Genomic DNA, 115,343 nt, shown 5'->3' with positions numbered 1-115,343 from the left:
TCAGAATAATATTGGGCTTTTGCTCAATATTACCTTGGGTATTGCGAGAAATATCGTCAAATTTATTGGAATCATAAGTTTGATTTTCTTGCACAAGGAGATCTTTCAAAATTTTGTAAGCCTCTTTATCAGAAATTTTTGGATAGAACGTATCATAATCCAACTCGTTGGCCTTGAACGCTGTGAAAAATGAAAACACGCCGTTTTTTCCAAGCTCGTTCAACACCAGATTATCTGTAGATTCTGCCATTTTATTTTTCATTAATAGACCGAGACCAATTGTAATAATTATAACTGGAAATAAATATGTTGAACGCTTCGATATCGATCTCTTATCGGAAAATGTGTTTCGGAACGCACCTTTCCTTTTCAGCAAAAAAAGCGTCAGCCAGACCAAAGCGATCAAAGCTCCGAAGATCAAAGGAAGCGGATAAGACTGGTTGATATTTTCCACAACCTCATAAGTATAGATCAGATAGTCAACCGCAATGAAGTTGAATCTCACGCCGAACTCGTCCCAAAAAGGAATCTCAGCCAAAAGACTGAAATACATGATGACGAGAATCAAAACCAGATAAAAATAGGTAAAGATCCTATCGAACTTTGAACCGATCCATCTTTTCGGGAATATCAAGAGATAAACCGCGTACAGCAACAAAAACAAAGCGCCAACAGCCAGATCGAAAAAGAATCCGGTAAAAAACGCCTTAAGAATGTGAAGAAAATTAAAATCAAGATCTTTTGAAGACCAGAACATAAAAACAACTCTGACTACGCATGACAGCGTAATATAAAGAATTAAAATAGAGAATAATACAGTAGATCTCCCTTTGAATAATTTCGCAAATATTGTTTTTGGATCCATAATTACACGATGTTGACCGTGTAAAGTAAGGGCTCAATTTAGAAGAAATATTGAATTATTTTTTTTATTATTTTTTTTGCTCCATATTCTCAATATCAATCGAAAAAATGTGAAGCTGATCTTCAAATCGATAATTGATATTCCAATTCTGAAGCTTGCAAATTTGTTTGATGATTGCCAAACCCAATCCACTTCCACGGTTATCTGTTGACAGTTTGGAAAATCTTTTGAAAAGCAGGTCCTCGTTCAACGCTTCTGTTCCAGAATTTGAAACCTCAAAGACCGAATTTGTCAATCTGATAGTGATCATACCGTTTACAGACGTATGACGGATGGCATTCAGAATTAGATTATTCACCAAAACCTCCAGCAGACTGCTATTGCCTTTCACTTCAACATTAGATGAAATATCAGAATGTAAAGCAATTTTCTTTTGTTCAAAATGCTCTTGTAATATCTGGATACTTTGTTCAAGAAGTTCATTAAACTGAATGACTTCCGAATTATCAAACTGGCTGTTATCGATCTTTGCCAAAAGCAGAAGATTGCGGTTGATACTGGAGCTTCTGGTCAAAGCTTTGTGCATCTCTTCCACGATCTGATATTGTTTCTCCGTCAGATCATCGTTCTGCAAAAGAATATCCAGCTTATTTTTTAGGATCGCAAGTGGCGTCTGCAATTCGTGGGAAGCATTTTCTGTGAATTCCTTCTGCGTCCTGTAAACAGAGATGTTCTGATCGATCAATTTGCTTAAGGACAGATTCAGTTCATCAAATTCTTTAATGTCAGTGTCTTCAAATTCGATATTCGCCTGCTGATTCAGATTGAAGTTTTTGAGTTGGTCCAATGTTTTTCGGAATGGTTTCCAGACTGAACTTGACAATCTTCGGTTAAGAAATAACAAGCCTCCAACCATTAAAATGAAAAGTAAAACCGTAGTCGCAGAGATGAAAAAGATGGTTTCCTGAGATTCTTCGATATTGGTTTCCACCAGAAAACGGAAAGGTTTTTGGTGGAGGTAGATAACCGTAGAATAGCATCTGAATCTGTCTATCGCCTCAGCGCTTGGGAAGGCATTGTGCTTTTCTGTAATGTAAATACTATCTTTCAGATTATCGCCACTCAAAAGGGGGCTGATGTAGGTATTCGGTTGTATCTTGTGCCACAAATCTACGATTTCGGAATTTTTTTGGTCAGAAAATCCCAAATTATTGAGCTGGCGTTCGGTTTTTTTAGCCACAATTTCGTTATGCTCATCCAACTCGTGCTTCCAGATCGCGTCCACCACCATATAATACACAGGAATGCTAATGACCAAAATAATTAGGACATAGATGATAAATGGTTTTGTGGTTTTGCTAAGAAGTGGCTTCAAATTAATTATTAAATATTAATGATAAATTATCAATTAGATGTGCTTGATTTAACAGACTTAAGTATTGTGGTAAGTAATTTAATGATTTCTGTTGCATCCGCATTGATGCTATCAAATTCTTCGTTTGTCAAGTAAGCTGTTTCCTTGAGTAATTCAAGCCAATAAATTGTCTCATTGATTTCTTTTTGCGCAATTGCTAATTTATGTTTAAAATCGTTTTTGGTCTCAGCATGCTCAGCTTCTCTGATCATTGCGCCAACTGAAGTCCCACTTCTCAATAATTGTTTTGAAAGTACAAATTCTTTTTTATTCTCACATAAATACTGATATAGTTTTACAATCCTTACAGCAAACACAAAACTCTTTTTTTTTACAATATTTTCTTTCATAAGATTAATAATTTACAATTAACCATTTATAATTAATCTGAGATCCATTTGTATCCCGTTCCGTAGACTGTTTTCAAGTAATGTTCGCAACCAGCATCGTAGAGTTTCTTTTTCAGGTTTTTTACATGCGCATAAACAAAATCGTGGTTATCCAACATGTCTGCAAAATCCCCAGAAAGATGCTCAGCCAAGGTACTTTTGGAAATCACTTTATTTTTGTTTCCAATAAAATAGATCAAAAGATCGAATTCCTTTTTTGTCAAAGAGATCAATTCATCATTAATGGAGACGGTTTTAGCTAGAAGGTCGATCTGAAGTTCATTCTGCTTGACGACATTCGAATTGTTGAATTGTTTTCTGCGGATGATTGAATAGATCCTTGCCATCAATTCTGACAAGTGGAAAGGTTTTGTGAGGTAATCATCTGCCCCCAACTGCAGACCTTTGATCTTATCATCCAATGCATTTTTCGCCGAGACAATAATCACGCCATCTTGCTTGTTTTGTTTTTTCAACTCTTCCAATATCGCAAGACCATTTCCGTCCGGAAGCATGATGTCCAGCAAGATGCAGTCATATAGAAAATTTGAGATCTTGTTCATGGCATCAGAAAAGGTGGATGCAAACTCGCACAGGTAGTTTTCTCCTGCAAGATATTCGGCGATGCTTTTCGCCAACTCTGTCTCGTCTTCGATTATTAGGATTTTCATCAATAGTTATATTTTGATCAAGCTCATGTCGCTAATGTACGGATCCAATTCTGAAGAAATTTTGAATGAAGATAAAACAAAAGATCCTCACTATAAAATAGCAAGGATCAAGTGGAGAATACGGGGATCGAACCCGTCACCTTTAGACTGCCAGTCTAACGCTCTAGCCAGATGAGCTAATCCCCCTTTTGTTCTGCAATGATACTGATTTTGTAGATCATCAACAAAAATAATTTCAAATTAATAGAAAAAAATCGGGCTCAAATAAATTTGAACCCGATTTCTGTAAAACGTAAAATTTAAAAATATGAAATCAATTTTGGTTTGATTTTAAATATTCATCGATGATCTCAAACGCTTTTTTCTCGTCGTTCAGATCAACTTTAATAAAAGTGTTGGTTGCAGTGGGAGTCGAAAGAAAACTAAGATAAGAGTTCTCAACATCACATTTTATTCCTGCATCTTCCAGCTTAGACTTCATCAGCTGGATCTCCTGTGGGCTGCTGCTTTCGTAAACAGAGACTCTGGTTGTTGCATCCATAATTCAGATTTTGATATTTATTAAGCATAGCAATTTATAAAAAAAATATCAAAATCAAAAATTCTTTATATTAAATTCTCAAATAATGAATTAATTTTATCTAAAACAATGTTGATTTCTTCTTTTGTTACATTAAGATGTGGACGGAATCTGATGGACTGGTCGCCGCAGGTCAACACGATGATTCCTTCATCATAAAGCTTCTCTCTCATCCAGTTTCTGGTGTCATGGTCTTTCAGATCGAATGCACACATCAAGCCTTTTCCTCTAGATGCAAAAATTTGCTCTGGGAATTTTTGTTCTAATTTTAATAATCCATCCAATAGAAACTCGCCTACAACTTTGGAATTCTCCACCAAGTTTTCATTTTCAATGATCTCCAAAACCAATTGGAAGCGAAGCATATCGATAAAGTTTCCACCGAATGTCGAGTTGATTCTTGAACTTTCCACGAAAACGTGATGTTCTACTTCGTCCAGCTTTTCTTTGTTTGCCAATATTCCACAAACCTGCGTTTTCTTACCAAAAGAAATAACGTCTGGAATAATTCCCAGATCTTCGTAAGCCCACATTTTCCCCGTCATTCCGATTCCAGTTTGTACTTCATCAAGGATTAAAAGGATTTCATTCTCATCGCAGATTCGTCTCAATTCAACGAAGAATTCATTCCTGAAATGATTGTCGCCACCTTCAGCCTGGATCGGCTCTATAATGATACAAGCCACCTCATCTGGATTTGCCAAAATCGCTTCTTGGATATTCAGCAAAGCCATTTGTTCGTGCTTGATGGTCTCTTTCAAATTTTCTTCAGTAATTGGAAAATTCAGCTTTGGGTTGGTGATTCTTGGCCACTCGAATTTTGGGAAATACTGGTGTTTTCTTGGATCAGAAGTATTCGTTAATGACAAAGTGTAACCGCTTCTTCCGTGGAAAGATTGTTTGAAATGAATGACCAAACTTGCCTCCTTGTCAATATCTTTTTGCCAGTTTTTTCTTGTTTTCCAGTCGAAAGCCGTTTTCAAAGCGTTTTCTACAGCCAAAGCGCCACCTTCTACGAAAAAGCAATAAGGTAGTTCTTTCGGAATCGCTACTCTCGAGAAAACGTCCATAAAATCGGCGTATTCCTGAAGATAAACATCGCTCAAGGTTGGTTTATAAATTGCCATTTTCCCCAACCAATTGGCTTTTTCCAAAATGTAAGGATGGTTGTAACCAACGGAAGCCGACGCAAACATCGAGAACATATCGAGATATTCTTTGCCTGTCAAACGGTCAACAATGTAGGAACCGTGGGACTTTTCAAAATCCATTACAAAATCGAAACCGTCTGCTAGAATGTGTTTGCCTAAGGTTTCTTTTACTTTATTTTCTGTAGTTGTTATCATTTATGAATTTTTTTATTTAAAAATTTCTATCAGTTTCTTTTTTGACCTTTCTTTTTCTTCGTCGTATGAGAAAACAGGAATCATTGTGAACGCTAAAACAAAGAAGAGAAACACTATGTTCATTGTTATATTTAGTAAACCTATTACATTTAAAAATATGACTAAAAACATTACAAACACAGCCATTGTTAAAGAATATACAACACTAAATATTGCTGGCCTAATTGATACTTTGACAATGAATTTTCCATCTTTTTCAGAAATATTTCCCGTAGAAACTGCTTCTAAAACTCCCCTGACATTCGTGATTTTTGTGATTTTAAATGTTCTATTGGTAATTATCCCTCGAAACATTATTTTTTCATTAAAGCCAAAAAAAGAAAAATAATTTTTATTCGTAATTTTTCTCAGTTCAGCCAAACTTTCTGCTAATTCTTTTGTTGTTTCAATTTCAAAATGCTCAACAATTTTCATTGACAATTAAATTTTATAAATCGAATTTAATCCCCTGAGCCAATGGCAAACTGGTTGTATAATTGATTGTATTTGTCTGTCTTCTCATATAATATTTCCAGACATCGGAACCGGATTCTCTTCCGCCTCCAGTTTCTTTTTCGCCTCCGAAAGCGCCACCGATTTCTGCTCCTGAAGTTCCGATATTCACGTTGGCAATGCCACAATCTGAACCGCCGTTTGAAAGGAACAATTCTGCTTCTCTCAGGTTTTGCGTCATAATTGCAGAACTCAATCCTTGTGGAACATCGTTTTGTAAAGCAATCGCCTCGTCCAAAGTTTTATATTTGATCAAATAAAGAATTGGTGCAAATGTCTCGTGCTGAACGATTTCGTAACTGTTTTCAACCTCAGCGATGCAAGGTTTTACGTAACAGCCGGAAGTATAATCTTCACCTTCCAAAACGCCACCTTCAACTGCAAATTTCCCGCCTTCAGCTTTACATTTCTCTATGGAATCCTGATATTGTTTTACGGCAGATTTGTCAATTAGCGGTCCAACGTGATTGGATTCGTCCAACGGATTTCCGATTTTCAATTGTCCGTAAGCTTTTACCAGACGGTCTCTCACTTCATCGTAAACAGATTCGTGGATGATGAGACGTCTTGTGGAAGTACATCTTTGTCCAGCCGTTCCCACAGCTCCGAAAACCGCACCGATAATACTCATATTGATATCGGCATTTTCTGTGATAATGATTGCGTTGTTTCCGCCCAATTCCAGAATTGATTTTCCGAAACGTTTGGCCACATTTTGTCCTACAATTCTTCCAACTCTTGTAGAACCTGTGAAAGAAACAAGCGAAATTCTTTTATCATTAACCAACTTATCGCCAATCTCGTGGTCAGCAATTACCAAACTTGAAATCCCTTCCGGAAATCCGTTTTCTCTTGCTACTTCAGCAAAGATATTTTGACAGGCAATCGCACAAAGTGGTGTTTTTTCTGATGGTTTCCAAACGACAACGTTTCCACAGATCCAGGCTAATGAAGCGTTCCAGGCCCAAACTGCAACCGGAAAGTTGAACGCGGAAATCACGCCTACAATTCCAAGTGGATGATATTGTTCGTACATTCTGTGACCTGGTCTTTCGGAATGCATTGTATAACCGTGAAGTTGACGGGACAATCCTACTGCAAAATCGCAGATATCTATCATTTCCTGAACTTCGCCAAGACCTTCCTGCAGAGATTTTCCCATTTCGTAGGAAACAAGTTTTCCTAAGTCGTCTTTGTATTCTCTCAATTTGTTTCCAAACTGACGAACCAGGTCGCCACGTTTTGGAGAAGGAATCTGTCTGAATTCTTTGTAAGCTTCCTGCGCTTTTGACAACACTTTTTCGTAGTCATTGGCATCAGAAGTTTTGATGGAGGCGATCAATTTTCCATCAACCGGAGAATGGCTTTCTATATTTTGGCCAGATGAGAAAAATTCTAATCCTGTGGAAGTTCCGTTGTTTTCCGTTGAAATACCTAATCTTTTTAGATTTTCTAATATTGAAATTGAGGACATATAATTTTATATTTTTAGAAGTCTCTAAAGATAAAAATATATTTTGACGGACAAAATTTAAAACTAACAATCGTTAGTAAAAGAGTTTAAAAGTATAGAAGTTGGAGTGTTTGAGTGTGGGAGAATTGGAGATTTCGCCGAACATAAAATTATTTTGAATGAATCTAAACTGCAGAATTTTTCTTATTTTTGAAAAAAATAAAAAATGGAAGAGAACATTGAAACGGAGGAGAAAAAATTACCGAAGTGGAAAAGCTTGCTGAAAAAGTTTGGAATTGGCGGCATCATCTTCTTTACCGTAAAAGGAATCATCACTTCTACTCTCATCTATTTCCTAGGCAAAAATTTTTGGATCATCATCAAAGATTATGTGACCCAATGGTTTGATTAATATACCGCCTCTTTCTTTGAGAAAAGCCAATCCAAAGAAAACTTACCAGAGCCTAACACAAATATTGTAAGGTAAAAGAAAAAATACACCAGACTCAATTCTTTTACGACGTACGGATCAGAGCCGTGCCTTACGAAGAAAGCAATCAGCATTGTCATCATCAGTGGAACTGTAGAAAATCTTGTGAGAAATCCAACAATGATGAAAACAGAACAAAGTACTTCCGCAAAGACAACGAGCACCAAGGAAATCACTGACCCCAATCCCAGAAAATTCATAAATTCTATCTTATCATTTGCAGTTAGCATCTCTAGTTTTGGCAAACCGTGCGTCAACATAGAGATTCCTACGAATAATTGGATTACTAATATCAATCCGTTTAAAACTATGTCATTAACTTTTGATGAATTAAAATTTCTCATTTCCAGAATCAATTTCTATCAAAGCTAACAAAAAAATCCTTTATAGAAAAGGATTTAAGAGGTTTTTAACGGTAACCGAAATTTTTGAGATCTCTATCATTTTTTCGCCAGTCTTTTTTGACTTTGACGAAAAGGCTGAGATGTATTTTTTTACCAAAGAATTTTTCCAGATCGATTCTCGCTTCTGTACCTACTTTTTTGATCATCTCACCTTTGTGTCCAATGATGATCCCTTTCTGTGTATCACGTTCTACGTAGATTATAGAATCAATAATAATAGCACCTTCTTTTTCCTTAAACTGCTCCGTCACCACTTCTACAGCGTACGGAATTTCTTTCTCGTAATTCAACAAGATCTTCTCGCGGATTGCTTCATTTACAAAGAAACGTTCTGGTCTGTCCGTGTACATTTCTTTGTCGTAATAAGGTGGATTTTCCGGTAACATATCTTTCAGTTTCGGAAGGATCACGTGTGTGTTGAAAGAGTTTAAAGCAGAAATTGGAAGAATCTCGGCTTTAGGAATTTTTTCGTGCCAGTCGGTGGCAATTTTTTCAAGCGCTTCCTGATTGGTTTGATCGATTTTATTCAATAACAATAAAACAGGAACTGGAATTTTGTTCAATTTATCGATCAAAAATTCTGATTGTTCCGCTTTATCCGTCACATCAACTATAAAAAGAAAAACGTCTGCATCCTGCAAAGAATCTTTCACAACGTCCATCATTTTTTCCTGCAAACCATATTTTGGGTCTAAGACGCCTGGCGTATCAGAAAAAACGATTTGAAGGTCTTCCTCATTATATATCCCGAAGATCCTGTGTCGGGTGGTTTGTGCTTTTTGGGTCACGATGGCCAGCTTCTCTCCCATCAATTGATTGAGAAGGGTTGATTTTCCGGCGTTTGGTTTCCCAACGATGTTTACGAATCCTGCTTTGTGCATTAACTTGAATTAAAATTAAAAGATTAAATGATTAAAAAATTTAAGCATTCAACCGTTAGAAATGATTTGCAAAGTTACGGAATTTTTGAAGTAAGATATTTAAAAACGTAATATTAAATCTATCAGTATATTATCAAATATTTCTAAAATTATTTTAAATTTATAGCTAAAATAAAATTGATAACCTATGAAAAAACTTTAAATTTTAGTCTTCACCTTTCTATGGCTGCTGGGATTCTCGCAAAACAGTTTGTTATTTGACAAAAATTGGAAGGTAGAAAAAGTCACCGTCAACGGCTCGACAATAGACATTTCTGCTGATCAGAGCGCTTACTTTATGAGATTCTATTCAGACTTTCTTTTTAATTATGTGAGTGACATCTGCTCAGAAAATTTTGGAAAAGTTACTTTTAACAATGTCACTAACGATTTCGTTATTACAGAAGCCAATACGTACTTAGGAAATTGCCAACCTACCAGTCTTGATACCAACTACTCTTTGTTTTTTACGAAGAATTCGAGTGCTGTCAATAATATCACGTACGATATTGTGCAGAAATCAAATGGTTATGATTTGACATTAAGTAATATTTCGGGTGACCAGTTGACTTTCTCTTATTATACGCCGCCTACAAACCTCAGCTCGCAAAATTGGGTTATAGAATCACTAAACATCAATGGGACCAACTACAACAAACCTACTCAGCAACAAGGAGACAACACAATGATAAGTTCGGATGGCGATTTCCAGAGCGATTATTTTAATGGTGGTCACGGCACTGTCGGTTTTTATGCTGACAATAGATTCCGCCTATTGAATCTAAGTGTAACGCTCGCAGTTTCTGATGACCCTCAGATCATGCAATTCGACGGCTTATATTTTGGTAATTTTTTCAGCGGTGACAGAACCCTACCGTATTCTTACGATATCTCTAATGGAAATGAAACATTGGTGATCACAAAATACAATGGAGACAAAGCAACATATTCTAAAAAAGTGCTAGCGACGTCTGAAATTTCGAAATCAAGGATCTCTGTTTATCCAAATCCTGCAACTGATATTGTGATTATAGAAAATCTGAAACCAAATGCTTCTTTGGAATTGATCGACAACTCAGGTAAAATTGTGAGATCTCTTTCTAATAGTAAATCAAACAAGACCGAGATCAATGTCAAAAATCTACCCTCGGGAATCTATTACCTGAAAGTGGACGGGCAATCTGTTCAAAAGGTTATTAAGAAATAAAATTAAAATTCAACAAAAAAATCGGTTCAAATTTGAGCCGATTTTTTTATTTAAAGTTTTACCTTTGGAACTTCACTTTTCAATAACCATTTATGTTTACAGCCAAAGAGATCTCAGAGATCAACGCACTTCTAACTCCTGAAAGCAATATCGTCATCGTATCACACCACAATCCGGATGGCGACGCAATCGGCTCTTCTCTTGGACTGAAGCATTACCTGAAAACAAAAGGAATTGAAGCAACTGTGATCGTTCCAAACGACTTTCCAAAGTTCCTGAAATGGATGCCGGAAGCGAAAAAGATCGTTATTGGCGAATACAAAAGAAAAGTGGCTGGCGAAGCAATCTACAATGCCGATGTGATCTTCTGTCTTGATTTCAATTCACCAACAAGAATTGGACTTTTGGGTGATTGGGTAACGAAAGCGAAGGCAAAGAAAATATTGATCGATCACCATCAGATGCCGGAGCAATTCGATTACGTGTATTCTGACACGACGATTCCAGCGACTTGCCAAATGGTCTATCACTTCATCCAAGCCAACAACGATGAGAGATCTGTGAATCTTGACATCGCACAATGTCTTTACACCGGAATCATGACCGATACAGGTGGTTTCCGTTTCCGTTCTACGAGCGCAAGCACACATAGAATTGTAGCTGATTTGATCGAGAAAGGTGCAGATCCAGCCATCATCACCTCCAACACTTGGGACACGAATACGATTTCCAGACTTCATCTCCTTTCCCTCGTTCTCAGCAGAATCGAATTGACGAAAGATGGAAAAGTTGCCATCCTTTGGCTGAAACGTGCTGAACTAAAAGAGTACGGTTTTGACAAAGGCGATACAGAAGGTTTCGTAAATTACGGATTGAGCGTTCTGGGAACTAAAATGGCGGTTTTCTTTATGGAAGATCTTTACGAGGATTTCATCAAGATCTCTTTCCGTTCCAAAGATTCTGTGGACACGAATCAGTTTGCTAGAAAACATTTCAACGGTGGTGGACACATCAATGCTTCCGGTGGGAAATACTTCAAATCTATGGAGGAAACGATTGAGGATTTCAAGGAAAAAATTGAGGCGGAAGAGTTTTAAAAGACTCAAGATCAAAGGCAAAAGAGCCAGACCCATAACATTGGGAAAACTTGTAACCTGACCAAGTATTGATTGACAAACAAAACCCCTAGCCCCGATGGGAACGGCATCCTTTTTTGTCTTATCTAAAAACTTGTTTTTAATGACAAAACTTCTAAGACAAAAAAAGATATAGTGGACAGCGGGATCAGCTCCTAAAAATCTATCGCAACAAGACGAAAACCAAAGCGATGATCGCCGGCAAAGCCTGTACAAAAAATATTTTCTTCGAAGCTGAAAACGCACCGTAAATCCCGGCGACTACCACGCATCCAAGGAAGAAAATCGCTACATTTTTTGACCAAACGGCGTCGCAAATGAACAAACTCCAAATGAGTCCGGCGGAGAGAAATCCGTTGTACAAACCTTGGTTTGCAGCGAGTCCTTTTGTTGGTTTGAAAAGCTCGTCCGGAAGCGAACCCTTGAAAGTTTTCTTGCCCAAGGTTTCCCACGCAAACATTTCCATATACAAGATATAAAGATGCTCTAGCGCGACGATTGCGATGAGTATTTTTGATAGGATTTCCATTTTAGAGAACGAATTTTTTGGGTAGATGATGGAGCAATTCTGTGTTGATGATCGAGGCGCAAACTTCCGGTTTTTCCCAATGTCCGTTGTGTCCGCAATCCAGAACGTAGGATTTGATGTTGGTATTATCGGGCAGATTTTTGATGGTTTTTTCTGAGTTGACCGCCGAATCGTGTTTGCCAGATAAAATGAGGATCTTTCCTTCGAAGTTTTCTAAGACCTTGGATCTGTCGGGACGTTCTATCATTCCTTTTTGGGACGCGAGAACGCCGTCTACGGAAGATGTGTAGGCAATTTCCTTCGCAAGTTTTATTTTAGATTCGAGAATATCGTGCTCGTTGGGATTGAAAAGATTGGGAACGCCCGCATTTACGAACGCTCTTAGATTTTCCTTGATGATTCTCAAGCCTTTGGTTCTGGTTTGTTTTTTTTCCTCGTCATCTGCAAAATAAGTTGAGAAAAACAGCGTGAATGATTTCAAATCTTCAGGATATTTTTTTGCAAAAGCCAAGGCAATGTAGCCGCCCATCGAATGTCCGAGCAAGTGAAACTCATTTAATTTCAAATGGTCTGTCACTTTTCTCAGTTCGTCAGCCATTGATTCCATCGTTTGAACTTCCGCGATGACTTCAGACTTTCCGAAACCTGGCAGATCGATCTTTATCAATTTGAATTTCTCTGACAAATATGGTTTCAAATCCTCCCAAATCGAGAGATTCTCCATAAATCCGTGGAGCAAAACCAAGGTTTCTGTTCCGTTTCCTTCTATTTCGTAGTTGAGCATAATTTACATTTTGATGATGATTTTGTCAGCAAATCCCGAACTGTTGATCGATTCGTGAAGCTTGAACGTTTTGCCGTCGTCTGCTGTAGAAAAATTTCTTTTGCCACTTCTCACATCTACTTTTCCGTTGTCGTTATCGGAAATACTTTGTTTGATGTTGCCTTCAAATTTAAGGTTTTTAGACGAAGTCATTTTTGCAGTTCCATCGATGGTCAAATATTGTTTACCGTCGGCTTGTTTGCCAGAGATTTGATATTCGTCCTGACCAATTTTCTTAAAAGTAATTTTACCCGTTCCTTTCAGCATATCGTGCGTCAAACTGTGCGTTCCTTCCAGATCTTTGAAACTCCGACTGGCGAGAATACTGTCATTGATTTTGGTCCTCGCAACGTTGATTGAATCAATGATCTTTGCGCTGTCAACTTTGGGAGTATTGGTTTCTACTGTCTTTTTACAAGAAACCACTAAAACTAAAATAAGGATCGGGAAAAGGTTTTTCATTGGCTAAATTTTCATCTAAAATAAATAAAAAAGAGCGTCCATCAGACACTCTTTAGATTAATTTGGTATTTTTTATTGAATTTTACTCTCGTACAATTCTTTTTCTTTGTCGTTCAATTCCGAAATGCCGTAGCGTTCGGATTTTGTGATTGTCATTTCATCTAGCATATCTACCACTGTTTTATATTCCGCATCGTCTGTTGGTTTGATGATCACTGTGAAAATATCTTTTTTAGGCGCTTTTGCTTTAGCAGATTCGATCGTTTTGGATATTTGTGCCTTATCAAAAGAAACTGGCTTTAAACTATTGTCGGTCAAATCTTTCTTATCTGCCTGATAGTAGAATACCTTTCCCTCTTTTCCAAGTATAAAGGTGATTTGGTTTCTATAATCAATTTCAGTTGGTTTACCTGTATTTTCAGGAGGATTTGAAAAATTGATGGCATTCGGTTTTGAGAAATTGGTCGTGAACATGAAGAAGGTGATCAGTAAGAATCCCAAGTCCACCATTGGCGTCATGTCTACTCTGATCGGTTTTTTGTTTTGAGTTTTCTTCCCGTTAGATTGCTCTTTGATTTGAATTTCGGCCATAGCTTTAAAAATTAAGTAGTTAGTATTTAAAACAAGAAATCCATAACAATTTGTCATCATTATGGATTTTTGAATACAAATTTTATACCTTATTTTTAAATTACTTAACAAAAAGCTATTTATAGAATTACAAATTCTTCCAACGCTCAAATGTCATCTGAAATTTCACTTCCTTTCCGTGCATCCCAATTTCTTCCCTGCCGGAAAGTTTATAGAATTTCTCAGCCCTCGTATTAGGACAAGTCCCGAGCCAGACAGGTTTTGTACTTTGTTCAAAATACCAATTCAGCATCATATTATGCAATTGTTTTCCAACACCTTGGTTTTCGAATTTTGGATCTACGAACAAAGCCCAAATATTATTTTCAAGCATATCCGCGATTGCAAAACCTACGATCTGACCTTCGATTTCACACACCCAGCCCTTTCCTCTTTCTGTTAAATATATCCTGCAATCCTCGCCTGTTACCAGATTTGGATCAGACAACATGTTTTCTTTCACAGAATTACGAACAACTTGTATTTGCGGAATATCATTAATTGTAGCTTCCCGGATGATCATTTCTACTTATTTTTATAAAAATCAATTCCGCATTTCAAGAACTTTTTGAAGTCTTCTTTTGGCATATAACCAGAAACCGGAATGTTGATCACTTTCTGATCTGGCGTAACCAAAACATAATGCGGCTGAGAATTGTTGTTGAAGTTCACTTGCTGGAACAAGCTCCATTTATCACCAATTGTCTTGATCTTTTTCATTTGACCTTCGCCCATATCAATTTTGATCTGCTCGTTTTCTGGCAATTCTTCTTTATCATCCACATAAACGGAAGCGATGATCAAATCGTTCTGAAGCATTGGTAAAATATCGTCCTGACTCCAAACGAATTCCTCCATTTTACGACAGTTTTCGCAACCATAACCAGTGAAGTCGATCAAAACAGGTTTGTTTTCTTTTTTCGCCACTTCTATTGCTTCGAAGTAATTGTGATACGGTTTCAAACCAAGAATTCCGTCTTTTTCGTCGTGGAAATAACTCACGTTCAACGGAGGTAAAATCCCGCTCAGCAACTGTAATTTTGGTTTCTCTGAAGGAATCAATCCTTGAATCAAATAAACCACAAACACAATTCCGAAAACACCCAGGATCCTCCTTCCTAAACTGATCTTCGGTTTCTTATCATCATGAGGAAATCTGATCTTCCCGAATAGATAAACTACCAATCCGATTGCAATGACAATCCAAAGCACGATGAACAATTCTCTTTTTAGCAAGAATGTTTTGGAAACCAGATCTGCTTTTGATAGGAATTTAAGAGCCAAAGCCAACTCGATGAAACCAAGAACCACTTTTACAGTGTTCATCCAACCACCAGATTTTGGTAAACTTTGAAGTGCCTGAGGAAACAAAGCCAACAATCCAAAAACTAATGCCCAAGCTAATCCGAATCCACCTAAAGCAAATGTTAAAAGTGTCGGAACATTTGTAGCTCCAGCAACTACTCCACCAAGTAAACTTCCCAAAATCGGACCTGTACATGAGAATGAAACGATGACCAACGTCAAAGCCATAAAGAAGATCCCGATCAATCCACCCGCTTCTTCAGCTTTGGAAGATTTGTTGGCGATCCAGCTTGGCAACGTGATCTCGTAATAGCCGAAAAAGCTTAATGCAAAGAATAAGAATATTGCGAAGAAGAATAAGTTAAGCCAAATATTGGTCGAGATCTGATTGAAAATATTCCCTGAGATCCCATCAATAATATGGAACGGAATACTTAATAAAACAAAGATCAACAGAATGAAAAATCCGTAAATGAATGCATCCCGTTTGCCTTTTGCCTTATCTTTATTTCCTTTGGTAAAGAATGAGACCGTTAATGGGATCATCGGGAAAACACACGGTGTGAGCAATGCGATCAATCCACCTAGGAATCCAAGACCTAGAACCAGCCAATTGTCATCATTCGGTTTTTGGGCAACAGTTCCGCAATCAGTCAAAGGATTTTGGAAATCCAAAGAATTGATCTTCAAGCCATCTTGTTTTGCAACTGAAGGCTCAGATACATTTGTAGGTTTCAAAACAGTTCCCACTTGTCCTGCCGGAGCAACTTCGTAAACGGTATCTTTTGTTTTTTCAACCCTTTCTTCGGAAGCAACAGCAGTCGCCGTTCCGGCAATTTGTTTTTCAAATTCCAAAGTATTTGGTGCCAGACAAACGCGGTCGTTACAAGTCTGATACATGATCTCAGCTGTAATTGTTGCTGGCTTCGAAGCATCTTTTGGTTTGAATTTCTGTTTGAAAACCACTTTATCAGAATAATAGACAATCTGCGCTCCGAAAGCTTCCGAGAATTCGTCGTGCTTTTTACCCACTTCAGTCACTTTCCCGATCAGCTGGATCCCGTCTTTTGAAGTTACCTTAAACTCCGTGGGAATCCCGGAATCTGGTGGAAGATCCTTGGAGTAAACGTGCCATTTGTCTTCAATTGTTCCAGTCAAAACCGCTTCGTATTGGTCATTCCCAACAGAAACCACATCAAATTTGAATTTGACAGGATTTTTGATCTGCGCGTTGAAGATGGTAATTATAAATATAAAAAGTGTGGATAACACTAGTTTTAGATCTTTCATTTCTTAATTTTAAATTTTTACTTCTAAAGATTCAGAATCATCTGAATTAAACCGTCCATCTTGCCGAAAAGGTAAAACACCGATAATCTGATTATTAGCATCACAAAGAAGCCAGATTTTTTGCTTGGCTAAAATAGAGATTTTTTCGTCCTTAAAAAACTTCGAGATCTTCTTTTTACCAATCATTCCGATAGGAAAAAAAACATCACCTTCCTGTTTCTTTCTCAATTTCAGAGGTAGCTCAATTTTATTTTGATCAATTTTCCAATGGCAATTTCCAAATTCCAGGATTTCATCTTTGATATGTTGTGGAATGAGAATTTCGTTTTCGACGATTTCAAGTGCCATTTCTTCGGCTTCAAACTTCAAACTTCCAAGATCCAAATTTTGATTCAATATCAACTCATTTCTATTAATGACCAATTGAAATTCTGAATTTAAAAATGAACTTCCGGTTTGCGCCGTGAAGATCTTCTGCATTTCTTTTTCATCATTGAAACCAAACCGCTTCAAAATCTCAAAACGGATCAGATCAGATTCTTTCGAGAATTTCTCTTTAACTAAAATTGTCTGTCCGGTTTCAATATTTCTTTGAAATCCATTGATTTTTTCATTGACCAAATCATTTAAAACATCTTTGGTCTGATTCAAAATCTCTATACTTTTAGAAAAGTTCCGAAGAAAATTCTCATTGATATTTTCTAATTCCGGAACAACCTTGTGTCGAACTTTATTCCTTAGATAATCGGTTTTTTGGTTCGAGACATCTTCACGGAAACCAATCTTATTCTCCTTAGCAAACTCATAAATTTCATCCTTAGAAAAATTGAGAAGCGGCCGAATAATTTGATTTTCATTTGCAGGAATTCCACTCAAACCTTTTATTCCGGAAGCTTTTGAAAGATTGATGATGAAAGTTTCCAATTGATCATTCAAATGATGGGCAGTTACAAGATATTCGAGATTTTGTTCCTTTTGGATCTTTCGGAAAAACTGATAACGTAACTCTCGCGCCCAATTCTGGATAGAATTTTCTGGCTTTTTATCTTTCGCTGAAACGTCGTACAGATGAAAAGGAATTCTATGGCGTTCACAAAAGTCGGAAACCAGCTGCTGATCGAAGTTAGAATCCTCATTACGAAGATGATAATTAATATGTGCGATTTGGAATTTCAAACGCGAAACCTGAAACAGATCAGCCAAAACCATAGAGTCCACGCCTCCACTTACGGCTAAAAGGTATGTTTTTTGTTGCCACTGAGATTGTAATTGCTCAAGAACGTTTTGAAATTTTAAGAGACTTAACACAATTTTATAACGAAATATTAAGTTATAGACACAAATATACGTTTATTAATTCTTACTTTTGAAATGTTAAAATTACCTTTCAGAACTATTATTTAAAAACAAATAAATATTTATACATATGCGATTATTCAAAATTCTGACAATTGCCGTAGTGGGACTTTCCCTTACCTCGTGTGTCAGCAAAAAACAATTCGATGCCCTCAATCTGAACTACAAACAATGTATTGAAGATGCAGGCGACAGAATGCGTCAGATCCAGGATCTAAAAGGAGAAAACTCTTCTCTTAAAGGTCAAAACGATCTATTGGTTGGACAAAACAGCGCACTGAAATCCAGTCTTGACGCTTGTCTGGCGAATGCAGGAAAAGGTTCTACAAACATTGATAAATTGGTGGGCGAGATCAATGCTTCCAACGCTTACATCAAACAATTGATCTCCGGAAAAAGCAGAAACGACAGTTTGAATATGGCTCTTTCCAACAAACTGAAACGTTCTCTTGACAACATAGCTGATCAGGATGTGGACGTGAAAGTTCTGAAAGGTGTGGTATTGATCTCATTATCAGACAAAATGCTTTATCAAGTTGGTAAGTACGAGATCCAACCAGCTGCTGCAGATGTTTTAGCGAAGGTTGCAAAAGTGATCAACGATTACGATACTTACAGCGTTTTGATCGAAGGTAACACGGATAACACGCCACTCAACAGCGCCAATGCACCAAGAGATAACTGGGATCTTTCTGCCCTAAGAGCGACTGCCGTTGCGAAAGTTCTACAAAATCAATTTGGTGTGAATCCAAACAGGATCACTGCTGGTGGTAGATCGGAGTACAATCCTAAAACGACCAACGCATCAGTTTCTGGAAGAGGTGAAAACCGTAGAACGGAAATCATCATCATGCCGAAATTGGATGAGTTTATGAAATTGATGGACATTGCTCCAGTGAAAAAATAAATGATAATAATGAATGATCATTGATTCATTCAGAGTTCAAAATTAAACCTTGTCAGAAATGGCGAGGTTTTTTTGTGCTTATATTTTGGGCAGCTTTTCCGCCTTCCACTCCCGCTTTTTTGTCATTGCAAAGAGAGCTAGGTCGTAAGTGGAACTTTTCTAGAATCGCAATGACAAAAAGAGCTCCGTTCAAGTCGGGCTGCAGTTTCGTCTACCAATCAACATTTGGTTTATAATTAAGTAGAATGGTCTTCAATTTAAAAAGTCTTCGACTCCGCTCAAACTGACATTTGAATAGCAAGTTTAGTATCAGAAATGTAACACTGCGCGGAGTCGAAGTGTCTTTTATAATCTGGGATTGATTTGTAAAGTCAAATGTACTTATTGGTAATTGGTTTCAAATTACATTAACTTTGGACTTTAAACCTCAAACTCCGAATATCAAATGAGTTATTTCGAAGAATTAGACAAAGAGATGGACCGCTACCTGGAAGACAACGCTTCACAAGAACCAGTGATCCTCAAAAAACTAAGAAAAGAAACCTATCAAAAGACAACGCAACCTCACATGATCTCCGGCTATTTACAAGGCAGATTACTGAGCATCTTGTCGCATATCATCAGTCCGAAAAATGTTTTGGAAATTGGAACTTTCACAGGCTATGCTGCGCTTAGTATCGCAGAAGGTTTGCCCAAAGACGGGAAAATTTACACGATCGACAAGAACGAAGATCTAGCCTACATTCCGAAAAAATATTTCGCAGAAAGCGATTACAAAGACCAAATCGAATTCATCATCGGAGATGCGAAGGAAGAGATCAAAAAACTGGATAAAATTTGGGACCTTATTTTCATAGATGCTGATAAAGAAAGCTATCTGGAATATTTGAAACTCATCAAACCAAATCTGAGGTCAGGAAGCATCATCCTGATTGATAACGTGCTTTGGTACGGAAAAGTTCTGGAAAACAATCCAAAAGACAAACAGACAGAACAGATCAAACTCGTGAATAAAATCGTAACCGAAGATCCCGATTTCGAAAATCTAATCTTACCTTTGCGAGACGGATTGCATCTCATTAGAAAGAAATAAAATTCGTACTTTTAAATTCGTAATCCACAAAAAATGAATAAAGGAATTTGTAACGTTTCCATCGCTCCACTGAGAGCAGACTGCTCCGACAAAAGTGAGATCGTCACACAACTTTTGTACGGCGAATCTGCCGACATCATAGACGTTTCCAACAATTGGACAAGGATCCGAACGCATTACGACAACTACGAAGCCTGGATGGACACAAAACAGATCACGCCTGTTTCAGACGAATATTTAGCATCACGAAAAATCAATCTCATCAAAGAAGCTTTCCAATCGACGATGACGGAAAGTGGAAAAGTGCTTCTATCAATGGGATCAGAAGTTACTTTTGAAACCAGTTCGCCAACTCGTGGGCACGACCTCAGCGAAAGCATTGTGAACTGCGCCAAAGAATTCCTAAACGTTCCTTACTTGTGGGGCGGAAAAAGCTTTTTCGGCATTGATTGTAGTGGATTCACGCAGATCATCTACAAAGTTCATGGCATCAAAATCCCGAGAGATACTTACCAACAAGCTGAAAATGGCGAAGTTCTTACTTTCATAGAGGAAGCAAAACCGGGCGACTTGGCATTTTTTGAAAACTCGGAAGGGCGAATCATTCATGTTGGATTTATCTTGGCGGATCAAAAGATCATTCACGCTCACGGAAAAGTGAGGATTGACAGTTTGGATTCTTCAGGCATCTTCAACAAAGACCAGAACAAGCACACGCATAAATTGAGATTTATCCGATCTTATTTTTAGCGGTTTTTCTTAGACAGAAACTTCTCATCCATTTTATTTTTTCATAACATTCTGAAAATCATTCTGAGTGGAACATATCTTGTTGTAAATTTGAAACACCCTCAAACAAGATTTCTTGAGATTGACAATTACCATTTTTCTGTTATTAATAATGTCCATTAAATCTTATGGACAGGAAAAAACCGTTAAGATCAACAATAACAATTTTCATTTTAAAATTATCAATAATGAAAATTCGTCCGAAAAAATGCTCAAAATTTCTCGTGATAATAAGCCAATCATAACTCACATTCTTCACAAGGATGACGGCGATTGTTCCTCGATTCAAATTGAATTAGGAAATTACGATATCAAAAACAATAAGATCATATTCTACACTTATTGGGCAGCTGCAGATTTGCAAGGGATTTTGACCTATCCATTTGGTTTCCGAAAACAAATCTACAATGTCAGTACGAATGGAAATTTATCATTATCAAAAGCGACGATCTACATTGAGGAAGATTACATTAATGATAAAAAACAGGAAGGTCTCAAATTCTTAAACATTAAAGCCAAAAACAGATCAGAAGAACAATTACTGCAAAATTACAAAGCTGTTGTTGAGAACAAGTATCATTCGGAATTTGTTGATGGGAAAGAGAAAGAATTGCTGATGAAGGAAGTAAGGCAAAAATTACAACAAGAAATCCTCATAGAAACGAAAGACTGGAAGGAAACCTATGGTAGTAATGCAAAAATGTGATTGATCATAAAATTTAAAAACCATCATGAAGATCTTACTTTTCATTTCGCTATTTTTCTTTGAAGTTTGTAAGGCCCAGCTTTTCATCATTAATGATATAGATGGCTACACCAATGTTCGCGAAAAACCAAATCAAAATTCAAAAATCAATGGCAGAATAATCGAAAATCAAGTTTTCGCGATTGACAGCTATTTGCAAGATGAAGAGAATAAATCTAACGATTGGATTGCGATAAAGTTTCCTACCAATATTGATGAAAAATCAAATTTTTTGAAATTTGAAGGCGAAGAAAAAACAGGCTACGTTCACAAAAGCCGACTGGTAGAATTGGAAAACTTACCAAAATTTGAAAAGAATGAAATGCATCCAAACAAAGTCATTCATCAAAATAACGATACCGAAGTCGTTATAGAAACTCAAGCCTTCAAAAGATCGGACCACAAGATCAGCCAAACGGATGAAGGATTTTACCTAATCGATGGCGAGAAAGCTTTTCCTTATTACGGTGGGGAGACGACGGAAATTAAAAGTATTGTTTTCAAATCAAAAGATAAGACTTTTATTTCCCCCAAAAACTTTTTTAAAAATCTACTGATGGTGAATGCCGAAAACACGAGCGTTTACAGAGGAAACAATGACGAATCATACTTACTTTTTGATGCAGGCGATGGTGCGGACAGTTACAACATTATTTTCTGTATCAAGGATTACAAATTATTTTCCAGAACGATCACCTCAACAATTCCTTGAAATATTAAATAATTTCTGGATTTAAAATAAATAAAAAACCAGCTCTAAATAAAACAAAAAAAACAGGATGGAAATTTTTGACATCATCATCCCAATACTTATCACAGGCGGAGCCTTTATGGTCTTCGGCATATTGCTGATGATCCTATTTTTTCTGATAGATTGGCTATTACCTAGAACAAGCTTTTTTATCATTGATAAAGTTTTACTTTTCGGCACTTTCAGTTTGCAATTAGGCGTTTTTCTATTTTTATCCGCTCTCGCAGGATTATCACTTTCGATGGCGATAGACGGTCTTTTTGCAGGAGAATATATTTTGAATTTCAACAGAATTGGTAGTTCCAAAACAATTATCACTTGGGAAGACAGGCCTTTTCGATTTGTCTTTCAGACTGTTGTGTTCATTGGATTTTCCGCTTGGATCATAAGATATCTCATCAAGATGTTTCGCGATGTTTATCAGAAAAACAGACAGAAAAATTAATGTGCGGTAATCTTAAGGTGAATGGAAAATCATTCAGAATAGATTCTATAAGATGGCTGAATATTGAAACAATAAAATTTTAAAACAAATATTAACTTTAAATAAAAAACCATGTTAGTCATTTTTGGAACCAAGAGAGTTGGAAAAGACACTTCTTCCACTACAACCATGGTAGTCATAGAAAAAATTCCGCCAACACATAAAACCCCAAAACACAATGAAAATTATCGCAACAGTCATCATACTACTTCTAATTACCTGTCAGATTAAGGCAGAAAGAAAGGACAATACGAACTACAGAAATTCTGTAAGAAACGATATCCTTACAAAAGATAAGGACACTCTGTATGTCCTGGAAAAAACAAATGATGAAAATTATCTAATAATAACTGCTCCAGAAAACTCCGGACTCGAACTTCCTGACAGTTCTGGTAAAGTTGACCTCATAAAATCTGGCGACTTCAATGCGGATAAAAAAATTGACAAAATGGTCAACTTAGGAGCTTGCGGAACCGGAGGTTGCATGACCGGTGTATTTCTGAATCACCACGACAATTATTACACGCTGGCATTTAGGGACTACTTGAAAAACCCTGAATTTGAGACAGATAAAAAAGGATTGTGGACCATCATATCTTCGGAAGAAATAGAACCTTACAATCCATCCAAGAGACAGATCTCGGTTTTTAAATTAGATAAAAAAAAGAAGTATTATGTTCTTGACAAGACTTTTGTTCATCAAGATAAAATGAAATAATCTGCTCCAAAAATGTTCCTTTCAATTTCAAATTAATTACGCGCTCTCAGTGTATGAAACAGAGAATGATGCGAAACTGGCGCGACAAAAGGAAGCGATGAATAGGTTTAATAATTGCGGCTTTCCTCATCAAAACTTCAAAAACAAAAAACCATGATCAGACAATTTATTCTATTAGCGTTGAGTTTTATTTTGATAGCCTGCGAGTCAAAGCATCAAGAAATTGCAGGCATTTGGTTTCACGCTGGGTCACTGAAAACTGAAAATGATTTTTATAATCCAACAAATTGGGAGACGTTCAAGAAACACTCCGAAAAGACGGATGCGAAATTTTCTGAAGAATTTATTTTTCTAAAATTGAGACTGAATGAAGACCATACTTTTTCCGAACAATATTTTGACACAAAAACTAAGCAACAACGTGAGAAAACCCTTTCTGGCAATTGGAAATTAGCAAACGATACACTCATTCTGACCACAAATCTCCATCCTGAAAACGCTTCTATTGAGCGCTATTTTTTGTTTCAGTCCAATGATTCGGCGAAACTGCAACTCAAAATCATCAAAGAGATTTCAAAGGAAAATGGGAAATCTACAGTCAATTTTGATCTTCAAACCAAACAGAAGAAATTTGACAATCTAATTAAAACTGTAGGTCTGAATCAAAATGAATTCTACGCTAAAAGTGACGAATACTTCGATGATTTCTGGGAATTTCACAATTTTGGGAAGTATCAGATCTTAGCTAAAGTGACGACTAACGCTGATCATATTGACCATTACAGTCAAGATATTAAGGATATCATCTACGGCAATTATTGGGACTACATTCCCTATTACGACCCCATTTCTGAATACACAAAAGGGCGGCTGGTTTTTAATAAAAATGATCAGCTAAAAATCATTTATCAAGATCTCTCATCTCAGTCTGGCTGGTGTGGAACTCTTAGCAACGCCGATTACAACACCACTTGGAACTGGGACAAAAACGCAAACAACATTACAATCAACCACAAAAAAGAAGGAATTCCACTAGAAATTAGACAAATGTTTCGCTCCGAAAATCCAAAGACTGAGAAATATAAAATCCTGGCGAAAAACAAATTTGTGATGATCTGGGAAAAATTATAAAAAACCAAACCGTATGAAAACAGAAATCTTAGAAAGAATAAAGCAACTTGGCGGCAATGTTGACAATGTGAAAGGAAGCTCTTTGAAAGATGACCTATTAGCCATCACCTTTGACACCGTACTCTACCAAAGACCGGTTGATACACCGTGGGCCAGTGCCGAAGAAGAGGAACCGATCTTTGGAATTGGGGATTTCATTGATGAAAATACAGAACTTTTAAAAACCGATAAGCAAGCCCTTTACGACAAAATCATCGACAAATATTTCCGGCTGACAGAGGACAGTTATGGACAGTCATTTTGGCAACCAGTACTCTTCACACCTTTCAAAGAAGGCACAGCAGATTTTGAGGAATGGAATTCAGATTTTACAGCTGATGACACGGATTTGAGCGAAATAATAAAAGTGACAAACGACAAAACACCAGACTTTCTTCAGCTTTTTTACACTTACAGCTATCCCGACAATTTTTACATCTGCCTTTCAGACCCTGATCCAGAAAACACAACTTTGTTTGGAACAGACCACACTGTTTTTTTCCGAGAAGTGACAAACGAAGGCACTTTGGAAGATTTTATCAACACTTTTATGACCAAAGACGAACTCTTGGAAATTGTAAGGAAACAACTAGAAAAGTAGAATGACCAAGAACAAATTAAAGATTATGAAAAATCTTGCATTCTTATTACTACTAATACTTTCCGGCAATTGTGCACTAGCAAATGACGGTGCATTTTTCGCAAAAGGAAACCAATTGATTCCGATTTCCGAAACTGATATTTCTGTAAAAAAAGAAATTCTGACCTTGAAAAAGGTACAGAACAAATACATAGAAGTGACGGTTTACTACGAGTTTTTCAATCCAAAAGAAGCTAAAAATCTGACCGTTGGGTTTGAAGCCTTTTCTCCCGAAGGTGATGTAGATGGCGCTCCGAAAAACGGACAACATCCTTATATGAGAGACTTCACAGTAGAACTGAACAATCAGAAACTGAAATACAATATCGCTTACGTTTCGGATAGTCTGTACAATAATGCCGGAAAAATAAAAGCGATCGACCTTAAAAAATTTGAAGGAAACAAAAGCGGAAACTACGTGGATTTTTTCTACGTCTATCATTTTGTCGCTCATTTCAAAAAAGGTTTGAACACCATCAAACACACTTACAAATATGACGTTTCCGGATCCATCGACTACAATTACGATTTCGAATATGCGCTTTCACCCGCAAAACGCTGGGGAAACAAGCAGATCGATGATTTCACTTTGATCATAGACAATGGCGATTTCGAAACATTTTTCATCAACAAAACTTTTTTCAAAACTGCTAACGAATGGAAAATCGACGGCGTTGGGAAAACCGAAAACGTAAAAGGAACACCAAACGCATTTATCGAGAAAGATGCGCTGAAATTCCATATCCAAAAAGGAAAGATCATTTTTAAGAAAATTAATTTCAAACCTGATGGAGATCTATTTGTGTATTCTCAAAACATTTTAGGTTTTGAAGACCTCAGTTATTTGCCATATTCCTATTATCAGGCAGAAAACATCGCCAAACCAGAAAATGACCTTCAAAGAAAGATTCTTAAAAACCTACCTTTTGCCAGACGCGGTTACGTTTTTCAAAATCCCGAACTGAAAACTTATTTTGAAAATTTGGACTGGTATATTCCTGACCCAAAGTATATTCCTGACTTAAATTCCCTCACGCCAGAAGAAAAAAAATGGTACGAAAAATGGAAATAAATTTGATGAATTAACAAAAAAACTTCAAAGATGCATATCACAGATTACCAAAAACAATTTACCGAAGACGACGCCGTTGGCTGGGATGCCATAGATGCAGGATTGTTGAAGATCTATCCCGATCAGGAACCGAAACATTTTGCGCCGATCATTCATTACGCATTGGGAGGCGAGGAACCTTTGGATGGAATCAGCGTCTACGAAAGTGATAAACAAACGCCTCATTTTCATTTTGTAACGTATGGTTTCTCTGAATTGTATTACAACGAAAAATCTGCAGGTGGCGACTTTAGCAAATTTGGTTTTGAACTGACTTTCAGACTCAAAAAAGAAAGTGATGATGACAATATCAACTGGGCTTGCAACTTGCTACAGAATATTGCGAAGTATGTTTTCAACTCCGGAAAATGGTTTGAAGAATTTCATTTCATTCCGGCCAATGGTCCTATCCGAAGTGACTTTGACACCGACATTACGGCTTTGGCATTTGTCCAGGATCCTGAGCTTGGTAAGATACAAACACCACACGGCGAAGTGACTTTTCTCCAAATGGTAGGCTTGACAACGGAAGAATATGAACTGCTGAAGGAAAATCCGAAAACCTATGAAACCGAAAAAACCATCAAAAAACTGAAACTCAACAACGAACTTTTGATCACTGACCTTTTAAGAAAATTATCCATTAAATAAAACCAAACTATGACACTAAACGAAATTGCGTGGAGTTTCTCCTCAAAAATCTACACGAGCACAGAAGAATTCAATCAAGAAATTATCGATTACCAAAAAGCCATTTACAAAACAGACGAAAAGTGGAAACCGAATGAAATTGTTTTTGATTTTCCAGAACTTCAGATCCAGTATGAAGCGTGGATCACGGACGCTTCGCAACTTTTGGACAACGAAACTTTACTTGACGAAGAAGATGCATTTGACGAAGACAACAGCGACCAAGGAATGTTTCAAGTCGAAGTCGTATCGCATTTCAAAGCCGATAATGGAGAAAATTTCACAGCTTTGGAGTTTCTCTTCAAAAGCCACAATCAGCAAGCCAACAAGGAACTTGGCGACCACGTTTTTTTTGAAGGAACTGATGAAGATCCAAACATAATTGATGGTTTGCCATTGTGCTACATTGCATGTGGAAGTTAGATCTTTAATTAATCCTAACTATTATGAGTTACGATATTCAACTATACAGAACAGAAACCAAAGATCGTGAGAAAAACGCTGGTGATGAGAATTTTTTCGATCACGAGGATAATCTTGAACCTTTCACAGAAGAACAGTATAACTATTTAAAAGATAGAATTTTAAAATACGATTATATTCTAAAAGAGGAAAAGAATAGAGATCTGAGATTTGCTCATCCTGAGTATAATATCTTCGCTTTGTTGACGGATGGAGGTTTGTATTTCACTTCAGGTTTTGACCAGGACAGTATTTTTGAAGCAGGAATGACAGCTTCGGAACTGACCGATACGGATGAATTTGCAAAGTACGATCCTCAAAATAATGGCTGGGAAGAATTTTGAAGTTGAAAAAACCACGAATCACTAAAATAAACAAATATGGAAAATTTACAAAAAAGCTTAGTTAATTATTTACAGAATTCTGACAAATCCGTACAAGAGACTCTGTTTGTTACCACCGATGTTCATCCTGTATGGGAAGACAATCCAGAGATTCTGGTACTGGCCAATGAACAAATATTACAACCCGTAGGAATTCTCCCAAATGAAGAAATTCTAGTTTTCATAGGAATGCACGCGAAAACAATGTTTACAGGAAAAAGAGACAGCGTAGGTTTTCTCATTACCAATTTCAGGATCTTGACCCAGACCGACTATTCTGTCATAGGAAAAGCAGAATCTGCGCAAAGTACACTATTTACCAAAAGACAAAATGTGGACGACATCGTACCAACAGTCTGGCAGGATTTCAGCAAAAAAAATCAGTTATCGATTCCCGGCGAGCAATTATCAGCCATGCAAACGGCTTTAAAAACGTTTTAGACCTTGTGCTTCCCAACTTGCAGCAACTGAGTTCTTTGCCTGACGAGATCATAAAATCAAAGCACATCCATGACAGGATACGAGATCTTGGATTGCAATCTGCGCTGAAAAGTTATGATCAAGACGAGAAAAAACTGAAAAAGTTTGCTGAAAAATACAATCTATCCGACGTCCAGTTCGGTATGGTGGACAAGCCATTTTTTGGTGGCGTTTACGGTTTGGTGATTACAAAAGATGGCATCGTAAGCAGAGATGCGATGGAAGACAGTTTTACAAGTTCCTGGCAGGACATACAGAATGACACGGCAAAAATTGGTGAGAAAAACGATATCATTCTCGCTGGCGGGAAACGACATGTTATCCCAACTTTTCAAACAGAATTTGCACCAAGTCTCATTATTCTGATCAATGAGCTGGCGAATGGTGAGACCCACTTAAAATTTTAAGGATCAATTGAAATGATTAAAAGAATAATAGCAATCACCATCTTCTACGTCATTATCATCGTAACAGCGGCCCTTACGATAACTTCATCAAGCAATAACTATCTAATTATCATCGTTGGATTCGGGATTATTTTTTCCTTGCTAGTCGTTCGCGAGATCTACAAAAAATATTTTGTGTCCTTCAAACCGAAAGATCAAAAGATAGTTTACAATGATTTAAATGTTAATAATTTAAATAAGATCTCATCGAGACCATTTCTGTTCGGAATAGAAAAAAAATTGCTGAGTGACGATGAATTTTATTTTGACAATGAAAATTTCTATGCCATCAATCAAGACAATAAAACGGCAAAGTTCAATCTGAAAGACATCAAAGAATTGAGCAGAAGTGGCGTCAAAATTAATAATTCAAATATTTGGCAGGTCAAGATCAATGCTGAAAACAAAGAATTAGTTTTCAAATTCGCTCATAACTACACGCTTTGGAACAAGAGTTTCCTCGACTTTTATGAGAAAGTTAAAACATTGAATCCTTCGGCCATAAAATCAGAATGGAGCCTTTGGAAAATGTGACATCAAAAATAAAGCTTCCACAATTTGGAAGCTTTCTTATGTATTATGAAGCAAAAACTAAATCGGTAAATTCCTGCTCTTCATTTCTACTCTCAACTTATTAAAGTTGGAAATATTACTCATCAAAATCGAAACAAAAATGATTGGCAATACCGAAAAAACACCGAAACCCTTTTTCATGGTAATGAAGACCGCAGCAACAATCAACAAGATGAAAACTACGATAAATCCAATCAAAATACCTTTCGCCGTCTTGTAACTTTTCGTCAACACTTCATCGCTCAAATGAGCCAGGCTTTCTGTTTTATCCATTTTTTATTTTGTTTGATATTGGTCCTTACAATTTGAATTCTAGCTTCACATTGAAGAATCTTCCAGTCAATCTCACTGGAACCGGATAGTACAATTGTGGCGAAGAATTCACGTCGCTGATCCATTGGTTCGCGATCGTATTGTTGATATTGAAAGCATTGAAGATCTGAACACCCAAAGTCAATTCTTTGAATTTGCCCCAGAAATTGCCACTTGCCTTGTTGTCTTTTTGGTCAATGAAAACCTTCGTCAAACCAATGTCAACACGCTTGTAAGAAGGCAAGTTTTTTTGATAACGGTACGCTGCCAAATAATCTGGCAATCCGTTCGCATCAAATAAAACGGGCGTTCCTGATGGTAATCCGCTCGCATAGGTCAAAGTCAAATTCACTCTCATACTTGGAAACTTCGGCATGTAATCCTGATAGAACATAGAGAATTTGAAGCGCTGATCCGTAGGTCTCGGGATATAACCCATGCCTTCGATGTTTTCATAAACTCTCGCGTAACTCGCAGAAATCCAAGAATCGATGCCGGGAACGAATTGCCCAAATAATCTTGCGTCCACACCGTAAGCATAACCTTCGGAATTATTTTTACCAGAATATCTTACTCTCACATTATCCATGTAATATGGGATCAGGTTTTCCATTTTCTTGTAGTAAGCTTCGGTTGTCAGCTTGAAGTTTCTTTCTTTAATTTTAAATTCGTAATCATTGGCGACGATGATCTGATAAGATTTCTGAGCTGTGATATCCGAATTGAAAGCACCCGTCAAATCCTTAATTTCCTTATAAAATGGCGCCTGATAATAGACACCACCCGCAACTCGGAACAACATGTCCATATCCCAATTTGGTTTGATGGCAAACTGTGCTCTTGGGCTGAACAAGGTCTCCTTGTTGAAACTCCAATTCTGGATTCTCGCACCTCCATTCACAAAGATCCTGTTGCTTCCCCAATAGAATTTTTTGGAGAATTGTGCATAAGCGGAAACTCTGGTTGGATTGATGTCGTTTTGTCCAGCGATGTAATATTTAAGATTAAGAGCAGAAGTATCCAGATTTCCCGGGATCACAAAATCTCTTGGATTGCTGTACCCGATGGAATCTACAAACTGCCACTCATTCGTGAAGTCTTTGATGGTCTCTCTCTCATACTTCACACCAACTTCGAAGTCTGTGTTCACGTCTGGAGAAAACTTGGTTCTGAACTGTGAACCTGCGACTCTTACTAATAAGTCATTTCTCGCATGATCGATCTGTCCACCTGCGTCGTAGCCTGCGACTGGATTTCCTTCCTCGTCAAAAGCTTCCAAAATGTAGCCAGATGCGATGGAGTAATATTCTCTCTCTCTGTTCTGATAAGCAAAGTTATCCAATGAGAACTGCCATTTTTTACTAGGCTTGAAGTTCACACTTACCGTTCCCATCATATTTTTGTACTGGTCATCCTCTTGTCCGTTGTAGAAAACGGTTAGTTTCAAAGGTTGTAGAATACTTCCAAAATCCACTTCTTTCTCTTTCGGATACATCTGATAATCGTTCTTTGCATAATAGCCTAAGAATGACAAAGACCATTTTTCATTGAACTGATAATTAAGATAGGTCTGAAGATCCATGTATCTCGGGTTGAAATCTGTATCCTCGTTCAAAGTATTGAGGACCAGATTCGTATTTCTGTAACGGCCGGAAATCAATCCTGTGAATTTTTTATCTTTTGAGGCAAAACCGGTTGTCAATCTTCCACCGATCAAACTAGCTTCTCCTGAAACTTCGAAGTTTTCTGGTTTTCTATAATAAATATTCAATGCAGATGACATTTTATCGCCATATCTCGGCTCGAAGCCACCAGCAGAGAAATTGATCGTGGAAACCATATCCGGATTCACAATACTCATCCCTTCCTGCAAAGAATTTCTAATTAAGAATGGTCGATACAACTCGATATCATTAATATAAATAAGGTTCTCATCATAACTTCCACCTCTTACCATGTATTGCGAGCTCAGCTCTGCATTGGAGTTCACGGAAGGCAAACTTTTCAAAAGTCCTTCCACACCACCAGATAGTGATGCTACTTCTCTCGCCTCTTTTGCAGAGATCTCTACAGAAGTGATATCGTTGCTTCGTTTGGCTTTTTTCTGGAAGACCACTTCCTGTATCTCATTTTCCTTTCCAACAGGAAAAAACAAAACGTTGACACCTTGCGTTTTCGGAGAGGTTTTGATGACCTTGGAAAAACCTTTAAAGTTCTCTTTTTGTACTGTCAAAGTCTGCTCAGAATCTGCAAGAGGCACTTTGATGTAACCGTTTTTATCGGTTTGATAAGATTGATTGTTGTATGAGACGTTGGCTTCGGAAACAGGTTTCCCGTCTTCGTCCAGAACTTTTAGATTGATTTGAGAAAATGCCGCAACTGGCAAGAAGAAAAGAATTAAGAGAATATAGTTTTTCAAAGTTGTAATTTTTTTTCGATTTATATTTGAAAATTGAATCTTAGAAAGGCAAAAATAACAATTAATCTAAAGAACGAAAGAATATTTATAATTGTTGTACAAAAAATTGATTTGTTTGTAGCTAATTGTCTATCAATTATGAAATTTTAAGTAATTATTTTAAATTCTCAGCACATTTGCCAATAAAAAAGTCCGGAATCACCGGACTTTCATTTTATAGAATTGCTTCTCTTATTCTTGTTAGCTTGCCAAGCAGGTCATCAAGAAGGTCCAGCTTCAGCATATTGGCACCGTCTGATTTCGCAATAGAAGGATCTGGATGTGTTTCTATGAACAAGCCATCTGCTCCAACAGCAATTCCTGCTTTTGCGATGGTTTCTATCAATTCAGGACGTCCACCCGTGATGCCAGAATTTTGATTTGGTTGTTGCAATGAGTGCGTCACATCCAAGATCACCGGCGAATATTCTCTCATGGTCGGAATCCCACGGAAATCTACAACCAGATCACTATAACCAAAAGTATTTCCTCTTTCAATGATCGCTGTTTTATCATTACCAGAATCTTTCACTTTCTGAACTGCAAATTTCATCGCTTCCGGAGAAAGGAACTGTCCTTTTTTAAGACTCACGGCTTTTCCAGTTTCTGCCGCCGCAATCAGCAAATCAGTTTGTCTTACCAAGAAAGCTGGGATCTGCAAAACATCCACATATTCAGCTGCCAAAGCCGCATGAGCATTCTCGTGAATGTCAGTAGTTGTAGGAACGTTGAAGGTCTCTCCTACTTTTCTCAGGATCTTCAAAGCTTTCTCGTCGCCGATGCCCGTGAAAGAATCCACGCGGCTTCTGTTCGCCTTTCTGAATGAACCTTTGAAGATGTAAGGAATATTATATTTATCAGAAAGTTTCACGATGTGTTCCGCGATCTGCAAAGCCATTGTTTCGTCTTCGATGGCGCAAGGTCCAGCGATCAGGAAGAAATTTTTGGAATCTTTGTGATGAATGTTATCTAAGTATTGTATCATTTATTTGTAGAAATTAGAGGTTAGAAATTAGATTTTAGATCTATTTTTTCAATATAAAATCGAAGTACAAATATACGCAATTAATGGAAAATCCTTTCAGAGTTTTGAACACTGAAAGGGTCGATATTTATTATATTTTTTCTTTGGACTTTTGACATTCTTCACTAATTAGAAAACGTTGCAAGTAACTGAGTTTAAATACTAAGTTGAGATTCTTTCAGAATGACAAAGCGAGTATACTTAAAACTTCTTGATGATCTTTTCAAAAGTATTGATATTCCGGCTGGTCATTTTATCTTTAAAGCTTTTTCTGCCAAGGATCTTTCCGAACATGGAATCCAAGGTTTGACCTTTCGGTACTTGCCAATAGAAGATTTCGTTGACGATTTTGCCTTGTTCACCTTCAGCTTTGCTTGCTTTTTCAAATTCTTCCAACAAAGTCTGTTCTACTTTTTCACTTCCTAGGAAAACATAATTGTGGAAATTATCGATGGCGATAAACGGATCATTTCGGAAAATATCGTTGATCTCTTTTTCATTTTTGATGAAGAGAAAAGCATCGTAACTGAAGTGCTCCGACATTGCTTTCTCTAAAATCGATTTCAATTCGACAGTATTTTTCTCTGACTGAAACAAGATATTGCCTGAAGCCAAAACGGAGGAGACATTGTCGACACCAGCGTCCGAAAAAACTTTGCATACGTCGGCCATTTTCATATTGGTTCCTTTGACGTTGACGCCACGGAGAAAGGCACAAAAGTTTTTCATAGTTGATGGGTGATAGTTGATAGTTGATAGTTGATAGTTGATAGCGAAATTAATATTTCTTGTCTTAAAATCTCTATTGATGGACAACATTTAATATGAAGTCGAAACCCATAGCCCCGATTGTAGAGGAAATCCTTTTTTGCGTGGACTTCGGTGATTAGTTGTGACAAAACGTGATGCAAAAAAGATTGCAACGGAAAGCGGGAAATAGCTCCAAAACTATTTTATAAATTCTGTTCGACAAAGTCAAATAACTCCTAAAACATAGATAAAATTATAAAATAAAAACGTCCCGAAAATTCGAGACGTTTGAGTTGTTTATTGTGTGACCTTCATCAACTGTTTTGTGATCTGATCAATCTTTTCGGCTTCGTAGGTCGTGTCATAATCCTTCATGATATCGAAGAGATATGAGTAGAATGACGTGACTTTCTGGACATCATCTGCCTTTTTGAAAGCTTTCTCTTTGCCCATCTCCTGAAGGTCCTTGATGAACCCATTGAATCTTTTATCGATGACATTGAGTGAGTTGACAAGGTAAGCGTAGCCTTTTTCCTTCTGACCGATCTTGTTGTAAGCATCGGAAACTGCGCCTACGACAAGGGAATATTCCATTGGTTTGGTCTTCATCTGGCGGCCTGCGTAAACCTGGAACTTAGGCGACAATCTGGTGTAGTAGTCGTACTCGTCAAAGATTCCTTTTTTGAGATCTTCTGCCAACTTAAGACCTTTTTGTTCTTGTCCAGCAACGATGTAAGCGTAAACGATGGAACTCAATGATCTTGGGTCGTTGTATTTTGAAACCGGGATCTCGCGGCTTGCCAAGTCTAATATCTCGATGGCTCTTTTCTTGTCACCTTTCAAGACCAATGCTTCTGCAGCGCGGCTTGCGGATGATCTGTAACTTACGATATTTTGGGTACAAGTCTCGTCGAAATGGGTTTTCAGGTCTTTGAAATTACCCCATCTGTAATTCTTCACCGTGTTGTAAAGTTCGTCTGCGTTGACCATTCCAAGTTCACCATCTACGGATTCTTCGGTTTTGATAGGAACCAATCTGTAGCTGTGACCATCATATTTTAAATAATTGGAAAGGAAAAACAGGTTGTTTGGGTCGTAGATCCCACCGCTTGAGAAGTTGATCGGACGTTTCCAGTCGAAGTTGGCAAGGATGTCCATCATCAACATGTTATTTTTGAACATGCTGGTTCCTTTATAACTGATGACGATCTGCTTCTCTGCTTTCTGAGCTTCGGCTGGTGTGATGATGCCTGCTTTGATGGCATTGTTCACATTCACAGGAAGTACAAATTTCGAAACCGGAAGGAAATTAAATTTCTCATAACGCTCTTCTCCAAAGATCATCTTCACGATCTCATCTTTCTCAGGTGATTTCATTTTTAGGAAGTTCACTGCCTCTTTCAAAGTGATCGAATCCTGGGTCAGGTATTTTCTGAACTGTGCAAACTGCGTATCTGGTGCACCTTGATCTTTCAGGTTTGCAAATATATTGGCCCAATCGTCTTTTGACATTAGGAAAACCTGGTCATTGGAACCTTCACGGTAATCTTCGTGCGTCAAAGTGGACGGAACTGCCATCGCATCGTACGTTCTTCTCTTTACTTGGTCGATATTCCAAGGTGTGGAAAGCAAAGTGAAATTCACCACTTTCACATCTCTACGGAATTCCTCAGTTTCCTGGATCGCCCAAACTGGATAGGTATCATTGTCTCCGTAAACGAACATGATGTCGTTTTTCGGAAGTGATTTCAGACTTGAATAAGCGTAATCATAAGCGGCATATCTCTCGCTTCTGTCGTGGACATTGTAGTTTTGGAAGCCCATCATCAACGGAATCCCTAACAACACCACGCCAATTGCGACCTGAGCGCCTTTGCTCTGAACTTTTTTCTGAAGGAACCAATAGATCGCTGCAACTCCAAGACCGATCCAAATCGCAAATGCGTAGAAGGAACCGACCATGGCGTAATCTCTTTCACGCGGCTCGAACGGTTTCATTCCCGTGTAGAAGACAATCATCACACTTGTTAGAATAAACAATGACAGTATTGCGTAGAATCTTCCGAAATCTCGATTTAGTTGAAAGAAGAATCCGATCATTCCTAATATCAACGGCAACATGAAGAACTTCACGGTACTTTCATTTTGGAATTTCGCTGGCATAGCATTTTGATCGCCCCAAAGATTGTTATCGATGAACGGAATTCCTGTGATGAAGTTTCCGTTGGTGTTTTCCATATGACCTTCGACATCGTTTTGTCTACCGGAATAGTTCCAAAGTAGATATCTTACGAAGTAGAAATAATTCTGGAATGTGATAAAATAATCGATGTTCTGAGCCAAACTTGGACGCTGAACATTGATAATCCCGAATTGTTTAGCCTTGAGGTAATCGTCCATTTTGATGGTTCCGTTCTCGTATTTCTGACGAAGCTCATCAAAAAACTGTTTAGCTTCTGCACTTTCAGACACTTGTTCGTTTCCATAATTGAAGGTGAAATCTGGCGCGCCGTACATGGAGATGTAATTAGGCATCACCGACTTATCCTCGCTGAACATCCTTGGGAAAAGACTCACTTGTTCTGGACTGAAAACATAATTGAATTTCTCGCCTACCAATCGATATCTTCCTGTTTGAGCATCCTTCTCATAGGTATCACCGGTTTTTACCGTTTTGTAACTTCCATCCTCGTTTTTCTGGATTCCGTTTGGATCAAGATAAGCGGTGTAGTTTTGACCGTAAATTGTTGGCCAATCACCGTATTGTTCACGGTTATAGTAATCCAACATTCCCAAAGCATTGTCTGGATCATTCAAGTTCATTGGTGGATTTGCATTTGCACGAATCGGAATCACCAACCAGCAAGAGAATCCGATCATCATATAGACCACTGATAGTGCAATGGTTTGATAAATCGATTTTCCTGTTTTTCTTGTATAATTGATCAACAAATAACAAAGGACGATCAAAATCACAAAGGCAAAAACGGTCCCTGAGTGGAAAGGTAAACCTAATCCGTTAACAAAGAACACTTCAGATTTTCCGAACAACGTCATAATGACCGGGAAAATGATCTTAAAAACGATGATCAATATTAATAAAGTTACCGCATTGGCAATCAAAAATGATTTCCAAGTGAACTTGTAATTTCTTGTATAATAAATTAAGCAAACCGCTGGCAAAGCCAACATACACATCATGTGAACACCGACTGAAAGACCGATGATGAAGAACAATAAAATGATCCAACGCTCATTGTCTTTCTCAAGATATTCGTTTTCCCATTTCGTGATCAGCCAAACGATCAAAGCAATGAACATACTTGCCATCGCATAAACCTCGCCTTCCACAGCTGAAAACCAGAATGAATCTGAGAATGTAAAACACAAAGCACCAACGGCTCCGGCAAACAAAGTAGCGATCTTTTCTGCAATCGTGATGTTTTCGAATTCCCTATTTAATAATCTTCTTACGAGATGCGTGATCGTCCAGAACAAAAATAGAATTGTAAAAGCGCTACACAACGCAGACATTGCATTGATGACCAACGAATAATTCTGCCCGTCACCAAATGCGAACAATGCTACAACTGCTCCCACCAATTGAAACAAAGCTGCTCCAGGTGCGTGGGTCACCTCCAGTTTTACGGCTGAGGAAATATATTCTCCACAATCCCAAAAACTGAAGTTAGGTTCGATGGTTGATAGATAAGTAATGAATGCAATTGCGAAAACGACCCATCCGAGAATGGTGTTCCATTGTTTAAAAGTCCAGTTCTTCATATTGTAACAAGAAATATCGGCGAAATTAACATTTTTGAATTAGTTATTGGTGCTTTTAACAAAAATTAAACTTTAGAATTTAATATAAAATACAGAAAATTTGTAGATTAAATTACAATATATCAGACTTATAACATATTAGTATGTCAAAACTAAAAAACATTGCAATTTTTTTTTTATTTTTGCAGACAGTTTTTGAGAGAAAAAATGATATAAAATGACGAATGTATACGATAATATTCTTGGTTTGATTGGCAACACCCCGTTGGTCAAATTGAATCACGTTACCAAGGACATTCCTGCGACAGTATACGCTAAGTTGGAGTCTTATAATCCAGGCCATTCTACGAAAGACAGAATTGCCCTTCACATCATAGAAAATGCAGAAAAGAAAGGTCTGATAAAACCAGATTCTGTGATTGTTGAAACCACATCTGGCAACACTGGATTCTCTATAGCGATGGTTTGTATCGTAAAAGGTTATAAATGCATCCTTGCGGTAAGTGATAAAACGAAAGCGGAGAAAATTGCCTATTTAAAAGCTTTAGGAGCAACAGTGTACGTTTGTCCTGCTTCTGTTCCGGCAGATGACCCAAGGTCTTATTACGAAGTGGCAAAGAGAATTGCAAGTGAAACACCTAATTCGGTTTACATCAATCAATATTTCAACGAACTGAATATTGATGCGCATTACCAGACAACTGGCCCAGAACTTTGGAACCAGACTGATGGAAAGATTACCCACGTTTTCGCTTGTACAGGAACTGGAGGTACACTTTCCGGAACTGCAAAATATTTGAAAGAACAAAATCCTGACATCAAAGTCGTTGGTGTAGATGCAGATGGATCGATCCTGAAAACTTACCACGAGACAGGAAAGATCAATAAAACAGAGATCCATCCTTATCAGATCGAAGGTCTTGGGAAAAACTTGATCCCAGGCGCACTTCTTTTCGATAAGATCGATGAATATGTAAGAGTAAATGACGAAATGTCCGCTTACAGAACACGTGAAATAGCTCTAAAAGAAGCAATTATGGGTGGTTACACAACTGGAGCTGTGACTCAAGCTTTGATCCAGTACGCCAATTCTCACGAATTCAAAAGTGATGATCTGGTTGTATTAATTTTTCCTGATCACGGTTCACGCTACATCACCAAAGTTTACAGCGACAAATGGATGGAAGAGCAAGGCTTCATCAACAATTGTTTTCACAATTACGATGAGATCTTCAAAACAGAGATTATCAAATAACAATTCAAAATATTAATAAACCTTTTGGAAAGACAAAAGGTTTTTTCAGTAAATCAAAAAATATCAGTTAGAAAAATGGACATTTTTGAAAGAATAAAACAGAATCCAGGTCCTTTGGGACAATTCGCAGATTATGCAGAAGGCTACTATATCTTCCCAAGATTGGAAGGTCCAATTGGCCCGAGAATGAAGTTCCAAGGGAAAGATGTGATCTTCTGGAGTGCCAATGATTATTTGGGACTTTGCAACCATCCGGAAGTTTTGGAAGCGGATGCAAAAGCCGCTGCAGAATACGGCATGTTTTATCCAATGGGCGCAAGAGCAATGTCTGGCGAGACCGATCAGCATTTGCAGTTAGAAAGAGAATTGGCAGAATTTGTTCAGAAAGAATCAGCATATCTATTGAATTTCGGTTACCAAGGAATGGTGTCTTGCATCGATGCTTTGGTTTCCAGAAATGACGTGATCGTTTACGATGTAGATTCTCACGCATGCATAGTGGATGGCGTAAGATTACACTCAGGAAAACGTTTTACCTATAGACACAACGACATTGCAAGTCTTGAAAAAAACCTACAAAGAGCTCAGAAAGTAACTGCTGAAACCGGAGGTGGAATTCTTGTAATTACTGAAGGTGTTTTCGGAATGAGAGGTCAGCAAGGAAAACTGAAAGAGATCATCGCACTTAAAGAAAAATATGGTTTCAGAATTTTGGTGGATGATGCGCACGGATTCGGTACGCTTGGCGAAACTGGTGCTGGTGCTGGAGAAGAGCAAGGCTGTCAGGACGAGATCGATGTTTATTTCTCAACTTTCGCAAAATCTATGGCTGGTTTCGGTGCTTTCTTAGCAGGAAACAAAGAAATTATCCGTTATCTGAAATTCAATCTTAGATCTCAGATTTTTGCAAAATCTTTGACAATGCCAATGGTAATCGGAGGTTTGAAGAGATTGGAACTTTTGAGAACAAGACCAGAGATCAAAGCAAAACTTTGGGAAAATGTTGAAAAACTACAAGGCGGACTTAAGAAAATCGGTTACAATCTTGGAGATACAAACACTTGTGTAACGCCGGTTTTCATCCAGGGAAATCCTGTTGAGGCAATGCTTTTGGCGAGAGACCTTAGAGAAAACTATGGTATTTTCACATCAGTTGTTTCTTATCCAGTGATTCCAAAAGGAATGATCTTGTTAAGATTAATTCCAACCGCTTCTCACACAGACGCTGAGATCAATGAAACACTCGAAGCTTTCGAAGGAATCTATAAAAAACTGGAAACAGGTTATTACAAAGAGTTGGAAGCGCAACAAATTAAAGAGCAGAACTTACAGTTTAAAGAGATTTAAATTTCGATTTTAATAAATAAAAAAACTCCTGAAATTAATTGTTCAGGAGTTTTTTTAGTTTAATTTTTCAGACCAATTGATTTCCTCAGGTAATTCCATATTGGAAAACTCAATGTGAATGACTCTTCGTTTTTGATAGTTGGTCGTTCTGTTTGAACCATGAAGAATCAAAGGTTTCATTATCATAATTCCGCCTTTGTTTACGGAGCAAATCTCTTCAGTTTCTACATTCCAATCGATGGTTTCAGGTCGATAGATCTCTTTGCTGTGGGAATTTGGAACCACTTTCAAAGCGCCATTATTTTCATCTGTATCATCGAGATGAATTCTAATCGTAAAGATATTTTTCAAATAATCAATCGGAGGCTGAACAGCAAACTGATTTTGCTTGGTTGTCCAAGGTCCAAAACCTTCCAAATCTAATTTCTTATCAACCGATATGGTCAAATCCTGATGATAAGACACATACCAATTTGATTTTTCTGGTTTATCAAAATAGATACTTTTGACCACAAAATAATCGTTTCCAAAGATTTCATTAATAATTTTATTGACGTTATCATTAAAAATAAATTGATGACTTTCCGGAACTTCTTTCAAAAATTGTCTGATGGCGAAAAGGTCTTCCGATTTCCTGAAAGTTTCCTTTGAAGTATCGATGGAACCAATGACATTAATGATTTGATTGATTTCTTCCTCAGAAAAAACATCATTGATGATTGTGAATCCTTTGTTGGAGATTTCGTTTCTATGGTTTTGTAAAAGCATCAAGTGGATAATTTTTTATTTACGATTATTTGCTTTTTCTCAAATTCAAATAGTATTATTGTCAACTCTTGTCTCTCAGTATCCGTTATTGAATAATCTAAATCATCAAGAACTTCCTTAATAATATAATACTCAGTTATATTTTTTATAATTCCTCTACTAAGAATTTTCGCAGGAAGATTTTTTATTTGTGATGTTAATATTTCAATCGTAGGTAGTTTGTAAGAAGTTAATTTTAAATTTAATTCTATCAATAATTCGTTAGGCAAATCTTTGAGACCTGTCAACGTATCAATTAATCCTTCACGTAATCCTCTTCTTGCTTTAGCCTCACTTTCTTTTTCCCATTTGTTTAAAATATTAATTGGAGAATATTCAGGATTTAAATCTATATTCATCAAATCAACTTGAAATTCCCAAATAATTGTGAAGATAAATTTATAATTATCGTAGTTGCCTTTATTAATTTTAAACATTTTATAATCTAAATTCTAATTAACCTTCTTCAAATCCAAATCCTCAAAATCAAAACTAAAATCCGTCACATCGGAGATTGGTTTCATCTTCGCAGAAACGGCTTTCCCATTTTCATCAAAATTCAAAGTGAAGAAAACATCGGCGTCGTAACTTCTGTCATCCCATTTTACCACAAAAGAATTGGCAGAATAGGGAATCAAATCGCCTTTCAGCCTTGGAGAAGATTTGCTAAGAATTCTATAAGCTTTTCCAACTTTGGAAACCTCAACAATCCCAAACCATTCGTCTTTGTACAATCCAATGAACTGGTCATCTTTCAAATCAGATTTGAACTTGGAAGCTTTGTCGTAAACATCTTTCTTTTGTTTGGCGAAAAACTCTTCATTTTTTTTATTCCTATCGCCATAGATTTTCAACCAATCCCGGTTTTCAATTTTCAAATAAGCATCTTTCACAGAGTTTGTAATCGTAGAAAAGGCCGCGCCGGATTGTTGATTTGTTAGAACTACAATTCCCAATTTCATATCCGGAATCAATGTGAAATGCGTTACCGTACCAATCAGACCTCCTGAATGCTGAACTTGCAAATGACCTTTCACATCGCTCAAGAACCAACCTAATCCATAACCGTAAAACTTCGTGTCGTAAGGCGATGTAATTCCCACTTTATCCGGAATCTGAAGACTCCAAAGCTCGTGCGCATTTTTCTCAGAAACCAATCGTTTTCCGTCTTTGGTCACAAAACCATTCAGAAGAAAATCTGCCCAAGTCGTCATATCTGTGATGTTACTCATAATGCCGCCTGCTGCATTTGCAGTATCGTTCCAGTCGTGAGGAACGGCGATGGCTTTTCCGCCCACTGGCGCGTGCGCATCGATGATATTTTGCGAATTGGCAGCAACTGCTTTTTTATAACTTCCGAAACTCGCTGTCATTCCGACAGGTTTCATAATTCTTTGCTCGATAAAATCTGCCCATTGCAAACCAGAAACTCTGTGAATCACTTCCCCAGCAACGATGAACATAATATTGTTATAATCTAAAGTTGTTCTGAATGGATTTTCGGGTTTTAAATATCGAACATTGTGAATAACGTCATTCACTGTCAGATTTCCGCCTTCTGGGAAAAACATCAAATCGCCTTGTCCCAAACCTAATCCGGCTCTGTGCGTGATCAAATCCTTGATTGTCACATTTTGAGAAACGTACGGATCTGCCATTTGGAACTCAGGAATATATTTGCTGACTTTATCGTCCCAATTTATTTTGCCTTCGTCAGCCAGAATTGCCAAAGCGGTACAAGTGAAACCTTTACTATTAGAGGCAATTCCTACTAATGTATTCTCGTCCATCGGTTGTTTATTATTCAACGAACGAACACCAAAACCTTTGGCATAAATCACTTTTCCGTCTTTCACAATTCCGACCGACATTCCCGGAACATCAAAAGTTTTAAGTGAATTCTGAATCAGTTCGTCGAGTTTTTTTTCTTCAATCTGAGCATTGAATACGGAAAAAGCGCAAAGAGTAAAGAAGAAAGAGATTTGTTTTGTCATTATTATAAAGCTTTAGACGAAGATAAGGATTTTAAGAAACTGGAACTTAAATCCATCAATTTAGTTTGTATTTTTGTTTTAAATAAATACAAAATGACAAATGATAATTTTGACGAAATCATAGAAAGGTCAATTAAAATAAGAAAATCATATCACCAACTGGAACTCAAACAAAATGGAAAAGTCTGGACAATTGAGCAAGATGCCTTGGGATTTTTGTCTGATGCAGGATTGGTTGGGAGAAATACGATGTCTCACGAAAAAACTTGGTCAAAAGCTAATTCAGATGAAGAATTGGAACACAAACTTGCCGAATCTATTTGGTGGATTATCAATCTTTCCGACAGAATGGACATCGATATCAAAGTGGCGATGGAGAATTTCCTTTCCAAAACTGAAAATTTATTTTAATTTAACCATAAGACAAACAAAATTGATAAGCATAAATTAGATAAAATGAGTGTAGAACAAATAGATAAGATAGATTTCATTAGCACAACAGACGAAGAAAAAGTAGAACTTACAATTTCTGACCATCTAGAATGGGATGAAGAAAATAATCACATCCTTGTTTTACAAAATAAAATAAACGCATACCTAGATTATATTCAAAATGGACAAATTTTAGAAGTTTATCCAAACTTGAAAAATAAAGACATTATAATAAGTCTTATGATGAAGTATAATCCAAATGAAAAAGCACTAGCTTTTCTAAATCATTGTGATGAATTTATGGAAACATTAGATTTAGCATTTAAATGGAAAACTGTCTAAACAAAATTTTATCCGCATTTAATAATAAACTTAAAATCTAATCAAAAAAATGTCGTATTGCGCCGCCATAGAAACAATGCAACCCGAAGATAGAAAAGCATTGCACAAAAATTACCACGACAACCATTACGGTTTTCCGATTCATAATGATGACGAACTTTTCGGAAGATTGATAATGGAAATCAACCAAGCCGGACTCAGTTGGGAAACCATTCTTAAAAAAGAAGAGTCTTTTAGAAAAGCTTACAGTAATTTCAGTATTGAGAAAATTGCTGCTTATACAGAAAAAGACCGAGAAAGATTGTTGTCAGATCCTGGAATCATCAGAAACAAACTGAAAGTCAATGCAGCGATTGAAAATGCAAAAACCATCTTGGAACTTAAAAAAGAATTTGGTTCGTTCGAGAAATGGTTGGAACATCACCATCCAAAAACTAAAGAAGAATGGGTGAAATTGTTCAAGAAAACGTTCAAATTCACAGGTGGAGAAATCGTTGGAGAATTCCTGATGAGTATTGGTTTTTTGAAAGGTGCGCATTCTGAGAATTGTAAAATCAATGGAAAGATTATTGTTGCGAATCCGAAGTGGAAGGAAATTTAAACCACAAAAGTCACAATAGAGAATTTAAAATGAAAGACTTTTAAAAGAGCAAAAAGCTGACTTGCAAAACCTTTTACTTTTTTGAACTTTTGATAAACTTAGAAATAAGTATAGCTTTAGTGCCTTTTGTGGTTTAAAAAATAGCCTTAAATTTGTAGAAATCTAAGAAAAATAAATGGAAAGTAAAAAAGAATTCTTCCTCGAGTGTTACAAACTCGGGATCATCAAATTTGGGCGTTTCACACTGAAAAGCGGGATTGAAAGTCCGTTCTACGTGGATCTTCGTCCGCTCGCTTCTGACCCAAAGACCCTGAAAAAACTAGCCAATTATCTTCTGGAAATGCTTCCATTGGATAATTTCGATATCATTTGTGGTGTTCCTTATGCTGCACTTCCGATGGCGACTGCAATGTCTTTGGAAAGTTTTATTCCACTGATCATCAAAAGAAAAGAAGCCAAAGCTTACGGCACCAAAAAACTCATCGAAGGAATTTTTGAAAAAGGACAAAACTGTCTTTTGGTAGAAGATGTGATCACCTCCGGTAAATCACTTGTAGAAACCATCGACGAAGTTGAAAATGAAGGCATCAAAGTTTCTGACATCGTTGTGGTTTTGGACAGACAGCAAGGCGGAAAAGAAAAATTGGAAGCCAAAGGTTACAAAGTTCATTCGCTTTTCAACATTTCTGAAGTTGTGGAAATCTTGAGAGAAGTGAATTATATTGATGAAGATGAAGTGGCAAGGATCAAAGATTTCGTGAATGGAAATCAAGTTATCTTCGAAGAGAAAAAACGTTTGTCTTACGAACAAAAATTAGAAACTGCGGAACATTCGTTTGCCAAGAAAATTCTTGAGATTGCTATCGAAAAAAGGTCAAACCTCATCGCTTCAGCTGATTTTATTACCACAAAAGAATTATTGGATTTTGCAGATTTCGTAGGACCACACATTGTCGCTTTGAAAACGCATATCGATATTCTGAATGATTTTGATGCAGACGAAACCATTCTTCCATTAAAAGATCTGGCTACGAAACACAACTTTCTATTGATGGAAGACCGCAAGTTTGCTGACATCGGAAACACGCAGGAACTTCAATTCTCCTACGGAACTTACAAGATCTCCAACTGGGCAGACCTCGTGACTTCTCACGTTATCGGTGGAAGCAAGAGTTTGGATTGCTTTATGAATGTTGGTGTTGTCGCAATTTTGGGAATGTCTTCCAAAGGCACTTTGACCGATTCTCATTACCGAGAAGAAGCGATGAAAGTGATACAAAGTCATCCAAACATTATTGGTTGCGTTGCCCAAAACGAGATCTCTGATGAACTTCTACTCTTCACGCCAGGTGTCAATCTTGGCGAAACGGGTGACGACAAAGGTCAACAATACAATTCTCCAGAGCATGTGATCAAGAATTACGGCACAGATTTCATTATCGTTGGACGCGGCATTTATAAGTCCGAAGAACCTGAACAAGAAGCTCTGCGTTATAAAAATGAAGGCTGGAAAGCATATTTGGAAACGCTGTAACTTTAAAACAATATAAATTAAGCCCTTTCTTAGTTTAAAACTATGAAAGGGTTTTTCATTTCTGTCAGTCTGAGGTTCTCGAAGACAAATAAAAACTTAAAAATCTTCAGATTTTTTCCATATAAAGATTATCGATTAGGGAATTTTCGTTTTGACAGATTGGGCAATTTCTCCCATTCATCATTTATTATCGCCTCCTTTTTTGCTCTACTCCACCCTTTCACTTGTTTTTCAAAAGCAATTGCCTGATTCACATCATCGAATTCTGTATAATAAACAATCTCAACAGGCCGACGGTGAAAAGTATAACAATTTGGATTATAACCATTTTGATGATATAGTAACTTTGTTTCCAAATCATTTGTCACGCCTGTATAATAGGAATTATCTGTACAAAGCAAGATGTAAACATAATAACGTTTCATAAATGTGTTTTCTCAAATATAGAAAAAAAGCAGAGCTTTTTTGAGTTTTTATATGTCTTCGAGAACCTCAGACTGACAAGTTGATGATCAACAATAAAACTTTAACAAACATAACCCATACTTCATCAGAAAAAATTAGTAGTTTTGATAAGTACTGATTGTTCCTGATGAAGCGTTTTTTTTGTGTCTTAGTTTCTTTTTCTTTTAATTTCTGGGCGGTTGCTCAGCAAGACAGCATTCGGTTGAATGTCAGACTGAATGACGACCAGAAATCGATTTCTGTCGAGCAGACTTTGGTTTACCACAATCCACATCAGAAATCCATCAGTCAGATCAAACTTTTGAATTGGGTTTCGGCTTATCAGAAAAGGAAAACGCCACTTCTAAAAAGGAAAATCGAGGACAGAAAAAATGACCTCTATTTCGCAAAGGACGACCAGTTGGGAAAACTGGAAAGCCTCCAATACTCCCATAACAACATCGCTTCTGAAGTCCTGAACACCAAACAGGAAAATATTTTCATCCCACTTTCCGAAGCTTTGAAGCCGGGAGAAAGCGTTACCATAAATTTCAAATATCAGATCCGACTTCCCGACGCTCGTTTCACAGGTTATGGAATCAATACGAATCATATTCTTCTGAAATACTTTTTCCTGGTTCCTGAGACTTATGAAAACGAAGCGCAAAGCAATTATTTTTATCGCGATACAGAAGAAACGGCTAATGCGGGCTCATTTTGGAATGTCAATTTTCAGCTTCCTGAGAAATGGAATGCCTACTCCAATTTGAAGGAGACAAGCCACCTCAACTTCGAAGGACAATCTACCAATGACCCAGAATTTCAGCTTTCGATAGAAAACTATCCTCAGTTTTCGGCCAATTTAGATGGCGAAACAACACAGATCCAATTGGGTTATCAGGTCTCAGATTATCAGAAACAAGTTTTGGAATTTCTGCTTGCGACTCAACTTAGATTCATAAAAGCAAGAACTGGAAATATTCCTGAAAAGCTCTTCATCACGGAGAAATTCATGAAAAAAGAAGAGTTTATCGGAATTGATGATATCAAATTTTGGAAGTTCAAATTCCAGATGTTCACAGATTATGAAAAGACCGACCTGGATTATTTTAGCACGATCTCTAAAAAAGTCATGGACGAATTTTTCATCAGCAACAAAACAAAAGACCATTGGCTGAAAAATGGTTTGAAGTCCTATCTGGAAATCCAATATTTGAAAAAAAACTATCCAGACCACAAATTGATTGGCGATCTTGCCGACAACGCCAAGTTTTTCGGGATCAAACCTTTGAAGATCTTTCATGCTTCGAAGCTGAAATTATCCGAACGTTACGGCCTGGCTTATCATTATATCTACACTCAGAATCTCGACCAGAAGATCACGACACCATTTGACAAGTTGAGTAATTTTAACACAACCGCGATCAGCCAGTTTGAAACAGGAAGTCTTCTCAATTATATTTCGGAATACCAAGAAAATGAATCGTTTGACACTTTTCTGAAACAATATTTTTCTAAAAATTACAGAAACAAAGTCATTGGTGATGATTTTCTGAAAGACCTTGAGAATCATTCTGATGGAAAATCTACATTCTTAAAAAACATGATGTCAGAAAAACATCGGATCAACTTTAATCTTAAAAATTTTGATAAAAAAGACAATGACTACTTGGTCAAAATCCAGAAAAATAAGACCGAAATCATTCCTTTAAAGATGGAGACAGAGACCAAAGCTACTGGGAAAACGACCTTTTGGAAAGACGGAACGGAGATGAAAAAGGACACCTTCTCCCTTCCTTCAAACCAAGTGGAAAAGATTGTTCTGAACGATGATTACGTTTTCCCTGAAACCAATTTCCGGGACAATTATCTTTACACAAAAGGGATTTTCTCGAACATGAAGAAGATCAGATTCAAGTTGATCAAGGATATTCAGAATCCGGAATATAATGAGATCTTCATCACACCAAGACTTACCTTCAACGCTTATGATAAAGTTCTTTTTGGATTGAATTTTAAAAATCAAGGGATCTTTGACCAGAAATTTGATTATTCGGTGACGCCATACTATAGTTCCGGAACTGGGAAACTGACCGGTTCAGCTGGTTTGGGCTACTCCATTTTGCCGCCAGAAAGTTTCTTCAGAAGCTGGAATTTTGGAGTGTCTGGATCCTATTTTCATTATGATAATAATTTGGCATATCAACGATTTGGAGCGTCCACATCGTTAAGTTTCAATAAAAATCCAAGAAGTGCAATCGGGAGAAATTTATTCTTTTCTTACAACTATTACGAGCGGGAACTCTCACCTATAAGAATCCTGAATAATGAATATGCAAAGTACAACCTCTGGAATTTGGGCTATTCCTATTCCGATAACCAGATGATCCACGAGAAATATATCGGGACCAATGTCCAATGGATGGAGGATTTTCAAAAGATATCAGCAGAGGCCTTTTACCGCTGGGAATTTGCAAAGAACAAGAAGATCAGTTTCCGTTGGTTTGCGGGCTACTTTGTAAAGAATGAGACCAAAAATAATCTTTTCAACTACGGAATCTCACGGGTTTCCAACTACTCTTTTTCTTACGGATTGTTGGGACAGAGTGCAACCTCAGGGATTCTTTCTCAGCAATTTATATTGGCAGAAGGCGGCTTCAAATCATTCTTCAACACTTCCGTGAATCAATTTATCACCAGCGTGAATGTAGATTCTCATCTTTGGAAGTGGTTCAATCTGTATGCAGATGCTGGCGTTTACAAGAACAAAAACAGAGCTGCACAATTCATTTGGGATTCTGGCATCAAGGTAAAAGTGGTTCCTGATTTCTTGGAGGTTTATTTTCCCGTCGCATCTACTTTAGGCTTTGAACCTGGTTTCAAAAATTATGGCTACAGGATCCGATATACATTGGTATTGAACCTTGGTGCACTGATCAACAATTTAAGAAGAGGCGTGTTTTAAACTATCCTTTTAATTCCTATAAAAAAAAAGGCTTCCTAAATTAGGAAGCCTTCTATTTTTAAGAAAAACTTAGATTAACCTGAGTTCGGTTTAAGCAAAATTTAAAAATAATTGGCCGTCATTTACTTTTTTCAAATTAAGTGACGGTTTTTTTGGAAAGAAACAGTATGCTGTAAGCCCTCCCAAAATATTCATTATAAAATTGCTCACACTGCGATGTCTGGTGTGTTCAACCTGACAGTGATTCTTCAATTCATCATTTATGGTTTCAATGATGGCTCTTTTTCTGAGCAAAATCTTGTCTTCCATAGTCATAATATGATTTTTCATATTCTTTCTAAGTTTGGTAAAGAGTTGAATTCCATCTGCAAAAAGCATCTCCCACAGGGCTTTTGAAAGGTATCCTTTATCGGCAAACAATTTCCCAAACAGTTGCTTGGTCATCTTCTTAATGTGTGTCGGATTTCGATCATCCACATTTCCTTTTGTCACATAAAAAGATAAAAGTTCTCCCTTTTCATTGCATACCAAATGCAGTTTAAAACCGTAGAACCAACCCAGTGAGGATTTTCCGCGTTCTGCTAAACCTTTGAAAACTTTATGATTATGTATTCTTTGGTTTCTGCAAACTTTCAAAGTTGTACTATCCATAAAGCTTATTCCTGTGCATTTTCCCAGACATTTTTCTTTTAAAAATAAGGCAAAAACAACAAAACATCTTTGTTGAAGTTCGATAAACCTGTTGTAGGAAAGACTGTTTGGAAACAGATCTTTCCAATACCCACAAACTATTTCTTTGTAATAATGCTTAAACGTTTTGTGAGCTCCCAAATGAAAACCTATCATGATTGTGATAATTTCAGAATCAGACATTTTTGAATTTCTGTTCCTTCTCCTCTTGTTGTCTCCTAAAGCATTAAGCTTTAATTTTTTAATTTGTGCATCAAACTCTTTACAAAAATCATCAATTTGTACAAAAATATTTGTAATTTGGACTTTCAAATTCATAGCAATAAATCGTTTAAATATTTGAATGTCAGAAACTTAAATATACGAATTATTGCTATTTTTTACAAATTATATCTCATTTTTTATCCCGAACTCAGGTTAGATTAGTTTTTGATCACTTTTTGAGATACTTTTTCTCCGTTAACTGAACCAGTTACGATGTAAACACCTTTAGCAAGAGAAGATACGTTCAAAGTAGAACCTTCTGTTACTTTAGCAGCTTTTACAACTTGACCAGCAGCGTTTACGATTTGGATATCGGCAGTTTTAGCGAAAGCGATAGATTCTCCAACAACAGTATTTTTAACCAATATAGAGTTTGTTTTTGCAAAATCTGCAACTGCTAAAGTTGCAGAACCTTTGATATCATCTACAAACAACGCATTAGTCGAACTCTTTTGTAACTTTATAGAAAAAGATGGAGTTGACCCCCAAGATACTCCAGTAAGATCTAATGTGATGGTAACCCAATCATTAGTATTGATGCTTCCTGTATAAGAATTTGCTCCTGTAGCAGTCAGAGTAACATTTCCAGTTGTACCTGCGGGAACGTTGAAATACTTACTTCCAGCAGCTGTTCCATCTCCAGCATTGAAAGAAATTCCACCAGCAACACCTTTTACCTTCAATGTAATATAATTGATTCCTGTAACATTCATGTTTTTATTAGCTGTCATTACATAAATGTTTGATGTGCCTGTATTATCAGTAATTTTTAATGCACCTGTTCCACCAACACCACCAGCTGCACTTTGTTCTCCAGACTTAAGATCAAATCCTAAGCTTGATTGAAAAGCAGTCCAATCATTAAAATCAGAGCCAGCAAAAAGGTTACTTTGTGCTGAAACTGTCATTGCTGCAGCAACACTTAAAATAGTAAAGATTTTTTTCATTTTATTAAAGTTTAAAATTGATTACGTAAAAATAAGTAAAAAAATGCTCCCAATTACAGAGAGCATTTTTTTAACATTTATTTTAATTATTTTTTGATAACTTTTTGAGATACAGCCTGTCCGTTAACTAGACCTGTTACCACGTAAGTTCCTTTTGGCAACGCAGAAACGTCCAATCTAGAGTTATCAGAAACCTCAGCTGTTTTCACGATTTGACCAGCAGTGTTGTAAACTGATACTTTCGCAGAAGCTCCGAAGATCAATTCGTTAGAAACGATTGTGTTCTTCACCAAGTTAGCTTTAGCATTGTTTGCATCTACCACAGCCATAGTCGTATATGCAGTCCAAGAAACGTCATCAATAGTAACTTGTTTGTTTCCTGCAGCAGTTCCAGTTGGATAAGAGATTTTGATCTTTACTGATCCAGATTTGTTAACTGGAGTAGTAGAAGTCAATACCGTAGTATCTTCTCCAGCAGCTCCAAACGCAGGAGTTACTGTCGTTTGTACTCCGTCAACAAAAACGGCAAGAACTCTTGTGTTGGTTCCTCCTGTAAAAGCTTTTCTGTATTTGAAAGTAAAAGAACCAACTCCATTAGGAATTGTGAACTCTACAGAACTTGGCTCGTCTGATCTTCTTAGCATAAGTCCTTTTCCAGTGATACCATAAGTATCCTCGTCACGAGAATGAACATAATCAACACTTACACCACTAGTTTCTCCAGAGAAGCTACCGTTTGCATAAGCTGTTGACAAAGCTGTCTGAGCTGAGAACGTTTCTGTACCTTGCGCACTTACTGTTGCAGTTAAAGCAACTGCTGCTAATAGAGAATAGAATTTTTTCATAATATAAAAATTTAAAATTGTTATTGTTTTATTGTTTCGTTTTGTCTGTGGCAAATATAAAATTTTAATGCTAACTACAATTTTAAGAGGTCGTTTCCCGTTTTAAATAATTGTTAATTCGTTTCAACGCCTATTATTAGTACTTTTACACATCATGACAAAAGGGTGGCTAAGATAAATAAAATTTTTCTGTTAACATTGGTTTTTTTTGCGTTAAATCTCTTTAACGCACAGATTTTCAGTTGGAAGAACCCGAATATCCCCCAAGATTCCCTTAAAAAAGACAGTATTCTCATTTCAAAGATCAACCAGTATTTTTTCACCAAAGACACGCTTGACTTCGTAAAAAAACAAAATAAAGTGATTTATGATGAAGAAGTGCTCGTAAAAAATGATAAGAAAAGAATCCTTGGAGAACTCAATTCCAAAGGATCGATCATTAGAGGAATCACCTTCGGAAATAACCAAGGTTCTTCTGTCCAAAGTTCTATGGATATGCAGATCTCTGGAAAGCTAAGTCCTGATGTTTCGATCCTGGCTTCTATTTCGGACCACAACCTTCCGGTTCAAGCAGATGGTTACACGCAGACTTTGCAGGAATTCGATAAGATCTACCTTCAGCTCAATATCAAAAACCACAGCATCATAAGAGCCGGACATCTTGATCTGAATGATGAGACCACCTATTTCGGTCGTTACCAGAGAAGAAGTATGGGATTGCAGTTTCTCACAGCTTGGGAAAAGAATGGCAACAAAACCTCTGTCGACGTTTCAGGTGGCGTTGCGCGAAGTGAGTTTTTCCGGATGCGCTTCCAGGGAATCGAGGGAAACCAAGGCCCTTATCGATTGACCGGAAAAAACGGAGAACTATTTATCACGATCATCTCTGGTTCTGAGCAGGTTTTCATCGATGGCGTTTTGATGAAGCGTGGCGAAAATCAGGATTATGTCGTTAATTATAATACTGGCGAAATCACATTCACCAGTTTCCGACCGATATACAAACAAAACTTCATCAACGTTTCCTATAATTATACAAACAGAAATTACACCAGATTCCTGATTACGGGAAACATCAAACATCAGCGAGAAAGACTGAAAGCAGGCTTCAGTTGGTTTATGGAGAATGACAACAAGAACGCACCACTTTCGCTTAACCTTAGCGAAGAGGATCAACTTCAACTCGTGAATGCAGGAAACGACCCGACTTTGATGTTCTCACCTTCTGGCATAGAAACAGAATATGATGTCAACAAGATCCTTTACAAAAAGGTGTTCTCGGGCGATTCTTTCTACTATGAATTTTCAACGAATCAAACCGAGGTGCTCTATCAGGTTTCATTCACCTATTTTGGTAGTGGCAAAGGTGACTATCAATTGCAGCAGACCACCAACAATGGTAGGGTTTTCCAATATATGGGAACTGGCTTAGGTGATTATCTTGCTGTTCGGAAATTGCCGGCACCAGAAAAGTCTCAGGTTTATTCCGCCAACGTAGAATATGCTTTGAACGAAGGCGTCGTCGGGACAGATGTTTCCTTAAGCAATTATGACCTCAATGCATTTTCTTCGAGGGACAATGACCAGAACATTGGTTACGCCGCAAGGATCTACGCCAACAAAACTTTCCGAAAAAACACTTGGACCGGAACACCAATGGTGGAATATCAAGTGATCCAAAAGAATTTCCACATTCTGGACAGGATCAATAATGTAGACTTCTGGCGTGATTTCAATTTGACCAATGAGTTCAATCAGATCACGCAAAACCGATTCATCTTTTCTTTCCTTAATGACTTCAATAAAACTTCCAAGATCAATTACAAGATCAATTATCTTGAGGAAACCGACTCTTACAAAGGAATCAAAAACGATCTGGATGCTGTATGGAAAATTGGAAGATTCAACAATCTCGCGGCAGTTTCATACCTTGACACCAAATCGACAGACCTAAACACCACCTTCGTCCGTGGTACAGTTTCTACAGAATTAGCTGGTAAAAAAGGCAGCTGGATGTTGGGCGGAGCTATGGAACACAACGAGAAAAAATACAACACGACCCAGACTTTGGATTTGACAAGTTTCAGTTGGAAGGAATTGTTCATCCAGAAAAAGATCGCTGACTCAGCCAGAACCAAATTATTGACCAAACTGTATTTCCGAAGCAACGACTCTGTACAGGATAACCGCCTTCAAAAGATGAACAACATTGTCGGGATCATGGCAGAAAGTCAGATCATCAAGACCGAAAAGACGCAATTGTCCACATTGTTCCATTACAGAAAGTTCTTCTACGAGGACAAGAGTTTGGCAAATGACCAAAATCAGGATTTTGTGGTGGGGAATATCTTGTACAACCAGCAGCTTTTCAAAAACGGAATGCGCCTGCAATTTTTCTATGAACTTGGAAATGGTCAGGAGGCGCAGCGCGAATTCCAGTACATCAAAGTGACAGACGGACAAGGCGTTTACAAATGGACCGATTACAACAATGACGGCATCCAGCAACTCGACGAGTTTGAAGCGGCAGAATACGCCGATCTGGCGCAATACATCCGGGTTTATACTAATAGTGTGAATTACCTGGCTTCTAACAAAAACAAGCTTCAGCTTGCCTTATTCGTGAACCCATCGGTTATCATCAGTTCTCAAAACGAATTCCTGAAACGTTGGAACTTCAATCTCTCATTGCTTTCACAGAATTCTTATCTTAAAAGTGATCAGGTTCTGGTGTGGAATCCATTCAAAAAAGAGACCGACCAATTGTTGAGAACACAGAATATTTTAGCATCGGCTCTACTCAATTCTAATGACAAATCTGGTTGGAACGGGAGTTACCGCTACACAGACAATGACAATCTGGTCAACGCCAATTTCAGTAATGAAGCACACGGTCAAAGATCACACTTCCTGAATGTCGGCTATTCCTTCACCAAATCTTTCCGAACAGATTGGGAAAACTCGATTCAAAATGTGACCAATAGTTCGCAGGTTTACGATTCGCGAAATTATCTCCTTCAAAACTGGGAAACGAAACCGAAAGCGACCTACAAACTGTCCGAAAGCTTACAGACAGAGCTTTTCGGCGCGCTTCGTCAAAAGAAAAGAACCGATGGTGAAGAGTTGTTGAAAACTTACGAAATCTCCGGAACGCTTCAGTGGGAAAAGGTCAAAACGTCCGTGCGAGCGAATTTTTCTTTCATTAATAATGACTTTACCGGGAATAATTTCAGCATCGTCGGAAATCAAATGTTGGAAGGTTTGAAAGTTGGGAAAAACCAGGTTTGGTCGCTATTCATTCAACAAGCCATCAACTCATTCATCCAACTGAATGTGAATTACGAAGGCAGAAACTCCGGCGAAAGAACGATCCACATTGGAAGTATGCAGATCAGAGCGAGTTTTTAATTGGTTGAGTTGTTAATCCGTTAAATCGTTAATTTGATGATTTGTAAAACTGTTGATTTTCCGATTTTATTGTTTGTCGAATAAACGATTTCACAATTCTACGATTTTACCTAACATCAAAATTCCTGCTCCACTCGCTCCAGCTCCCAACATATAGATTTGGCAGTTCAAAACCAGCGTAATCCAAAGCTAAGAGCGAATGACAAGCTGTAACGCCGCTTCCACAATGGAAAATGATTTTGTTGGAATCTCTATTCTTAAAGAACTCAGTATATTTTTCATTAAGGATTTCTGGCGATTTGAATAAACCATTCTCATCCAAGTTATCAGAAAATGGAAAATTCTCTGCGCTGGGAATATGTCCCGCAACCAGATCAATTGGCTCGGTGATTCCTTTGTAACGCTGAGATTCGCGGACATCAACAATCAAGTATTCAGGATTTTCTGCTGCGCCCTTCACATCGTCGATCCAAACTTGAGGCAATTGCCAATCATGGACTTCAGAAATATATTCGGTTTCTGGATAACTCTCATCGCCGGAGGCTAAAGGATAATCTTGACTTTCTGCAAATTGTAAACCGCCATTCAGGACACGAACCTTTTTATGACCAGCCGCCTTCAGCATCCACCAAAATCTCGCGCCAGCATTCGCACCATTCTTATCATCGTAGATCACAACATCAGAATCCTTGTCGATTCCCAATCTCCCTAAGGTTTTTATGAAATACCCAAACTTCGGAAGCGGATGTCGACCACCATCTTTCGGATCATCAATTTCGGCCAGATGATGATTCAAATCTACAAATACAGCATTCTTCAAATGCTTTTTCTGATATTCTTCTTTAGCATTCGGACCAGTTCGCACATCAAAGATCCTTAGATTCGATTGATTAGAAATTTGATAAAGTTCATTGGTATTGATTATGGAATTCGTTTTCATAGGATATGATATTTTGGAACTGAAATTGTAAGTCTTTCTGAACATAAAATTAAACTAATACCGCAATCTCACAAAGTATTTCAACTGTTTTATTTTAACAACTCGAACTACGGGAATCTTTTGCAGTTGAAAAATTGTACTCAACTATTTAAATTAATTAGATTTGCGAATCAATAAAAGTAAAAAATGGAAACACCACAAGAAAAAATCCTCATCACGGGCGCACTAGGGCAGATAGGAACAGAACTCACGGTCAGATTATGTGAAATGTACGGTAAAGAAAACGTCATCGCATCCGGACTTGAGAAATGGAAAGAGGGCATTACAGAAGCTGGCTATTACGAGAGACTAGATGTTACTAATTTCCAAGCCGTTACAGAAGTGATCAAAGAACACAACATCACAACTGTCTATCACCTGGCGTCTTTACTGTCCGGAACCTCGGAAAAACAACCGCTCTTCGCCTGGAAACTGAACCTGGACCCATTGATCCACCTTTGCGAATTGGCAAAAGAAGGAAAGCTGAAAAAGATATTCTGGCCAAGTTCCATCGCCGTATTCGGAAAAGGAATTCCGAAAGAAAACGTGGGACAAGAAGTGGTACTGAACCCAACAACGGTTTACGGAATCTCCAAAATGGCTGGTGAAAAATGGTGTGAATATTACTTCAAAAAGTACGGTGTTGACATCAGAAGTATCCGTTATCCGGGTCTTATTTCTTGGAAAGCGCCAGCAGGTGGAGGAACTACTGATTACGCTGTCGAGATTTTTTATGAGGCCGTTGAAAATGCAAAATACACGAGCTTCATCAAGGAAGATACGGCGATGCCAATGCTCTATATGAACGATGCGATCGATGCAACGATCAAGCTAATGACCGCTCCAAAAGAACAGGTGAAAATCCGTTACTCTTACAACCTGGGCGGGATGAGATTTACGCCTTCAGAATTGGCCGCTGAGATCAAAAAAACAATCCCTGATTTCGAGATAAAATACGAGCCCGATTTTCGTCAGGCCATTGCAGATTCTTGGCCTGCAAGTATTGATGATTCTGCTGCTAAACAGGATTGGGGATTAGATTACAAGTTTGACATTTCATCCATGTCTATAGATATGATAAATAACCTGAAGAAGAAATTAGGGAAATAGAAAAATCTAAATCATCAATTTAAGCTATAACAGTTTTAACATTTGATTTTTAAATATTTATAAATAAAATTAAAATTTAACTTTAAGTGATTTTACTAACATTCAACATAGCGATTTCGGAAAAGGGCAGAGAAAAAAACAACAAATTTTCTGAGCATCAATTGATATCGTCTATCGAAGAAAATACCAGAATCATCTTTTTGTTATTGGAGCTACACGAGTATAAGGCCACATTCTTTGTTGAAGTTTCCATTGCCGAGCAACTCCAAAAACTACTAAAAAACCTTTCACTTTCTGGTCACGAGATTGCACTTTACAATGTCAATTCCGACACCAAAATGGTTACCAAAACCAAGCAAGATCTGGAGCAGATTTTGGACAAACCGATCAAAGGATTGAGACAAAAATCACATCGCCTTCCCTACCCTGAGATCAAGAAAATGGACTTCATTTACGTCTCGAATATCGAGGATTCCAAGATCGATTTTCTTTGGAGAAAGCTCACTGCGAAAACAGAGATCTACACCGAAAATGATTTGACGATCGTGCCGGAAAGTCAGTCGCCTTACTCGCAACTTCCGTTCAATGATTATGTGCTCCAGGTGACGCCGATGAAGTATTACGAAAGCATGCTTTTGGAAAGTCTGAAATCCAACGAATACGTGATGATCTACGCAAACGCCTGGCAACTTTTCAGCAAGGATAAACTGCCATTTATTATACCATTTTATAAAAAGATCAATCTTAGTAGAAGTTTTGAAGACCGACTTGAAGACCTGTTCCAGTTTATAGACGAGCACGAAATTGCCGTTTCCAGGATGAAGGATTATTTGTTCTAAAGCTTCTACCAGAATGTTATAAAGTGATAATAATTCTTTAAAATTCAGATTTAAAGCTGCAATTATACCACAGTAGTTGATTTTTAAGTAAGCAAAAAAAGCTTTATTTTATTTAATTAATCGTAATCCTAAAGGTATATCGTCAGCGTATGGAGACCGTATAGAGACCCTATAGAAATCATATAGAAAAGCCTGTTATCATTTGTTTGATAAACAGGCTTTATTTTTATTAAAAAGATAAATTAATTTAGCTTAACTCAAAAACAGTAATCTCAGGCAAAACACCTACTCTACCCGGATAGCCTATCACACCGAAACCACGGTTGACATAGAGGTATTTCCCTTCGCTTTCGTAAAGGTCGGCCCACTTAGGATACTTATACTTTACAGGTGACCATTTGAAGTTTTTGAGGTCGATTCCGAACTGCATGCCGTGCGTATGTCCAGAGATGGTCAGTTGGACGTTTTTAGGATGGTTTTTCACAATCGCATCAAAATGCGAAGGGTCGTGAGACATCAGGATCTTTGCAGCTTCCGCAGGCACATTTTGAGTTGCCTTGTCCAAGTCTCCGAATTGTGGAAACGGTGCAATACCCCAATTCTCTACGCCTAGAATGTATAGTTTTTCGCCATTTTTCTCAATGATTCTATGCTCATTTCTCAACATCTCAAAACCTGCCTGCTTTTCATATTCAATCAACTGAGGAATATTCAAAGCTTTTTCTTCTTTGGTCTTAAAGTCGCCATAGTCACCATAATCGTGATTTCCCAGAACAGCAAACTTCCCATCTCTACTTTTGATCTGAGAAAACAAGTCTATGAAAGGAACGAACTCATCCGCGTAATTATTGACCATATCGCCGGTAAAAAGAATTAGATCAGCGTCTTGCTTATTGATCAGATCAATGGCGTGTTGCAAATGCTTTGGATTTTGAAAACTACCACTATGAACATCCGAGATCTGAACGATCTTGTAATCTTTGAAGGCCGCTGGTAAGTTTTTCAGTTTCAATCTGACGATTCTTGCCCTGTGACGGTATTTGCCAAAGACAATGCCGTCCAAAACCAAACCAGCCAAAACCGCAGCAGAACCTAGACCAACAAGACTCACAAACTTTCTCCTTGACGGATAATCATGGTTCTCTGTCGCTACATAATGGTATCCAAAATTGAACAACCTAAAGATATCTTCAACCAAAAGAAAGACAGCAACCAGAATTTTCGGTAAAACAAAGATCAAAATGGTTGAAAACACGATCTGAAAACTCAGATAATCGTGCGAACCTCTGTTGAAAGTGAAAACGGAATAGAGTAAAAACCCGTAGATCAGAATGGTCGGGACCCAATAGATGAATTTCGCATTCTGATTGGTATAAACTGTTTTAAAAGCTTGGTAAACATAAACTTCCAGCACAAGAAAAATGCCCAGAAGAAATAAGATATTCTTTTGCATACTAATATTAATAAAAAACAAAAAAGGAATAAAAATTTATTCCTTGATATAATGAACGTTTAAGTTTCGATTTTACTTTAAATTTTCCCTTCTGGAAATTTGTAGATCACACAATTGATGTTCATTCCCGCCCCAACGGATGTGAAAAGAATGTGAGAGCCCGGAATGAACGTCTGACCTTCCATTTTTCCCTTTCTAATCAGATCAAATAAGGTCGGAACCGTTGCCACAGAAGAATTTCCAAATTCCTGAATCGTCATTGGAGAGATCGCGTGGTCATAATCCTTTTGTCCGTACAATTTGAAAAGCCTGCCGATCATGGCGTAATCCATTTTTGCATTGGCTTGGTGGATCAATATTTTTGTGATGTCAGAAATATCAAGGTTCGCTTTTTCTATCGTTGCTTTGATGGCGTCTGGAACATTTTTCAAAGCATATTCGTAGATCTTGCGCCCTTTCATTTGGATATATTGCCTTGGTTCTTTAGACGCAGGATTCAGACTTGGTCCGTTTGCAAGGTAATTAAGTTCTTCGCCGTTATCGCAAAGCGTACTGTCCGCCAAAACGCCAACTGTAGTATCTTCTGTTGCCGTCACTACAACCGCACCAGCGCCATCTGCGAAGATCATCTTATTTCTATCGAATTCGTCGGTTACTCTACTCAAAGTTTCACCACCGACAACCAGGATCGTTTTTGCCTTTTTAGCTTTTATCAATGTATCTGCAAGGATCAGAGACTCTACCCAACCTGGACATCCGAAGATCATATCATAATTGACACAAGATCTGTTTTTGATATCCAATTTATTCTTCAATCTAGCTGACAATGAGGGCATAAAATTAGGAATTCCATCCACATCTACTTCGCCAAAATTGGTCGCGTAGATGATATAATCGATTTCCTCTTTATCAATACCAGCATCCTCAATAGCCTCCAACGATGCTCTGAGACCAAGGTCCGAATTGAAATCCTCAGGACTCAAATATCTTCTTCTTTCTATCTCTGTGATATCTACAAACTTTTGGATAATTTCTTCTGTTTGCTTTTCAATCAATTGATTATTATCATCATAGAAAACAGAATCCTTGAAATATGAACCTTCTATTATGTTTTCCGGAATGTAACATCCGGAGCCAATGATCAGTGTATTAGGCATTGATATTAATAAATTTTAATATGCAAAATTACATAAAAATTAATAGTTGGAATTTTTATTTTATCAAATTTTAAGACTCTTGTAATTAATCAATTGTAAATGTGAAGTATAGACAATCAATTCCGCTTTTCCGACCTGATATTTGAATTTTTTATGATAGAATTTCTATTTTTGAAAAATGTTTGAATTCCAAACCATAGACAAAGAGATCGAGGACGTTTTTATGAAGGAAAAAGGCAGCAAATTCATCGGTTTTGCCTACCCTGTCGATTCTGAATCTGAAGTCAAATCGAGACTCAATCACCTTCAAACCATTCATCCAAAAGCCACCCATCATTGTTACGCCTATCGTTTGGGAATTAACGGCGAAAATTACCGTGCGAATGACGACGGCGAACCATCCGGAAGTGCAGGTTTGCCTATTTACAATCAGCTTCTCGCTCATCAGATTACGAATGTTCTTGTCGTTGTCATTAGATATTATGGTGGAACAAAATTAGGCGTAGGTGGATTGGTAAAAGCTTACAAAGAATCTGCAAAATATACTTTGGAAGAAGCAAAAATCATCACGAAAGAATTAGAATCAAAAATTGAATTGAAGTTCAAATTCTCTCAGCAAAACATCATCTTTACCTTGCTAAATAAATATGATGCGAAAATCACCTCATTCGAAGCGGAGGAAATTTGCACGATTGAAGCCAACTTCAAAACCTCAAAAAAAGAAAGCATCTCAGACGAACTGTCCGAGATGCTTTTGGAATTTAATATTCTATAACTTTCATCTTCGACTTCCCATCAATAATGATGCAAAATACATCAACTGAGCTAATGAACCTAAAGCTGCAACAACGTATGTCCTTGCTGCCCATTTCAAGGAATCTTCTGCGCCTGCATATTCTTCTCTGGAAACTGTTCCTGTAGTTTCCAACCATTTCAATGCACGATTACTAGCATCGTACTCTACCGGCAATGTGATGAATGCGAATAAAGTGGTGATCGCAAAAAGTACAACACCAATCGCTAAGACAATTTTATTACCGCTCATCGCCATCAACACGATTCCGCCCATCAAAACAAATTGCAAAAGATTGGAACTAATATTCACAATAGGAACCATTTTAGACCTCAATTGCAACATAGAATAGCCAACGGCGTGTTGAACAGCGTGACCACATTCGTGAGCAGCAACCGCAGCCGCAGCCGCATTTCTCTGCATATAAACAGCTTCGGAAAGATTGACAGTTTTAGTTTCCGGATTATAATGGTCAGTCAGTTGTCCTGGAACGGAAACGACCTGAACATCATTGATTCCGTTATCTCTCAGCATTTTTTCAGCGATTTCTTTCCCAGAAAGTCCATTTCTAAGGTGAACTTTGGAGTAGTGTTCAAATTTGGATTTCAATCGTGATGAAACAATCCAACTCAGCAGCATAGAAATCCCAATAATTAAATAGTAACCAGTCATTATATTTTCAATTTACATTAAAATAAATTACAACTTTTGATGTAAAAATCATACCAAAGCCTTGCTTTTTTTTCCTTAAAAACTATCTTTGTCTAATCTATAAACAAGAATATGGGAAATATCAATATAAAGCAAGTAGTTACGGAAAAGGACCAAATGGATTTCATCAAATTCCCGATGGAACTTTACAAAAACAACCCGAATTACGTTCCGCCATTGATCAATGAAGAAAGAAATATCTGGAAAAAAGAAGAAAATCCCGCTCTTAATTATTCTGAAGCGAAGCAGTTTTTAGCTTATAAAAATGATAAAATCGTTGGCAGAATTGCTGTTTTGATTAATAGAAAAGAAGAGAAAGAACTTGACATCAAGAAAGTCAGATTTGGCTGGTTAGATTTTGTTGATGATGCGGAAGTTTCCAAAGCTTTGATTGATATCGCCATTAATTTTGCCAAGGAAAATCAAATCGATAAAATCGAAGGTCCAATGGGATTTACGAATCTTGACAAGGCTGGAATGTTGACTTTCGGGTTTGACAAATTGGCGACGATGATTGGACTTTACAACGATGATTATTATCCAAAACACTTGGAAAATCTTGGACTTGTCAAAGAAAAAGAATGGGTTGAATTTGAATTGCAATTCCCCGAGATCTTGCCTGAAAAAGTGGAGAAATTCAGTTCTTTGATTGCTCAGAAGTATAAATTAAAAACTTTACAATTCAAACATAAAAAAGAAATTTTGCCTTACGTAGAATCGATGTTCAAATTATTGGATGAAACCTACAAACACCTTTCCACTTACACACCGATTTCTGATGAGCAAATCAAAACTTATAAGGAAAAATATTTCGGTTTCATAGATAAAGATTACATCACTTGTGTTGCTGACGAGAACAATCAGTTGGTGGCGTTTGCAATCACAATGCCTTCTTATTCCAAAGCTTTGCAGAAATCAAAGGGAAAACTTTTCCCATTTGGCTGGTGGCACTTTTTACAGGCTGGAAAGAAAAATGAGCGCGCTAATTTCTACCTGATAGGAATCCATCCAGAATATCAAAGGAGAGGTGTAACTTCAATGATTTTTAAAGCGATTCAAATGAACCTCAAAAACAAAGGCATCAAATATCTTGAAACCAATCCAGAATTGGAGGAAAACAAGAGCGTGCAGGTTCTTTGGCAAGATTACCATCCTGTCCATCACAAAAGCAGACGAACTTACTCACTTGAGATTAATTAAACAATTGTTTAACAAAATATAAATTTGAATAAACATTTTAATCTTGTAAAAATTGATTCCTATTGAAAAAGCAACTATACATTTACGTTGGCCTGATAATCCTCTTTGTGGCTTACAATTTCTACAAACCTATTAAGGATGACAGATTGGATGCGGTCATCAACATTCTGTTTGCCAGCGTATTGTTTCTCTACATTGCCTACATTGCCTATCTCGTCCTAAGGAATATGGGCAAAAAAGACAAATAGACCCTTATTTATAACTGTTCTAAATTTACCAAAACAGACTTTTCTCTTGTTTACATAAGGCCGATAATTTACTATATTAAATCTTTATTTAGTATTTTTGCATAGTTAAATTTGACCTTATGAATTTACCCGAAAATTATATCCCGATACTAATTCAGGCCGCAGTCGGTCTTGGATTCGTAGCTATTTCTTTGTTAGGTGCTCATTTCTTGGGTCCTCAGCAGAAGAAAGGGAATTCTGTAAAAAACCAAGCCTGGGAATGTGGTATTCCGAGTGAAGGTAACGCTAGAACACCATTCTCCATCAAATATTTCCTGACTGCAGTTTTGTTCGTATTGTTCGATATCGAGATTGTATTCTTCTACCCGTACGCGGTGAACTTTAGAGAGTTTGGAATGGAAGGCTTTGTAGCCGTACTTACGTTTGTTGCTATTTTCTTTGTCGCTTTTTTCTACGTCTGGAAAAGAGGTGCTTTGGATTGGGACAAATAAATTAATTTAATTACGTTTTGGATTTAAAATTGAATCAATTAAAGTCTAAAATTTAAAATCTAGAAAAAATGTCAGATAATAAACCAGTAATAAAAACAGATGCGCCCGCTCCTCCAGGATTTGAAGGAGAAGGATTTTTCGCAACACAATTGAGCAGTGTGATTGGGATGGCAAGAAAGTTTTCACTTTGGCCTCTACCTTTTGCTACTTCTTGTTGTGGAATCGAATTTATGGCGACATTGAATCCAACATATGATGCGTCAAGATTTGGAATGGAAAGAAACTCCTTTTCTCCAAGACAGGCAGATATGTTGATGGTTTGCGGAACTATTTCTAAAAAATTAGGACCCGTTTTGAAAGAAGTTTACACCCAGATGGCTGAGCCAAAATGGGTAGTTGCTGTTGGTGCTTGTGCTTCCAGCGGTGGTATTTTTGATACTTATTCGGTTCTTCAGGGGATTGACAAAATTATTCCTGTTGACGTGTACGTTCCAGGATGTCCTCCGAGACCGGAACAAATCATCGAAGGTGTAATGCAAGTGCAAGCTTTGGCAGAAAGCGAAAGCATCAGAAGAAGAGATATGCCAGAATATCAGCATTTGTTAGATTCATACAATATCGACAACTAAGAAATAATGACGAACGAATTTGTATTAGAAGCTATCACGAGAGAATTTCCTGAGTCTGTGATTTCAAGTTCAGAGCCTTACGGGATGCTGACTGTTGAAATAAAGAAAGACGATATCAAAAAGGTGATTCATTATTTGAAAGATTCAAGTTTAGAAATTAATTTTTTGACAGACGTTTGCGGGATTCATTATCCTGAAACACCTGAGAAGGAAATCGGCGTCATTTATCACTTGCATAATATGATGACCAATTTCAGAATACGTCTCAAAGTTTTTATGACGAGAGAAAATGTAGAAGTTGATTCTTTGACGGAATTATTTGCTGGTGCCAATTGGATGGAAAGAGAGACTTTTGATTTTTATGGAATCAAATTCAAAGGACATCCGGACTTGAGAGCAATCCTTAATATGGAAGACCTGGGTTACCATCCAATGCTGAAAGAATATCGCTTGGAAGATGGAACCAGAACAGACAAGAACGATAGTATGTTCGGAAGATAAAATTAATATAAATGATAAATGATGATAGATAAATGATTATCGATTATCACCTATCAATTATCAATTATAAAGAATATGAAAGATAACTCATTATCTAATATACTTAACCAATACGACAGCAAAGAACAAATCGACGGGCAATTATACACCCTGAATCTTGGTCCTACGCACCCTGCAACTCACGGGATTTTCCAGAACGTTCTTACGATGGACGGAGAAAGGATTCTTCACGCTGAGCAAACTGTAGGTTATATCCACAGAGCATTTGAAAAAATCTCTGAGAGAAGAAACTTTGCACAAATCACGACGCTTACCGATAGAATGAACTACTGCTCTGCCCCAATCAACAATTTGGGTTGGCATATGACAGTCGAGAAGTTGCTTGAAATCACAGTTCCAAAACGTGTAGATTATATGCGTGTGATTTTGATGGAGTTGGCGAGAATTGGTGACCATTTGATTTGTAATGGTGTAACAGGAATGGATGCCGGAGCAATTACAGGACTGACTTATATGTTCATCGAAAGAGAACGTATCTACGATATGTACGAGCAGATTTGCGGTGCAAGGATGACAACCAATATGGGAAGAATCGGCGGTTTCGAAAGAGATTTCACACCGAAGTTCCACGAGTTGTTGAAAGACTTCCTGAAAACTTTCCCTGCAAGATTTGCAGAATTCGGTCAATTGTTAGAAAGAAACAGAATCTTTATGGACAGAACCATTGGCGCAGGCGCAATCTCAGCAGAAAGAGCTTTGAGCTACGGTTTTACTGGTCCAAACCTTCGTGCAGCTGGCGTTGATTATGACGTAAGAGTTTCACAACCTTATTCTTCTTACGAGGATTTCGATTTCATCATTCCGGTTGGAACTGCGGGCGATACTTACGACCGTTTTATGGTTCGTCAGCAGGAGATTTGGGAATCTTTGAAAATCATCAACCAAGCTTACGACAACCTTCCAGAAGGACCATTCCACGCGGATGTTCCGGATTTCTATCTTCCTGAAAAGGCGGATGTTTACAACAAAATGGAAGCTTTGATTTACCATTTCAAAATTGTAATGGGAGAAACAGATGTTCCTAAAGGTGAAGTTTACCACGCTGTAGAAGGTGGAAATGGAGAATTAGGATTCTATCTTGTGAGCGATGGCGGAAGAACGCCTTACAGATTGCACTTCAGAAGACCTTGTTTCATTTATTACCAAGCATATCCGGAAATGATTACCGGCGCAGTAATATCTGATGCAATCGTAACGATGTGTAGTATGAATATCATTGCGGGAGAATTAGACGCATAAAATTGTAAAAAAGTATCATTGTAAAAAGTATTAACGAATTTACAGTGACCAAAATAAATCATTAGTACATTGTACATCGTACAATAATACAATAAATAAGATGAGCGAAACAATTGCTTTTAAACCTGAAAGCTTAGCGCAGGTTCATAAAATTATGGCGAGATATCCAGAAGGCAGACAAAAATCTGCATTGATTCCTGTCTTGCACATTGCACAGAAAGAATTTGATGGCTGGCTGGCTGTTCCAGTGATGGATTATGTTGCAGAATTATTGAGCATCACGCCGATTGAAGTATATGAAGTTGCGACTTTTTATACAATGTTCAATATGAAGCCGGTTGGGAAATATGTTTTGGAAGTTTGCAGAACCGGTCCTTGTATGCTGAATGGAAGTGATAATATCCTCGACCACATCAGAACAAAATTAAATATTAAAGACGGCGAAACTACAGCAGACGGACTCTTCACTTTAAAACCTGGAGAATGTCTTGGCGCTTGCGGTTATGCACCGATGATGCAGTTGGGGAAATTCTACCACGAGCATTTGACCATCGAAAAAGTTGACGAAATAATTGACCTTTGCAGACAAGGCGCCATCGATTTAGGTTAAGAATTAATTTAAACAAATAATTAAGCAAAAAGCCAAAAGCCAATTGCTATAAGCTTATAAATAATGAGTAAAAAACTTTTACTTAAAAACGCACATATTGAGGGAATCCGCTATTTCGAAACTTACCGTAAACACGGTGGTTACGAAGCAGCAGAGAAAGCTCTGAAAATGACTACCGATGCAGTTCTTGAAGAAGTTAAAACTTCCGGACTTCGTGGTCGTGGTGGTGCTGGTTTTCCTACTGGAATGAAGTGGAGTTTCCTTGCAAAACCGGAAGGCGTTCCAAGACACTTGGTTGTCAACGCCGACGAGTCTGAACCAGGAACTTTCAAAGACAGATATTTGATGGAGTTTCTTCCTCATTTATTAATTGAAGGAATGTTGATTTCGTCTTTCGTTCTGGGTTCCAATGTTTCGTACATCTACATCAGAGGAGAATATTCCTGGATTCCTGATATTTTGGAAGAAGCGATTGAAGAAGCGAAAGCTGCCGGATTTCTTGGAAAAAATATCTTAGGAACTGGTTTTGATTGTGAAATCTATGTTCAAAGAGGAGCCGGAGCCTACATTTGTGGAGAAGAAACTGCCCTACTCGAATCTCTTGAAGGTAAAAGAGGAAACCCAAGATTGAAACCACCTTTCCCAGCTATCAAAGGACTTTGGGAAAGACCAACTGTGGTGAACAATGTTGAAACCATTGCTGCAGTTGTTCCAATCATCGATATTACTGGCGCTGAATACGCTAAAATTGGCGTTGGAAGGTCAACAGGAACCAAATTGATTTCAGCTTGTGGAAACATCAACAAACCAGGCGTTTACGAAATTGATATGACCATCACCGTTGAGGAATTTATTTATTCTGATGAATATTGTGGTGGGATCCCGCATGGTAAAAAACTGAAAGCCTGTATTCCTGGTGGAAGTTCTGTTCCAATCGTTCCTGCAAACTTATTATTGAAAACAATCAATGGTGAACCAAGATATATGAATTACGAATCCCTTGCTGACGGTGGTTTTGCGACCGGAACAATGATGGGTTCAGGCGGATTTATCGTTTTGGACGAAGACCAATGTGTGGTAAATCATACGATGACATTAGCAAGATTCTACAACCACGAAAGTTGTGGACAATGTACGCCTTGCCGTGAAGGAACGGGTTGGATGTACAAAATCTTGAAAAAAATAGAAAAAGGAGAAGGTAAAATGGCAGACATTGATTTGCTTTGGGACATCCAGAGAAAAATCGAAGGTAATACCATTTGTCCTTTGGGAGATGCTGCTGCCTGGCCGGTTGCTGCTGCTATCAGACACTTCAGAGATGAGTTTGAATGGCACGTGAACAATCCAGAACTAAGTCAGACTCAAAATTACGGTTTAGCAAATTATGCAGACCCAATCCCTGCAGTTGCCAAATAAGAAGTAGAAGATATTATAATGAAGAAGTTCTTTGAATTAGTTTTTGTATTTTTTGTTGGGCTGAATTTTGTTTTTGGACAAAGTTTAGGAAAAGATACAACTCAAATTTGTCGTTATTTTGATTCTTTTGAACTACCTCAAATTAATAAAAAGAAGAGTTTCAAAAAGGGAACAATGTTCATTTTTTGGGGTTGGAACAGAGCGGGATTTAGTAAGTCTGATATTCGTTTCAAAGGGAATGGTTATGACTTCACATTGAACAATGTTGAAGCTCACGACAGACCATCAGAATTAAGTATGGCATATATAGATCCAACTAGACTATCTATTCCTCAGTTTAATTTTAGGTTTGCTTATTTCTTGAAAGATAATGTAGCACTTGTTGTTTCTCAGGATCATATGAAGTATGTGATGGATCAGAATCAAATTGCTAATTTCAGAGGAAATATCTCAGATCCAACATATGCAGCAATGGTTCAGAATGGTCAGGTTAATTTGGCTGATGAGCAATTCCTTACCTTTGAGCATACAGACGGACTGAATTATGTGAATGTAGGTCTTGAAAAATATAAAAATCTGTCAAGCAAAAAGAACTTTGATATGTTCTGGGCTTACGGCGGTGGCGCAGGCGTTCTTTTTCCAAAGAGTAATGTAAAATTATTCGGAAACGAGAGAAGTGATAGATACCACGTCGCAGGATTCGGATTGGATGCAAGATCGAGTATCAATTTTGTTTTCTGGGATCACATTATGGCAAGAGTAGAAGGAAAATTTGGCTACATCAATATGCCGGATATCAAAACTACTCTTAACAATAAACCTGATAAAGCCAGTCAGGACTTCGTATTCTACCAAGTTAATTTTGGCGTTGGATACGTTTTTAATAGAAAATTAAAGAAATAAAATATACACGAAGTTATATTTTAAAAATAAATAGAATTGACAAAAGATCTAGGACAAGATTTCATCAAAATCTAAAATCCGAAGATCTAAAACCTTGAAATATGAGCGAAGAAGTCAAAAAATTTAAAGTTACCATAGACGGACAGACGACTGAAGTTTTGCCTGGTACTTCTATTTTGGAAGCTGCAAGACAAATCGGTGGGAAATCTGTTCCGCCAGCTATGTGTTATTATAGCAAACTGGAAACCAGCGGAGGACGATGCAGAACGTGTCTGGTAGAAGTTTCCAAAGGTTCCGAAGCAGACCCGAGACCAATGCCGAAGTTAGTCGCAAGTTGCAGAACTGGCGTAATGGACGGAATGGAAGTGAAAAACCTTAGTTCCGAAAAAGCACAGGAAGGTAGAAAAGCAGTGACCGAATTCCTTTTGGTAAATCACCCCTTGGATTGCCCGGTTTGTGATCAGGCGGGAGAATGTCATCTTCAGGATCTTGGTTATGAACACGGAAATCTTGAGACCAGAACTGAGTTTGAAAGAAATACTTATGATGCAGACGACATCGGTCCAAACATCAAATTGAATATGAACCGTTGCATCCTTTGCGCAAGATGTGTATTGGCAGCGAATCAATTAACGGAAAAAAGAGAACACGGAATCCTTTACAGAGGTGACCACGCGGAGATATCTACAATGTTGAACAAAGCTTTGGACAATGATTTCATCGGAAACGTGATCGATGTTTGTCCAGTTGGAGCTTTAACGGATAGAACTGCAAGATTCACCAGCAGAGTTTGGTTCACAAAACCTTACAACGCAACTTGTACTTGTACAAAATGTAGTGGAAAAGCGGTAGTTTGGATGAAAGGTGATGAAGTAGTAAGAGTAACTGCCAGAAAAGACCAATACGGTGAAGTTGAAGAATGGATCTGTGACGAGTGTCGTTTCCATAAAAAAGATACTGCACTTTGGAACATCGAAGGACCTAGACATATCGACAGACATTCTGTGATCTCTCTTAACCATTACGAGAAAAAAACAGACAGCTACAATGTTTTAGAAAACTTTGAAGCCAAAGAAATTGGTGTTTCAGACGAAAAAGAAATTGAAAAATTAGATAATGAGACAATTTGATATTGAGAATTCTCAAGAATCAAAACTCAAATAAATTGATATGGAATTACTGACTTTTAAAATCATATTAGTACTTGCACTATTCCTTCTGGCACTTACTGTCGCTGCCTACTCTACTTGGGCGGAGAGAAAAGTGGCCGCTATTATGCAGGACAGGATTGGACCAAACAGATCGGGACCTTTCGGATTGTTGCAACCGTTGGCAGATGGTGGTAAATTTTTCTTCAAAGAGGATTTTACGCCACAACACGCTGAGAAATTCCTTTTTATATTAGGACCTTCTTTGGTCATGTTTATTTCATTGATCACTGGCGCAGTGATTCCTTGGGGTAAAACATTGAATTTCGGCGGTGTTTCTTACGATCTTCAAGTTGCTAATATAGACGTTGGCGTTTTGTTCATCATCGGAATGGCCTCAATCGGTGTTTACGGAATTATGATTGGAGGTTGGGCTTCCAATAACAAATATTCATTGTTAGGAGCGATCAGAGCTTCTTCACAGATGATCTCTTACGAGTTGGCAATGGGATTGGCACTTCTTTCTATCATTATGATGACAGGAAGTCTTGATTTGAAAGCGATTTCTGAAGCACAAGCTACTGGAAAAATTTGGGGATTCATTCCTGCAATTTCCGGGATCAACTGGAATATTCTTTATCAGCCATTAGCATTCTTAATATTTTTTGTTGCAGCTTTGGCAGAGACCAACCGTCACCCTTTCGATCTACCGGAATGTGAATCTGAATTGGTAACTGGATACTCTACCGAATATTCATCAATGAAATTAGGATTGTACATGTTTGGTGAATATGTGAATATGTTCATTTCAAATGCATTCATCGTGGTTCTTTTCTTCGGAGGTTACAACTATCCTGGAATCGACTGGGTGACTCAACATTGGGGAGAAAATGCAGCCGGAATCTTAAGTATCGTTGCTTTCTTGATCAAAACAATCACGGGAATCTTGATCTTTATGTGGATCAGATGGACACTTCCGAGATTCAGATATGACCAATTGATGCACCTTGGATGGAAAACTTTGATTCCTTTGGCATTAATAAATCTAATGGTAACAGGTGCTGTAATTTTAGCATTTGGAAATTAAAATTGAATAATAATTAAAGATATAAGACAAGAACGGTCTAAGATCTAATGTCTAACATCTAACATCTATAATTAAATGAAACTTACTAACAGATCAAAAGTTGTTTCGAATAAAGAAATGACCTTGGGCGAAAAGATCTACTTACCTGCGATCTTCAAAGGTATGGGAATCACTTTGAAGCACGCTGTGAGAACCGTTGTGAAACGTGCTCCAAATGTATATTCTTATCCTGAGGTTCAAAAACCAAGAGCAGAAATCTGGAGAGGCCAACACGTTTTGAAGAGAGACGAGGAAGGCAGAGAAAGATGTACAGCTTGTGGACTTTGTGCCGTGGCTTGCCCTGCAGAAGCCATCACAATGACAGCTGGCGAAAGAAAAAAAGAGGAGAAAGATCTTTACAGAGAGGAAAAATATGCTGAGATCTATGAGATCAATATGTTGAGATGTATCTTCTGCGGTATGTGTGAAGAGGCTTGTCCTAAATCTGCGATCTACTTAACAGACAGATTGGTTGATGTGGAACAAAACAGAAACTCTTTCATCTACGGAAAAGATAAATTGGTTGAGAAAATTAATGCAAGGATTGACATCACAGAAAGACAGTCTGAGAAACAAAAAAATGCAGTAAAATAATGGATCAGATTTTATTTTTTATCGTAGCGTTTTTAGCCATCGCAAGTGCAGTTTACTTTGTATTTGCAAAAAATCCAATGTACGCGATCCTTTCACTGATCGTGACCATGTTCTCCATCGCAGGAATGTACATTCTTCTTAATGCTCAGTTTCTAGGTATCGTTCAGATCATCGTTTACACAGGTGCGATCATGGTATTGTTCCTTTATATATTAATGATGTTGAACCTTAATAAAGAAGACGAAAGTAAAAAGGACAACCTTCCGAAGTTCATCGGGATCTTCTCAGTTTGTATTTTGTTTGTCGGAATGTTGGGTGCTTACAAAGGACTTAGCGGAAAAACAGTAGCAGAAAGCAACATCGATTATTCTGTCGGATTGACGAAAAATCTGGGAAGATTATTGTTTAACGAATATGTATTGCCATTCGAACTGGCTTCTATCCTTATTTTAGCAGGGATTGTAGGTGCTGTTCTTATCGGTAAAAAAGATTTATAAGATTATGGGAGGAGACGTAAATACATTTATACAGCAAGTGCCTTTGGAATATTTCATTATTCTGTGCACGCTTCTGTTTTGTCTTGGTGTTTTGGGAGTTTTGCTTCGTAAAAATGCCATCGTGATATTAGGATGTGTAGAATTGATGCTTAATTCCGTGAATCTTTTGCTGGCAGCATTTTCAGCTTACAGTGGCGATGGCAACGGTCAGCTTTTGGTATTCTTCATTATGGTGGTTGCCGCAGCAGAAGTAGCTGTAGGATTGGCGATTATCGCAATGATGTACAGAAATACCAAATCTGTGGACGTGAGTATTTTTAATAAATTAAGAGGATAATAAAAGGAATGGAAAATTTAGTTTACGCGATCATACTTTTACCTTTAGTTGGATTCATCATCAACGGACTTTTTGGGAAGCACCTTCCTAAAATAGTGGTTGGTAGTTTGGCAACATTGGTAGTTTTCGCTTCGTTTGTTATCACGACAAGTATATTTTTTAGTTTTAATGATGACAGCGCGCCTGTTGTCATCAAAGCTTTCGAATGGTTTAGAGTGAATGGAATTCAGGTTAATTTCGGATTTCAAGTCGATCAGTTATCATTAATGATGGTCATGATCATCACTGGAATTGGTTCATTGATCCACCTCTACTCGATTGGCTACATGAGCCACGACAAAGGATTTTATAAATTCTTCACTTACCTCAATCTTTTCATTTTTTCGATGTTGCTTTTGGTTTTAGGAAGCAACTATCTGATCTTGTTTATCGGTTGGGAAGGTGTAGGACTTTGTTCTTATTTACTAATTGGATTCTGGTACACCAACGAAGAATATGGAAAAGCGGCAAGAAAAGCTTTTATCATGAACCGTATTGGTGACCTTGGATTATTGATCGGGATTTTCGCAATCGCAGCACACGTTAACGCTATTGATTATCTTTCTGTAGCACAAAACGCTTCAAGCTTTGAACTGGACGGAACACCGATTATCTTTATCACAGCTTGTTTGTTCATCGGAGCGACGGGTAAATCTGCTCAGGTTCCTTTGTACACTTGGTTGCCAGACGCAATGGCTGGACCAACGCCAGTTTCCGCTTTGATCCACGCAGCAACAATGGTTACAGCTGGAGTTTATTTGGTTGTTAGATCTAATTTCTTATTTGTCCTTGCACCAACAGTTCAGGACGGAATTTTATTAATTGGATTCTTGACCGCAGCATTGGCAGGTTTCTACGCACTTCGTCAAAACGATATCAAAAAAGTATTGGCATATTCTACAGTTTCTCAACTTGGATTTATGTTTATCGCTTTAGGATTGGGCGCTTATTCAACAGCAATGTTCCACGTGATGACGCACGCTTTCTTCAAAGCTTTGTTATTCTTGGGAGCAGGTTCTGTGATCCACGCGATGAGCAACGAGCAGGATATGCGTTTCATGGGCGGTTTGAAAAAATATATTCCAATCACACATATTACTTTCCTGATCGGAACATTGGCAATCTCAGGATTCCCACTACTTTCAGGGATGATCTCCAAAGACGAAATTCTGGTAGCAGCTTATGCTAAAAATCCAATTTATTGGGTAATGCTATTTGTTTTAGCGGCTATCACAGCAACATATATGTTCAGATTGTACTATTTGACTTTCCACGGTGAGTTCAGAGGGACTGAAGATCAAAAACACCACTTGCACGAGAGTCCGACAAGTATGACTTTGCCATTGATTGTTTTGGCTGTCCTTTCAGTGGTTGGAGGTTTTATCAACCTTCCTCACTTCATTGGTCATGGTCATTATGCCAAATTAATGGAATGGCTAAAACCTGTTTTGACGGAGGAAAGTTTCAAACAAATGGAAAATACACTTTCCGGCGTGAGTTTCAACACAGAAATGATCCTTCTTGGCGCAACGATATTAATGTTCTTCACCGTTTGGTTCTTTGTTAAAAACACTTACGTGAAAAAACAGAAAATAGCGCTTCCGGAAAATCAATATACAGGTTGGGAAAAACTATCGGCTAGAAAATTATTCGTAGACGAAATATATAACGCCTGCATCGTAAGACCTTTCGAGGAAGCTGGTAAAGCAGCAGCGATGTTTGACAAAGCGGTTCTGGATCCTATTGTGAATTTCATTGGACTTGGAGCGGCAGATTCTGGAAGAGCGGCAAAACGCCTTCAGAACGGAAATGTAGAAAACTATGTGCTGATCATGTCGTTGGCTGTAGGTATCGTATTAATTGTTAACTTTTTATTGAAATAAATAGATAATGTCTTATTTACTATTAACATTATTACTGTTACCTCTTGTAGGTTCGGGTTTACTCTTTTTCTGGAAAAATGCTTCCAGTAAATATATCGCATTGGCTTTTGCCCTTGCACAGATGTTTTTAGCATTTTACATGTTGGGAAGTTTCGATTTCAATCCAACTGTTGATGCGCCATTGCAATACGAGATCACTTATCCTTGGTCCAGCTACATCAAAAGTAGTCTGAATTTTGGGATTGATGGAATGAGTATGCTGATGGTTCTTTTAACGAACATCTTGATTCCACTAATCGTTCTGTCTTCTTACAACGAAGCGAAAGGCTACCCCAATTCTTTCTACGCATTGATCTTATTAATGCAATTCGGATTGTTGGGTGTTTTCACTTCTTTGGACGGATTACTTTTCTACATCTTCTGGGAAGTAACATTGATCCCGATCTGGTTGATCGCCGGAATCTGGGGACAAGAAGATAAGCGAATCAAATTCACAACGAAATTCTTCGTTTACACATTCGTAGGATCATTGTTCATGTTGATCGGTTTGATCTACGTTTACAACCACGCAGCATCTTTTGCTTTGACAGATCTTTACAATGCTGACCTTAATATCAACGAACAGAATGTGATTTTCTGGTTCATCTTCTTTGCATTTGCAGTGAAGTTACCAGTCTTTCCTTTCCACACTTGGCAGCCTGACACGTACACCTACTCTCCTACTCAAGGGTCGATGTTGCTATCAGGAATTATGCTGAAGATGGCAGTTTATGGCGTATTAAGATATCTTTTACCAATCACACCATTAGCAATCGGCGGAATTTCTGGCGAAATCGTGATCATCCTTTCAGTGATTGGAATTATCTACGGAGCTTTGATCGCAATGATTTCTACAGACAGCAAACGATTGATCGCTTTCTCATCTCTTTCTCACGTTGGATTGATTGTCGCTGGTATTTTTGCCTCAGCAGTTGTAACAATGAGAACAGGATTGACCTTCGAAGGTGGACAAGGTGCAATGATCCAGAGTTTTGCCCACGGGATCAATGTTGTAGGACTTTTCTATTGTGCAGATATTCTTTATAAAAGATTCAAAACTAGAGACATCAGAAAAATGGGAGGTTTGGCGAAAGTCGCTCCTAAGTTTGCCATCTTATTCATGATCATCTTACTTGGTGCAACCGGAGTTCCATTGACCAACGGATTCATCGGAGAATTTATCTTATTGAAATCAGTTTACACATACAATCACATTATGGCTGTTTTGGCTGGATTGACAATCATTCTTGCTGCAGCTTATATGTTGAGATTCTACGGAAAAGCAATGTTCGGAAAAGGTGATGATTCAGTTTTAGCAACTACGAAAGATGTAAGCAATGTAGAATTCACAGTGTTGGCAAGTTTATCAGTTTTTGTAATCGCTTTGGGCGTTTATCCACAACCGGTTATAGAAATGGTGACAAGCTCTGTTAGCTTCATCTATTCATCCATGATCAATTAATAATATCTTCTTTGAGGTATTAATTTAAATAAATAATAAAATTCAAAACGGACATCGGCTTTCCGAGTTCCGGCGAAACAAATAAAAGAAATGAGTGTTTTAATAATTTTATTCCTTACGGCTGTTCTTGTATTATTCTCGGGTGTTTTCGAGAAAGGAAAATACGCAAGATATATCGGGATCGCAGGATTGATCGTTGGTCTATATGTCAGTTTTCTTCCAGAATGTGAGTTCTTCGACCAATACAAATCGATGTACGAATACGGAAACAATGCTGCTTTGTTCACAAAAATATCAGTAGTTGTAACGCTTCTATTATTCTTTTTAGGAGGATTTGCATTCAGCAACCACAGAAGTCACCAGTCAGAATTATATGCTTTGATGTTGTTTGCACTTTGTGGCGGCGTCGTATTATTCGGATTCCAAAACCTGGTAACATTATTCCTAGGGATCGAGATCTTATCAATTCCATTGTACGTGATGGCTGGAGCAGATAAAACGGATCTTCGTTCAACAGAAGCTTCCATGAAATATTTCCTATTAGGCGCATTTGCAACTGGCTTCTTACTATTCGGAGTCGCTTTGGTTTACGGAAGCGCAGGAAGTTTCGACCTTTACACGATCCACGATTTTGCCATCAACAATCCAAAGAACTTGATGCTGATCATGGGAGCTATCTTGATGTTGTGTGCATTGGCTTTTAAAGTGTCATTGGCACCTTTCCACATGTGGAGCCCGGATGTTTATCAAGGTTCACCTTCTTTGATCACAGCTTTTATGGCGTCAGTCGTTAAGATCTCAGGATTCTTCGCATTATTCAAATTAATGACGATTGCTTTCAACGGTATTGCTGGAGATTGGATCAATATTTTAGGCGTTTTCATCATCTTGACATTGTTACTTGCAAACGTGATGGGATTGGTTCAGACCAACGCAAAAAGAATGCTTGCCTACTCTTCCGTTTCCCACGCAGGTTATATCGCTTTGATATTCTTCGGGATCAATAACTTCTCAACCTACATTTTAGGATATTACTTATTCGCTTATTCATTGGCAACCGTTGGCGTCTTCATCAGTTTACTTTGGATCGAGAAGATCAAGAAAGAAACCTCATTCACAGCTTTCAACGGATTGGGGAAAAGAGAGCCCGTTTTGGCGGTCGTTTCCACAGTTTCTATGTTATCCATGGCTGGTATTCCTTTGACCGCTGGTTTCATCGGAAAATTAGGAATCTTCAATCAAGTGATCGGTGGACATTATGAGTTCCTGGTTTTGATTGCAGTTCTAGGTTCTGCGTTGAGTATCGCTTATTATTTAAAATTAATTATCGCGATGTTCTTCTACAAAGAAGAAAATTTCCACAATACAGAAAGAGCGAGTATCACTTACAATATCGTTTCTGTGGTGATTATTTTAGCATTGGTTTCAATGGGAATTGTGCCGGATCTATTCGCAAAAATATTCGGATTGTAAAAAATTCAAACAACATAAGATATAAACCTGATTCACATTGAGTCAGGTTTTTTTATAAAATCAATCCAACAAAAATTCTCTCCAACTCTCCCACTCTCAAACCAAAAATTAGGGCGCCTTCATCCGTCCTCCGTTCCCGCTTTTTTCTTTTTCCTTCGCTTCTTCCAATTCAAAAAAGAAAAAGAGCTCCACTCAGGCCGGGGCGCGCTTCGCAAAATTGAACGCCTAGTTGTAAATCAAAGTTTCTGGCAAGTTTTAACTTTCTGATTCCAAAAAAAACTAAATTCGTACTTGCAACATTTGTAATTATGAATCATATCTTATTATTCTTATTTATATTTTCATTTTCTGGCTGTTCTTCCACCCAATCGGAAAACGAAACTCAAGAGATTGAACTCACCGATGTTAAATATGGATCTCATGACCGTAACAAAATGGACATTTATCTGCCAGCCAACAGAAATCCAGAAACACCTTTTGTCATCAATATTCATGGAGGCGCTTGGACAGTTGGTGACAAAAGCAGTGACACTTCCCTTTCAAAATATTTACTTTCCAAAGGAATCGCCGTTGCCAACATCAATTACAGATATGCAAACAGTACAGACACACATCTCCCAGAATTATTGGACGATGTTGATCAAGCTTTCAAATATATAATTGCCCATTCCAAGGAGTGGAACACGCGAAGCACCGGCTTCTCCATCACAGGGCAAAGTTCCGGAGCACACATTTCGCTGATGTATGCCTACACCAAAACGGATAAGATCAAGGCCATTGTAGACCGCTGTGGCCCTACAGATTTTACAGACACCAACACACTTTGGCAATTGGACAACCAACATTTGATGGATGCAGTCAACCAAATGTCTGGAAATAAGACAATCTGGAAAGAAGGTGACCCGATTCCTGAACTTTATACAAAATCAAGTCCCGTGAAATTTGTTAAGAATATTCCTATTCTCATTATTCATGGTGATGTGGACCCAGTTGTTCCCATCAAACAATCTTATAATTTGATAGAGATTTTGAAATCAAAGAATGTAATTTACAAATTACTGATTTTCGAAGGAGCAGATCATTCGTTGGATGCATTGCCACGCAATTCTGCGAAAAAACTGACGTCAACCGCCGATTGGATCAATCAATATGGGAAAAATTAGCACTATAAAATAACTGATTTCCATTTTCATATTTTATCTTTATTAAAAATTTTATTTCAATGAATAAATTACTTTTTCTACTCTTTGTTATCACATCCACATTAGGGTTTTCGCAGGCAACTTCTGTCGAAGAAAACTTCTCAAAAAAAGAAGTTTACATCCCAATGCGTGACGGTACAAAACTGTTCACCATCATCTACACACCGAAAGACATTTCGAAAAGCAACAAGTATCCTTTCATTATGAACAGAACTTGTTACAGCATCGCACCTTACGGAGAAACCACTTTCAGAAAGAAATTGAGCCCAAACAAATTCATTGAAAATGAAAAATACATCTTCGTTTTCCAAGATGTTCGCGGAAGATACATGAGCGAAGGCACTTTTACGAATATGACGCCCCAAGTAGACCACAAAACAAAAAAAGACATCGACGAAAGTACTGATACTTACGACACTGTGGACTGGTTGGTGAAAAATGTACAAAACAACAACGGAAAAGTGGGTCAATATGGAACATCCTATCCTGGATTTTATACAGCAGTTGGAACTTTAGCAAATCATCCAGCTTTGGTGGCCTCTTCTCCACAGGCACCAATTTCCGATTTTTGGTATGACGACTTTCACCACAACGGTGCATTCTTGATGGGCTATTTCAAAACTTTTCCTGTCTTTGGCGTTAATAAGACAAAACCTGAAAAAGAATCTTGGTTTGCAGACAAAATGATAAAACCAACTTCAGATGACGGTTATCTTTTCTACAAAAATATGGGAACGCTGAAGGAAGGTGTTGACAAATATTATAAAGACAACTTCTTCATGCAGGAAGTCGTCGAGCATCCAAACTACGATGAGTTTTGGCAAAAAAGAAATCTTCTGCCTCATCTTAAAAATATCAACCACGCCGTAATGACCGTTGGCGGATGGTTCGATTCCGAAGATCTAAGAGGGCCTTTAGAAATTTATAAGACCATTGAAAAGTCTAGTCCGAAAGCGAAAAATACAATTGTTATGGGACCTTTCTCTCACGGCGGTTGGAACTATGATAGCGGAAAGCATTTTCATAATGATATCTATTTCGGAGACAGCATCGCGACGTTTTATCAGAAAAATATAGAACAGCCTTTCTTCCATCATTATTTGAAAGAAGACTCTAAAACGGCAGCCAAACTTCCGGAAGCTTACATGTTTGATACAGGGAAAAAAGAGTGGCAACAATTCGAAAACTGGCCACCAAAACAAACTGCAAAACAAAGCTTTTTTCTCAACAGTTCAGGAACACTTTCTTCCACTGCAGAAAATCCAAAGACCTTCGCATCCTACATCTCCGACCCAAACAAACCAGTCTTGAGTAGTGAGAATTACAAAGATATGAACGGTTTCACACCAAAAAACTATATGAGTGAAGATCAGCGTTTTGCAAGCTATAGAACAGATGTTGTGACTTACACGACCGATATTCTCGAAAATGATTTGACTTTGGCTGGCGAGATCTTAACCAAATTAAAGGTCATATCTTCTTCTACCGACGCCGACTTCATCGTCAAATTGATTGATATCTATCCAGCAGATGAAAAATCAAATACCGATAAACCAAACGTTGTTTACGCCAATTATCATCAGATGGTAAGAAGCGAGATCATGCCGGCAAGATTCCGTAACAGTTTTGAAAAACCAGAAGCACTGACACCGAACAAAGAAGCAATCGTAGATGTAAAGCTACAGGATGTTTTCCATACGTTCAAAAAAGGACATAAAGTTCAGATCCAGGTTCAAAGTACTTGGTTCCCGCTGATGGCGATCAATCCTCAGAAATTCTTAGAAAATCCTTACAAAGCAACAAAGGATGATTATGAAAGAGCAGAGATCAAAGTTTCCAGTGGAAGCACGATAGAATTTGATGTTTTGAAATAAAAAAGAAAAGCACAAACTTAGGTTTGTGCTTTTTAATTATAATGACTTGATGACTTCAGAAGCAATCTCGTAGGATCTTTGTTTTTTCTCAAAATCAAAGATATTGCCTGAAACGATGATCTCATTTGGTCGGTAATCTTTCGCAAACTTCGTAAGTTTCTCCTTCAATGTTTCTTTATCACCAACAAAAGTTTTTGCAGCCATTCTGTTGAGATGCAATGCGACATCATCAGAAATATTAGCCAGATCAGTTTCATCTGGTGGTAATAGTGGTTGTCTTTGATCCGTCAAGATATTGACAAAAACCTGAAAATGAGAAGTCGATAGATAGTGCGCCTCATCCACAGAATCTGCTCCGATAATATTGATGCAGATCATCACATAAGGCTCATCCAAAAACTCCGAAGGTTGAAAATGTTCTCTGTAAATTTCCAAAGCCACCTCCAACTGCGAAGGTGCAAAATGTGCTGCAAATGCGTAAGGCATTCCCAATTTAGCAGCCAAAAAAGCAGAATCCGTAGAACTTCCCAAGATGTAAAGCGGAACATCTGCGCCTTCTCCCGGAATCGCTCTCACTTTAGCTTCAGAATTTTCATTTGACATGTACTTCTGAAGTTCTTTGATATTGAATTCAAAATTGTAATTGGGATTGAAATTATTACCACGCAAAGCACTTGCGGTCAACATGTCGGTTCCCGGTGCTCTGCCCAAACCAAGGTCGATTCTTCCAGGAAAGAGACCGTCCAAAGTTCCAAACTGCTCTGCTACAGACAAAGTGGAATGATTTGGCAACATAATTCCACCAGAACCAACTCTCAAAGTTTCAGTCTGACCAGCCACATGACCAATTAAAATGGATGTCGCCGCACTCGCCACATTGGGAAAATTATGATGTTCTGAGAACCAATATCTCGTGAAGCCCAACTTCTCAGCGTGTTGAGCGGACCTAACTGATTTATGAAACGTTTTATTGATATCGTCGCCTTTGACAATCGTCGCAAGGTCCAGAATTGAATATTTGATTGACATATTTTAAAATTTATACAATTGTTTAACTCAAAAAACAAACCACCGATAAACAGAGAGAAATATCAGAAATAATGGCAGAATTTAAGATATTATTTACATTATATTACAATCAAAAGAAATAATTATTACATTTGTCACAATAAACTATAAAAAAACATTACAAATAGTATCTACAACTTCAAAATTTGTTGCCGAAATGATCGGCACCATGGTTCTTGTATTGATGGGCTGCGGAAGTGCAGTCATTGCGGGAGCCGACGGAACGACAGGCGTTGGTCTTCTGGGAATTTCTTTTGCTTTCGGACTCAGTGTGGTCGCAATGGCATATGCTATTGGTCACATTTCCGGCTGTCACATCAATCCTGCAATTTCTATCGCTATGGTTGCAGCTGGCAGAATGAAGATTGGAGAAGCGGTCTATTACATTGTTGCACAGATCATAGGTGCGATTGTTGGTGCGGGAATTCTTTATGTGATCTTCACCAATCATCCAGGTGCTGAACTTGGACCTTGGGCTTTGGGTTCTAATGGCTGGGGAACTGGCTATTTGGATCAATATAATACTTATGCTGCCTTTGTAGCAGAGTTTGTCTTCACATTTATCTTTTTGTTGGTAATCCTTGGGTCAACATCTACGAAGAATATACACGGTGGTTTTGCAGGTTTGGCGATTGGACTTTCTCTTATACTAATCCACATTGTTGGCATCAAGATCACAGGTGTTTCTGTGAATCCCGCGAGAAGTATTGGTCCCGCTATATTTGCTGGAGGCGCGGCTCTTTCTCAAATCTGGCTTTTCATTGCTGCACCAGTTTTAGGTGGCGTTTTTGCAGCATTCGTTTACAATCTGTTGATCGAGAAAAAGGAAATAGCTTAGATCGATTTCATTAATAAAAAAATTAAAGATCCTGTAAGTTTTGGCAGGATCTATTTTTTGTTCTTGATATCAAATGGATTTTTGAAAATCAGTTCTTCTTTTTTACCCTTTAATTCAAATTTCTTGACTAGAAGGCTGCGCGCCATGTTTCTCATAAACTGACCTTTGTCGCAAAGCTTCCAATAAGAATCCTGATGGATCATCTTTGGTTCACGAATTTTGTAGAAAGCCGTTTCCCAATTGTCCTCATCGTGGTAAAACTCGATGATGCCGCAGTGTTCGGGAATCATCTCATGGTCGACCATTCCCATAGGTAAAAGAAAACTGAAGGAATTGCAGATATAATCACCACAACCGATCTTATCATGTTTCAGGAATTTTTCGCCAGTTTTCTGATTGGTATATTTCTTTTTGAAATCGTTCTTGAAGTCTGATTTTGATAATTTGATCTCAATCTCATGACTGAAACCTTCATTATTGATCGACAAAATATCGGCTTCCCAATCGGAGTGAAAAAAATTGGTCAGAATGATTTCCTTATCAAAATCGCAATTGGTATTGACATAATTGTGGACAAGTTCTTCTATTTTGATCATCTTTTAAACTTTAATATCTGCGAACCGTAACGTGATAGCAACTTTGCTGCTTTTCTTTGATATAGAAAATACGTCCAAGATTTTTATAGGATTCCAGGACTTTTTCCAATTCTTTCTCAAGTTTTGTATTGACTTTCAAAACATGGTCAAAACGGACATATGAGATATCGAAAGAATTACCATAATTGTGAGAACTGATTCCCAAGGATGCATTGGAATTGACTTTCCTCAGTCTGCATTGGTCTTCCAAAGTTCTGGTGACAGATGACACAACGAAGAAACTTTTGGTCTGGGTCGCAAATTTGTTGGCCATATTTTCTAAGGTTGTTCTTGCTTTCTTGACCAGATAAGGTCGGCTGTATTGCAAGGTCTGCAATCTGTAACCTCTGGATTTCTTTTTGACCTTCACAAATTTTCCCTTCGCAATATATCGGTCAACAGATTTGGCATTTTCTAAAATATCAACTCCGAAATTTTGTGAAGCCAATAAATGAGATCTGTACAAAGCTGTTGGTTCAACTTTGAGAACTTGCTTCAGATCATAACATTTTTGAGATTTGAAGAAGGAAAGGCAAAATAAAAAAAGTATACACAGAGAACGTGAATTGAAAAACAAACGTCTATGGAAAGGGAAAGCCCGCAGCCCGGCTTGAGTGGAAATCCTTTTTTTTGCAAGGGGAAAAGCGTTGGCAAAAAAAGATTGGGAACGGAAGACGGATAAAGCTGCCATAATTTATAATTTTCTAAGTTAACACTCTGACTATTTACGAGACCAAAAGGCTGCAACCGCGGATATCGGAATGGTCTATCCTACCCAAAACCTGAAAAGTGTCTTTCTCGCGTCTCCCTAGATCTTGTGTTGCGATGAATGCGCAGGAATTCCTGTTCGCCAGATCGATGATGTTGATCGCGCCAGTTCTTCCTTCTTCAACGTAGGAAAATGGGTCTTCTGTATTTCTGATGAGAATTCGCATCCAATTTGGACTTTTATAAATGTTTTCGCCCAACGAATAAGCTTGGGAAAGCAGTTCTGTCATCGAATATTCTGAATAGATCTTGTCAGTTTTGAAGCCTTGTGTGAAGATCTTCAGCAATTCATCTTTGGTCATCTCTTCTTTTCTGCCTTTCATTCCGCCGGTTTCTATCACCGTGAGAGAGTTTGAGAGTTTGATGGTTTGAGCGTTGGAGTCACAAAAGTCCAGAAAGTCTAATAATGCAAAGGAAACGCCGAAGAGAATGACTTTTTTGTCGGTCAAAGTTTGCAGCAGATCGAATAATTCCTGATGGTTGTAAAGGAAATAACCGTTCTCTGGCTTATCGGATCTTTTCATCAGAAAATCGACCATGTAGATCAATGATGAATGTGTATTTTCGGAATAATTTGGAAGTAGTCCAAGAAAAATATAGTCTTCTGGTTTTCCAATGAACTCTTCGAAACTTTTGTAAATACTTTCCTCGTAGAGTGAAAAATCGGCGATATAATGTTTGGAACGGTTTATTTGAGTGGTTCCGGAACTTTGAAAATAATTTTCTGCCTTAGAATTCTTATTCAACACCAAATGGTTTTTGAACATCTCGATGGGAAGGAAAGGAATGTCATTCACTTCTTTAATGGATGATCGATCGATGTTCAAGTAATCGACAAATTTCCTGTAAACCTCGACATTGCCGTACTGATAAAGAAAAGTTTCCAAACAGGCTGCCTGAAAATCTGATTCTGTCTTGATATCAAAAATATTCTGCTTCATTATTCAAATCCATTTTGAAAATTAACCTTCGAAAGTTTGCACTTCGAAAGATCCTCCATCGTAAACACCAAATGTGAAATAGACGATCCAATCGCCCAAATTGATATATTTCGCTCCTTTTTCCAAGTCAAATATCAATGGAAGGTGGCGATGTCCGAAAACGAAATAATCGATGTTCTCGGTCTTCAGTTTTTCTTTGGCATATTGAATGAGAAATTCTTTGTCCTCGCCAAGAAATGCTTTGTCTTCCTCTCCAGAGATCAATTTGTTTTTCTGCGACATATAGTTGGCAATCCTCATCGCAATGTCAGGATGTAGCCATCTGAAAGCCCATTGCGCTAAAGGATTGGTAAAAACTTTCTTCATTCTCTTGTAGCCTTTGTCGCCAGGTCCAAGCCCGTCTCCGTGTGCTAAAAGGAAATTTTTGTTATTGATCTCGTAATATCTTTTCTCGAAGTAAACTGGAATTCCCAACTCTTCCTCGAAATAATTTTTCATCCAGAGATCGTGATTTCCTACGAAAAAATAAATCTCAATTCCGGAATCCTTCAGCTCGGCAATCTTACCTAAAACTCGGATGTAACCTTTTGGGACCACATATTTCCACTCGTGCCAGAAATCGAAAAGGTCACCCATCAAGAAGAGAACCTGCGCATCTTTTTTCATGACATCCAACCAACGGATGAACTTCTCTTCCCGGATCCTGCTCTCACTTTGATTTGGAACACCAAAGTGCTGATCGGAAGCGAAATATATTTTTTTCCCGTGTATTAAATCGATTTGCATAAAGCTTTTTAATTTAATATTTAATCAAAATGATTACGTTCGTCGTTCTGGTCTCTTTTGCTGTAGATCCACATCCCTACTCCCAAACCAATTACGGCTGCGGAAGCTGTTAATAAAGCTCTTGACAATTTGTCTGGTGCATCATTTCCGATGTAGTTCATTAGAAATATAATCACAAATGTGATAACACCGATTAAAAGATATTTGATCTTTGTATTCATCTTTACAATTTATATGAGATCATGACACCACCTTTATATGGAAGTAATTCTCCGCTTCTATTTCTTTCCCTTCCCTTGGAATCTCCGCCAAAATCATAGCGATCTCCGCTAACTTTGTCGTATCCCTTGTAAAAACTTTGCATCGAACCTACACCAAGATAGATATCCATGTTTAATTTTTCACTCAATTTGAACTGGTATCCTGTAAGTCCTCCAATAATAAAAGAAAAACCTTTCTGGTAGAGATTTGAATTGATGTAAGGCGTGACTTCTCCATCTTTATGAACATAAAAATTATCATTCCAATAACCCCATTTCTGGATGTTAAAATGAGCTAATGAAAAATCTGCACCTACATAGAATCCTTTGAAAGCTTCTTTAAAATAATATCTCCCATTGAAACCAAGCATATAAACTTGCGCGTGCTTTCCTCCAAATGATTTCCAGGGCGAAACAAAAATATCTGCTTGCCCCGTGATGTGCTCTGAAAAACCATGTTCTACTCCAACATTCAGCATGCCTATTGGGAGAAATAATGCGTTGGCTTTGATGTAAGTTTCGTTTTTTTGAGAAAAGCTCAGGATTGACAAACAGATCAATGTGATTGATAATACTTTCTTCATTGTTATTTCTTATTCAGGATATCGTTCATTTTTGTGGCGTCTCTGTTTTCGTCTTTAGCGAAGTTGGCAGCCATTCCAGCGAACATTTTCGCTTCATCTTTCTTACCTAATTTATCATACAAAGTTGCCAGGATGCTTGCAGAATCATAATTCTCTGAAGACATCACTACTTTCTCCGCCCATCTTGCAGCGGTTTGAAGAGAAGTTTTTGTAGAAACTTTATCTGCGAAAACACTTGCTGCAGCTAACAATTCTGAAGCGTTGAACTCCTCTGGATTTTTGTAATATTCTAGAGCCGTTTTCTCGTAAGCTGGATAATTTTCGTGCGAGATGTAATAATTGAGTTTATAAATATTGAGGCTTTTTACAAGGTCATCTTTTGGAAGTAGACCTTCACCTTCTTTCAGAACTTTTGAATCATCGATTGTTTTCGTTTTCTCATCTGTTGCAGAAGTGACTAATTTCATTAATTTTAGATAATTATCAAATTGCGTATAATTTTTCTCTGTTAATAATTCTACGATTGCGGCTTTATTGGCTGTAAAAACTTTGTAGTTGGCGTCATCAACAGATTGTGTGAAATTCAAAAGTGCATTGATTTCTTCGCCTGTGAAAGTTTTGTCTTTTTTGTTTGAAAAATATTTTTCTGATGCTTGCTTTGCTACAATTGGGTCTTTACCTGCGTAGAGACTAATGAAATTCAATAATGCTGGCTGGTCCAATTTTCCTTTTTGAAATTCGTCTTTCAGATTGGTATTGACCAACTCTGGTTTGTTGTTTTTCTTTCCTAAAGCCAAGAATTCTTCGGTTTTTAAGTAACCTAATTCTTTTCCAACAATCTCACCTTCTCCGTTTAGGAATAGCAAAGTCGGGTAACTTCTGATGCCGTATTTTGCAGCCAGAGCAACACCTTCGCCTTTTTCCATATCAAAATGGGCGTTGATGAAATTTTTGTTGTAATAATCCGCTACATTTGCATCGGTGAAAACGTTGCGTTCCATCAGTTTACAAGGCCCGCACCAGGCAGCGTAAGCATCAAGAAAAATAAGTTTTTTTTCGGTTTTGGCTTTGGCAAGAAGAGTGGCAAAATCTGAATCTTCGAACTTGATGTTTTGCTGCGAAAACCCAAGCTGAATGGCGAATATTAAAAAGAAAAATGATATTTTTTGCATTCTGAGAATAAATCGAATTATCTTGCGAAGATAACCAATTCTGTAAGAATGGACAGAGTTTGAAATCCTAAAGTTTTAATTTTTTAACTTTGCAAATCGCAGAGGAGACTTTGAGAGAATAGACTAATAGATAATAGACTTTCAATGTTTGTTTAAATTTAAAACATTAGTTTGTCATTCCGTAGGAATCTCAACAGTTTAGATTGATTACGTCAATGGATAACAAAACTGAGATTTATGTGGAAAGCTTCAACCTTGCGAAGCGCAGCCCGACTTGAACGGAAATCCTTTTTTGCGTGCACTAGAGTTCTATTTAGAGACAAAACGTGAGCAAAAAAGATTGGGAGTGGAAGGCGGAATAGCTGCCCAAAAAATTAATTTTATTGACTTTAATATGAGGAAATTATCCTTGCTTTTTACGAAAGATGGCTTGCAATGGCAGATCTCTAAGTCCAAAAAGGTTTTGGAGGAGAAAATCTGGCTGAAGGATGAGGAGACGCCGGCCAATCTGGTGACGGAAAAACTGGATGAAGTTTTGGCTTCGGAAAAGTTTTCTGAAATCTCTGTTATCTCGGCGATCAACCATTTTTCTGTGGTGGAAGAAGGTCTTGACCAGCACGATCTGGGATACGACCTGATTGCTTATAATGCGGACGTGAAAAAGGATTCTGAGGAATTGATGTTGTCTGTGAATAAGAAATTTGGCGTTCAGTTCTATTATAGTTTCCCGAAAGATTATTACCAAAAAATCAAAGCGTTGGAAGTTCCTGTTCATTTTAATTTTTCAGGTGAAAAGTTCCTGAATTCTTTGAATGTAAAAAACAGAAAGGAAATTCACGTGAATTTATATCATCAACAAGCTGAGTTTTTTGCCATCGAGAATAAAAAACTGGTGCTTTATAATAATCTGGATGCGACTTCGGAAGTGGATTTTCTTTATTTCATCATGTTTACGTTGAGTAAAATTGATTTCGGAATTACGGAAACTTACTTTTATATCTACGGAGAAACCACGGAAAACGAAACTTTCATCTCGGAAATGCAGAAATTTGTCCCGAATCTGAAAATCGTTTTCGATAATTTGCACAAGAAGAATTTTGTGCTTGCTTAATTTTTTTTAACCACAAAAGGCACAAAAGAAAAATTTTATAACTAAAAAAAATTGAAATTGCTAAAGAGAAATTGTTTCTTTTTTGCAGTTTTAAAACTCGAATTCAGGAAAAGCTTTTGTGACTTTTGTGGTACATCTAAGCGTTTTGAATTTCAACAATCATCATTTATCAACTATCAATTATGTATCGAATCATATCCGGAAAATGGAAAGCGAAGAAAATTGCGGCTCCAAAAAACTTTGACGTAAGACCAACCACAGACTTTGCGAAGGAAGCGCTGTTCAGCATTTTGGAGCATCGTTTTGACTTGGAATTCTGTTCTGTTTTGGACCTATTTGCAGGAATTGGTTCTATCACTTTGGAATTTGCTTCCAGAGACTGCCAAGATATCACATCCATTGAATTGAACCCAAAACACGCAGGTTTTATCAATGCGACCGCGCAGGAACTGGGAATGGGCTTGCAGGTGAATACGCAGCGTTTCGACGTTTTCGATTGGTTGAAAAGAAAGAAAAACCACGAGAAAAAATATGACATTATTTTCGCCGACGCACCTTTTGAAACGGACGAAAAAAAATACAATGAATTGATTGATTTGATTTTGAGCAATGAATTACTAAAGCCAAACGGACTTTTCGTTTTGGAACATCAAAGCAGACAAAAATATCCGCATCCGAACTTGAAACACAGCCGAAAATATGGAAATATTAATTTTTCTATGTTTGAAGCGCAACCAGTTTCTGAATAAAATTTGAAATGAATATGAGGAATTTCAATATCAAATTTTTAGGCTTAATTATTTTATTTTTCAACTTAAAAATTTCTGCACAGAATTCTTATATCAATCAACACAAACCTCTAGCGACGGAACTTTCCAAGGAATTTGGGATTCCGTCTGCAATTATTCTTTCCATCGCTTATGTGGAAACTGGTGGTGGGAACAGCAAACACGCTCAGACTTTAAACAATCATTTTGGAATGGTTGGAAAAAACACCGTGAACAGTTCCAAATTCAAGAGTTTTGAGAGTTCTAAGGAATCTTTTCGTGCGTTTTGCGAAATGATTTCCCGAAAAAAGTACTATCAAAAAATGAAAGGAAATCTTGATTATTCTGAGTGGCTCAATGCGATCGCTTCTGCTGGATATGCCGGAAAACCTACAGAATGGAAGCAGAAAATCAACAATGTAATTAAGAAATTTGGGCTTTAAAATTCAATTATAAAAACACTAAAAATGCCTTGAAAACTTCAAGGCATTTTCGATTAAAATTAAACAAGTTTTGCAAGATAAATCTCTGCAGGTTCTTCTAATAATTCAGGTGCTTTTTCTACAAATTCCTTGATATAAAGTTGTTGATTATGAGCATCCAAACCTTCTTTGCTTTTCCAGATCTCGTGAAAAATGAAAACAGTTTCGTCCTCAAGACCTTGGTGTAAGTCATATTTTTCGCAGGCTTCTTCATTTCTGGTATTCAAAACCATATTATCCAGAATTGTTTTTAGTTCCTGAATTTTATCTGTTTTCGATTTTAAAATCGCTGTTAAATAGATTGACATTTTAAATTTTTAAATGATTAATTAAACGCTTGCATTTTAATATTTTGAAGCGCTGATTCCAAATAATTTTTATATTCCTGTTCGTAATTATCGATGCGTTCCTGCGTTGCTGCTTTTTCCATATCGTGAAAATGGAAACTACCCAAATGTTTCATTCCTGTAAAAGCATTCATCCTGTGAAAACCGAACAACACACCTTCGTCTACAGAATGTTGATCAAAAAATTCACCTTCCAAAGTGAAAGCCGTTTCCGGTGCATTCCAGCTTGTGGTGACGAAATAATGTTTGCCGTGCATCAATCCGCCAGTGCCGTAATTGATGGCAGGATTCACCCTGGAACGTCCGTCGCTTTTGTAAATCCCGTTGTTGTGACCAGCCGTGAAAACTTCGTCAATGTAAAATTTCAGACGGTTCGGAACCTGAAACCACCAAACAGGAAAATGGTAGACCACAACATCTGCCCATTTGAAATTTTCCGCTTCTTCAGTCGCATCGAATTCATCATTAACATTACTGATTCTAATTTCAAAATTCTCATTTTCAAGAACCTCTTTTGTCCAATTGGTAATGGTTTTGTTGAAGCTTCCGCCAGAATGTGCAAAGGTCTGTCCACCGTTGATTACAAATATATTTTTCATTAATTGATTATTTATTGATACTGCAAATTTCCGCCAGAAAAATGAATTATAAAAATAATTTAAATCATACATTTGCATTATAATTATGATGATAAAATGATAAATTTAGAATGGCTTAGGACTTTTAAAAGTGTTTACGAAACCCGATCTTTTACGAAAGCGGCAAAGGAATTGTACATTTCGCAGCCCGGCGTGAGTCTTCATATTGGTTCATTGGAAGCTTATGTTGGCTATACTTTATTCGAAAGAATATCAAAGAAATTAATTCCGACAGAGAAGGCGAAAATCCTTTATAACTTCACGCTGGAGCCACTTTTGAAACTCGAAACTGCAGAACAGACTTTTCATAAAACGACAAAGACTGAACGCTCGACTGTAAGTATCGGAATGTGTTTTGAGACTTTTCAGTTCACTTTAGAGAAACATATTCCTACTTTGGATTTCAATGTGATTATCCGTTTTGGATTGTATGAACAGATGTTTTCGGATTTGGACCATGGATTGTTGGATTTGATTATAACGCCACATAAAACCAACCTCAAAAATCTTGAGTTCGAAGCTTTTTCCAAAGAGAAAATTGTATTGGTCAATGGAAGCGAAACGGATACTTCTGAGTTAAAAACCTTACTGAAAAACCAAAAGATAGAAGAAGCTGAAGATTGGCTAAAACAGCAAATCTGGTACAGCACTGCGGCGGATATGGAACATCTGAATAATTTTTGGAAAGCGAATTTTAACCGTCATCCAGATTTCAAACCGAATTATATTGTTCCAAATATTTGTTCGATTGTGAGATGTTTAAGCGGGAATTCCGGATTTTCGATCGTTCCGGATTTTCTCTGTAAAAAAGAAATTGCCAGTGGCGGAATCGAAATTACCTGGGAAGGAAATCAAAAGATAGAAAACATTCTACACTTCGGGGAACGGCTGAAAAACCCCGTTCAGAAAGAAGTTGACCTTATAAAAAGCATTTTTAGAAACGAGAATTTCTAAAGAACTTTATGCTCCAAATCAATCGATTTTCCAAAGAATTTCTTTGAGATTTTCTCGAAGTTTTTGGTAATATCAGACAAGAAAAACTGATAGGTTGGCTTGTGATTTTCCTCGTTCAGAAGATTATGTTTGTCCAAAATCATTTTTAATTGATTGGCAACGATATTAGGTGAATCGATGACACGGACGCGGTTTCCGTAGTATTGTTTGATTTCATCTATCAAAAGTGGATAATGCGTGCAGCCGAGAATCAAAGTTTCGATATTCTTCAATTTGCTATTGCTCAAATAATTATAAATAATCGAATGCGTGATTGGATGATTTTTAAAACCCTCTTCAATCGCCGGAACCAGAAGTGGCGTCGCTAATTCATCAACTTTAATGAATTTATTATGCTTTCGGATTGATTTTTTATAAAGTCCGGAATTCACGGTTGCTTTGGTTGCAATGACGCCAACGTTGTTGTGAATTTCGTAAGATACTTTTTCCGCAACTGGATTGATGACATCAATAACCGGAACTCTATCTGCAACCAATTCTATAACTTCCTGAAGTGCGTTTGCAGTCGCAGAATTACAGGCAATCACAATTGCTTTGCAATTTTTCTCCAATAAAAAATTCGTGATTTTTGTTGAATAACCGACGATGGCTTCACGGGATTTCTCGCCGTAAGGAAGATGTTTTGTGTCGCCAAAATAAATTAGATCTTCGTTGGGCAACAGTCTTTTGATTTCTTTTGCAACCGTCAATCCACCAACGCCGGAATCAAAAATTCCTATGGGCTGATTGGCTGAAAGATGCGTGTAGTCGGCTTTTTTCTTTTTCAAGAGATACTATTTATCTGTTATTTGAACGCAAAGTCCGCTAAGTTTTTTTGATAGTTGCAATGTTTTTAAGATCGCAAAGACGTAAAACTCAGCAAAGATTTAGCTTCGCAAAAATAAGGATTTTATTAGAAGTTTTTGTCATTATGAAAGAATCTCGACGTTTAGATACCTACGGAATGACAAAATAAGGTTTAACTTGAAAGTAAATTTTAAACAATGAATAAATCACTTGCAATTCCGTCTGCTAAAAACCAATGTTTTTCGGGAATTAAAAGATGATTGTTTTCGATTTTCAAAATCCCGGATTCAATCTTATTTTTAGTTTCTTTATTAAGATAATCGATTATTTCTGAGGAAAAATTCTGATTGATCTTGTCCAAATCGACGCCCCAAATTGTCCTTAAACCAATCATCATCATCTCGTTGAAACGGTCTTTTTCTGAAAGGATTTCGGTTTCTTTTGGAATTATATTCTGATTGATATTCTTGATGTAAAGCGGATTATTGGCGATGTTCCAGCTTCTCTCTAAGTTTCCATCGTAAGAATGTGCAGACGGACCAATTCCTAAATAAGGTTCAGATTTCCAATAAGCCGAATTGTGTTTGGAATGAAAACCTGGCTTTCCAAAATTCGAAATTTCGTAATGTTCAAATCCATTATCTTTCAGAAAATCGGACATATAATAAAATTCCTGATTCTGTTCTGCTTCTTCAGGTGAACTTACCTTTCCGTTTTCAATCCATTTTTCCAAAGCCGTTTTTGGTTCAACTGTCAAAGCGTAAGATGAAACGTGAGGAACTTGAAGTTCGATGGTTTTGTTGAGATTGTCTTTCCATATTTCGAAGTTTGAAGTGGGCGAACCGTAAATCAAATCGATGCTGATATTTTCCAAGCCAAAATCCTGAGCTTTTTTGATAGAACTTTCTGCTTCGGAAGCGTTGTGTGCTCGATTCATCAATTTCAAATCTTCGTCAAAAAAACTTTGTGTTCCAATTGATAAGCGATTGATTTCTGTTTTGGATAATTCTTTAAGGAAGTTTTTATCAAGATCATCCGGATTGGATTCTAAAGTGATTTCAATATTCTCATGAAAACTAAAATATTTTTGAAATTCGTCTATCAGAGATTTGATTTCGTCGACACATAAAACTGAAGGTGTTCCTCCACCAAAATAAAGTGATTTTAAAGTTTTATTTTGGAGCTCGTGATGCCTTAATCCAATTTCTTTTTTGATAGCCAAAAGCATCTCATCTTTCAAATTAAAAGAAGTCGAAAAATGAAAATTACAGTAGCTGCATTTTTGTTTGCAGAAAGGGATGTGAAGGTATATCAAAATAATTATAAATGATGTGTGATAATTGATGAATGATAATCATTTATAATTTACCAGTTATCGTCCATAAATTACCTGTATCTGAATCCTCTAGAATTAATGAAATTATCGATATTGAAACCAATCGATAACATAAAGCTATTTCCGAAGTTCTCGGTCAATTCTGAAACACCGAAGTTGTAAACACCACCAAATGTGAAATTGCCTACTCTACCTTTGATGATTGGCGACATTCCAAGATTCTGGCTTCCAACGGCACTTTTTGCGCTTCGGAAACTGATTCCGGCAGAAATATTATTCTTTTCTCCATAAGCGGTTGCCATCAAATTATAATCAAATATTCTTGAAGAATTGGTATTCAGATTCATCATCAATGACGGCGTCAAAAATATACCATCTGTAAAATGCCAATCGTAGCCTGCGTTTAGATAAAATTTGGTTGGCGAAGGTTCAATCCCATTGACAATTGGTAGATCATTGCTGATCGGAATATCCATGACGGAAACCCCTGCGAAGAAATTTCGGAATTTGACTGCAGTTCCCAAATTGGCGTATGCAATGAAAATATCGTTTGTATTTTCGCCCAAAACCTGATCTCCTTGTTGCGCTGCGTTGATCTTACCATAATCAATATTCATGTTATAAAGATTGGTGCCAACACCAAAAGAGAACTGGTCTTGACGGTCTTCTTCATCACTCAATGGAATAAAATAGGAAGCTCCCAACATCACACCATTTGACGAAATGGGGCCATTCTGATCTCTGAAGAATGAAACACCTGCACCAACTCTGTCAAAAACATTGGCATGCAAACCGATGGATTGTACATTGGGAGACTCACTCAATTGTGAAAATTGTTTCTGATAGTTGAGATTCAAAACGACATCATCTGTCTTTCCCAGTAATGCTGGATTGAACAAGAAATCGCCATCAACGAGATACTGTTGGTAAAAAGGCAATGTTTCCTGAGCCTTCGACCCAAGAGAAAAAACTGTAAAACACAGTATAGCGATTTTGTAAAAGAGGTAGTTTTGCTTCACAATACAAATATATAAAACTCTAATTATTATCGAGATATTTTCTCCAACGTTCTGATGCTTCTTGCATATCTTGTGGCATTGGACTTTCAAAATACATTTCTTTCTTCGTAGTAGGATGGATAAAACCTAATGTATGCGCGTGCAAAGCGTGTCTTGGTAAAACCTCAAAAACATTTTGCACGAACTTTCTGTACTTCGGCAGATCAACACCTCTCATGGCAAAATTACCTTCATATCGTGCATCATTGAATAATGTATGACCAATATGCTTCATGTGTGCACGGATCTGATGCGTTCTTCCCGTTTCCAGTTTACACTCTACCCAGGTCATATATCGGAATCTCTCCAAAACTTTGTAGTGGGTGACCGCATGCTTCCCATGGCTTCCATCTTCGTAAGTGTACATCTGCATTCTATTCTTCGGATGTCTGCCGATGTGTCCGGTTACTGTTCCTGTGTCATCTTTGACATTACCCCAGACAAATGCCCAGTAGAGCCTTTTTGTTGTTCGGTCAAAGAATTGCTTAGCCAAGAAACTCAAAGCATATTCTGTCTTTGCAATGACCAACAATCCTGAAGTGTCCTTATCGATCCTGTGGACCAAGCCTACTCTATCCAGATCGGAATTATAATTGGGGTCCTTCGCAAAATGAAAAGCCAATGCATTCACCAATGTTCCGTCCCAATTTCCAAACCCTGGATGTACTACCATACCTGGATTTTTGTCTACGACAACAAGGTCGCTATCCTCATAAACGATATTAATTGGAATATCTTGTGGGATGATGACATTTTCTCTCGGCGGATGTGTCAGTAGAACGCTTATTTCGTCTCCAGGTTTTACACGATAATTCTGTTTTACCGGTTTTCCATTGACGATGACGTTGCCAGCTTTACAGGTTTCAGAAATTTTGTTTCTTGAAGAATTCTGTCGGAAGATCAATAAAAACTTATCAATTCTAAGTGGTTCCTGCTTCTTATCAACAGTGATGTTAACGTGCTCATACAATCCGCTGTTTTCGTCATCAGCAGAAACATCTTGATTCATCAACTCATCTTCCAGGAAATCTTCGGTCTCGTCTAGCATATTACAATTCTAAAAAGGCTTCAACATTTGTCGAAGCCTTTTTTATTTTTAATTTATTCAATCACCACCTTTTTTGGCTTTGGTTTATCTACGGGTTTCGCAGATGATGGCGTTGTTGTATTTTGTTTCACAGGCGTCGAACTGGTCGCAGGCTGTGTGTTCGCAGGTTTTGGTTTTGGAGTCGCTGTTGCAGCTCCGGAATTTGAAGGATTGGTAGAAACTGGCGGTTTTACAACTGCTGGTCTCTGCTCGATTGTTGGTGGTGGAACTTCATTGTATTGGATCGGAGCTAATGTAGTATCTATTTTAGGACGGTACATATCATCCAGCTGCTGTATTTTCCCTTGCATCTCAGCCGGCGTTTTTTTACTCGCCCATAGGTCGATCTGCATTCCCTGATCTCGCAATGAGCCAAACCCAGGGTCTTGGTAGTAAACAATATCTGACTCATCCTTTCCACCATCCTCATGATTTACGATCCCAACTTCAAACAAAGCTTGAGCTATGATTTTTTTGGCCTCTTGAACTGATCTACCCACAACATTAGGAATTGAAACATTTCTCAAAGGTCCTGATCCAATTACCAGATCCACACTGGAAAACTTTGGTAATAGAGTTCCCGGTTTGATACTTGTCCCATTATAAACAATTCTAAGAACCGCATCCCTCTGGATACTTGGTTCAAAGAGAGTGTCGCCCACTTTCAACCCAACAAGATTCAACTGATTAAAGGCCAAACCTTTATACCTATCTATAATATCTGGAACGGCAACCTTTGCCCAAGTTCTTGGATTTACTTTCAGAACAATTGCTCTTCCATTTTTAACATTGGCCCCAGGTGATGGAAAAACTGCCAAAACCTGAAACGGACGGAATTTTGGATCATATTTGAAACTATCGACCTCATATTCCAAACCGGAATCATCTAGGATCTTGATAGCATCGTGCACTTTCATATTCATCACATTGGGCACAGGAACTTCATCTCCGTGGTGGGTATGATACTCCAACCAACGGAATGTAAGCCAAACCAAACCGGCGAAAAACGCCATTGCCAATACGATATTAAGTAATACTTTCCAGTGGAAAAGCGATTTGAACATAATTATTCTTTTTCAGAAACGTAACGCAAATATAGATAATTAAATTGTATTACCCTTTTCTATCAACTCGAAAAACCTATTAAAAAAAAGAAAATGGGCGGTTTGGTTTAAAAATCTTATTTTTGCACTTTGAAATACATATGGAGTCTATACAAGTTCACGACAAAAGTTTCGTACCATACCTGAAACACGATGAAATTCAGGGAATTATTAAAGAATTAGCAGAAAAAGTTTACGAAGATTACAAAGATGAAACCCCAATTTTCATTGGTGTTCTGAATGGTGTCATCATGTTTTTTTCTGATTTCTTAAAATATTATCCTGGTAAATGTGAAATTGCTTTTTTACAGGTAAGTTCATATTCCGGAACGCAATCTACTGGAATAGTTTATAAAAAAATGGAACTAACTAAAGATGTTGTGGATCGTCATATCATCCTTATGGAAGACATTGTTGACACTGGAAACACCTTAGAAAATCTATTTGAATATTTCAAAAATACGCAACGCCCTAAATCTCTCAAAGTAGCTTCCCTCCTTTTGAAGCCTGATGTTTTCAAAAAAGATTTCATCGTAGATTATGTAGCTAAAGAGATCCCTAACAAGTTTGTGCTAGGTTACGGATTGGATTATGATGAATTAGGAAGAAACCTACCAGACCTATATCAATTGGAAGAAGGTAGAATCAATCATTAATCTCTACTCAAAATAAAAAGAAATAAATCTAAATAAATAAAAAGAAATATGATCAATATTGTTCTCTTTGGTCCTCCGGGAAGTGGAAAAGGAACCCAAGCTCAGCATTTGATTGAGAAGTATAATCTGAAACAAATTTCTACAGGAGATCTTTTTCGTTACAATATGAAAAATGATACAGAGCTTGGAAAATTAGCAAAATCATACATCGACAAAGGCCAATTGGTTCCGGATCAGGTTACTATTGACATGTTAATTGATGAGTTGAGAAAACCAACAGAAACCAATGGATTTATTTTTGACGGATTCCCTAGAACTGCAGTTCAGACAGAAGCTTTGGAAACCATCGTGAAAGAAGAATTGAATTCTGAGATCAGTGTTTGTCTTTCATTAATTGTAGATGATGCAGTTTTGGTGGAAAGACTTCTGAAAAGAGGAGAAACCAGCGGTAGAACAGACGATTCTAATGAGGACATCATCCGAGATAGGATCACAGAATATTATACAAAAACTGCAGAAGTTGCAGAATTATACAAAAAACAAGGCAAATATGCAGAAGTGATCGGCGTTGGCGACATCTCCGAGATCTCCGAAAAACTATTTGCTGAAGTAGAAAAAATTAAATAAAACTTAGATTTTTTAGAGAATAGATCGTGGACTTTTTTATCAGTCTACAATCTATTCTCTATTTGTCTATAATCCCAAACAATATGTCAAATTTCGTAGATTACGTAAAAATCCACTGTAAAAGCGGTCACGGCGGTGCTGGATCGGCTCACCTTCGTAGAGAAAAATATATTCCTAAAGGTGGTCCCGATGGTGGCGACGGCGGACGTGGTGGTCACGTGATCATGAGAGGAAACGCTCACGAATGGACGCTTTTGCCATTGAGATACACGCGCCACATCAAAGCAGAACGCGGTCACAACGGTCAAAAAAACCAGTTGACAGGTGCTTACGGTGAAGATGTTTACATCGATGTTCCAATGGGAACTATCGCTAGAAATGAAGAAGGCGAAATCGTTGGCGAGATCCTGGAAGATGGACAAGAAATTATCCTGATGGAAGGTGGAAAAGGTGGAAAAGGAAATGAGCATTTCAAATCCTCGACCAACCAAACACCTAGATTTGCACAACCTGGAATGGATGGCCAAGAAGGTTTTGTGACTTTCGAACTGAAATTACTAGCTGATGTTGGTTTAGTTGGATTCCCGAATGCTGGAAAATCCACGCTTCTTTCATCCGTTTCTGCAGCAAGACCAAAGATCGCAGATTATGCCTTCACCACTTTGAAACCAAATCTTGGAATCGTGGAATGGAGAAATTACAAATCTTTCGTCATGGCAGATATCCCAGGAATTATCGAAGGTGCGGCGGAAGGTAAAGGTCTTGGACACAGATTCCTAAGACATATTGAAAGAAACTCTATTTTGTTATTTTTAATTCCTGCAGATTCTGAAGATCACTTTCAGGAATTTAAAATCCTTGAGAACGAACTTAAAGAATACAATCCTGAACTTTTGGACAAAGACTTCCTTTTATCCGTTTCAAAAGCTGACCTATTGGATGATGAATTAAAAAGAGAAATCGCAGCTGAATTTCCAGAAAACAGACAGCCGTTATTCTTTTCTGGCGTAACTGGCGAAGGTCTCCAAGAATTGAAAGATGCGATCTGGAAGAAATTACATGGATAATTTTACGTTTTCGGAACAATTATTTAAAGAGGTACAGCAAAAAAAAATACAATGAAATATTTATTCAGTTTAGTAGTTTTCTTAGGATTAATGTCCTGCAAAACATCTCAAAATTCTCAAACTTCACAATATTCTGCCATTGAATATCAGGTAGGTCCTTGTTTCGGATTTTGTCCAACTTATAAAATTACAATTGACGCTGACAGAAATGCGATTTTGGAAGCAGAACATTTTAACTTTTCAAAAGGCGGTTCCAAGGATGACATGAGTAAGCCACGAGAAGGCACCTTCAAAGCAAGCTTGAGTACAGAAGATTACAAGAGATTGGTAGATGCGACAGATGCTGCAAACATCAAGACATTAAATGACAGTTATATCGACAAAAGAATCATGGATGCTTCGAAGATCAATTTGAGAGTTACTTTTGCTGACGGAACCAAGAGAGATATCGCAATGTCAGCTGGCGAAAAACCAAAAAAATTGACAGATCTGACTACTTTAATTACTGAAATTAAAGAAAATCAAAAGTGGGAAAAGGTAAATTAATACTTAATCTCGACTTTATTTAAAATAGGCTATCTTTGCACAATATTAATTCCTCCTAATATACGGAGGAATTTTTACTTTATTAAATTAAAAAAATATTCCATTTGAATTTTGACGAATTAGGCTTGATCAAGCCAATATTAGACGCCCTAAAAGCGCAAGGTTACGAACAGCCGACACCAATACAAGAAAAAGCGATCCCATCTATCCTGCTAGGCAGAGACCTTTTGGGAAGTGCACAGACAGGAACAGGAAAAACAGCGGCATTTGCCATCCCTATTTTACAAAATCTTTCTTCTGCCAAAGAGCCTCACAGAAATCAGATCAAAGCTTTGATTCTGACACCGACGCGTGAATTGGCTATCCAAATCGAAGAAAATTTCCAGGACTACGGAAAACATTTGAAACTAAAATCCCTTGTGGTTTTCGGTGGTGTGAAACAGCACGCACAAGAACAGCAACTTAAAAGAGGTGTTGATATTTTGATTGCGACTCCAGGAAGATTGTTGGATTTTATTTCCCAAGGCATTGTAAAACTTCATCACTTAGAAATTTTTGTTCTGGATGAGGCGGACAGAATGTTAGACATGGGATTCGTTCACGATGTGAAGAAAATCCTGAAACTGATCCCAGCAAAAAGACAAAACCTTTTCTTCTCTGCAACAATGCCGAAAGAAATCGCAAAGTTGGCTTCCGAGATCTTGATCAATCCAGTAAGAGTTGAAGTAGCTCCGGTTTCTTCCACTGCGGATACGATCCAGCAAAGTATTTATTTTGTTGATAATAACAACAAGACCGATCTTTTGATCCACCTTTTGGAAGATCCGAAGTTCGATCAGGTTTTGGTTTTCTCGAGAACAAAACACGGAGCAGATAAGATTGTTAAAAAATTGCATCAGTCCAATATTTCCGCAGAAGCAATTCATGGAAACAAATCTCAGAATGCAAGACAGAACGCACTTTCCAACTTCAAATCAAAAAGAACAAGAATCTTGGTTGCTACAGACATCGCAGCGAGAGGAATTGATATCGACGAGTTGAAATATGTTGTGAATTACGAATTGTCCGACGTTTCCGAAACTTACGTTCACAGAATTGGAAGAACAGGTAGAGCTGGATCAGAAGGAACCTCTTTCTCATTCGTAGATGCTTTGGATCTTGCGAATCTTAGAAATACCGAGAAACTGATCGGGAAGAAAATTCCAGTTGTAACGGATCATCCTTTCCACACAGACAATCTTGTGGAGCAGAAAAGAGACAGCAACAACAAGCCTTTCAATCCAAGGCCGAGACCAACTGGTCAACGCACCGAAAAGCCTAAGAATAAAAGCAATTTCTACAGAAAAAAATAAAATAAAAAACCGGAAACTATTTCCGGTTTTTGTTTTTTTAAATAAGGAATCTTGAAAGTTTATGCTCTTAATAATAAATTCTATACATTAATTCAATAATGTCTTGTGGAATATTATTTTGTTTTACGAAATCAGAATAAAGGTTCTTTCGATTTTCTCCATCCGGATAAATGACGACTCCAAAAGTTTGGGAATATATAAAATCTTTCAAATAGCCGTTATCATAAATTTTTTGGAGATTTTCAAAATATTTTTTTGTTTCCTCACTTCCTGCAATTTTATCCTTTTTTTCATTATAAAATTTGAGTTTATGCTGAATTGCACTTACATGAGATTCTATTTCGAAATCACTAAAACCAGCAGATAATTCTGCGGCACTTTTGTTAGTATTTAACCATTCTTTTTTGGCTTCTGATTCTTCGATTGTAGATTTTAGCATTAATGAATCTCTTTGCGCCGTTTTTGAAATAAGAATTTCAGCATTTTTTCCACTTTCAATTTGGTATTTTTCTGCAATTTTAACTGGTTCAAAATACGCAATCAAAGCTTTTTCTAGTTGTTTAACTCGATCAAAATCCCCGTCTTCTACGCTAATTCTGAACTTAACATTCCATTTTCCACAATCATATACGGAAAAAAATGATTTGTTCTTCTGTTCCTTTTGACCTTTCATAAAGTCGGGAACGATAATGTTGTAGTCGAAGTATGATTTCAATCCGTTTATAACAACTTTTTCAGATTTTAATTTTACAAATTCTGGTGAAATATCGGGCTGATTTGTAGCATTTCTATTTACAACCGTTTTGAAAGATAAAAATTGATCCCTCAGATTTTCATTTGAAACTTCAGCAGGATAAATATATATGCTAATATTTGTGACTTTTTTATTGGCTTTGAAATAGTAAGTTGCACCGACATTGTCATTATTTTTGTCATAAGAGACCAATCTATCTCTTTTAAGACCATTCCACTCTTTTGGAAAAATTACGCCTGTTTTGTGAATAAAATCGGCATTAGATTTAATTTCTAAAGGTTGATCTCGTTGCTGTGAAAGACAAAAATTATATATTAAAATAAATAAAAGTAAAAATTTTCTCATAACAATTTTATTAGAACAAGATAAGATTTGTTTTCTACATATTCAAGATCAATTCTTATTAACTAAATCCAAATAATTTTAAAGCATTTTCAGTTGTGATTCTATCAATCTCAGAAAAGTCTTTTCCGTAAATATCAACCAACTTTCCAGCGACCAATTCAACGTAGGAACTTTCGTTTCGTTTCCCTCGGAAAGGAACTGGCGCCAAGTAAGGTGAATCTGTTTCCAGAACGATCTTATCTAACGGAATTTGATTTAAGAACTGATCGATCTTTCCATTTTTGAATGTCACTACGCCACCGATCCCCAAAACAAATTGAAGGTCGACTGCTTGTCGTGCTTGTTCCAGATTTCCAGAAAAACAATGGAAGATCCCGCGTAATTTAGGATGTTTCTTTCGCTCCAGAACTTCAAAGGTTTCATCAAAACTTTCTCTGGAATGGATCACGATCGGAATATCTTTCTCGATAGCCCAATCGATTTGTTGTTGAAAAGCTTTGACTTGAATATCCAAAGTTGATTTGTCCCAATATAGGTCAATTCCGATTTCCCCGATTGCCACAAAATCTCTTTGATCAAGGTAATTCTGAACAAGTTTCAACTCGTTTTCCCAAGAATCCGGTTGTACGGAGCATGGATGCAATCCCATCATCGAGAATATTTTGCCTGGATATTCGGTTTCGACAAGGAGCATTTTCTCATGTGTTTCGGAGTCAATTGCCGGAAGGAAGAATTTCTCCACGCCTTTATCCAAAGCCCGCTGGATCATCTCCGTGCGGTCTTCGTCGAATTGGTCTGAGTATAAATGGGTGTGAGTGTCTATCATAATGTGATGCGATTGGCGATCGGCTGATAGCAAATAGCAATCTGCCAAAAGCAATTAGCTGAAAATTTTATGTTGAACTTTTTTCTGCTGATCTAGGATCTTTTGATTGATCTTTTCTAAAAATTCCTGATATTTTGGATTCTTCTCATCTGCTGTTTTGTGATTGAGCGCAGTTAGGATCTTATTATTTTCATTAATGAAAACCTTGGTCTCATCAGTAAAATAAGCATTCCCGAATTTCTCCCAAATATATTGAACAGCTTGAGAACTTGGGTGGATCATATCTTCTTTGTAAAATCTGTAATCGCGGAGATCATCCATCATCAATTCGTAGATCGGGAGATAGTGGCAATTTTCTTTTTCAGAAATCGATTCGTGAATGGCAGTTATTAATTTTGATTTGCTCAATTGATTCTCCACAATGCCGTCTTTGGTGTGACGAACCGGCGAAACTGTGAACAGGATCTGCACATCGCTTTTACAAATATCCTTTAAAGTATCAATGGTTTTAGTAATTGATTCCTTCAATTCTTGATTGGATAAAAATCGTTTCTCGAAAAACTTCTGTGGAATCTTGTGACAGTTGGCAACCAACTTTTTCTTTGGAAGAAATTCATAAATGTAGGACGTTCCAAATGTGATGATCACAAAACTCGTGTTCTGCAAAAACTGATTTGCTTCCTCTATATTTTTATTGATCTTCTCCAAAGATTGTTTCGCAGATCTGGAATCGAAAGAAGAATGATGATCGAGACTGATGTAACTTTCATTGGCCAAGATCAAGTCGCTCTCCTGATATTCCTTCGCATCATAGATCTGCTGGATTGCATTGTTAATTGAGTACGGATTGAAAATCGTCCCAAACGGATTGTTCAAAGACTGGATCTGACCTTCAGAAAATTTCTCGTGCATTTCTGTTGCGAAACACGATCCGATGGAGAAGATGCAGTCATCTGTCCCAATTTTTTTCTCACTTACATTAATATCTACTTCTGTTCTGAATTTCATTTTTTGTGATTTTTGGAGCGTTAACTTGTAAAACCGTTGATTTGTAAAATTGTTAAGTAGACGATTTCACAAATCAACGGTTTACGATTTTTCAATTAACTTTCTCTTCTTAATAAATAATTTGCCAATTCACGGAAAGGTAATTTTTTCTCGTCAGGAAGGTTGATCTGATCAAGATAAGATTGTCCGATTTCGTTATGTTTTTGAATAAGTCTTAAAACTTTGTCATCCACTTTTGTTCTTCTAAAGATTTTCTCAACGCTGTAAACTTTGTCAACATTGTCTGTCTTTTTGGAATACCAATAATTCAGTTCAGATAATTCCTCTGGATTGGCGTGCTCAAGAGCCAAAAGATAAAGAATGGTTTTTTTATTCTCGTAAATATCACCAGCGTGTTTCTTCCCAAATTGCTCCTGATTTCCGAAAACATCCAGGTAATCATCCATGATCTGGAATGCGATTCCGATGTGTTTTCCGAAGTTGTACATCGCTTCTGCATCTTCTTCTGACGCTCCAGCGATCAATGCCCCGATCTGGAAAGATGACGCACTTAGAACACCGGTTTTAAATGTGATCATTTGAATATAATCATCATAAGATACATTCGACATATTTTCAAAATTGATATCAAACTGCTGACCTTCGCAAAGAACGGCACCAGTCTCAGAAAATATCTTGATGCATTTCTTGAATAATTCCGGATCCAGATCTTCAAAGAATTGATAAGCTTTGATTAAAAGTGCATCGCCAGAAAGAATCCCAACATTGATCCCATGCAATGTGTGAATCGTTGGTTTGTTTCTTCTCAATGGCGCTTCATCCATAATATCATCGTGGATCAAGGTAAAATTGTGGAAAAACTCGATTGCTAAGGAAGGTTTCAAAGCTTTTTCCAAATCGCCTTTGAAAAGGTCGCAAGCCATTAATAACATGATCGGACGAAGCCTCTTTCCACCGTGAGAAATGATATAATTCATCGGTTGGTACAGCTCGTCCGGTTTGTTGGTAAAAGTATGTTTTTCGATAGCGTCTGCTACAATTTTCTGATACTGGTCTAAGAATTCCATTTAAAAACTTGTTTGAGGCAAAAATACGATTTTTAAACACTTTTCAAATAAAATACTCCGACAAACTGCCAGAGTATTTCTTTGAAATTGAATTTAATATTTAATCACCCAAAATCAATTAACTATCTGAATTTTTTTTGAAACCGAATTTTGATTTTGATTCAAATTAATAATATATAATCCGCTTTTAAGGCCTTCATTGGCAAGCGAAACCGAATGCGTTCCTTTTTTATCCGCAACTTTTGATTCCTTTCTCAGTTTTCTACCTTGCATATCCCAAATCGTAAGATGCGTTTCTCCGTTCTCGGAAAGACAAAAATTAAGTCCCGGACGAGTTCCACTTATGGTTTTCAAATTTTTCAAATGACAAGCTTTATCATCGGAAACAGATAAATTTTCTTGTGTATAGATTTCAGTTTTTTTCAAATATTCCTGTTCAAATCCTCCGGAACAAATCAATTTCCAACTGCCATCAAGAAAAATTGACGATGCGTTTCCAGTGTTCCAGGCCGTTGGTTTATTAGTGAGTTGAGTCCAGATATTATTTTCAGCATCAAAAAAGTAATTTTCATCGGTATAAGTATCAAAAGTATTGTTCGTAGTTCCACCAATGAGTATCAAACCATTATTCCAAGGTTGAAGTTCAAAGAAAGTACGGGTCTGACCTGGAAAGTTAGTTCCCTGTGTCCAATTAACAACCGAACGGTTATTCTGGTCTATTTCTCCAATCCAGACATTGTTCCAATAAGTTGCGGAAAAAGTTCCGTTTGAACCGCCAACATAAACCAATTTATTTCCAGAAACCGAAAGCGCACCGTAAGAAAGTGAAGTTCCCGGCGAAGGAACAGCATTGCATTCCCGCCATTTATTTTTATTAATATTATAAACAAAAGTCTTCTCAGAATTATAACTTCCAACCACATAAATCAAACTGTCCTGATAAGGAACCGCATCGCCGTCTGTAAATGCTCTCGGAAAATCTGCCACGTTACTCCAGATATCATTTTCAATATTGTACTTATAAACTTTCCGTGTAACCGTTCCTGGCGTTGTAACCATTCCACCGATGATGAAGATGTTATCTCCAATTCTTGCACTTGCAGCTCCTAAAATCGGTGTGGGAACATTCTGTTTTGTATCCCAAGTATTGGTTCTGATGTTGTAACGATAGGTTTTGTTCGAGATAATTTCCTGGTCGTTTCTACCGCCAATAACGTACATATAAGCATTGTTGTTTGCGTCAGAATAAGAAATTGAGTTTCCTGCTCGTATTCCTTCCGGCATATCTGCTCCTGTTGTCCATTGCCCAAAGAACATTTCGCAAAAGACAAACGTCAAAATAAATAATAGTGATTTTTTCATTTTTTTATTAAAATTAACTTGTAAAAAGATTGAAAAAAGTCATTCACAATACAAAGCTTATCAGGAATTACACACAACCTTTTTAAGTCGTTCAATAACATCACATTTGTTTATGTCAAAAAGAGAATCATTGGTTTATGAAAAACTGTAGTTCGTGACAATCCTGAAAATCGGAAAGCTAAAAAACGTAGTTTTACTTTATGAAAAAACGATTCGTAAGGCATTTCATTTTTTGGCTATTCTATTTGATATTAGAAGTTTACACCGAATATTATTGGATGGAAATCCAGTACAAGCAGTCGGTCTACTCTACTTTTGTTCACGCTTTTTGGGAAGAATTTCTGACGATATTGCTTATCAAAATGCCTATGGGATATTTGATGTTGTATTTCATTTCGAGATTCAGGCATACGAAAAGTAACATCAAATTAATCATATCATTATCAGTTACATTAATATTATTTTCGGTTCTTGGCTATGTTTTTCTGGTTCATTTCATTGTACCTTTTATTTATCCGCATCTTGAGATTGTCGGAATTTATGGTTACGGCGGAATTTTAAATTCTTTTATGGACAAGATTTTCCTGGCTTGCGTAATGATCGCACTTTATGAATATTCTGCCAGTCAAAAACTGAAACAACGGGAAATATTATTAATGAAAGAAAAGACAGAAGCAGAACTTAATTTCCTGAAATCTCAAATCAATCCGCATTTTTTGTTTAACACACTTAATAATGTCTATTCTCTCGCAAGGGAAAAATCCGATAAAACGGCCGATGTAATCTTAAAGTTGTCGAGTCTTTTGCGGTTTATGTTGTATGAAACGAAGGAAAAATTCATTCCTATTTCGAAGGAAATTCAGTTTATGAACACTTATCTGGAAATTCAGAAAATACGCTTTGATGAGCGTTTGAAAATTGAATTTCGGAATACGTTCACAGATAATCAGGAATTGGTTTTACCTTTAATATTACTTCCTTTTTTAGAAAATGCGTTCAAACACGGCGCTAGTGAGAGTACGGATGATAAATTCATTAATATCAATCTTGAAATTGATAATAATATTTTAAATTATAGCGTCATTAATTCTTTTGAAAAAAATGATAATGAAAAAAGTAAAGGCATTGGTTTGATTAATGTTGAAAGACAACTGAAATTGGTTTACAATGATTTCCGTTTGCAAACCGAATCAGAAAATAATATATTCACAGCAACACTTTACATCAATCTGAATTCCTATGAACCTGAAATGTATAATAGTTGAAGATGAGCCTCTGGCCGTCAATATAATGAAGGATTACATCCAGCAGATTCCTTTTTTGGAGTTAATTGCCGTTTGCAATGATGCGATCAGTGCGATGCAAAAACTCAATGAAAACAAAATCGATCTGATGTTTCTGGATCTTCACTTGCCAAAAATTAAAGGTCTGGATTTTTTATCTGCAATCAAGAATCCGCCTAAAGTCATCATTACAACAGCTTATCACGAGTTTGCTGTAGAAAGTTATCAGTATCAGGTTTTGGACTATCTCCTCAAGCCTATTTCGTTTGAAAGGTTTGTATCAGCGGTTCAAAAAGCTTTACCAACTGCGAAAACAGAAAGTAAAATAACAAATGAACCTGAATTTTTGTTCTTTACTGTTAATAAAAAAAGAGCAAAAATTCAGGTTCATGAGATTCTTTTTATCGAAAGTCAAAAAGAGAATATCAAAATTGTGTTAAAAGAAAGAACAATCATAACCAGACATTCTATTAGTGAACTGGAAAAAACTCTGCCTTCAAATTTTATCCGTATTCATCGTTCTTTTATTGTTTCAAAATCCAAAATAGACTTTTTTGATTCACAATCTGTAGAAATTCAAGGAACATCTATTCCTATCGGAAGAAACTACAAAGATCACATTAAGAGTCTATTGGAATATTAAAATACCAATACAAAAAGCAGATAAGTAATTCCTGCAACGATGGCGCTGATCGGAATCGTAAGGATCCAAGCCCAAAGCAAACTAACAGTAATCCCCCATCTTACAGCCGAAACTCTCTTCGTCAATCCAACTCCGATGATCGCACCAGTAACAGTGTGTGTCGTAGAAACTGGAATTCTCAATTGTTCTGTAATGAAAAGCGTAATAGCACCCGCTGTTTCTGCCGCAACACCTTCCAATGGCGTTACTTTCGTAATCCTGGTTCCCATCGTCTTGATGATCTTCCAACCACCACTCATCGTCCCCAAAGCGATTGCTAAGAAAGAAACCACTGGCACCCAAAGGTAATGTTCAGCAAAAAAGTTGAATCTTTCTGCTTCAGGAATATTAAGGTACAATGGATCTTTCATCATATTCACGTGGAAATAGATCATCGCTGCTCCAATGATTCCCATTACTTTCTGAGCATCATTGGTCCCGTGTCCAAGACTGAATAACGCTGAAGAAACCAACTGCAATTTTTTGAAGACGCGTTCCGCTTTATGTGGATTTGCTCTTTTACAGATATTAACGATGATCAATGTAATGATAATTGAGATCGCCATACCGATAAGCGGTGCCATAAAGATAAATAGGAAAATAGGGATCACCACTTTATACTTGACTACATTCTGCGTGAAAAGCTGTACAAATGCCTGATAAGCCTTTTCGAAAAATGAATAATCAGGATGTGTGATAGCGATCAAATGATAATCGGTGATCAAAGCGTGCATCAATGCTGCGCCGATAAATCCACCAATCAACGTATGCGATGATGAAGACGGAATCCCGAACCACCAAGTTAGTAGATTCCAAGCAATGGCTGCGATAAGTCCTGAGAAGATAACTTCCAGCGTGATGAAGTTTTCATCCACGGTCTTGGCAATCGTATTACCAATTTTGAATTCGCCTACCACGTAAGCGGCAATGAAAAACGCGGCAAAGTTCCAAAATGCTGCCCAAAGAACAGCTTGAAAAGGCGTCAGTACTTTTGTAGAAACAATGGTTGCGATGGAGTTAGCTGCATCGTGAAAACCATTGATATAATCAAATATTAACGCAAGCGCGATAATGATAATTAGTAGAATTGGAAATTCCATTCGTTTATTTTTTGATACTGCTTTTTATGCGTATTTGATAACTATGCTTTCCATTGTGTTGGCAACATCTTCTGCTTTGTCTGTAACGATCTCTAGATAGTCAAGGATCGATTTCTGTTTGATGATCAACAATGCATCATTGGTCTCAAATAACTTCACAATAGCTTGGCTCAAAACATCGTCTGCAATATTCTCGTAAGAGTTGATCTTGATACAAGATTCTCTTACCTCGTCCGGATTTTTGAAATCTTTCAGGTTTTCCAAAGCTTTCTTGATCTCGATACAACATTTGTGGATCAACAATGAAAACTCAGAATACACTTTGTTCTCAGGACTTTTGTAAAGATAAATATATTTTGCAGAAGCGTAGATGTAATCTGCAATATCATCCAAACCAGATGCGAGATAGTTGATATCTTCCCTGTCAAATGGTGTGATGAAGTTCTCGCCTAATTGTACGAAGATCTCGTGTGTAAGATCATCCAATTTGTGTTCGTAATCACTCATTTGATTCAACAACGTTTCGTCATTGATATCAAACTCCAGTAACCCATCGTGAAATGTTTTTGACATCTCTACTAAGTTATCTGCTACACGAAGAAACAGATCAAAAAAGATTTTATCTTTCGGCTGAAATGCTCTGAAAATATTACCTATTCCCATTATTTTGCTTTAATTTCTGCAAATATGAAACAAAAAAACCTTAACGAAAAACTTTTATATTAATTTTTCATTAAGATTAAAACACACAAAAACCTGCTGATTAGCAGGTTTTTACGTAAAATATTTTATTTTATTTTCGGGTTTTGTTCTTATTGGGCAACTTCTGCTCTCATTTCTTTTCCCCGAAACTTCATACTAGTTAATCCATCCATAACTTCATTCTTGTAAGATTTTTCAATTTCGAAGAAACTGAACTTATCAAGAATTTCTATTTCACCGATATCGGCTCTCTTTTTGGATTTAGAAGTCGCTTTGTTTATGATCTCCAGCATGTCCACTTTCTTCAATTGGTCTCTTTTTCCAAGGTTGAAGAAGAATCTTACCATGTCCTCATTGTTACGTCTAGGCTTACGGTCTCTACCGCCGTCTCTAGATCCACCACGGTCTCCTCTGCCATCTCTGTCACGGAAAGAACCACCATCTCTGGATCCTCTGCCATCTCTATCTCTTCCGTCTCTATCTCTTCTTCCTGGTTTGTCATCTCTACTGTTACCGAATTTCTGATCAGCAAGATCATTACTATTCTGATAATAAGTAGCCATTTCTTTCAATTGGAATTGCAATAATTGGCTTACCAACTGCTCTTTTGTAAAAGCTGAAAGATCTGGGATCAAGCTCTCGTCAAAATCGATCACATCAACGTGCTCCGTCAATAACTTTTCAAAAACACCGCCAACTTGAGCTTTGATAATTTCTTTTCCAGTAGGGATTTTTTTCTCAACGATCTCGATCTTGGTTTCAGCCTTGATCTGTTTCATTTTTCTACTCTCCTCTGGTTTTGCCAAAGTCATAGAGATTCCTTTTTTACCTGCACGTCCTGTTCTTCCACTTCTGTGAACGAAAACTTCCGGATCATCTGGTAAAGAGAAATGGATCACGTGCGTCAAAGAATCTACATCCAATCCTCTAGCCGCAACATCTGTCGCTACCAAAATATCGATGTTTTTCAGTCTGAATTTCTTCATTACTGTATCTCTTTGAGCTTGCGAAAGATCACCGTGAAGTGCATCTGCCGCATAACCATTCTGCATCAAGAAGTCTGCAACCTCCTGAGTTTCCATTCTTGTTCTACAGAAAATAATGGAATATTGGTTTGGATTAGCATCGATCAGCCTTTTAAGAGCTTCTTTCTTCTGTCTGTAACCAACGACATAAAATTCATGCGTGATGTTTTTCTTAACTTCATTGACAGACCCAACAGTAATCCTGTGAGGTGTTGTCAAATAATTTTTAGAAATACGTTCCACTTCTTTGCTCATTGTAGCGGAGAAAAGGAAAGTTTGCTTTGTATCTGGCGTTTCTCTTAGTATAGTTTCCAAATCATCTTTGAAACCCATAGAAAGCATTTCGTCAGCTTCGTCTAAAACTACCCATTGCGCTTCAGAAAAGTCCAATGCTTTTCTGTTGATCATGTCGATCACACGTCCTGGAGTTCCCACGATGATCTGTGGTTTCTCTCTAAGAGATTTGATCTGATCCATAATACTGCTACCACCATAGACTGCTGTAGTCTTGATGTCTCTCAGGTATTTAGTATAGTTTTTGATGTCTTTGGTGATCTGGAGGCAAAGTTCTCTAGTAGGGCAAAGGACCAAAAATTGGATTTTACGACTCTTGTCGTCTATCATATCCAAAATCGGAAGCGAAAACGCTGCTGTTTTGCCTGTTCCTGTTGCCGCAAGTGCGATAAGATCGCGTGTATCTGTGGAGATAAAAGGAATAGTCTGTTTTTGGATTTCTGTCGGCTCTACGAAGCCGAGGTCGCCAATCGCCTGAAGAACTTCAGCGCTAAGATTGGATTCCGTAAATAAATTCATTTAAAAAGATCGTCTAATAATTGGTGCAAAGATACACTTTTTATTTTTGATAACAAACTGCCTGTATTTTTAAGGATTATTTATTACGTAAAATTAATATTGGAAAGATAGGTTTTAGAAACTAGATTTATAGTACAATTCATTTTTGCGTTGCTTACATAATCTAACCTTTTAATTTGAAAAGCTTCGCTTAAATTTTTATATGTCTTCGAGAACCTCAGCCTGACATTTTTGATGTCAGATTTTCATTAACATTCCGCCACATTAACAGCAACAGCCAAACCACCCTCTGATGTTTCTTTATATTTCGAATTCATATCCAATGCAGTTTCCCACATCGATTTTATAACGCTGTCCAATGAAACTTTTGCTTTTGTCGGGTCACCATCTAATGCTAATGAGGCTGCAGTAATCGCCTTCATTGCACCCATAGAATTACGTTCGATGCAAGGAATTTGTACCAATCCTCCAATTGGATCACAAGTCAAACCGAGGTGATGTTCCATTGCAATTTCTGCCGCCATCAAAACCTGAGCTGGCGTTCCGCCAGAAATCTCCGTAAGTCCAGCCGCTGCCATTGCGGATGAAACTCCAACTTCTGCCTGGCAACCTCCCATTGCTGCAGAAATAGTTGCATTCTTTTTGAATAAAGTCCCAATCTCTCCTGCAACCAAAAGAAACCTGATTATATCTTCTTCCGTATTAAACTCCGTAAATACTTGCGAATACATCAAAACAGCTGGAATCACGCCACTTGCACCATTCGTTGGCGCGGTGATAATTCTTCCAAATGATGCATTTTCTTCGTTCACAGCCAATGCAAAACACGACACCCACTTGGTCACAGAACTGAATGTTTTCTCTTGATTTTTCACCATTTCGAACCACTCATTTTTGTTTTTATAAATCTGAGTTCCGAGTAGTTTTTCGTTCATTTCCGAAGCACGTCTTGTAACGTTCAAACCACCTGGAAGAATTCCTTTTTTGTTGATGCTTTTATAAACGCAATCTTTGATATTATCCCAAATTTCCAAAGCTTTTTGCCGAGTTTCTTCCTGAGTTCTCCAAGATTCTTCATTTTGAAAAACCAAATCGGAGATTTTATCAAGCTTAAGTTTTTCGATGTATTTCAGAATGTCACTGCCGTGATGGCAAGGATAAAGTGTTCGAACACAACGGTCTTCCATAGAATTATCTTCTGTAGTGGCTACAAATCCGCCTCCCACGGAATAATAATCTTGACTGAACTCTTGTCCGTTTTCAAAAACGACCTTAAAAATCATTCCGTTTGGATGAAAGTCGAGGGATTTTTCTTTGTTAAGAATTAAATGATTTCCGTAAATAAATGGTAACCAATTCTCTCCGCCAAGATTGATTTTTTGTTCTGATTTTATTTTATCAATTTTCTCATCAATCTTATTGGTATCGATTGTTCGGAAATTTTCTCCACTCAGGCCGAGCATTCCTGCAATATCGGTTCCGTGACCAACACCAGTTTTTGCCAATGAACCGAAGAATTCTACAAAAACTTCCTTCACATCTTGTAAAGAATGAGTTCGTTTAACCAAATCCAGGAACATTTTTGCTGCGTTCCAAGGTCCCATGGTGTGGGAAGATGACGGTCCGATTCCGATTTTTATGATATCAAAAACACTGATAGATTCCATTAAGACAAATTGATTGCGGTAAAAGTAATTGATTTTTGAAGTCTATGCAATTCATCCCGAAAAATAGCTTTGAATCAAGTTTTCTGTTGAAACTACATGTTGAATATTAATCAACAATTATCTTCATTTTAACCCGTAGTGCATTATAAACAAGGTTACTCATAATACGAAAATTTCGTATATTGTATTGACTATCAATCT

The 115,343-nt window shown here is 37.4% G+C and carries 118 protein-coding genes and 1 tRNA gene (1 of these 119 running past the window's edge); 61 read left to right on the top strand and 58 right to left on the bottom strand.

All coding sequences use genetic code 11. The annotated features are described in order from the left end of the window. From AXA65_RS05320 to AXA65_RS05280, 9 genes are all read right to left on the bottom strand, one after another. Nucleotides 1-757, bottom strand: the 5' portion of a protein-coding gene (locus tag AXA65_RS05320; RefSeq protein ID WP_228391625.1) for an LTA synthase family protein. It extends 1,157 nt beyond the left edge of the window; only the first 757 of its 1,914 coding nucleotides appear in the window; the start codon lies at nucleotides 755-757; the stop codon falls past the left edge of the window. 175 nt (nucleotides 758-932) lie between these two features. Further along, complete coding sequence (locus AXA65_RS05315; protein ID WP_063969077.1) at nucleotides 933-2,240, bottom strand: sensor histidine kinase; 1,308 nt, start codon at nucleotides 2,238-2,240, stop codon at nucleotides 933-935. 29 nt (nucleotides 2,241-2,269) lie between these two features. Further along, nucleotides 2,270-2,629: a four helix bundle protein gene (locus AXA65_RS05310; protein ID WP_063969076.1), complete on the bottom strand. Its 360-nt coding sequence runs from the start codon at nucleotides 2,627-2,629 to the stop codon at nucleotides 2,270-2,272. A 32-nt stretch (nucleotides 2,630-2,661) separates the two neighbouring features. Continuing rightward, the gene (locus AXA65_RS05305; RefSeq protein ID WP_063969075.1) at nucleotides 2,662-3,339 is read right to left on the bottom strand and encodes a response regulator transcription factor; all 678 of its coding nucleotides are present in this window, start codon (nucleotides 3,337-3,339) and stop codon (nucleotides 2,662-2,664) included. 112 nt (nucleotides 3,340-3,451) lie between these two features. Then, a tRNA-Ala gene (locus AXA65_RS05300) sits at nucleotides 3,452-3,525 on the bottom strand. Between the two features lie 127 nt (nucleotides 3,526-3,652). Next, nucleotides 3,653-3,880 carry a DUF2007 domain-containing protein gene (locus tag AXA65_RS05295; protein ID WP_063969074.1) on the bottom strand — a complete coding sequence of 76 codons (228 nt, stop codon included), beginning with the start codon at nucleotides 3,878-3,880 and terminating at the stop codon, nucleotides 3,653-3,655. Between the two features lie 65 nt (nucleotides 3,881-3,945). Next, entirely contained in the window at nucleotides 3,946-5,265 is a 1,320-nt protein-coding gene (lat, locus tag AXA65_RS05290) for an L-lysine 6-transaminase (RefSeq protein ID WP_063969073.1), read from the bottom strand. A gap of 12 nt (nucleotides 5,266-5,277) precedes the next feature. Then, nucleotides 5,278-5,739 carry a hypothetical protein gene (locus AXA65_RS05285; protein ID WP_063969072.1) on the bottom strand — a complete coding sequence of 154 codons (462 nt, stop codon included), beginning with the start codon at nucleotides 5,737-5,739 and terminating at the stop codon, nucleotides 5,278-5,280. A 13-nt stretch (nucleotides 5,740-5,752) separates the two neighbouring features. Continuing rightward, complete coding sequence (locus tag AXA65_RS05280; RefSeq protein WP_063969071.1) at nucleotides 5,753-7,291, bottom strand: aldehyde dehydrogenase family protein; 1,539 nt, start codon at nucleotides 7,289-7,291, stop codon at nucleotides 5,753-5,755. A gap of 205 nt (nucleotides 7,292-7,496) precedes the next feature. Between AXA65_RS05280 and AXA65_RS05275 the strand changes: the two genes are divergently transcribed. Next, the gene (locus AXA65_RS05275; RefSeq protein WP_063969070.1) at nucleotides 7,497-7,682 is read left to right on the top strand and encodes a hypothetical protein; all 186 of its coding nucleotides are present in this window, start codon (nucleotides 7,497-7,499) and stop codon (nucleotides 7,680-7,682) included. Here the strand turns inward: AXA65_RS05275 and AXA65_RS05270 are convergent. Continuing rightward, nucleotides 7,679-8,104: a DoxX family protein gene (locus AXA65_RS05270; RefSeq protein ID WP_063969069.1), complete on the bottom strand. Its 426-nt coding sequence runs from the start codon at nucleotides 8,102-8,104 to the stop codon at nucleotides 7,679-7,681. The genes AXA65_RS05275 and AXA65_RS05270 overlap by 4 nt on opposite strands. A 65-nt stretch (nucleotides 8,105-8,169) precedes the next feature. After that, complete coding sequence (era, locus tag AXA65_RS05265) at nucleotides 8,170-9,045, bottom strand: GTPase Era (protein WP_028122116.1); 876 nt, start codon at nucleotides 9,043-9,045, stop codon at nucleotides 8,170-8,172. A 250-nt stretch (nucleotides 9,046-9,295) separates the two neighbouring features. On the opposite strand from era, the gene AXA65_RS05260 reads away from it, so the two are divergent. Beyond that, the gene (locus AXA65_RS05260; RefSeq protein WP_063969068.1) at nucleotides 9,296-10,291 is read left to right on the top strand and encodes a T9SS type A sorting domain-containing protein; all 996 of its coding nucleotides are present in this window, start codon (nucleotides 9,296-9,298) and stop codon (nucleotides 10,289-10,291) included. A gap of 92 nt (nucleotides 10,292-10,383) precedes the next feature. Continuing rightward, nucleotides 10,384-11,388, top strand: a complete 1,005-nt coding sequence (locus AXA65_RS05255) for a DHH family phosphoesterase (RefSeq protein WP_063969067.1) — start codon at nucleotides 10,384-10,386, stop codon at nucleotides 11,386-11,388. 202 nt (nucleotides 11,389-11,590) lie between these two features. On the opposite strand, the gene AXA65_RS05250 is transcribed toward AXA65_RS05255, so the two are convergent. From AXA65_RS05250 to tilS, 7 genes are all read right to left on the bottom strand, one after another. After that, the gene (locus tag AXA65_RS05250; protein WP_063969066.1) at nucleotides 11,591-11,956 is read right to left on the bottom strand and encodes a DUF1304 domain-containing protein; all 366 of its coding nucleotides are present in this window, start codon (nucleotides 11,954-11,956) and stop codon (nucleotides 11,591-11,593) included. 1 nt (nucleotide 11,957) lies between these two features. After that, nucleotides 11,958-12,740, bottom strand: a complete 783-nt coding sequence (locus AXA65_RS05245) for an alpha/beta fold hydrolase (protein WP_063969065.1) — start codon at nucleotides 12,738-12,740, stop codon at nucleotides 11,958-11,960. Nucleotides 12,741-12,743: 3 nt separating this feature from the next. Further along, nucleotides 12,744-13,241: a hypothetical protein gene (locus AXA65_RS05240; RefSeq protein ID WP_063969064.1), complete on the bottom strand. Its 498-nt coding sequence runs from the start codon at nucleotides 13,239-13,241 to the stop codon at nucleotides 12,744-12,746. Nucleotides 13,242-13,313: 72 nt separating this feature from the next. Next, nucleotides 13,314-13,832, bottom strand: a complete 519-nt coding sequence (locus tag AXA65_RS05235) for an ExbD/TolR family protein (RefSeq protein WP_063969090.1) — start codon at nucleotides 13,830-13,832, stop codon at nucleotides 13,314-13,316. A gap of 127 nt (nucleotides 13,833-13,959) precedes the next feature. Continuing rightward, nucleotides 13,960-14,394 (bottom strand): GNAT family N-acetyltransferase, encoded by a 435-nt coding sequence (locus AXA65_RS05230; RefSeq protein WP_063969063.1) that lies wholly within the window; start codon nucleotides 14,392-14,394, stop codon nucleotides 13,960-13,962. Nucleotides 14,395-14,396: 2 nt separating this feature from the next. Further along, the gene (locus AXA65_RS05225; protein WP_063969062.1) at nucleotides 14,397-16,466 is read right to left on the bottom strand and encodes a thioredoxin family protein; all 2,070 of its coding nucleotides are present in this window, start codon (nucleotides 16,464-16,466) and stop codon (nucleotides 14,397-14,399) included. A 9-nt stretch (nucleotides 16,467-16,475) separates the two neighbouring features. After that, on the bottom strand, nucleotides 16,476-17,774 hold the full coding sequence (tilS, locus tag AXA65_RS05220; RefSeq protein ID WP_063969061.1) for a tRNA lysidine(34) synthetase TilS: 1,299 nt from the start codon (nucleotides 17,772-17,774) through the stop codon (nucleotides 16,476-16,478). A gap of 118 nt (nucleotides 17,775-17,892) precedes the next feature. Here tilS and AXA65_RS05215 point away from each other — a divergent pair, with 118 nt between their 5' ends. From AXA65_RS05215 to AXA65_RS05145, 16 genes are all read left to right on the top strand, one after another. Next, nucleotides 17,893-18,729 (top strand): flagellar motor protein MotB, encoded by an 837-nt coding sequence (locus AXA65_RS05215; protein WP_063969060.1) that lies wholly within the window; start codon nucleotides 17,893-17,895, stop codon nucleotides 18,727-18,729. Between the two features lie 445 nt (nucleotides 18,730-19,174). After that, nucleotides 19,175-19,822, top strand: a complete 648-nt coding sequence (locus AXA65_RS05210) for an O-methyltransferase (RefSeq protein WP_063969059.1) — start codon at nucleotides 19,175-19,177, stop codon at nucleotides 19,820-19,822. A 33-nt stretch (nucleotides 19,823-19,855) separates the two neighbouring features. Then, on the top strand, nucleotides 19,856-20,572 hold the full coding sequence (locus AXA65_RS05205; protein ID WP_063969058.1) for a C40 family peptidase: 717 nt from the start codon (nucleotides 19,856-19,858) through the stop codon (nucleotides 20,570-20,572). Between the two features lie 247 nt (nucleotides 20,573-20,819). Next, nucleotides 20,820-21,317, top strand: coding sequence for a hypothetical protein (locus tag AXA65_RS05200; RefSeq protein WP_131797771.1), 498 nt, complete (start codon nucleotides 20,820-20,822; stop codon nucleotides 21,315-21,317). Nucleotides 21,318-21,342: 25 nt separating this feature from the next. Beyond that, nucleotides 21,343-22,068, top strand: coding sequence for a hypothetical protein (locus AXA65_RS05195; RefSeq protein WP_063969056.1), 726 nt, complete (start codon nucleotides 21,343-21,345; stop codon nucleotides 22,066-22,068). A gap of 67 nt (nucleotides 22,069-22,135) precedes the next feature. Next, nucleotides 22,136-22,552 carry a hypothetical protein gene (locus AXA65_RS05190; RefSeq protein ID WP_063969055.1) on the top strand — a complete coding sequence of 139 codons (417 nt, stop codon included), beginning with the start codon at nucleotides 22,136-22,138 and terminating at the stop codon, nucleotides 22,550-22,552. A gap of 217 nt (nucleotides 22,553-22,769) precedes the next feature. After that, on the top strand, nucleotides 22,770-23,309 hold the full coding sequence (locus AXA65_RS05185) for a hypothetical protein (protein WP_063969054.1): 540 nt from the start codon (nucleotides 22,770-22,772) through the stop codon (nucleotides 23,307-23,309). A gap of 153 nt (nucleotides 23,310-23,462) precedes the next feature. After that, nucleotides 23,463-24,440 carry a hypothetical protein gene (locus tag AXA65_RS05180; protein ID WP_063969053.1) on the top strand — a complete coding sequence of 326 codons (978 nt, stop codon included), beginning with the start codon at nucleotides 23,463-23,465 and terminating at the stop codon, nucleotides 24,438-24,440. A 13-nt stretch (nucleotides 24,441-24,453) separates the two neighbouring features. Further along, complete coding sequence (locus AXA65_RS05175; protein WP_063969052.1) at nucleotides 24,454-25,080, top strand: hypothetical protein; 627 nt, start codon at nucleotides 24,454-24,456, stop codon at nucleotides 25,078-25,080. Between the two features lie 25 nt (nucleotides 25,081-25,105). Then, complete coding sequence (locus AXA65_RS05170) at nucleotides 25,106-26,191, top strand: YARHG domain-containing protein (protein WP_063969089.1); 1,086 nt, start codon at nucleotides 25,106-25,108, stop codon at nucleotides 26,189-26,191. Between the two features lie 30 nt (nucleotides 26,192-26,221). After that, a complete protein-coding gene (locus AXA65_RS05165) occupies nucleotides 26,222-26,881 on the top strand; it encodes a suppressor of fused domain protein (RefSeq protein WP_063969051.1) in 660 nt (219 codons plus the stop codon). A gap of 9 nt (nucleotides 26,882-26,890) precedes the next feature. Beyond that, complete coding sequence (locus AXA65_RS05160; RefSeq protein WP_063969050.1) at nucleotides 26,891-27,343, top strand: hypothetical protein; 453 nt, start codon at nucleotides 26,891-26,893, stop codon at nucleotides 27,341-27,343. A 23-nt stretch (nucleotides 27,344-27,366) separates the two neighbouring features. After that, the gene (locus AXA65_RS05155) at nucleotides 27,367-27,726 is read left to right on the top strand and encodes a hypothetical protein (RefSeq protein WP_063969049.1); all 360 of its coding nucleotides are present in this window, start codon (nucleotides 27,367-27,369) and stop codon (nucleotides 27,724-27,726) included. Between the two features lie 36 nt (nucleotides 27,727-27,762). Continuing rightward, the gene (locus AXA65_RS19425; RefSeq protein WP_086048081.1) at nucleotides 27,763-28,206 is read left to right on the top strand and encodes a hypothetical protein; all 444 of its coding nucleotides are present in this window, start codon (nucleotides 27,763-27,765) and stop codon (nucleotides 28,204-28,206) included. Nucleotides 28,207-28,211: 5 nt separating this feature from the next. Further along, complete coding sequence (locus AXA65_RS19420; RefSeq protein ID WP_086048080.1) at nucleotides 28,212-28,652, top strand: hypothetical protein; 441 nt, start codon at nucleotides 28,212-28,214, stop codon at nucleotides 28,650-28,652. A 12-nt stretch (nucleotides 28,653-28,664) separates the two neighbouring features. Continuing rightward, the gene (locus AXA65_RS05145; RefSeq protein WP_063969048.1) at nucleotides 28,665-29,225 is read left to right on the top strand and encodes a hypothetical protein; all 561 of its coding nucleotides are present in this window, start codon (nucleotides 28,665-28,667) and stop codon (nucleotides 29,223-29,225) included. Between the two features lie 57 nt (nucleotides 29,226-29,282). Here the strand turns inward: AXA65_RS05145 and AXA65_RS05140 are convergent, their stop codons facing one another. From AXA65_RS05140 to AXA65_RS05120, 5 genes are all read right to left on the bottom strand, one after another. Next, entirely contained in the window at nucleotides 29,283-29,537 is a 255-nt protein-coding gene (locus AXA65_RS05140; protein WP_063969047.1) for a hypothetical protein, read from the bottom strand. A gap of 25 nt (nucleotides 29,538-29,562) precedes the next feature. Beyond that, nucleotides 29,563-31,767: a TonB-dependent receptor plug domain-containing protein gene (locus AXA65_RS05135; protein WP_371131536.1), complete on the bottom strand. Its 2,205-nt coding sequence runs from the start codon at nucleotides 31,765-31,767 to the stop codon at nucleotides 29,563-29,565. 442 nt (nucleotides 31,768-32,209) lie between these two features. Further along, the gene (gene kdsA / locus AXA65_RS05130) at nucleotides 32,210-33,019 is read right to left on the bottom strand and encodes a 3-deoxy-8-phosphooctulonate synthase (protein ID WP_063969046.1); all 810 of its coding nucleotides are present in this window, start codon (nucleotides 33,017-33,019) and stop codon (nucleotides 32,210-32,212) included. A gap of 240 nt (nucleotides 33,020-33,259) precedes the next feature. After that, nucleotides 33,260-33,787, bottom strand: a complete 528-nt coding sequence (locus AXA65_RS05125) for a DUF1697 domain-containing protein (RefSeq protein ID WP_063969087.1) — start codon at nucleotides 33,785-33,787, stop codon at nucleotides 33,260-33,262. Between the two features lie 318 nt (nucleotides 33,788-34,105). Next, the gene (locus tag AXA65_RS05120; RefSeq protein ID WP_063969045.1) at nucleotides 34,106-37,591 is read right to left on the bottom strand and encodes a DUF2723 domain-containing protein; all 3,486 of its coding nucleotides are present in this window, start codon (nucleotides 37,589-37,591) and stop codon (nucleotides 34,106-34,108) included. 217 nt (nucleotides 37,592-37,808) lie between these two features. On the opposite strand from AXA65_RS05120, the gene AXA65_RS05115 reads away from it, so the two are divergent. Together AXA65_RS05115 and AXA65_RS05110 are read left to right on the top strand one after the other, a co-directional pair. After that, nucleotides 37,809-38,846 (top strand): PLP-dependent cysteine synthase family protein, encoded by a 1,038-nt coding sequence (locus AXA65_RS05115; RefSeq protein ID WP_063969044.1) that lies wholly within the window; start codon nucleotides 37,809-37,811, stop codon nucleotides 38,844-38,846. Between the two features lie 75 nt (nucleotides 38,847-38,921). Next, on the top strand, nucleotides 38,922-40,193 hold the full coding sequence (locus tag AXA65_RS05110; protein WP_063969043.1) for an aminotransferase class I/II-fold pyridoxal phosphate-dependent enzyme: 1,272 nt from the start codon (nucleotides 38,922-38,924) through the stop codon (nucleotides 40,191-40,193). A gap of 54 nt (nucleotides 40,194-40,247) precedes the next feature. Here AXA65_RS05110 and AXA65_RS05105 read toward each other — a convergent pair whose 3' ends face one another. From AXA65_RS05105 to AXA65_RS05095, 3 genes are read right to left on the bottom strand one after another with little or no spacing between them, the layout of a single operon-like run. After that, on the bottom strand, nucleotides 40,248-40,961 hold the full coding sequence (locus tag AXA65_RS05105) for a phytanoyl-CoA dioxygenase family protein (RefSeq protein ID WP_063969042.1): 714 nt from the start codon (nucleotides 40,959-40,961) through the stop codon (nucleotides 40,248-40,250). Beyond that, nucleotides 40,961-41,437 (bottom strand): hypothetical protein, encoded by a 477-nt coding sequence (locus AXA65_RS05100; RefSeq protein ID WP_063969041.1) that lies wholly within the window; start codon nucleotides 41,435-41,437, stop codon nucleotides 40,961-40,963. The genes AXA65_RS05105 and AXA65_RS05100 overlap by 1 nt, the downstream gene beginning before the upstream one ends. A 15-nt stretch (nucleotides 41,438-41,452) precedes the next feature. Further along, on the bottom strand, nucleotides 41,453-42,994 hold the full coding sequence (locus tag AXA65_RS05095) for a serine hydrolase (protein WP_063969040.1): 1,542 nt from the start codon (nucleotides 42,992-42,994) through the stop codon (nucleotides 41,453-41,455). Nucleotides 42,995-43,087: 93 nt separating this feature from the next. Between AXA65_RS05095 and AXA65_RS05090 the strand changes: the two genes are divergently transcribed. From AXA65_RS05090 to pyrF, 4 genes are all read left to right on the top strand, one after another. Further along, entirely contained in the window at nucleotides 43,088-43,405 is a 318-nt protein-coding gene (locus AXA65_RS05090; protein WP_063969039.1) for a hypothetical protein, read from the top strand. Nucleotides 43,406-43,450: 45 nt separating this feature from the next. Next, on the top strand, nucleotides 43,451-43,768 hold the full coding sequence (locus AXA65_RS05085) for a DUF6572 domain-containing protein (protein WP_063969038.1): 318 nt from the start codon (nucleotides 43,451-43,453) through the stop codon (nucleotides 43,766-43,768). A 49-nt stretch (nucleotides 43,769-43,817) separates the two neighbouring features. Continuing rightward, nucleotides 43,818-44,369, top strand: a complete 552-nt coding sequence (locus tag AXA65_RS05080) for a DNA-3-methyladenine glycosylase I (protein WP_063969037.1) — start codon at nucleotides 43,818-43,820, stop codon at nucleotides 44,367-44,369. A 175-nt stretch (nucleotides 44,370-44,544) separates the two neighbouring features. After that, a complete protein-coding gene (gene pyrF, locus AXA65_RS05075; protein WP_063969036.1) occupies nucleotides 44,545-45,903 on the top strand; it encodes an orotidine-5'-phosphate decarboxylase in 1,359 nt (452 codons plus the stop codon). Nucleotides 45,904-46,031: 128 nt separating this feature from the next. Here the strand turns inward: pyrF and AXA65_RS05070 are convergent, their stop codons facing one another. Next, nucleotides 46,032-46,328, bottom strand: coding sequence for a GIY-YIG nuclease family protein (locus AXA65_RS05070; protein ID WP_063969035.1), 297 nt, complete (start codon nucleotides 46,326-46,328; stop codon nucleotides 46,032-46,034). Between the two features lie 167 nt (nucleotides 46,329-46,495). On the opposite strand from AXA65_RS05070, the gene AXA65_RS05065 reads away from it, so the two are divergent. Beyond that, nucleotides 46,496-49,312: a hypothetical protein gene (locus AXA65_RS05065; RefSeq protein WP_063969034.1), complete on the top strand. Its 2,817-nt coding sequence runs from the start codon at nucleotides 46,496-46,498 to the stop codon at nucleotides 49,310-49,312. A 90-nt stretch (nucleotides 49,313-49,402) separates the two neighbouring features. Here the strand turns inward: AXA65_RS05065 and AXA65_RS05060 are convergent, their stop codons facing one another. The 3 genes from AXA65_RS05060 to AXA65_RS05050 form a co-directional block, all read right to left on the bottom strand. Further along, nucleotides 49,403-50,320: an IS982 family transposase gene (locus AXA65_RS05060; protein ID WP_063969033.1), complete on the bottom strand. Its 918-nt coding sequence runs from the start codon at nucleotides 50,318-50,320 to the stop codon at nucleotides 49,403-49,405. A gap of 104 nt (nucleotides 50,321-50,424) precedes the next feature. Beyond that, entirely contained in the window at nucleotides 50,425-51,213 is a 789-nt protein-coding gene (locus AXA65_RS05055; protein WP_063969032.1) for a T9SS type A sorting domain-containing protein, read from the bottom strand. Between the two features lie 86 nt (nucleotides 51,214-51,299). After that, the gene (locus AXA65_RS05050) at nucleotides 51,300-52,058 is read right to left on the bottom strand and encodes a T9SS type A sorting domain-containing protein (protein ID WP_063969031.1); all 759 of its coding nucleotides are present in this window, start codon (nucleotides 52,056-52,058) and stop codon (nucleotides 51,300-51,302) included. Between the two features lie 174 nt (nucleotides 52,059-52,232). Here AXA65_RS05050 and AXA65_RS05045 point away from each other — a divergent pair, with 174 nt between their 5' ends. Next, a complete protein-coding gene (locus AXA65_RS05045) occupies nucleotides 52,233-55,466 on the top strand; it encodes a hypothetical protein (protein ID WP_371131537.1) in 3,234 nt (1,077 codons plus the stop codon). 106 nt (nucleotides 55,467-55,572) lie between these two features. Here AXA65_RS05045 and AXA65_RS05040 read toward each other — a convergent pair whose 3' ends face one another. After that, nucleotides 55,573-56,406 carry a sulfurtransferase gene (locus AXA65_RS05040; protein ID WP_063969085.1) on the bottom strand — a complete coding sequence of 278 codons (834 nt, stop codon included), beginning with the start codon at nucleotides 56,404-56,406 and terminating at the stop codon, nucleotides 55,573-55,575. Between the two features lie 186 nt (nucleotides 56,407-56,592). Here AXA65_RS05040 and AXA65_RS05035 point away from each other — a divergent pair, with 186 nt between their 5' ends. After that, nucleotides 56,593-57,555, top strand: coding sequence for an NAD-dependent epimerase/dehydratase family protein (locus tag AXA65_RS05035; protein WP_063969030.1), 963 nt, complete (start codon nucleotides 56,593-56,595; stop codon nucleotides 57,553-57,555). Between the two features lie 86 nt (nucleotides 57,556-57,641). After that, the gene (locus AXA65_RS05030) at nucleotides 57,642-58,394 is read left to right on the top strand and encodes a hypothetical protein (RefSeq protein ID WP_063969029.1); all 753 of its coding nucleotides are present in this window, start codon (nucleotides 57,642-57,644) and stop codon (nucleotides 58,392-58,394) included. 247 nt (nucleotides 58,395-58,641) lie between these two features. Here the strand turns inward: AXA65_RS05030 and AXA65_RS05025 are convergent, their stop codons facing one another. Together AXA65_RS05025 and AXA65_RS05020 are read right to left on the bottom strand one after the other, a co-directional pair. Next, nucleotides 58,642-59,847: a metallophosphoesterase gene (locus tag AXA65_RS05025; RefSeq protein WP_063969028.1), complete on the bottom strand. Its 1,206-nt coding sequence runs from the start codon at nucleotides 59,845-59,847 to the stop codon at nucleotides 58,642-58,644. A gap of 77 nt (nucleotides 59,848-59,924) precedes the next feature. Beyond that, nucleotides 59,925-61,004, bottom strand: a complete 1,080-nt coding sequence (locus tag AXA65_RS05020; protein WP_063969027.1) for a 3-oxoacyl-ACP synthase III family protein — start codon at nucleotides 61,002-61,004, stop codon at nucleotides 59,925-59,927. 178 nt (nucleotides 61,005-61,182) lie between these two features. Here AXA65_RS05020 and AXA65_RS05015 point away from each other — a divergent pair, with 178 nt between their 5' ends. Continuing rightward, entirely contained in the window at nucleotides 61,183-61,779 is a 597-nt protein-coding gene (locus tag AXA65_RS05015; RefSeq protein WP_063969026.1) for an IMPACT family protein, read from the top strand. 3 nt (nucleotides 61,780-61,782) lie between these two features. Here the strand turns inward: AXA65_RS05015 and AXA65_RS05010 are convergent, their stop codons facing one another. Beyond that, a complete protein-coding gene (locus AXA65_RS05010) occupies nucleotides 61,783-62,469 on the bottom strand; it encodes a zinc metallopeptidase (RefSeq protein ID WP_063969025.1) in 687 nt (228 codons plus the stop codon). A gap of 111 nt (nucleotides 62,470-62,580) precedes the next feature. Between AXA65_RS05010 and AXA65_RS05005 the strand changes: the two genes are divergently transcribed. The 19 genes from AXA65_RS05005 (at nucleotide 62,581) to AXA65_RS04915 (ending at nucleotide 81,479) form a co-directional block, all read left to right on the top strand. Continuing rightward, nucleotides 62,581-63,708, top strand: a complete 1,128-nt coding sequence (locus tag AXA65_RS05005; protein WP_063969024.1) for a GNAT family N-acetyltransferase — start codon at nucleotides 62,581-62,583, stop codon at nucleotides 63,706-63,708. A 62-nt stretch (nucleotides 63,709-63,770) separates the two neighbouring features. After that, nucleotides 63,771-63,956: a hypothetical protein gene (locus AXA65_RS05000; RefSeq protein ID WP_063969023.1), complete on the top strand. Its 186-nt coding sequence runs from the start codon at nucleotides 63,771-63,773 to the stop codon at nucleotides 63,954-63,956. Nucleotides 63,957-64,075: 119 nt separating this feature from the next. Then, a complete protein-coding gene (locus AXA65_RS04995; protein ID WP_034975442.1) occupies nucleotides 64,076-64,447 on the top strand; it encodes an NADH-quinone oxidoreductase subunit A in 372 nt (123 codons plus the stop codon). 68 nt (nucleotides 64,448-64,515) lie between these two features. Further along, on the top strand, nucleotides 64,516-65,076 hold the full coding sequence (locus tag AXA65_RS04990) for an NADH-quinone oxidoreductase subunit B (protein ID WP_063969022.1): 561 nt from the start codon (nucleotides 64,516-64,518) through the stop codon (nucleotides 65,074-65,076). A gap of 6 nt (nucleotides 65,077-65,082) precedes the next feature. Further along, nucleotides 65,083-65,577: an NADH-quinone oxidoreductase subunit C gene (locus AXA65_RS04985; protein WP_063969021.1), complete on the top strand. Its 495-nt coding sequence runs from the start codon at nucleotides 65,083-65,085 to the stop codon at nucleotides 65,575-65,577. A gap of 75 nt (nucleotides 65,578-65,652) precedes the next feature. Continuing rightward, on the top strand, nucleotides 65,653-66,876 hold the full coding sequence (locus AXA65_RS04980) for an NADH-quinone oxidoreductase subunit D (protein WP_063969020.1): 1,224 nt from the start codon (nucleotides 65,653-65,655) through the stop codon (nucleotides 66,874-66,876). A gap of 100 nt (nucleotides 66,877-66,976) precedes the next feature. Beyond that, entirely contained in the window at nucleotides 66,977-67,486 is a 510-nt protein-coding gene (gene nuoE / locus AXA65_RS04975; protein ID WP_034975451.1) for a complex I 24 kDa subunit family protein, read from the top strand. A gap of 63 nt (nucleotides 67,487-67,549) precedes the next feature. Next, on the top strand, nucleotides 67,550-68,902 hold the full coding sequence (nuoF, locus tag AXA65_RS04970; RefSeq protein ID WP_063969019.1) for an NADH-quinone oxidoreductase subunit NuoF: 1,353 nt from the start codon (nucleotides 67,550-67,552) through the stop codon (nucleotides 68,900-68,902). Nucleotides 68,903-69,076: 174 nt separating this feature from the next. Then, on the top strand, nucleotides 69,077-69,805 hold the full coding sequence (locus AXA65_RS04965) for a hypothetical protein (RefSeq protein ID WP_371131538.1): 729 nt from the start codon (nucleotides 69,077-69,079) through the stop codon (nucleotides 69,803-69,805). Between the two features lie 101 nt (nucleotides 69,806-69,906). Continuing rightward, the gene (locus AXA65_RS04960; protein ID WP_063969017.1) at nucleotides 69,907-70,935 is read left to right on the top strand and encodes a 2Fe-2S iron-sulfur cluster-binding protein; all 1,029 of its coding nucleotides are present in this window, start codon (nucleotides 69,907-69,909) and stop codon (nucleotides 70,933-70,935) included. 40 nt (nucleotides 70,936-70,975) lie between these two features. Next, entirely contained in the window at nucleotides 70,976-72,040 is a 1,065-nt protein-coding gene (gene nuoH / locus AXA65_RS04955; protein WP_063969016.1) for an NADH-quinone oxidoreductase subunit NuoH, read from the top strand. 75 nt (nucleotides 72,041-72,115) lie between these two features. Continuing rightward, complete coding sequence (locus tag AXA65_RS04950; protein WP_063969015.1) at nucleotides 72,116-72,673, top strand: NuoI/complex I 23 kDa subunit family protein; 558 nt, start codon at nucleotides 72,116-72,118, stop codon at nucleotides 72,671-72,673. Beyond that, the gene (locus AXA65_RS04945) at nucleotides 72,673-73,170 is read left to right on the top strand and encodes an NADH-quinone oxidoreductase subunit J (protein ID WP_063969014.1); all 498 of its coding nucleotides are present in this window, start codon (nucleotides 72,673-72,675) and stop codon (nucleotides 73,168-73,170) included. The genes AXA65_RS04950 and AXA65_RS04945 overlap by 1 nt, the downstream gene beginning before the upstream one ends. Before the next feature lie 4 nt (nucleotides 73,171-73,174). Continuing rightward, nucleotides 73,175-73,507 carry an NADH-quinone oxidoreductase subunit NuoK gene (gene nuoK, locus AXA65_RS04940; RefSeq protein WP_063969013.1) on the top strand — a complete coding sequence of 111 codons (333 nt, stop codon included), beginning with the start codon at nucleotides 73,175-73,177 and terminating at the stop codon, nucleotides 73,505-73,507. An 8-nt stretch (nucleotides 73,508-73,515) separates the two neighbouring features. Continuing rightward, complete coding sequence (gene nuoL, locus AXA65_RS04935; RefSeq protein ID WP_063969012.1) at nucleotides 73,516-75,429, top strand: NADH-quinone oxidoreductase subunit L; 1,914 nt, start codon at nucleotides 73,516-73,518, stop codon at nucleotides 75,427-75,429. Nucleotides 75,430-75,436: 7 nt separating this feature from the next. Further along, complete coding sequence (locus tag AXA65_RS04930; RefSeq protein ID WP_063969011.1) at nucleotides 75,437-76,930, top strand: NuoM family protein; 1,494 nt, start codon at nucleotides 75,437-75,439, stop codon at nucleotides 76,928-76,930. Between the two features lie 90 nt (nucleotides 76,931-77,020). Continuing rightward, nucleotides 77,021-78,403 carry an NADH-quinone oxidoreductase subunit N gene (locus AXA65_RS04925; protein WP_063969010.1) on the top strand — a complete coding sequence of 461 codons (1,383 nt, stop codon included), beginning with the start codon at nucleotides 77,021-77,023 and terminating at the stop codon, nucleotides 78,401-78,403. 308 nt (nucleotides 78,404-78,711) lie between these two features. Further along, complete coding sequence (locus tag AXA65_RS04920; RefSeq protein WP_063969009.1) at nucleotides 78,712-79,566, top strand: prolyl oligopeptidase family serine peptidase; 855 nt, start codon at nucleotides 78,712-78,714, stop codon at nucleotides 79,564-79,566. 59 nt (nucleotides 79,567-79,625) lie between these two features. Next, complete coding sequence (locus AXA65_RS04915; RefSeq protein ID WP_063969008.1) at nucleotides 79,626-81,479, top strand: CocE/NonD family hydrolase; 1,854 nt, start codon at nucleotides 79,626-79,628, stop codon at nucleotides 81,477-81,479. Between the two features lie 36 nt (nucleotides 81,480-81,515). On the opposite strand, the gene AXA65_RS04910 is transcribed toward AXA65_RS04915, so the two are convergent. After that, a complete protein-coding gene (locus AXA65_RS04910) occupies nucleotides 81,516-82,508 on the bottom strand; it encodes an LLM class flavin-dependent oxidoreductase (protein WP_063969007.1) in 993 nt (330 codons plus the stop codon). 88 nt (nucleotides 82,509-82,596) lie between these two features. Between AXA65_RS04910 and aqpZ the strand changes: the two genes are divergently transcribed. Next, nucleotides 82,597-83,385, top strand: a complete 789-nt coding sequence (gene aqpZ, locus AXA65_RS04905) for an aquaporin Z (protein ID WP_317040334.1) — start codon at nucleotides 82,597-82,599, stop codon at nucleotides 83,383-83,385. 50 nt (nucleotides 83,386-83,435) lie between these two features. Here aqpZ and AXA65_RS04900 read toward each other — a convergent pair whose 3' ends face one another. The 7 genes from AXA65_RS04900 to AXA65_RS04870 all read right to left on the bottom strand — a co-directional run bounded on the left by AXA65_RS04900 (nucleotide 83,436) and on the right by AXA65_RS04870 (nucleotide 88,531). Further along, a complete protein-coding gene (locus AXA65_RS04900) occupies nucleotides 83,436-83,981 on the bottom strand; it encodes a hypothetical protein (RefSeq protein ID WP_063969005.1) in 546 nt (181 codons plus the stop codon). A 10-nt stretch (nucleotides 83,982-83,991) separates the two neighbouring features. Next, nucleotides 83,992-84,468, bottom strand: a complete 477-nt coding sequence (locus tag AXA65_RS04895; protein ID WP_228391623.1) for a DUF5715 family protein — start codon at nucleotides 84,466-84,468, stop codon at nucleotides 83,992-83,994. A gap of 277 nt (nucleotides 84,469-84,745) precedes the next feature. After that, nucleotides 84,746-85,729, bottom strand: coding sequence for an acyl transferase (locus tag AXA65_RS04890; RefSeq protein ID WP_063969004.1), 984 nt, complete (start codon nucleotides 85,727-85,729; stop codon nucleotides 84,746-84,748). Between the two features lie 21 nt (nucleotides 85,730-85,750). Next, nucleotides 85,751-86,515, bottom strand: coding sequence for a UDP-2,3-diacylglucosamine diphosphatase (locus tag AXA65_RS04885; RefSeq protein ID WP_063969003.1), 765 nt, complete (start codon nucleotides 86,513-86,515; stop codon nucleotides 85,751-85,753). 20 nt (nucleotides 86,516-86,535) lie between these two features. After that, the gene (locus AXA65_RS04880) at nucleotides 86,536-86,736 is read right to left on the bottom strand and encodes a hypothetical protein (RefSeq protein WP_063969002.1); all 201 of its coding nucleotides are present in this window, start codon (nucleotides 86,734-86,736) and stop codon (nucleotides 86,536-86,538) included. A 2-nt stretch (nucleotides 86,737-86,738) separates the two neighbouring features. Further along, on the bottom strand, nucleotides 86,739-87,359 hold the full coding sequence (locus AXA65_RS04875) for a DUF3575 domain-containing protein (RefSeq protein ID WP_063969001.1): 621 nt from the start codon (nucleotides 87,357-87,359) through the stop codon (nucleotides 86,739-86,741). Nucleotides 87,360-87,361: 2 nt separating this feature from the next. Continuing rightward, a complete protein-coding gene (locus AXA65_RS04870; protein WP_063969000.1) occupies nucleotides 87,362-88,531 on the bottom strand; it encodes a thioredoxin family protein in 1,170 nt (389 codons plus the stop codon). Between the two features lie 394 nt (nucleotides 88,532-88,925). Here AXA65_RS04870 and AXA65_RS04865 point away from each other — a divergent pair, with 394 nt between their 5' ends. The 3 genes from AXA65_RS04865 (at nucleotide 88,926) to AXA65_RS04855 (ending at nucleotide 90,852) form a co-directional block, all read left to right on the top strand. Then, nucleotides 88,926-89,642, top strand: coding sequence for a DUF3822 family protein (locus tag AXA65_RS04865; RefSeq protein ID WP_063969083.1), 717 nt, complete (start codon nucleotides 88,926-88,928; stop codon nucleotides 89,640-89,642). A 182-nt stretch (nucleotides 89,643-89,824) separates the two neighbouring features. Then, nucleotides 89,825-90,391, top strand: a complete 567-nt coding sequence (locus AXA65_RS04860; protein ID WP_063968999.1) for an RsmD family RNA methyltransferase — start codon at nucleotides 89,825-89,827, stop codon at nucleotides 90,389-90,391. Nucleotides 90,392-90,405: 14 nt separating this feature from the next. Continuing rightward, nucleotides 90,406-90,852 (top strand): glucosaminidase domain-containing protein, encoded by a 447-nt coding sequence (locus AXA65_RS04855; RefSeq protein ID WP_063969082.1) that lies wholly within the window; start codon nucleotides 90,406-90,408, stop codon nucleotides 90,850-90,852. 59 nt (nucleotides 90,853-90,911) lie between these two features. Here the strand turns inward: AXA65_RS04855 and AXA65_RS04850 are convergent, their stop codons facing one another. Both AXA65_RS04850 and AXA65_RS04845 read right to left on the bottom strand, forming a co-directional pair. Continuing rightward, complete coding sequence (locus AXA65_RS04850; RefSeq protein WP_063968998.1) at nucleotides 90,912-91,199, bottom strand: putative quinol monooxygenase; 288 nt, start codon at nucleotides 91,197-91,199, stop codon at nucleotides 90,912-90,914. Between the two features lie 17 nt (nucleotides 91,200-91,216). Beyond that, complete coding sequence (locus AXA65_RS04845; protein ID WP_063968997.1) at nucleotides 91,217-91,837, bottom strand: NAD(P)H-dependent oxidoreductase; 621 nt, start codon at nucleotides 91,835-91,837, stop codon at nucleotides 91,217-91,219. 96 nt (nucleotides 91,838-91,933) lie between these two features. On the opposite strand from AXA65_RS04845, the gene AXA65_RS04840 reads away from it, so the two are divergent. After that, entirely contained in the window at nucleotides 91,934-92,830 is an 897-nt protein-coding gene (locus AXA65_RS04840; RefSeq protein ID WP_063968996.1) for a LysR family transcriptional regulator, read from the top strand. On the opposite strand, the gene murI is transcribed toward AXA65_RS04840, so the two are convergent. The 5 genes from murI to AXA65_RS04815 form a co-directional block, all read right to left on the bottom strand. Beyond that, the gene (gene murI, locus AXA65_RS04835; protein ID WP_063968995.1) at nucleotides 92,827-93,657 is read right to left on the bottom strand and encodes a glutamate racemase; all 831 of its coding nucleotides are present in this window, start codon (nucleotides 93,655-93,657) and stop codon (nucleotides 92,827-92,829) included. The genes AXA65_RS04840 and murI overlap by 4 nt on opposite strands. Nucleotides 93,658-93,866: 209 nt before the next feature. After that, nucleotides 93,867-94,976, bottom strand: coding sequence for a radical SAM family heme chaperone HemW (hemW, locus tag AXA65_RS04830; RefSeq protein WP_228391626.1), 1,110 nt, complete (start codon nucleotides 94,974-94,976; stop codon nucleotides 93,867-93,869). 86 nt (nucleotides 94,977-95,062) lie between these two features. Next, entirely contained in the window at nucleotides 95,063-96,031 is a 969-nt protein-coding gene (locus tag AXA65_RS04825) for a PorP/SprF family type IX secretion system membrane protein (RefSeq protein WP_228391621.1), read from the bottom strand. A 19-nt stretch (nucleotides 96,032-96,050) separates the two neighbouring features. After that, complete coding sequence (locus tag AXA65_RS04820) at nucleotides 96,051-97,079, bottom strand: RluA family pseudouridine synthase (protein ID WP_371131539.1); 1,029 nt, start codon at nucleotides 97,077-97,079, stop codon at nucleotides 96,051-96,053. Nucleotides 97,080-97,171: 92 nt separating this feature from the next. Continuing rightward, nucleotides 97,172-98,221, bottom strand: coding sequence for a PASTA domain-containing protein (locus AXA65_RS04815; RefSeq protein ID WP_063968992.1), 1,050 nt, complete (start codon nucleotides 98,219-98,221; stop codon nucleotides 97,172-97,174). Between the two features lie 140 nt (nucleotides 98,222-98,361). Here AXA65_RS04815 and hpt point away from each other — a divergent pair, with 140 nt between their 5' ends. The 5 genes from hpt (at nucleotide 98,362) to AXA65_RS04790 (ending at nucleotide 102,508) form a co-directional block, all read left to right on the top strand. Next, on the top strand, nucleotides 98,362-98,916 hold the full coding sequence (gene hpt, locus AXA65_RS04810; protein ID WP_063968991.1) for a hypoxanthine phosphoribosyltransferase: 555 nt from the start codon (nucleotides 98,362-98,364) through the stop codon (nucleotides 98,914-98,916). Between the two features lie 48 nt (nucleotides 98,917-98,964). Continuing rightward, nucleotides 98,965-99,543 carry an adenylate kinase gene (locus AXA65_RS04805; RefSeq protein ID WP_063968990.1) on the top strand — a complete coding sequence of 193 codons (579 nt, stop codon included), beginning with the start codon at nucleotides 98,965-98,967 and terminating at the stop codon, nucleotides 99,541-99,543. 83 nt (nucleotides 99,544-99,626) lie between these two features. Continuing rightward, nucleotides 99,627-100,610: a GTPase ObgE gene (gene obgE, locus AXA65_RS04800; protein WP_034966961.1), complete on the top strand. Its 984-nt coding sequence runs from the start codon at nucleotides 99,627-99,629 to the stop codon at nucleotides 100,608-100,610. A gap of 51 nt (nucleotides 100,611-100,661) precedes the next feature. Beyond that, entirely contained in the window at nucleotides 100,662-101,156 is a 495-nt protein-coding gene (locus tag AXA65_RS04795) for a DUF6438 domain-containing protein (protein WP_063968989.1), read from the top strand. A gap of 104 nt (nucleotides 101,157-101,260) precedes the next feature. Further along, nucleotides 101,261-102,508, top strand: a complete 1,248-nt coding sequence (locus AXA65_RS04790; RefSeq protein WP_063968988.1) for a DEAD/DEAH box helicase — start codon at nucleotides 101,261-101,263, stop codon at nucleotides 102,506-102,508. A 67-nt stretch (nucleotides 102,509-102,575) separates the two neighbouring features. Here AXA65_RS04790 and AXA65_RS04785 read toward each other — a convergent pair whose 3' ends face one another. The 5 genes from AXA65_RS04785 to AXA65_RS04765 all read right to left on the bottom strand — a co-directional run bounded on the left by AXA65_RS04785 (nucleotide 102,576) and on the right by AXA65_RS04765 (nucleotide 107,870). Next, a complete protein-coding gene (locus AXA65_RS04785; protein WP_063968987.1) occupies nucleotides 102,576-103,607 on the bottom strand; it encodes a hypothetical protein in 1,032 nt (343 codons plus the stop codon). Nucleotides 103,608-103,665: 58 nt separating this feature from the next. Next, complete coding sequence (locus tag AXA65_RS04780; protein ID WP_063968986.1) at nucleotides 103,666-104,433, bottom strand: TatD family hydrolase; 768 nt, start codon at nucleotides 104,431-104,433, stop codon at nucleotides 103,666-103,668. Between the two features lie 54 nt (nucleotides 104,434-104,487). Continuing rightward, nucleotides 104,488-105,441, bottom strand: a complete 954-nt coding sequence (locus AXA65_RS04775) for a GSCFA domain-containing protein (RefSeq protein WP_063968985.1) — start codon at nucleotides 105,439-105,441, stop codon at nucleotides 104,488-104,490. Between the two features lie 95 nt (nucleotides 105,442-105,536). Continuing rightward, nucleotides 105,537-106,508, bottom strand: coding sequence for a polyprenyl synthetase family protein (locus tag AXA65_RS04770; protein WP_063968984.1), 972 nt, complete (start codon nucleotides 106,506-106,508; stop codon nucleotides 105,537-105,539). Nucleotides 106,509-106,622: 114 nt separating this feature from the next. Beyond that, a complete protein-coding gene (locus AXA65_RS04765) occupies nucleotides 106,623-107,870 on the bottom strand; it encodes a kelch repeat-containing protein (protein WP_086048076.1) in 1,248 nt (415 codons plus the stop codon). A gap of 200 nt (nucleotides 107,871-108,070) precedes the next feature. Between AXA65_RS04765 and AXA65_RS04760 the strand changes: the two genes are divergently transcribed. Together AXA65_RS04760 and AXA65_RS04755 are read left to right on the top strand one after the other, a co-directional pair. Beyond that, entirely contained in the window at nucleotides 108,071-109,135 is a 1,065-nt protein-coding gene (locus AXA65_RS04760; RefSeq protein WP_063968982.1) for a sensor histidine kinase, read from the top strand. Further along, the gene (locus tag AXA65_RS04755; protein ID WP_063968981.1) at nucleotides 109,110-109,796 is read left to right on the top strand and encodes a LytR/AlgR family response regulator transcription factor; all 687 of its coding nucleotides are present in this window, start codon (nucleotides 109,110-109,112) and stop codon (nucleotides 109,794-109,796) included. The genes AXA65_RS04760 and AXA65_RS04755 overlap by 26 nt, the downstream gene beginning before the upstream one ends. Here AXA65_RS04755 and AXA65_RS04750 read toward each other — a convergent pair. The 4 genes from AXA65_RS04750 to AXA65_RS04735 form a co-directional block, all read right to left on the bottom strand. Further along, nucleotides 109,793-110,935 carry an inorganic phosphate transporter gene (locus AXA65_RS04750; protein ID WP_063968980.1) on the bottom strand — a complete coding sequence of 381 codons (1,143 nt, stop codon included), beginning with the start codon at nucleotides 110,933-110,935 and terminating at the stop codon, nucleotides 109,793-109,795. The two genes, AXA65_RS04755 and AXA65_RS04750, sit on opposite strands and share 4 nt — an antisense overlap. A gap of 24 nt (nucleotides 110,936-110,959) precedes the next feature. Then, nucleotides 110,960-111,598 (bottom strand): DUF47 domain-containing protein, encoded by a 639-nt coding sequence (locus AXA65_RS04745; protein WP_063968979.1) that lies wholly within the window; start codon nucleotides 111,596-111,598, stop codon nucleotides 110,960-110,962. Nucleotides 111,599-111,747: 149 nt separating this feature from the next. Further along, nucleotides 111,748-113,475 carry a DEAD/DEAH box helicase gene (locus AXA65_RS04740; RefSeq protein ID WP_063968978.1) on the bottom strand — a complete coding sequence of 576 codons (1,728 nt, stop codon included), beginning with the start codon at nucleotides 113,473-113,475 and terminating at the stop codon, nucleotides 111,748-111,750. A gap of 248 nt (nucleotides 113,476-113,723) precedes the next feature. Next, nucleotides 113,724-115,142, bottom strand: coding sequence for an L-serine ammonia-lyase (locus AXA65_RS04735; protein ID WP_063968977.1), 1,419 nt, complete (start codon nucleotides 115,140-115,142; stop codon nucleotides 113,724-113,726). Between the last annotated feature and the right edge of the window lie 201 nt (nucleotides 115,143-115,343).

It is taken from the genome of Chryseobacterium sp. FP211-J200 (assembly GCF_001643375.1).
Taxonomy (GTDB): domain Bacteria; phylum Bacteroidota; class Bacteroidia; order Flavobacteriales; family Weeksellaceae; genus Epilithonimonas; species Epilithonimonas ginsengisoli.
Note: the sequence above shows the minus strand (reverse complement) of the source record. Positions and strands in the feature narration are given on the sequence as shown.

Excerpts from the sequence above, each read along its gene's own strand:
- AXA65_RS05310 (WP_063969076.1), bottom strand. The coding sequence starts at position 2,629 with ATGAAAGAAAATATTGTAAAAAAAAAGAGTTTTGTGTTTGCTGTAAGG.
- AXA65_RS05305 (WP_063969075.1), bottom strand. The coding sequence starts at position 3,339 with ATGAAAATCCTAATAATCGAAGACGAGACAGAGTTGGCGAAAAGCATC.
- AXA65_RS05295 (WP_063969074.1), bottom strand. The coding sequence starts at position 3,880 with ATGGATGCAACAACCAGAGTCTCTGTTTACGAAAGCAGCAGCCCACAG.
- lat (WP_063969073.1), bottom strand. The coding sequence starts at position 5,265 with ATGATAACAACTACAGAAAATAAAGTAAAAGAAACCTTAGGCAAACAC.
- AXA65_RS05285 (WP_063969072.1), bottom strand. The coding sequence starts at position 5,739 with ATGAAAATTGTTGAGCATTTTGAAATTGAAACAACAAAAGAATTAGCA.
- AXA65_RS05280 (WP_063969071.1), bottom strand. The coding sequence starts at position 7,291 with ATGTCCTCAATTTCAATATTAGAAAATCTAAAAAGATTAGGTATTTCA.
- AXA65_RS05275 (WP_063969070.1), top strand. The coding sequence starts at position 7,497 with ATGGAAGAGAACATTGAAACGGAGGAGAAAAAATTACCGAAGTGGAAA.
- AXA65_RS05270 (WP_063969069.1), bottom strand. The coding sequence starts at position 8,104 with ATGAGAAATTTTAATTCATCAAAAGTTAATGACATAGTTTTAAACGGA.
- era (WP_028122116.1), bottom strand. The coding sequence starts at position 9,045 with ATGCACAAAGCAGGATTCGTAAACATCGTTGGGAAACCAAACGCCGGA.
- AXA65_RS05255 (WP_063969067.1), top strand. The coding sequence starts at position 10,384 with ATGTTTACAGCCAAAGAGATCTCAGAGATCAACGCACTTCTAACTCCT.
- AXA65_RS05250 (WP_063969066.1), bottom strand. The coding sequence starts at position 11,956 with ATGGAAATCCTATCAAAAATACTCATCGCAATCGTCGCGCTAGAGCAT.
- AXA65_RS05245 (WP_063969065.1), bottom strand. The coding sequence starts at position 12,740 with ATGCTCAACTACGAAATAGAAGGAAACGGAACAGAAACCTTGGTTTTG.
- AXA65_RS05240 (WP_063969064.1), bottom strand. The coding sequence starts at position 13,241 with ATGAAAAACCTTTTCCCGATCCTTATTTTAGTTTTAGTGGTTTCTTGT.
- AXA65_RS05235 (WP_063969090.1), bottom strand. The coding sequence starts at position 13,832 with ATGGCCGAAATTCAAATCAAAGAGCAATCTAACGGGAAGAAAACTCAA.
- AXA65_RS05230 (WP_063969063.1), bottom strand. The coding sequence starts at position 14,394 with ATGATCATCCGGGAAGCTACAATTAATGATATTCCGCAAATACAAGTT.
- AXA65_RS05225 (WP_063969062.1), bottom strand. The coding sequence starts at position 16,466 with ATGAAAGATCTAAAACTAGTGTTATCCACACTTTTTATATTTATAATT.
- AXA65_RS05215 (WP_063969060.1), top strand. The coding sequence starts at position 17,893 with ATGCGATTATTCAAAATTCTGACAATTGCCGTAGTGGGACTTTCCCTT.
- AXA65_RS05210 (WP_063969059.1), top strand. The coding sequence starts at position 19,175 with ATGAGTTATTTCGAAGAATTAGACAAAGAGATGGACCGCTACCTGGAA.
- AXA65_RS05205 (WP_063969058.1), top strand. The coding sequence starts at position 19,856 with ATGAATAAAGGAATTTGTAACGTTTCCATCGCTCCACTGAGAGCAGAC.
- AXA65_RS05200 (WP_131797771.1), top strand. The coding sequence starts at position 20,820 with ATGCTCAAAATTTCTCGTGATAATAAGCCAATCATAACTCACATTCTT.
- AXA65_RS05195 (WP_063969056.1), top strand. The coding sequence starts at position 21,343 with ATGAAGATCTTACTTTTCATTTCGCTATTTTTCTTTGAAGTTTGTAAG.
- AXA65_RS05190 (WP_063969055.1), top strand. The coding sequence starts at position 22,136 with ATGGAAATTTTTGACATCATCATCCCAATACTTATCACAGGCGGAGCC.
- AXA65_RS05185 (WP_063969054.1), top strand. The coding sequence starts at position 22,770 with ATGAAAATTATCGCAACAGTCATCATACTACTTCTAATTACCTGTCAG.
- AXA65_RS05180 (WP_063969053.1), top strand. The coding sequence starts at position 23,463 with ATGATCAGACAATTTATTCTATTAGCGTTGAGTTTTATTTTGATAGCC.
- AXA65_RS05175 (WP_063969052.1), top strand. The coding sequence starts at position 24,454 with ATGAAAACAGAAATCTTAGAAAGAATAAAGCAACTTGGCGGCAATGTT.
- AXA65_RS05170 (WP_063969089.1), top strand. The coding sequence starts at position 25,106 with ATGAAAAATCTTGCATTCTTATTACTACTAATACTTTCCGGCAATTGT.
- AXA65_RS05165 (WP_063969051.1), top strand. The coding sequence starts at position 26,222 with ATGCATATCACAGATTACCAAAAACAATTTACCGAAGACGACGCCGTT.
- AXA65_RS05160 (WP_063969050.1), top strand. The coding sequence starts at position 26,891 with ATGACACTAAACGAAATTGCGTGGAGTTTCTCCTCAAAAATCTACACG.
- AXA65_RS05155 (WP_063969049.1), top strand. The coding sequence starts at position 27,367 with ATGAGTTACGATATTCAACTATACAGAACAGAAACCAAAGATCGTGAG.
- AXA65_RS19425 (WP_086048081.1), top strand. The coding sequence starts at position 27,763 with ATGGAAAATTTACAAAAAAGCTTAGTTAATTATTTACAGAATTCTGAC.
- AXA65_RS05145 (WP_063969048.1), top strand. The coding sequence starts at position 28,665 with ATGATTAAAAGAATAATAGCAATCACCATCTTCTACGTCATTATCATC.
- AXA65_RS05140 (WP_063969047.1), bottom strand. The coding sequence starts at position 29,537 with ATGGATAAAACAGAAAGCCTGGCTCATTTGAGCGATGAAGTGTTGACG.
- kdsA (WP_063969046.1), bottom strand. The coding sequence starts at position 33,019 with ATGATACAATACTTAGATAACATTCATCACAAAGATTCCAAAAATTTC.
- AXA65_RS05125 (WP_063969087.1), bottom strand. The coding sequence starts at position 33,787 with ATGAAAAACTTTTGTGCCTTTCTCCGTGGCGTCAACGTCAAAGGAACC.
- AXA65_RS05120 (WP_063969045.1), bottom strand. The coding sequence starts at position 37,591 with ATGAAGAACTGGACTTTTAAACAATGGAACACCATTCTCGGATGGGTC.
- AXA65_RS05115 (WP_063969044.1), top strand. The coding sequence starts at position 37,809 with ATGACGAATGTATACGATAATATTCTTGGTTTGATTGGCAACACCCCG.
- AXA65_RS05110 (WP_063969043.1), top strand. The coding sequence starts at position 38,922 with ATGGACATTTTTGAAAGAATAAAACAGAATCCAGGTCCTTTGGGACAA.
- AXA65_RS05105 (WP_063969042.1), bottom strand. The coding sequence starts at position 40,961 with ATGCTTTTACAAAACCATAGAAACGAAATCTCCAACAAAGGATTCACA.
- AXA65_RS05100 (WP_063969041.1), bottom strand. The coding sequence starts at position 41,437 with ATGTTTAAAATTAATAAAGGCAACTACGATAATTATAAATTTATCTTC.
- AXA65_RS05095 (WP_063969040.1), bottom strand. The coding sequence starts at position 42,994 with ATGACAAAACAAATCTCTTTCTTCTTTACTCTTTGCGCTTTTTCCGTA.
- AXA65_RS05090 (WP_063969039.1), top strand. The coding sequence starts at position 43,088 with ATGACAAATGATAATTTTGACGAAATCATAGAAAGGTCAATTAAAATA.
- AXA65_RS05085 (WP_063969038.1), top strand. The coding sequence starts at position 43,451 with ATGAGTGTAGAACAAATAGATAAGATAGATTTCATTAGCACAACAGAC.
- AXA65_RS05080 (WP_063969037.1), top strand. The coding sequence starts at position 43,818 with ATGTCGTATTGCGCCGCCATAGAAACAATGCAACCCGAAGATAGAAAA.
- pyrF (WP_063969036.1), top strand. The coding sequence starts at position 44,545 with ATGGAAAGTAAAAAAGAATTCTTCCTCGAGTGTTACAAACTCGGGATC.
- AXA65_RS05070 (WP_063969035.1), bottom strand. The coding sequence starts at position 46,328 with ATGAAACGTTATTATGTTTACATCTTGCTTTGTACAGATAATTCCTAT.
- AXA65_RS05065 (WP_063969034.1), top strand. The coding sequence starts at position 46,496 with ATGAAGCGTTTTTTTTGTGTCTTAGTTTCTTTTTCTTTTAATTTCTGG.
- AXA65_RS05060 (WP_063969033.1), bottom strand. The coding sequence starts at position 50,320 with ATGAATTTGAAAGTCCAAATTACAAATATTTTTGTACAAATTGATGAT.
- AXA65_RS05055 (WP_063969032.1), bottom strand. The coding sequence starts at position 51,213 with ATGAAAAAAATCTTTACTATTTTAAGTGTTGCTGCAGCAATGACAGTT.
- AXA65_RS05050 (WP_063969031.1), bottom strand. The coding sequence starts at position 52,058 with ATGAAAAAATTCTATTCTCTATTAGCAGCAGTTGCTTTAACTGCAACA.
- AXA65_RS05040 (WP_063969085.1), bottom strand. The coding sequence starts at position 56,406 with ATGAAAACGAATTCCATAATCAATACCAATGAACTTTATCAAATTTCT.
- AXA65_RS05035 (WP_063969030.1), top strand. The coding sequence starts at position 56,593 with ATGGAAACACCACAAGAAAAAATCCTCATCACGGGCGCACTAGGGCAG.
- AXA65_RS05025 (WP_063969028.1), bottom strand. The coding sequence starts at position 59,847 with ATGCAAAAGAATATCTTATTTCTTCTGGGCATTTTTCTTGTGCTGGAA.
- AXA65_RS05020 (WP_063969027.1), bottom strand. The coding sequence starts at position 61,004 with ATGCCTAATACACTGATCATTGGCTCCGGATGTTACATTCCGGAAAAC.
- AXA65_RS05015 (WP_063969026.1), top strand. The coding sequence starts at position 61,183 with ATGTTTGAATTCCAAACCATAGACAAAGAGATCGAGGACGTTTTTATG.
- AXA65_RS05010 (WP_063969025.1), bottom strand. The coding sequence starts at position 62,469 with ATGACTGGTTACTATTTAATTATTGGGATTTCTATGCTGCTGAGTTGG.
- AXA65_RS05005 (WP_063969024.1), top strand. The coding sequence starts at position 62,581 with ATGGGAAATATCAATATAAAGCAAGTAGTTACGGAAAAGGACCAAATG.
- AXA65_RS04995 (WP_034975442.1), top strand. The coding sequence starts at position 64,076 with ATGAATTTACCCGAAAATTATATCCCGATACTAATTCAGGCCGCAGTC.
- AXA65_RS04990 (WP_063969022.1), top strand. The coding sequence starts at position 64,516 with ATGTCAGATAATAAACCAGTAATAAAAACAGATGCGCCCGCTCCTCCA.
- AXA65_RS04985 (WP_063969021.1), top strand. The coding sequence starts at position 65,083 with ATGACGAACGAATTTGTATTAGAAGCTATCACGAGAGAATTTCCTGAG.
- AXA65_RS04980 (WP_063969020.1), top strand. The coding sequence starts at position 65,653 with ATGAAAGATAACTCATTATCTAATATACTTAACCAATACGACAGCAAA.
- nuoE (WP_034975451.1), top strand. The coding sequence starts at position 66,977 with ATGAGCGAAACAATTGCTTTTAAACCTGAAAGCTTAGCGCAGGTTCAT.
- nuoF (WP_063969019.1), top strand. The coding sequence starts at position 67,550 with ATGAGTAAAAAACTTTTACTTAAAAACGCACATATTGAGGGAATCCGC.
- AXA65_RS04965 (WP_371131538.1), top strand. The coding sequence starts at position 69,077 with ATGTTCATTTTTTGGGGTTGGAACAGAGCGGGATTTAGTAAGTCTGAT.
- AXA65_RS04960 (WP_063969017.1), top strand. The coding sequence starts at position 69,907 with ATGAGCGAAGAAGTCAAAAAATTTAAAGTTACCATAGACGGACAGACG.
- nuoH (WP_063969016.1), top strand. The coding sequence starts at position 70,976 with ATGGAATTACTGACTTTTAAAATCATATTAGTACTTGCACTATTCCTT.
- AXA65_RS04950 (WP_063969015.1), top strand. The coding sequence starts at position 72,116 with ATGAAACTTACTAACAGATCAAAAGTTGTTTCGAATAAAGAAATGACC.
- AXA65_RS04945 (WP_063969014.1), top strand. The coding sequence starts at position 72,673 with ATGGATCAGATTTTATTTTTTATCGTAGCGTTTTTAGCCATCGCAAGT.
- nuoK (WP_063969013.1), top strand. The coding sequence starts at position 73,175 with ATGGGAGGAGACGTAAATACATTTATACAGCAAGTGCCTTTGGAATAT.
- nuoL (WP_063969012.1), top strand. The coding sequence starts at position 73,516 with ATGGAAAATTTAGTTTACGCGATCATACTTTTACCTTTAGTTGGATTC.
- AXA65_RS04930 (WP_063969011.1), top strand. The coding sequence starts at position 75,437 with ATGTCTTATTTACTATTAACATTATTACTGTTACCTCTTGTAGGTTCG.
- AXA65_RS04925 (WP_063969010.1), top strand. The coding sequence starts at position 77,021 with ATGAGTGTTTTAATAATTTTATTCCTTACGGCTGTTCTTGTATTATTC.
- AXA65_RS04920 (WP_063969009.1), top strand. The coding sequence starts at position 78,712 with ATGAATCATATCTTATTATTCTTATTTATATTTTCATTTTCTGGCTGT.
- AXA65_RS04915 (WP_063969008.1), top strand. The coding sequence starts at position 79,626 with ATGAATAAATTACTTTTTCTACTCTTTGTTATCACATCCACATTAGGG.
- AXA65_RS04910 (WP_063969007.1), bottom strand. The coding sequence starts at position 82,508 with ATGTCAATCAAATATTCAATTCTGGACCTTGCGACGATTGTCAAAGGC.
- AXA65_RS04900 (WP_063969005.1), bottom strand. The coding sequence starts at position 83,981 with ATGATCAAAATAGAAGAACTTGTCCACAATTATGTCAATACCAATTGC.
- AXA65_RS04890 (WP_063969004.1), bottom strand. The coding sequence starts at position 85,729 with ATGAAGCAGAATATTTTTGATATCAAGACAGAATCAGATTTTCAGGCA.
- AXA65_RS04885 (WP_063969003.1), bottom strand. The coding sequence starts at position 86,515 with ATGCAAATCGATTTAATACACGGGAAAAAAATATATTTCGCTTCCGAT.
- AXA65_RS04880 (WP_063969002.1), bottom strand. The coding sequence starts at position 86,736 with ATGAATACAAAGATCAAATATCTTTTAATCGGTGTTATCACATTTGTG.
- AXA65_RS04875 (WP_063969001.1), bottom strand. The coding sequence starts at position 87,359 with ATGAAGAAAGTATTATCAATCACATTGATCTGTTTGTCAATCCTGAGC.
- AXA65_RS04870 (WP_063969000.1), bottom strand. The coding sequence starts at position 88,531 with ATGCAAAAAATATCATTTTTCTTTTTAATATTCGCCATTCAGCTTGGG.
- AXA65_RS04865 (WP_063969083.1), top strand. The coding sequence starts at position 88,926 with ATGAGGAAATTATCCTTGCTTTTTACGAAAGATGGCTTGCAATGGCAG.
- AXA65_RS04860 (WP_063968999.1), top strand. The coding sequence starts at position 89,825 with ATGTATCGAATCATATCCGGAAAATGGAAAGCGAAGAAAATTGCGGCT.
- AXA65_RS04855 (WP_063969082.1), top strand. The coding sequence starts at position 90,406 with ATGAGGAATTTCAATATCAAATTTTTAGGCTTAATTATTTTATTTTTC.
- AXA65_RS04850 (WP_063968998.1), bottom strand. The coding sequence starts at position 91,199 with ATGTCAATCTATTTAACAGCGATTTTAAAATCGAAAACAGATAAAATT.
- AXA65_RS04845 (WP_063968997.1), bottom strand. The coding sequence starts at position 91,837 with ATGAAAAATATATTTGTAATCAACGGTGGACAGACCTTTGCACATTCT.
- AXA65_RS04840 (WP_063968996.1), top strand. The coding sequence starts at position 91,934 with ATGATAAATTTAGAATGGCTTAGGACTTTTAAAAGTGTTTACGAAACC.
- AXA65_RS04820 (WP_371131539.1), bottom strand. The coding sequence starts at position 97,079 with ATGAATCAAGATGTTTCTGCTGATGACGAAAACAGCGGATTGTATGAG.
- AXA65_RS04815 (WP_063968992.1), bottom strand. The coding sequence starts at position 98,221 with ATGTTCAAATCGCTTTTCCACTGGAAAGTATTACTTAATATCGTATTG.
- hpt (WP_063968991.1), top strand. The coding sequence starts at position 98,362 with ATGGAGTCTATACAAGTTCACGACAAAAGTTTCGTACCATACCTGAAA.
- AXA65_RS04805 (WP_063968990.1), top strand. The coding sequence starts at position 98,965 with ATGATCAATATTGTTCTCTTTGGTCCTCCGGGAAGTGGAAAAGGAACC.
- obgE (WP_034966961.1), top strand. The coding sequence starts at position 99,627 with ATGTCAAATTTCGTAGATTACGTAAAAATCCACTGTAAAAGCGGTCAC.
- AXA65_RS04795 (WP_063968989.1), top strand. The coding sequence starts at position 100,662 with ATGAAATATTTATTCAGTTTAGTAGTTTTCTTAGGATTAATGTCCTGC.
- AXA65_RS04785 (WP_063968987.1), bottom strand. The coding sequence starts at position 103,607 with ATGAGAAAATTTTTACTTTTATTTATTTTAATATATAATTTTTGTCTT.
- AXA65_RS04780 (WP_063968986.1), bottom strand. The coding sequence starts at position 104,433 with ATGATAGACACTCACACCCATTTATACTCAGACCAATTCGACGAAGAC.
- AXA65_RS04775 (WP_063968985.1), bottom strand. The coding sequence starts at position 105,441 with ATGAAATTCAGAACAGAAGTAGATATTAATGTAAGTGAGAAAAAAATT.
- AXA65_RS04770 (WP_063968984.1), bottom strand. The coding sequence starts at position 106,508 with ATGGAATTCTTAGACCAGTATCAGAAAATTGTAGCAGACGCTATCGAA.
- AXA65_RS04765 (WP_086048076.1), bottom strand. The coding sequence starts at position 107,870 with ATGAAAAAATCACTATTATTTATTTTGACGTTTGTCTTTTGCGAAATG.
- AXA65_RS04760 (WP_063968982.1), top strand. The coding sequence starts at position 108,071 with ATGAAAAAACGATTCGTAAGGCATTTCATTTTTTGGCTATTCTATTTG.
- AXA65_RS04755 (WP_063968981.1), top strand. The coding sequence starts at position 109,110 with ATGAACCTGAAATGTATAATAGTTGAAGATGAGCCTCTGGCCGTCAAT.
- AXA65_RS04750 (WP_063968980.1), bottom strand. The coding sequence starts at position 110,935 with ATGGAATTTCCAATTCTACTAATTATCATTATCGCGCTTGCGTTAATA.
- AXA65_RS04745 (WP_063968979.1), bottom strand. The coding sequence starts at position 111,598 with ATGGGAATAGGTAATATTTTCAGAGCATTTCAGCCGAAAGATAAAATC.
- AXA65_RS04740 (WP_063968978.1), bottom strand. The coding sequence starts at position 113,475 with ATGAATTTATTTACGGAATCCAATCTTAGCGCTGAAGTTCTTCAGGCG.
- AXA65_RS04735 (WP_063968977.1), bottom strand. The coding sequence starts at position 115,142 with ATGGAATCTATCAGTGTTTTTGATATCATAAAAATCGGAATCGGACCG.